The following is a 115,343-nucleotide window of genomic DNA, read 5'->3' as shown; positions in this document are numbered from 1 at the left end:
CGGTTGGCTTCGATCGACCAGAACGGCTTTGAATTCGTCTTCAAGGCTTTTGATCTGTGCGGAAACGGCGGGTTGTGTAAGATTGAGCAGTTCCCCGGCTTTGCGGAAGCTCATCGTTTTCGAGATCGTGACGAGCGTCTCCAGCTGACTCATATTCATGAAACTTCTCCTCCCACCGCGTATTGATTCCTTAAATTATAGGGGAAAAACAAAAGTAAAAGCAATGAAGAAGGAGAAGGACATTTTCGCCAAAACAGTTTTACACAGAAAAAAACTCCCAATTGACAGTGAAAACAAGAAATGCATGACAAAAGTCACGTTTTTTCCGGAAATAGGATTCTGCTTGTAAAAAAACAGGTCTTTATGGGCGATAATAGAAGGAGCTGATTTTTCACAAAATTCGACGTTGGCCGGCCAAGAGACGCGGAATCTCTTTTTTGAGTATGCGTTTTATTTGTCTTATGCCTGGTGCTACCGGGTACTGACAGTGATGGATTAAGGACTCACAGGTTTTGTATAGAAAAAATTGCTAAATTCAGGTGCTTTATTTTTGTTTCTCGAGTATAATTGGGGTAATCAATAGTAGGACTTAAGATAGAAGAGCGTATGACCTACTTATCCGACAGAAGTGATCCTAAAAACCTAAGCGGCAGGGAGCGAATGTGTATTATGAAGGCGGAAGTAATTAACCCGTTTTTGGAATCGGCAAAGCTGGTACTTCAGCAGCTTATTCAGATTTCTCCTTCGACGGGAACGCTTGCAGTGAAAAGCGTGAAGCCGATTGATGACCATATCTGGATCCAAATCGGGATGACAGGACAGTTGAGCGGTAACATTATTTTTGGCTTGCATGAACAGGTCGCTATGCGGATCGTCTCGGCAATGATGGGTGGATTTACCATTACGGAGATGGACGATATGAGTCGGAGTGCCATTTCGGAACTGGGTAACATGATTAGCGGGAATGCCGGAATTTTGCTGTCGAATCAAGGTGTTATTGTAGATATTACGCCTCCGAACATTATGCATGGAGACGCGTTTACGGAAGCTATGCCGGAAAAGGCATTGACTATTCCGCTGTTGATGGATGGAATCGGCGAGCTGGATATTCAAGTATTGATCTCGTAAAATGAATAGGCGAACTCATATCGGAATCTAGAAGGAGCATTCGCCTCTATGCTAACTAACAAAATTGTATTCATTACAGGCGCTTCGAGCGGAATCGGAGCGCTTGCAGCACGTCTGGCGTCGGAACGCGGTGCAGTGCCCATTCTGGCTGCACGTTCGGAAGCAAAACTTCGCCGTGCTGCGGAAGCCGTACCCGGGCCGCACGGTATTTGCCCGCTTGATGTCGGAAGTGAAGAATCGGTCGAAGCGGCAGTACTTAAAGTTATTGAAGAGTATGGCCGAATCGACATTTTGATTAACAATGCCGGTTACGGGCGATTTGAGACCGCTGAAGAAATGGATCTGGCCGACTACGAAGGCATCATGAACGTCAATTACCTGGGCGTCGTACGCTGTACCAAGGCGGTATTGCCGCATATGCGGCGTAACGGAAGCGGACAGATTGTGACCGTTGCTTCGATGGCGGGCAAGTTCGCCACCGCCAAGTCGGCCGGTTATGCGGCTTCCAAGCACGCTGTATTAGGATTTATGAATTCGCTGCGCCAAGAGCTGCACGGAAGCGGAATAGCCGTTTCTTCAATTAATCCGGGACCGATTGACACTCCGTTTTTTGAAACGGCCGATCCGGGCGGCAGTTACATTCAGAACGTAAGCCGTTTTATTCTTCCGCCGGAAAAGGTTGCGCGCGAAATGGTGCGAATTATGGAAACGCGCAGGGATGAGATAGATCTGCCGCGTTATCTCGGTATCGTTATCCGCCTGTATGGGCTGATGCCGCGAACTGCGGATAAGCTGGCAAGAAGGTTTCTGAATTTAAAGTAATTCGGTACGACAGCCGGACAGATCGTCGCTGCTTATAGTTGAGGAGTCTGACTGCCGAAGATGAAGATGTACTGCTGCCAGCCCCGTAAAAATCTTTTCCTATACAGGAATGGGTTTTCGCGGGGCTTTTTTTGCGTTACAGTGATAAGAGACTCTTACAGATTCAAGAGATCAGATCAAATCAGATCCAAGCCAGATCCAAGCCAGATCAGATCAAATGATAAAGATAACGGTAAAAAGGCACCCAGCCAGGAATAAATGGGACGATTGAAGGCAACCGGTGCCAAAAACAAGGAGGAATGCGGATGAGATGGGTAGCTTCACAGCCGTATTACCAGGTTCAGCGGGAAGTGAGCGAAGGAGAGCAGCGGCGTCATATTTCGGACCGGACCATCGATCTGTATCATGACCGCATCACGACGTACAGCCGGGAATTTCCTCTAAAGCACGTATTCGATATGTCTTATCGGCGTATTGGCGGCGAAATCGGGATGCTGTATCTGCACACAAATCTTGGCGTCTTTTCCTACACGGTCAATACCGATCCCGGTCCGTTTATCGATCACTTCAAGTCCATGCCCGGGACGTGAATGCGACAAACGTCAAGAACGGACAGAAGAAAATAAAGACAATAAATAAAGGCAATAAATAAAGACAGTGAAATGGAAAAGACCGCATTTGCGATAAGTCGCGAAGATGCGGTTTTTTGTTGTGGAACGGTTTTTTCGATAAAAGCTTGCGTTGACGCAAAAAGATCGGTGTAGTAATATTCATATGTAAAAGTTTTAATAATAAACAGTGTAGGAACAGCGCAGGCCTTAGAAGAACAAACTGTCAGCATGGAGGGAACAGAACATGAAAAATGAAGCACCGATAGGGATTCAATCACTGCCTCCGGAAGGGAAAACCCTGAAGGAAGGCAGTTTTTTATCGCAGCCGAAGGCGGTTTGGGCCGTGATGTTCGCCTGCATTATTTCGTTTATGGGCATCGGCCTGGTGGATCCGATTCTGCCGGCGATCGCTGCGCAGCTGGATGCGACCCCGAGTCAGGTATCCCTGCTGTTTACGAGTTATAACTTTGTGACCGGTGTGGCTATGCTGATTACAGGGTTCATTTCCAGCCGGATCGGAATCAAGAAAACACTGCTCTGCGGAATTATGCTGACGGTCGTGTTTGCGGCGCTGGCAGGGTCGTCGAATACGATTGGAGGCATTGTCGGCTTCCGCGGCGGCTGGGGATTGGGCAATGCGCTGTTTATTGCAACGGCACTGTCGGCTATCGTCGGATTGTCGACTTCCGGTACGGCCAAAGCGATTATCCTCTATGAAGCGGCGCTTGGTCTCGGCATTGCGGTCGGTCCGCTGCTGGGCGGCGAGCTGGGCTCGATCTCGTGGAGAGGTCCATTCTTCGGCGTAAGCGTACTGATGGCTCTCGCTTTTGTGGCCGTTACTGTACTGCTGCCAAAGATTCCGAAGCCGAAAATGACCAGCAGACTGTCCGATCCGTTCAAGGCGCTGAGTTATCCGGCTCTTATGACCCTCGGCATTGTCGCTTTCCTGTACAACTTTGGCTTCTTCACGCTGATGGCTTATTCGCCTTACGTGATGAAGCTGGATGAGCATGGGCTTGGTTATGTTTTCTTCGGTTGGGGTCTGCTGCTCGCGATTACGTCGGTGTTTGTCGCGCCGCGCATCCAAAACCGGTTTGGCACGGTGCGTTCGATGGCCGTTATGCTGACGCTGTTCGCAGTCGACCTGCTGATGATGGCAATCGGCACGGTGATGGACAGCCCAGCGATCGTGATCGTCTGTGTGATCGCGGCAGGTGCGTTCCTCGGAATCAACAATACGCTGATCACGACAGCAGTTATGGAATCGGCTCCCGTTGAGCGCTCGACCGCTTCGGCGGCATACAGTTTCGTTCGCTTCATGGGCGGCGCGGTATCGCCATTCCTGGCCGGTAAGCTGGCGGATTGGTTCAATGCGGAAATGCCGTTCTACTTTGGGGCATTTATGGTCGTAATCGGGGTGTTCGTTCTGCTGCTGCGGAGCCGTCATCTGTCGCATATCGACGAAGCGATCAGTCATTGAGGAAATACGGGAAGAAAATAGTTCGGCAGCTCAAGCGTTCTTTCGTCCATGAAGGCGAGAGGCGCTTTTTTACGTGGTCCAAGTTTTGTTTTTGCATTTGGGATTTGGCCCGATTCCGCCTATAATAAGAAGAAGGACACGACAGAACATAAAGGTGGAACGACGAAATGACAAAAGAAATTGAACAATTTGCGCAGCTCGGCATTGGCGAAGCGCTGACGGCCGCGCTGCTTGAATACGGCATCAGTACACCGAGCCCGATCCAGGCGGAAGCAATCCCTTATATCTTGGAAGGTCGGGATGTACTTGCACAGTCCCAGACAGGCACAGGCAAGACACTTGCCTATTTGCTTCCGCTGCTGCAGCGGATCGATCCCGACAAGAAGGAGAGCCAGGTGTTGGTGATTGCGCCGACACAGGAGCTGGCGATGCAGATCGTACGCGAAGGGGAAAAATATGGCGCTTCGCTGGGAATCGGCACAATCGGACTCATTGGCGGCGCTTCGGCGGCGCGGCAGGTGGAGAAGCTGCGGCAGCGGCCGCATCTGGTTGTAGGCACACCGGGGCGACTGCGCGAGCTGCTGTCGACACGCAAGCTGAAGCTGCATGAAGTACGCACCATTGTACTGGATGAAGCCGATCAGATTTTTCAAATGGGCGGCGCGGACGATGTACGCTCGCTGCTCAAGGGCGCGCTGCGCGACCGGCAGCTGATCTTCCTGTCGGCGACGCTGGGTCCAGACGTACGTGCGCTGGCCGACCGCGAAATGAAAGATCCTGTGGACGTCGGCATCGAGCCGGAACAGAAGCTCGTAAAGCTGACGCAGCATCTGTACTTCGAATGTCAGCAGCGCGACCGGATCGATACGCTGCGCCGCATTGTGCGTCATTATAATCCAGAGCGCGCAATCGTGTTCGTCAATCAGGCGGATACGATTGCCGAAGTGGAAGCGAAGCTGAATCACCTCGGTCTGGAAGCACGGACCCTATATGGCGATTCGGACAAGGTGACGCGTGCAACCGTACTGTCGCAGTTCCGTGCGGGCAAGTTCAGACTGCTCGTTGCAACCGACGTCGCTGCACGCGGTTTGGACATTCCGGGACTGGAACTGGTTGTGCATCTCGATCCGGCTTCGGATTCGGAACATTACGTCCATCGGGCAGGCCGGACCGGCCGGATGGGCCGCAAAGGATTGTCGATCTCGATCGTGACCGATCGCCAGGCGTTTATCATGCGCAAATTCTCGCGCGAACTGGGTACGGAGATTGAAGAGCGCGCCATGTACGAAGGCGCGGTGCTTGACCCGGCGGAAGCCGAGGAACGCCGCTCGGGCGGTTCGCGCCGCACGCCGAAAGGGCCGTCTGCCGGCCGCGGTACCGGCACCAAGGCTCCGGCAAAGCCGGGTCGAAGCGCCGCTTCGGCTTCAGGCAGCGAAGCAGGCATCCAGGCAGGCGGAAATGCCGCCGGTCGCAGCGGAGCAGCGGGCGGAACTTCTTCAGACGCAGCGGCTTCGGCGCTTCGTCCGAAATCGGCAGCCAAGCCTGCCGGACGCGGTCCCAAAGGGAGCAAGAAGCAGCCGAACAAAGACAAGGGTGCGCCAAAATGGCTGAAGGAAAAGCGGACTCCGCAGGATCCTTCGTAATTTTGCGGATCGGCGAAGCTTGACCGGATCGGGGCGCCCGCTGCGGCGCACGGTCGGCAGGCCCGCATCAGACATAGAAGAGGTGAAGGATCATGGGTGAACAAGCCATCCTGCAGGTAGGAAGGCTAACCGGCGGTTACAGTGTCAACAAGCCGGTGCTGCACGGCGTTGACTTTGAAGTCGGGCCGGGCGAAATGGTGGGACTGATCGGTCTTAACGGAGCCGGTAAGAGTACTACCATGAAACATATTCTTGGGCTGATGTCGCCCAAGGAAGGCGAGGTTCGAATCGGCGGTTCTCTGCTGAAAGACGATCCCGACCGCTACCGTTCTCTATTGGCTTTCGTACCGGAATCTCCCGTATTGTACGAAGAGCTGACGGTACGCGAACATATGGAATTTACGGCGAGAGCTTATGGCGTCGACCATGCCGTTTTCGAAGAGCGCGCAGAGCGTCTGTTGAAGCTTTTCTACATGAAAGATAAGGAGCACAGTCTCTCTTCGCATCTGTCGAAAGGGATGAAGCAAAAAGTAATGATCATGTGCGCTTTCATCGCACGGCCGCCGCTGTATGTGATCGACGAGCCGTTTCTCGGCCTGGATCCGCTCGGTATCCGCGACCTGCTGGAGTATATGGTCGAAGTGAATCGCGAAGGTGCTTCAATTTTGCTCAGCTCGCATATTTTGTCGACGATCGAAAATTATTGCGACCGCTTCGTTATTCTGCACAAAGGACGTATTATCGTGCAGGGAACGCTTGAGGATATCCGCAGCGCGTCGAACATGCCGGGCGCTTCGCTTGAAGATATGTTCGATCGGCTGGTTCGGGCGGAAGGCGCCGGAGGCATCCAATGACGGGGCCGGACAATAAGCCGGACGGCCAGGAGCGAAGCAGATCCGGTGAAATCCCAGTAGGAAGCGCCGAAACTTCTTCGAATCGGAACGCGCACACGCCTTCGGAAGTCTCCAAAGGCGGAGGCGGAATTCCGCCGGAAGGTGCCCGCTTCGCTTCGGATCGGATACCTCCGATCGCAAGCGGCCTGCCTTGGCAGCCCGGCACAATTGCACCGATGACTGCCGAGGGGATGGCCGCGCTGCGCGGCAAGCGGCGTTCGGTCTTTCTTGGACGCATCCTGCCTTATATGCCTTATATTATCCAGAGCGGCCTTGCCGTTACGGTTCTGCTGCTGCTGATTATGTTCTCGGCGTGGTATACGTCCATTCTTCAGGATATGCCGGAAGGGCTGCCAATCCGCTGGATTTTGCCGGCGCTGCTCTTTCCGCTTGCGGCCTGGAGCAGTTTTCGGACGTACATGCAGTCAGCCGACACTGTATTTCTGCTGCCGCTGGAGACGAAAATGCGAGCTTACTTTGCACCGGCCTGGCGCAGTGGAGTCGTCTACAAACTGCTGCTGATTTGGCTGGTACTGTTGGTAGCCTGGCCGATCTATATTCGGGTTCAGCCGAACGATCATGCAAATCTGTGGCTAAGTCTGCTGCTTCTGCTCGGTCTGAAGCTTTTGTTCGCTTATGGGGCATGGCAGGAGCATCGAATGGTATCGTCCCGGCAGGCGGATGGTTTTGCACTGCTGCGCTGGCTTCTGTCGGCCGCAGCGATGCTGTCCTGGTTCTGGCTGACCCTGCCGTACGCTGTACTGTCACTGGCTATTGGTGCGGCGCTGTACGCTCTGCTGCTGCGAATTCCGGCCAAACACCGGGTGCCGTGGGAGCGTCTGATCGCGGTTGAGCGGGCACAAGCAGGACGCGCTATGCGAATGCTCGGCTGGTTCGTCGATGTGCCGACACAGGACCCGCGCGTATACCGCCGCAGCTGGCTGTCTGGCGCTGGCAGGTCTATCCCGTGGAAGCAGGAAGAAGCTTACCGATTCCTGCTGACCCAATCGTTTATCCGGGGAGATCTGCTGGGTATGGCCGCGCGCTTGGCAGTAGTCGGTTTCATTCTGCTGCTGTTGGCCCGCGTATCTTGGCTGGGTATTGCTCTGCTGCTCTTGTTTATCTTCATGATCGGCGTACAGCTGAATGGACTGCGGCGTATCCACTCCGATTCGCTATGGCTGTCGCTGTATCCTATCCCCGAAGATTCGCGCCGCCGGGCGGGATTGCATCTGATGCTGCGCGTGTTGATCGCCGCCGCCGTCTTCATGTGGCTGCCGTTTCTGCTTACACTGCCTGAGAATCCGATGCTGGCACTCGGCGCGCTCGCAGCGGCTCTTGTACTGGCCTGGCTGATGAGAAATTCCGCTGCCCGGAAGTGGAGCAAGCTGGAGGGTGAAGACGACTGATTTCGCTTTTTGAATTCGAGAGTTGTGAAGAAATTGGATATATTAGAAAAAACCTGGACACATAGGTGTCCAGGTTTTTTCTTTATTCTGTTCTCATAAACGAAAATGTAGTTATACACATATAATCGGATCGATCATTTCCATCATGAAGGAGCGTCGGCGATGAGTAATAGTAATAGAGAAAAGCTGTTGGACGATTTTGGACAATGGATCGGAGAAGTACGCGAGATGGAAAGCAAGGGAGAAGCTTTTTGGGATCGTCCGCTTGGAGAAGGCAAATGGACGATTCGAGAGATGGTTGCGCATATCGTGGAATGGGACTGTTACTTTTATGAGTATGCGGTAAAAAAGACGACGGTCGGCGACACTCCCGCGATAAAGCCTATGGATGATGAGGAGTTTAATGCAAAGGCGGCGGCCGTAGGCAAAATGATGTCTGCAGGCGAGCTGACCGCTAGGGCTTTTTCTGTTCGAACGGCGCTTCTGGAGGCAATTGGGAATATGTCTGAAGAGCGTTATCTGCAAGTTTTCACTCAACCGAATGGCCAGAAATTTCAGGCCGAGCAGTACCTGCAAGATTTCATCTGGCATGACCGTCATCATCTGACGCAGGTCAAGGAGCTGGAGAGGCTGACGACGCCAACAAGCTGACGAAATAGGGTGCCTTGCCGCACGGTAAAAAGATCGCTGGACCGAAAAAAGGCTGCTGAACTGAAAAAGGCAGCTGAATCGAAAAAGGTCGCTGAATCGAAAAACGTAAAAATACCGTCGAGGTACAAGACCTTGACGGTATTTTTATTTGTTTGATTCAACAAATGAATAGTTAATTGGCAAAAACAATCTTATTCTGTCTTTGCATTCTGCAGCTCGACTGCCGCTTGATACGTGAGGTCGAACAAATCTTCCAGGTTCTCTTCCGCGATGCAGGAGAACGCAATACGCAGATCACTCTCGCCGAGGGCAATCGTGCCCACACCGTACTCATGCAGCAGACGCTGGCGCAGCGCTTCGGCTTGAATCCCTTCATTGAGCTTTAGGCACATGAAGTAGCCGGAGTTGAACGGATAATAGGTCCAGACGCCTTGATATTTACCGCTGTCGAGCAGCGATTTGACCTTGTTTGCCCGGCCTTTCATAATCAGGAATTTCTCCTGCTTCTGCTCTTCGAATTCCGGAGATTTCAGAGCGTCCAATACAAATGTCTGCGACGGGTGAGGGCCGCTGGAGATCGTAGCGCGGATCATGCCCATCGTTTTCTGTTCCAGTCCAGCCAGCACGTCGGGGCTGTCGGACGCAAACGTGATGAATCCGACACGGAAGCCCCATACGAATTCTTCTTTCGTCGCGCCGTCGATTTTGATCGGCAGAATACGGGGATGCAGGCCGGCCAGCTTGCCGAACAGCGATTCATGCAGCGACTCCTCGAAGAACAGGCCGAAATAGGCATCGTCGGTCACGACAACCAGATTAATGCCGGCTTGCGCCGCTTCGAGCAAAGCTTCGACAATCTCGTCGCCTTCCTGTACGCTCGGCGTGTAACCGGTCGGATTGTTCGGGAAGTTCAGCGGCACGATGGCTTTGCCTGCTTCTTTTTGCTCCAGCAGCGCTTTGCGGAACGCTTCCGTATTAAATTTCATTTCTTCCGTGAACAGCTCGTAGTTGACGATTTTCGCACCACGGCGAATACCGAAAGTCAGCTCGTAGTTTTCCCAGTTTTTGTCCGGATATACGATAGCATCACCCGAATCGGCGAACAGGTCGGCTACGATACTGAGTCCGTGCGTCAATGCATTCGTGACAATCGGATTGCCAAACGCTTTGCCTTCGAGCGAAGGGTTCTCGCGGATCATCTTTTCGCGCCATGCGGCACGCAGCTCCGGCTTGCCCGCTGGAGGCGCGTAGCCGTACAGATCTTTCGGGCTGTAGGCCGAAAGCTTGTCCTGAATCACGTTCAAGTGCATCGGTCCGCCATTTTCTGTAGCAATACCGATCGTAGCGTTGTATTTCTTGGCATGAGCCGTCGCTTCGGCAGACTGGCTCAAAATGCCTTCTTTTGGGAAATAGATTTCCCGTCCGAGTCCCGACAGCATGTCATGGACGTGCGCGTTTCCCGTTTTAATCTTCTCGTTCCATTGTTCAGCCATTGGGTTCATTGTGAGTCGTCATCCTTCCAAACTGAATTGCGTCAATTATAGCATCCTCCCCCGGTGCCGTCACGGAAAATGCCCGGATTTCTAAAGGTTTTTCTATGTGTTTGTGTATGGTGTTTGCCGAAATCGCTTGCGAATGTCTTTTCTGTGCGCATAAGCTGTATTCCGAATGTTTTAGCTTTCGTGTTACCTTTTTGTGCGGAAAGTCATTTAACAGGCTGTATCGCCTTCCGCCGTTCCTCAAGCGCCATTGAAAATTAGAGCTGCTTAGTGAAGCGTCTTCGCTCTGCGGACAGCGATTCAAGAGGAATGCGCAGCGTGTACATTTACCTGTACAGTAAGATTACAAGTCGGGACTCACGTCATAGCTGCATATGGCAGGCGGATAGGTAACGTAAAAGGAGGAATGGACATGGGCATGATCGGACACTTGAAGCGCATACCGGAGCAGAGGCTTTCGTCGTTGATTCATGGAGGAGAGGATCTCTATGCCTATATACACGGAGAAGAAGGCGAAGAGCTGGATCTCGACAAATCCTGGCAGGGCCTGCATTATTTGCTCTGCGGCGATCCTTATGGAGGTGAAGGGCCTCTGTTTGATGCTTTGATGGGTGGCAGGCCGCTGAATGAGGGCGAAGAGGAAGATATGATTGTGCGGTATCTGACGCCTGATCAGGTTCGTGACGTGGCAGAGGCGCTTGAGAGTATAGAGCGGAAAGATCTGGCCAGAGGCTTTGAGCCGGACGATATGAACGAATCAGGCGTTTATCCGGCTCCGGACTGGAACGAAGAAGGCGAACTGGATTATCTGCTGGACTACTATGAACCGATGCGTAATCATTACCGTTCAGCCGCGGAGGCGGGCGAAGGTATGCTGATTTATGTAACTTAATTCTGTACGGCGAAGATGCTATACCAGCTTGCGAAGCTGCAGGCACTTCGCAAGCTGCGCTGCAACTGCGTCGTTTGTTCCAAACGCATCATTTATTTCTGAAGTGATAGGTCACGAACGAAAAAGATCAAGCCTTTTGGCTTGATCTTTAAAACGTTGGAGAAGAACCAAAAGAAAGGACCGAAAGAATTGTGGCATTGGCGCCTTGGCGACACGTTCTATAAGTCCTATTCTACGGCGTGCAGTAAACTAAGAATCGACTTTATATTGAGTTCAACTGCTTCACTTCAAGTTGAAAACTGGGTTGGAGCATTGGAAAAGTCATTTGAAAGCTGGACTTGGGTGTTGAAAGAAGCTCTTGAAAAAAGCTCTTGAAAAGATGAGCCTGGGTGTTGAAAAAGTTTTAATTTGAAAAGTCGATGATTTGCATATAGGCGCTAATCCGAATATCAGAAATGAATTTGAAAGTGGATGATATGCGGCAGAATAAAAATAAGTGCGGATATACACTTATTTTCTTAGGTTTTGTATTTTTTAACGAAATAAGTGTGCTGATACACTTAACTAATCTCTTTTTCGGATTTTCTTTGCTTTTGGTTCAAAATAATTGTATCCATGCACTTATTTCAACGTCCGACCCTTTTTCTTCCGAAATAGTTGTACATATGCACTTATTTTGAAAAATGCAGCATTTCCGCCGCCGCCTTAAAGCATCCTGCCTGCGGACTAGAGTATTTCTGCCGTCGGCTCGAAGCATCCTGCCTGCGGGATGCTTCGAGCCGATCCTGCCTTAGGGTCACGGTGATTCCCGGTCAGCTGGCGGTTTCTTCGATTTGCCGAAGCAGCTGCTGCAGCGGATCGCCGCTGTCAGCAGCATTCATTCGGGCGATATAAAGGTCGCGCTTACGCTGCAGGACGTCGAGTTTCGAAAGAAACTCAGCGTCGTTCCAGTTCTCTTCGTCGATCACTTCGGCGTAGCCGGCACGAACAAACGAGTCCGCGTTCAGAAGCTGATCGCCGCGGCTCTGCTTGCGGCCAAGCGGGCACAGCAGCATGGGCTTGCCCAGCGACAGAAATTCGAAGATCGCGTTCGACCCTGCGCGGCTGAATACGAGGTCAACTGCTGCTAGTATGTCCGGCAGCTGCTCGTTCACGTATTCAAATTGGCGGTACCCTGCGCGATCTTCAAGCTGCGGATCGAGTCCGTTCCGGCCGCATAAGTGCACGATGTCGAATTGTTCAAGCAGAGCATCCAGATTGCGGCGCAGATTGTCGTTCAAGGCGCGGGAACCCAGGCTGCCTCCCGCAGCCAGGAGCAGCGGCTTGTTTCCCGTGAATCCCAGGAATTGCAGGCCGCGAGCTGCATCGCCGCTCTTCAGTTCCGGACGGACGACTGATCCGATCTGCACGGCTTTGCCGGATTTGACCGAAGCGGCGGTCTCGGGAAAGGTCGTGCAGAGCGCCGATGCAAACGGCAGAGCCAGTTTGTTGGCGAGTCCGGGCGAATAATCGGACTCGTGGATCAGCGAGGGAACACGGTTCATCCAGGCGCCCAAAACGACAGGCACGGAGACAAACCCGCCTTTGGAGAAGACGACGGATGGCTTTAATCGGCGGATCAACCGACGCGATTGGCCAACGCCTTTCAGTATGCGGAAAGGATCGGTGAAATTTTGCAGCGAGAAGTAACGGCGCAGTTTGCCGGTGGCGATCGCATGATAGGAAACGCCGGGCAAATTTGCGATCAATTCTTTTTCAATACCGTTCTCTGAACCGATATAATCGATCGACCAGCCCTGCTCCCGGAGAACGGGAATAAGAGCCAGATTGACCGAGACGTGTCCGGCCGATCCGCCCCCGGTAAGGACGATTCGTTTAGGTTGATATAGACGGACATTTGAAGTTGAAGTCATAGCGGATAGAGGTCTCCTTTATTCAAGCAATTCAAGCAATTCAAGCAATTGGACTAACTTCATCATCTAGCTGCCGAATACTTCAAGAAGAGAGTTATCAGGCCTTCCAGATGCAAGCTCTCCAGATGCAAGCTCTCCTGCCAGATGCAAGCTCTATTGTACGTTCCGGTATGTAAAAAGCCAAGCGGCCAGCCCCGTAATTGGGGCCAGCCGCTTTTTTTGCTGTGTACAGGCGGGAATTTGAAATTGCGCTGCTGCCTGCTGTTACTTCAGAATCAGCAGTCGATCGTCGTTCGGGCCCGGAGTTCCGCCCGACGTATTGTTGGTCAGCACGTAGATTCGGCCGTTGTGCACTGCCACATCGCGAATACGTCCTTCACCGGTCAGCACATCGGTCATCGTCTTGGTGATCGGGTCGAATTCCTTCAAGCTTTCGCCTCTCAGCGTCGCAACGAGAATCTTGTTATCCGACGTTGCCGCGATGCCCGACGGCGCAATCGCTGCAGCACCGGTCACATAGTACGGTGAGATCATGCCCGGAGCGGTCTCGGTTCCCTGGATGACCGGCCAACCGTAGTTGCCGCCCGGAGTAATGATGTTGATCTCGTCAAGGCCCGTCGTATCGACGCCGTTGCCGCCCGGGATCGGAGCACCGCTCGGTCCATGGTCGGAGGCATACAGCGTACCGCTTGATGTCCAAGCCAGCCCCTGTGAGTTGCGCAGTCCATACGCGTAGACATACGAATTTTTGATCGGATTGTCCTTCGGAACATTTCCGTTTTTCGTCATGCGCAGCACTTTGCCGCCTAAGCTGGAGAGATCTTGAGAATGCTCGCGCCGGTTGGCGTCGCCCGAAGTACTGTACAGCATGCCATCGGGACCGAATGCCAAGCGTCCGCCTTCATGAATACGTCCGCCCGGAATACCGGACACCAACTCCTTCTGCTCACGCCACACTCCATGCATTAGCTTGACTTTGACGATTCGATTGAAGCCTTGGCCCTTTTCTTCGTAGGCGTGATAGATGTAGGCATATTTGTTTTTCGCAAAGTTAGGGTCGAGCACAAAACCGGTCAGGCCGGCTTCACCGACAACCCGAAGAGGTTTTTTTGTGCGAACTTCCTGCACGGTCTGCTTGCCGTTTTTAAGTTCGACGATTCCGCCTCCACGCTGAGTGATATAAACGGTATCTCCTGCAAATTGCATCGACCATGGCACCTTCAGATTTGTTGCCGCTGCGTCATAACCGCCTTGCAGCGAATCGACCAGACTTGAAGATTTCACCGTTGTGTTCGCTTCCGCAGCCGAAGACACCGATGCGCCGAGCAGCACCGGTTGTGAAGCCTCTGCAGTCAGAACGGAAGCTCGCTCCATCGTTTGCTCTACCTCCCGCTGGTCCGCCGCATAAGCGGAAACCGGCAGAGCAAGCAGCAGAGCGGCAGTTAATGCTTTTCCTTTGGTGTTCAGAATAGGCATGATTTTCCTCCTTCTCCATTTTTAATTTTTTACCCCGTGATTGGGTGGTTAATCGTTTTCGGAAAAAAATCATGAAAAGAATGGATGGAAGTCAGGAAAAAATGAAAAAAGCCAGAAAAAGGAGCAGAAAAGTTTTGAGTGCTACTTCAGTAGAAGTAGACGATCATCTCTTTCGCCGGGAGAACCCCGTCCGTCGGTATTACTTGTAATGACGTAGATCTGTCCATTCCTGACCGCTACATCGCGAATACGTCCGACGTCGTTCAGAATTTCAGTCATTTCGTTCGATGCCGGGTCGAATTCCATTAAGCTTTCGCCGATCAGATTGGCAACCAGCACTTTACCGTCGGGCGTCGCGGCAATTCCGGAAGGCGCAATCGCTTCCTCGCCGGTGTGATAGAGCGGAAGGGTTAGACCTTCTCCCGTCTCGTCGCCCATAACGTTAGGCCAGCCGTAATTGGCGCCCGGAGTGATCTTGTTCATCTCGTCATGCCCGCCGGGATTGCCGCTCGGACCGTGTTCGGACGCATACATTGTGCCGTCTGCAATCCAATCGATGCCCTGCGAATTGCGGTGGCCGTACGAATAGACATAGGAGTTTTCAAACGGATTGTCTTCCGGCACTTCGCCATCTGGAGTCATGCGCAAAATTTTGCCCGCCAAGCTCTCCTTATCTTGAGCAGAGCTTTCCTGCTGCGCATCGCCGGTCGTTACATAGAGCATGCCGTCAGGACCGAATGATATTCGGCCGCCGTCATGTACATAAGCGCCTGGAATATCATCGAGCAGTACAGCCGTTTCGCTCCAGTTTGATCCGGAAGAATCTTCCTTGATTCGGATCACCCGATTTCGCATGCCGTCATCCCGTCCATAGGTGTGGTAGACGTAAGCTTCGCGGGAATCCGCAAAGTCCGGTGCCAACACAAATCCGAGCAGCCCCGCTTCGCCTTCCTCGAGCACGCGGGCGTTCATCGTAATCGACTGTTCGGTTTGTTCACCGTTTTCGACTTTGACGATCGAGCCGCCGCGAAGCGTCAGGTAAACGGTCTCGCCGTCAAACTGGATCTCCCAAGGTGTATCAAGGTTGTCCGCCAGCGTTTCCGTGTCGCCGGTTAAGCTCGCGGTTACGCTGGCGTCATTTGTACCGGAAGCTGTAGGTTCACTTTCCGTATTGTCGGTGTCCGCCGCGTCTGTGTCATCATTAGTTTCGGCTCCCTGATCCAATTCGTCCGCTGCATTCGGCATCTGAACAGGAGATTGCCCGCTGGGCACCGAACCGGCAGGTGCACCAGTCTGACCGCCGCAGGCCGCAAGCGGCAGCGCCAGCAGTAGGACGGACAGCTTTTTCCAGTAGTTATGCACATCGACTCCCCCTTTTTAATTTTGATTCGATTCTGATTTCAATTTTGATTCCAATTTTGATTTTAAGTAATTCCATAATCGATATAGGTTTTTTTACCCTTAGATGCTGTACCCAATCGGATTTGAAGCGATTTGGAGCTGCGTCTTTTGCATTTGGTGGAAGAGCAGCAGGGTGGTAAAATAAAGTGTACGATATCTATCGGTTCACAAAATTCGATTTGCAAAAGGCTGTTCATCTTGACTATGTATGCTGGAGGGTAAATATATGTCCGAATTCGAACGCATTAGTGATCATATTTATGTTATGCACGCCGAGCATACGACCGACCGGCCGCTTCTGGCCGCCGTAGCGGGAAGCAGCCGGACGCTGCTGATCGACGGTGGGAATTCGGCGGTTCATGCCGCGGCTTTCCGCGAATATCTGGAGAAGGAAGGGGTGCGCGCGCCGGATATGATGGTGCTGACGCATCATCACTGGGATCATTCCTTCGGTCTAGCCGAGTGGAGTCTGCCTACGATTGCGCAGCGCCAAACGGCCAACATTCTGCGCAATTTCTCAGAACTGGAATGGAATGGGGAAACCTTGGAGCGCCTGATCGCGGAAGGTGTTATTAGCGAGCGCACCAAAGCCGATATGCTTGCAGAGTATGAAGGAGATTTGAGCCGTATTCGGGTAGAAGGACCCAATATTGTTTTCGAACGTTTTATTGACGTCGAACTGGGCGATCTGACCTGTGAAATTCGTTATGTGGGAGGCGATCACTCGGCCGATTCCTGTGTCGTATATGTCAAAGAGGAAGGAACATTGTTCCTCGGTGACGCGCTGGCGCCTTCCGTTTACGGAGGTCCAATGAAATATACGACGGGTAAGTTCCTGGCGCTGCTCGATACTGTCTTTGCATACGGTGCAAACGTACTGGTCGAATCGCATGGTCGTCCGGTATCACGTGAAGCGTTCTATAACGATGTGCGGCGTTACGAGCAGTTGGCCCGTTTGGTACTGCGTCATGGCCGGGATCGAGAGGCGGTCGAGCGGGATTTGTATACAGAGCTTGAGCTTCCGGAAACTGAAGCGCTGCCGAATGACATGACCGAAGCGATCACATATTTCATGAATGGTTTGGAGCAGTAGGCACACTGAAGTATGGTTTTTCGAATAATATAAGAGTTGGAAAAAGAGAGTGAAAGCAGAGAAAAAGCAGAGTAACAGTCAGCAAAAGCAAAAGCAAAAGCAAAAGCAAAAGCAAAAGCAAAAGCAAAAGCAAAAGCAAAAGCAAAAAAAGGCCGTATCCGGGGCGATTATTTCGCGGGATACGGCTTTTTGCTGCGAATGATGAGAAAATCACTTTAAACAAAACATTTGCTGCGGGATGCTTAATAGACTCCGCAGGAGGAGAAAGAGTTGCATGTTAAAGGTTCGTTCAATTATGCCCGGGCATAGGGACTGCTCTCCAGCGTATTCAGCATGCCGTCTCCAGCCGGCAGTCCCAGCGATTCATAGGCGATCAGCAGTGCGCCGGCAGCTGGGGTCAGACGGGGTTCTATCCAATCAAAACGGCGGCCAGGCTGGGAGCAGACCAGTTCCTGCAGCCCGTTTAGGAAATAGTCACTGCTGGCTACACTGCCCGTTTGCGAAATCGGAATATCAGGTCCGTCAAAGAAAGCGGCCAGCATATCCACTCCGACGCCGATCTGCCGCAGCGCTTCATCGCAGACGCGAACGGCGATCGGAGAACCTGCTTCCGCTTCGCGGGTAACGACCGGTGCGAACATTCCGAAGAGTCGGTCCTGCCGATCATGGTCAAGCCCGAAGCTTCGACTGGCGGACTCGGCCAGCTCTCGCAAATTTGCGGCTCGGAAGAAGCGCAGCATATCGCGTACAAGGATGCCATCGCCTGGTGTTTCGCGTCCGGCAAGCACATCGTACAGCGCCTGATAGGCGAGGAAACGGGCTCCGCTGGCGGCGTAATGACCAAAGTCATAGTTGCGCAGCCATTGTCCGCGTTCGGTCCGAGCCAGCAGAATCGATCCGGTACCGGAGGAGATGAGAATACCGGGCCCTCCGGTCAGCGCTCCACGATGAGCGATAATCGCATCGTTAACAACCTGACAGGGGCATTCAAGCCCGAACCCGGAAGCCAGGCGCTCTGCCCATGATTTATCTTCGTCGTCGTCCAATCCTGCAACGCCTACAGCGAGAAACATAACATTGCTGGATTCACAGCCTGCCTGAACCAATGCCTCGCGCATTTGGGCAAGCAGAAGAGTCGTATCGCTCCGCTGTCTTGGAGGCAGATCGGTATCCGTTTTGACGAAAGCTCTAACGCGGCCGGTAAGATCGGCAATCATGATCCGGATGTAGGTGCCGCCCATGTCGATGCCTGCAACGACAGAATCTGCATTAATTTTTCCCAGCATGGAGAGCCTCCTTATTGATCAATCGTCGTATTGGAAATCGCGGCTTATCGCTAAGTGATATGTAGAGTCGGAGCAATTAGAAGAATTGTAACCGCTTTTCTCTTCTTCATCAAACTTTCATCTTGCGAAAGAGGGTTAGTCATGACGGCAATGAATTTTTATCCTAGAATGAAATAAAGATGACGAGTACGGTTTTCTGTTAAAAAGAGAGGCGGGATAGGGTGACGGATCTGGCAATGACTTGGTTGGCACATGCCGCCGAAGCATATGGGCTGGAAATCGTAGAACCGGCTGAGATGCTGCGAACAGGCAGTGATTCGATAGTGAAGATCAAGTCAACTCAGGGTGTTTTTGTGCTCAAAGGGATTCCAGAGGAATGTAAGTATGGATTTCGACATCTGAATGCAAAAAAAATGGAGATACAAGGGAAATGGTCGGAGGCAATGGCTGAAGAAGGATTGCCGGTTGTTCGACGGCTGCGCAGCTGCTCGGGGCAGTACTCAGCTGTTCTAGACAACGGACAGAGGCGATGGCTTACGACGCTTGAGCAGTATGCGGCTGGAGATGAGTTTACCTGCCGCGATCTTAATGATGTTCATTTGATCGGTATGCTGCTCGGCCAACTGCATAGAGTAAGTCTAGAAACAGAAATTTTTTTCGGTCACGGTACGAGTTGGAGTCTTTTCGGTGGAAATGCTACGGAAGAACTTGGAGATTACGATGAGAACGAGAAAAGCTTTACGGCGATGATCGGAGCGCTGAAGCGTGCAGAATGCCCCGCAGAATTGCTGGAGCGCATAAAAAAATTGTACCATGCGCGGAGAGCAGAAGTACAAAATATCTGGATGGAACTTCCGGCAGCTGCGGTGCAGGGAGATCTGTGCCCTTACAATATGACAAGAGGAAAAAGGGGAGAGATCGCAGGCTTGTTTGATCTGAACCTTGCGGGTGACGAGGTGCTGGTCGGAGAATTGTGTGCACTCCTGGCCTACTATGCTTCCTATCCTCCTCCTGATTCTCCAAGCGACAAAGTAATGCATGAACTGTTTCAAGCATATGTGTCGGAAAGGCCTCTGAAAAAGGAAGAGCTAAGCGTTGTTGAGCCGCTGATGCGGCTACTGCCTCCTTTTCGGTTTGATCGCGTAGCCCGTTTGAACCGGGAAATCGAAGTAGGAGGCAAGACTGCCGTCATTAGAGCGGCCGAAGAAACGATCGCTCTGCTGGAACAAAGTTATTCATCTATTCTTCAATTATCTTAGAGCGTCAAACCAGCTGCTTAACCATCAACGCATGCGGAATGCCGTCCTCGTCGAATACGCCGCCTTCACGAGAATAGCCCAGTTTGGTATAAAAGCCTTCCGCCTGTACTTGTCCGTGCAGCTTGGCTTTTTCTGCACCTGCTGCGCGGGCCAGCTCTTCCAGTTTGGCAAGAAGCAGGCGGCCAAGGCCGTATTTGCGGTAGGACGGCAGAATGCAAATCCGCTCCAGCTTGGCATATCCGTCGACAAAACGCAGACGCGACGTGCCGGCCGGGCGATCGCCTTCCAAAGCGATAATATGTCGGACTTCCGGACGGATTGCGTCCCATTGATCGAACTCGTCCGCAAGCGGTACTCCCTGTTCGTCGACAAACACGGTAACTCGGATATCTCTACAAAATTGAAGCTGCTCTTCAGTTGTAACTTCCAAAATACGGAATTGCATAAGATAACCTTCTTTCTGATATAATGGGAATGAGTGTTTGGCTGTTTGTCAGTCATTGGTTCGTTTTGCATGCAAAATTGTAAAGCTTACAGCGTTTAATTATATCGTCTGTCTACGGAAAGTCGAATTCCCGACCACAAGGAGGTCTGCGCCGTGAAAGAAGTGCTGCGCGAAATCGAAGCGATCGCCCGCTGTTCCGAAGCGATCAGCAGCATCGAATTCAAGCATCTGAAGCTGTCCCGCGGGCTGCATCTGTATCTGACATTTGTCTGCGAGAATCCGGGCGAACCTGCCGGCAGCGTGCCGGACCGGCTTAAGGTCAAGCGGGCCGCGGCTTCTCGGGCGCTGCAGAAGTTGGAGGACGAAGGACTGATTGTACAGCGTGAAGCTCTGAATCTGCGGAAAGACAAACGGGTGTACCCGACGGAACAAGGCAAATCGGCATATTTGTTCATCCGGGACGAAGGTGAATATGCCGATAAGTCCTCGCTTCGCGGACTGTCGCAGCAGGAGACGGCGCAGCTGCTGGATATGCTGTACCGGGTGCGGATCAATGTGGAAAAAGACTGGCGCTTCGTGCAAAAAGGCGGACGGCGTCCCTATATTCACGATTATTACAATCGCTTGATTGATGCCGGAGAAGAGGAAGATTCCGCCGGAATTCACGCCGACGAAGTCCTTGTTCCGCAGGAGGAAGAACCTTTTCAAGCGGATCGAACTTTGGAAAATGCGGACCAAACTTCGGGAAGTGTGGAGCCTGCCGAATACGGTTCCGATCTTTTTTCGAACCAAAAGGTTCCGCTGTGGACATACGAAGAGACGAAGGAGCAGGATGCCCAGCGTTCCCGCCAGAAGTCGGCAGCGGACGTTGAAGAAGCTGAGGAGAACTGACTTTTTGAACCTTTTTAAATTCTTTTAAGATTTTAGAGCCTATACATTTTTGCGTCTGCATCATATTTGCATCTATACCATCATAACTTTTAGAAAGGAGCGGGAGCCGTTGCTAAATGTGCCGCCATCCTCTTTTATTTTGACGCCCTACGTTGCCAAAATCGCTTGCGAACCGGGTTGGAAATGGCAAAAACGCGAGCAGCCGCTCCAGAACTACGATCTGTTCTATGTTTGGAGCGGAGAAGGAAGGCTGCTGCTGAACGATGAGCCGCATGAGATCGGAAAAGGAAGCTGTTTTCTGTTTCGGCCAGGAGATCATACCAGCGCTTCGCACAATCCGCAAAAGCCGTTGGTGCTGACTTACATTCATTTCAATATTGAAGCGGAGACGTACGATATTCCAGAAGCCTATCGCGAACTGAGGGAAACGGTCGACTTCGAGTATTTGCTGTCGCGCTATGTCCGGGTATTATTGAGCGAAACTTATGCGGCAGAGGAAGAAGCGAAACTGCTGCTTAAGCAGATGATGATCCATCTGCTGCGCGGCGACCGAGAAGAGCCGTCGGAGCGCCGGGGAAGCAATCATCTGTATGAAGTTGTACACGAGGCGGCCAACTATGTCCGTCAGCACCCCAGTCTCGCGCACCGTGTCGAAGACTTGGCGGCACGCGCGGGATTGTCGCCGAGATATTTTTCCGCCAAATTCAAAGAATTGATCGGCGCCTCGGTGCAGTCCTATATTATTCGCATGAGAATCGAGCGCGCTCAACATCTTCTGGGGCATGCGGGTATGAACGTAACGGAAGTGGCGGAAGCGCTCGGTTACCGCGACATTTTCTTTTTCAGCCGCCAATTTAAGCAGTATACGGGCAAGAGCCCATCCGAGATTCGCTGATTCTCCCGATCGCCCCTAAATATTTTGATCAATATGCATAGTTTCGCCTGTCTGACTGTTTGATTGCTCACGCGCTTGGGTAATGATTCGTTAGCTTTCATCCTTGAGACGCTAGAGCGCCGGGATGAGGAAGGAGGAGAAACTATGCTGATCAGACGCCGGATTCGCTGCGGAGCGGGGCGCACCGGGGGCAGTGCCATTTTCCGCAATCGTTTGCGCCGGGTCAAAGCCGCAGAGCAGAGCGAACTGTGGTTCTAACCCTATTGGATACTACAATGAACGATCATATATGCAGTATGCAGCAAGTGGTACGCGCAAAGTGTACATAATGTAACGGCCTGCAACGACGAAAAGACCTTCCGGAATGTATGGGAGGTCTTTTTTTATGCATTCGTCCGAAAAAATTAGCTTTGGATTCGGCTGTCAGCAGATGCGGCAGGCAGCTGCTCGTATTCTAGGAACGGGTCAGGAATGTCGAGACTGTATGCTTCGGTATCGCTGGCTCCGACATACAGTACGGCACGGCCGTTGTCTTCCCGCGTCAATCCTCCGCTGAAGATCACGTCGACCAGGTCAGGTCGCTTGGCCGGGCCTGGAGGGAAATCGCTGCGAACCGCAATAATTTTGAGTTCCGTTTTTTCCAGCGTCCAAGGGTTCAGAGCAAAGGTCATTGCATGGTAATGAAGCCGGCCTTCAGCGTCCCGGTTCGAGATATGGCCCAGCACGCCGAGAATGCCGTTGCCGAGCATATGGACTTCGTTGGCTCCGCCCCATTCTTCTTTCACGAATTGATCGCGAAACAGATGAGCGTGCAGGAAGATAGTTTCGGACAAATTTTCGAATGAGTCGATCACATTGAAGCCGATCACGGCGACTCTTCCTTCCACGCCGAACGGTCTGGAGAAGAAGCCGACGGTGCCGTCGGTCAGTGGAGTTAGGCGGATATCCTTCATGTTCCACGGACCGGACTTTACATGTGTCAGTTCGTGCAGAACGCTTCCCCGGTACAGCACCGTTCGCCAGCCTTCGATTTTATGTTCGTCTTCTTTTGAAAATTGAAGCTGCACGCCGCCCATGATCCATTCGTTATCGAGCCGGGTCATAAAAGGGTCCTGCAGTCGGAAGCGCGGCATATCAAGCTTCGGATTCCAGATGCCGTCCGTGAGCGTGAAAAAAATGATCTCTGAATCTTCGGAGTCCCGTTCTTCGACGCGGCCGATCAAGTACCATTCACTTTCATTCCAAAAGGGAGCGGTAATATTGTAAACGTCTCGGCCTTCCACGCCTTCAAAAAGGAGTTTGCGGCCTTTCGTTTCGGCGGGAACGTAAGTTTGCAGAAGTTCCTCGCATGTTTTGGGTGTCCATTCGGTTCTCATCATGGGTAAGGTCAGCCTTCCTGGGATCCGGCATTTTATACGGTTTGTGGGAGGGGAAGAATGACCGCTTGGGCCATGCAGTAAGAGATAATGTTCTCGGAACCCTGATTCAGGTTCAGCCCCTGGGCATGAATGCCGTCATAGCATCCGCCCGTCTGGGGATCGATCAGGCTCTGCTTGAGCGAATTGGCGCCATGAAACCATTCATAGCATCGTACTGCGAACTCGTGGTAAGCGGGAGCTCCAAAGCGGCGATAAGCTTCAAGACAGGCAAACATCGTTTCCGAAGCTTCGATCGGCTGCTCGTCATAAAGAGCGGGAGTACCGTTTCTCGTATACCAACCGCCGCTTCCAATCGGTTTGAAGTGTCCTTCGTCGGCAAACGTTTGCTTGATGAGAAAGTCCAAGCTTTCTCTAGCCGCTGGTGCGTAAGCTTCCTTACCAGGCAGACGGGAGACTTTTAGCATCGCCCACGGAAGCATGGCGTTACCGTAGGTCAGAGAATCTTCATACCAGTGCCAATCGTCTTTTCGGTAAATGGTATAGGAATCGTTGAGCTTGTTCGCCATTGCATCAATCAGCGCTTCGATTCGTGCTCTTGACAGAAAGTCCGGGTTCGGTTTCTCGGCGTCCATGTAAGGAAAAGCGTAAAATAGCGCGTCCGGAGATTCCAGGATAGAAGTGAGCCCAATCAAAGCATAGCCTATTGCTCTCGGTGAACGGATCTGTTCCAGATGCGGCAGAGCGCGATCCAACATATATTTGCACGTGTTTTGCAGATTATCCGGTAGGCCGGTTTCTGTAATCGCGGAACCCAGCGCCCAGAGACATCGACCCTGACAATCGTCAGAACCGACCGTTTCCGCGAAAGAGCGATCGTAATTCATAAAGTTACGGAAGCTTCCGTCGGGATTCTGTGCGTGATACAAAAAAGAGAGGTAAGTATGTGCCAAATCCAGGCCGCTTTCGCTTGGCCGCTTTGCGTAAGCTAGGACTGCCGCAATCAGCGCTCTGGCATTATCGTCCGACGTATAACCGTGAGAGCGGTCGGCGACGCCAAATTTTGTATGTTGGAAAATACCGGTGTCGTCCGTCAGTCTGCGCAAATAAGACAAAGGAAGCGCATCATTCTCCATCATGTTTTTCAAATGACACTTCCTTTGGCCGCACAGGTCCGCAGCAGGTCCGCATATTCGCCAGCGATTTCGTTCCAATGCATTGTGCGTCCCAGCATAAGCGTTTTGCGTTCCATGTCGGCTTTGAGTTCCGGCTGATTGAACACGCTCAAAATGTGTCGTTCCAGTGAAGCCGAATCCCGGAATTCCGCCAGCAGTCCTCTTCCTCCCGCCAGCATTTCCTGTGCGTAGCGGTACGGCGTCGAAATCACAACCCTTCCGTAGCCTATTCCGAAAGCCAATGTTCCGCTTACGGCTTGGTCTTGGCCCAGATAAGGAGTCAAATAAATATCCGACATGACCAGCGACTGAACGACTTCTTCCTGCGATAAATGCTTGTCTACAAAAATTACGTTTTCACCCAACTGGAGTTCCGCCACCCGTTCTTGCAGACTTTCCCGGTAGACTTCTCCTTCACGGCGCTTGATGCCCGGATGCGTTCGACCCCAGACGATATACAAGGCTTCCGGATGGGTTTTGACCACGCTGCTCATGGCTTCAATGACGTATTCGATCCCTTTTCCGGGGCTCAAAAATCCGAAGGTGGACAGAATCTGGCGACGCGGAAAGCCGTAACGCATCTTCAATGCTTCGCGGCTTTCGGTCCGGACAGTTGGCACGCCGTGATGATGCATTTCGATCTTGTCGGGCGTAATCCCGTATATATTGATCAAATCGGGCATCTTGTTGCGGGCCATGGTCACCACTTTAAAGCTCAGCGCAGCCAGTTCGGTCATAATGCGCTGCTGCTCCGCAGAAGGAGAAGCCAGTACAGTGTGGAAAATCACGATAAACGGAACACGTAGAGCCGCTGCGAAATCAAGAATATAACTGCCATTTTCTCCTCCGTAAATACCGAATTCATGTTGAATAATCACAACATCCGTGTCCGTCCGATTGAGTTCGGCTGCGGAATTCAGGTAATCGTCGAGGTTATTTTGAGCGATTTTTCCGATAACTTCATTGCCGTAAGCATATGATCTTCCGTCTTCGATTGCGATAATGGTTGGAGGAGTGAAATCTTCAAATGTAGCAAGTTCATTCATCATGTCCTGCGAGAACACGGCTAATCCGCATTCACGAGGGAAACTAGTGCCTACGAAAACGGATTTTAGCCCGGAGACGGCAGGTTCAACGTTAAGATTGTTCATAATAAACCCTCCTTTTTCATTTTTTTACATAAGTAAAGACAAAAAAAGAAATAAAGCTGTCTTTATTTCTAATCGAAGTAAATGAAAATGGGGAGAAGCAGCGTTCGATCAAAGTGGAGACCAGAGAGGAAAAGCCTAAAAAAAGAGCTGCACGGTCATCGGGTAATAGTCTAACGCTACCACTCCTTAAGTTAGGTGTAAAGCAAGACAACATAAGAGGTAATGAAAATTGACAGCCGGGAGTGATTGTATTTGAAGAGAAGTATGGATAAAAAGGAGCAAAGAACGGCTATCGTAACGGGAACGTCCAGTGGATTCGGTCTGCACATTTGTATCGAACTGGCTGCTGCAGGTATACGGGTGGCTGCCGGCATGAGACGACCGGAAGCGGCAGATCGACTGTTTGCTGCGGCCCGGGAAGCGGACCTGCTGCAAGAAGCGGACTTGTCGGTTGGAACAGCGGAAGAACCATATAAAAACTCCGGACAAGCCGAGCAGTTGGGAAACCTGGAGGCACTTGGGACGGGTCCGGTGTCGAGTCTGATTTTCCCGATCCGGCTTGACGTGTGCGACGACGAACGTGTAAGTACAGCGGCAGCAGAAGTGTTTGACGTATTCGGTCGAATCGATATTCTCGTCAATAACGCAGGCTCGGCAATGGGCGGATTTATTGGAGAGGTTCCGATGGATGGTTGGCGCGAACAGTTTGCCGTCAACGTATTCGGCATGATTGCGATGACCGGTGCCGTGCTTCCGTACATGCGTGAAGCCCGCAGAGGCTGCATCCTGCAAATAAGCAGCGTCAGCGGCGTAATGGGGCTGCCGGGCTACGGACCTTACGTTTCATCGAAGTTTGCGCTTGAAGGCTTTAGCGAATCGCTGGCGCTCGAAACGTCTCCTTACGGAATCCGGACTTATGTGATTGAACCCGCTTCCTACAAGACGGACATTTGGGAAAAAGGATTTGCCGGCATCTACCGGACAGACGATTCACCGAACGAAGCCGCGTTGAAGCAAATGCTGGAGATGTCGCGCGCCAGTGCGGCGAGCGGAGGCGATCCGCGCGACGTTGCGAAATTGGCGGCCGATCTGGCGCTTGGACGCAGAGGGAGAGGGCGTTTCCGCTACGTCGTGCCGCGCCGTGCCGCCCTGCTCGCCGCGCTCAAAAGGCGTCTGCCTTTCCGGATTTTCCAGCTTATGATGCTGCGGATCTTGCGGCCAGAGGTCAGGCGGCGATCATAAGCGTGAATACATAGGTCACAGGTATAGGCAGGATAAACATGCATGAACGAAAATTCGTTATTGCGTCTCCGAGAAAAAGTGTGTATGTTAAAAAGCAACTGCATAACGATACGGGGGTCCGGGCGAGCCGGGCTGAGATTGAAGCCGTTTTACCGCTTCTGACCGTTAATCTGATCTGGATCATGCCAGCGTAGAGAATTCGTATCCGTCCGTGAACGAGGCGGCTTTCTGCGCATTTTTATGCCTGAAAGCCGCCTTTTTGTGCATGCGGCGCCGAAACGTACCGGCCGAACCATCGTCGTTAGCGCAGCAACCGGACTTTGCGAACCGCAAAGCCCGAAATAAAAAGAGTGGGGAGATTAAAAAGATGAGTACAAAGGTTTCGGGAGCGGCTCCACGCCGCAAAGGGCTGACATTGACAGACGTATTGGTCACGGTAGTCGTGTCGCTTGTATTGGGAATCGTCTATCACTTATGGGCGTCCGTATCGAGTGTAGCGGGGCTGCTATTCCTGCAGTCCAATGAATTGGTGTACGGAATGTGGTTCGCTGCTTCGACACTGGCCTTCCTGCTGATTCGCAAGCCGGGTGTCGCTCTGATTGCAGAAATTGCTGCGGCGCATCTGGAGATCGCGTTCGGCAGCGCCTATGGTATTCAGCTGCTGCTGTACAGTGTCGTACAGGGCCTTGGAGCGGAGTTGGTATTCGCGGCGTTCCGTTATCGAAAGGCAACTGCATTTGTAGCGGGGCTGGCGGGAATCGCTGCCGCTGCCGGATCGCTTCTGGCCGATATTTATTACGGCTATGTGACGGAGTACGCGACTTGGCTGCTAATTTTGAAATATACACTGCGTGCCATCAGCGGTTTTGTAATTGCCGGATACCTGATGTACGGATTGGCGAAGCTGCTGGAAAAAGCCGGCGTGACCCAATCGCTGCAGCCTGTAGACCGCAAGGAATACGATGCGCTGGACAGCTAAAAAGGGGATAAAGCCGCTGCGATATGGCATCGGCGATACCGTGCAGAAATGCGGGTATCATGAAGCCGAAACATCGAGTCGGTCCTGCCGGATCTTGATGTTAAGCAGGCTTGCGCTTGTCCCGGGAAGGAGCGCTGAATAATGGAAAGCCGGATCACGGAAATGGAAAAACAATGGGGAGCGGAGCCGGAAAAGCACGGGGATGAATCGCACGGCAATCCGCAGGAGGAACCGGGCAGACGAGAGTTTGAAGAGTATGCCGCGGAAGCCGTAGGGCTGCGTCTGAAATTCCCGGGTGTTACAGAGCTGTTGTTCCGAGATTTATCGCTGAAGATCGGCCAAGGAGAAAAAGTGCTTCTGCTTGGTCCAAGCGGCTGCGGCAAGTCGACACTGCTCCAAGTGCTGGGCGGAATCATTCCGAGGGTGACGGAAGTGCCGATGAAGGCAGAGCGATTGAAAGTGCCGGAATCGGCGGGAATCGTGTTCCAAGATCCCGATACCCAGTTCTGCATGCCTTATGTGGACGAAGAGCTGGCTTTTGTGCTGGAAAATCTGACCGTACCGCGGGAAGAAATGACCGGTCTTATCGAAGCTGCGCTGCGTGAGGTCGGGCTGAATTTGCCTGATCCGCACGTGCCGATCGGCAGTCTGTCACAGGGAATGAAGCAGAGGCTGGCGCTCGCGTCGGTCCTGCTGCTGCAGCCCGATACGCTGCTGCTGGACGAGCCGTCCGCGCTGCTTGATCCGGAAGGACGGCGTACAATTTGGGAAGCAGTGCGCCGCGTATCGGGACAGCGCACTGTAATTATCGTCGAGCACCGGATTGAAGAAGTCATTGACTGGGTGGATCGGGTCGTGCTGTTCCGAAGCGACGGTTCGATCATGGCCGACGGTCCGGCAAGGACCGTGTTCGGCCGCTATCGTGCGGAACTGCGCGAATACGGAATCTGGTATCCCGAAGCGTGGGATGACGCTTATGGAAACATTCTCGGCAGGGACGCGGACAGCAGTGAGCTATCGTCGGGCGGCAGCGGAGACGGAGCTGCGCGGCCGGCGCATACGTCAGATGCGTCATTGGCTGCCGGCAGCGCAAGTCCGGGCCTAGGCGCACGGGACTTGGTTGTCAGCGCTCCGGTTCCGACTCCCGTCGCTCCTGCTTCAGATCTTATCTCTTCGGCTTCCGCCTCCGTCGCTCCTGTTTCGGCACCTATCGCTCTAGATCCGGCTCTCGGCGATTCGGTACCGTCTGTAGGCACCGAATCGGAGCAGCCACTGCTGAAACTGGAGAACTTCCGAGTGCTGCGCAGCGGCAGGAATGTATGTGCGGTCGAAAAGGCGGCGATCATGCCTGGCGACCTAATCGCGCTGACCGGCCCCAACGGAGCCGGAAAAAGCTCGCTGCTGCTCGGGCTAATGGGCCTGCTGCCGCAGGAAGGAATGTGCGAATACGGCGGTGTTCGCCCTGTCGGCCGCCGATCCGTGCGGGAGACGGCTGCCAAGCATGCCGCTTTTGTTTTCCAGAACCCGGAGTTCCAGTTCGTTACGAACCGGGTACAGGACGAGGTATCCTTTACGCTGCGCAGCGAAGCACAGGCCGCACTGCCGAGAAAGCGAGGCCTATTCGGACGTAGAATGCAGCTCGGACCTGAAACAGAGGCCGAGCTGGAGCTGCGCGCAGGCCAGTGTCTGGATGGATTTGGTCTCTGCGAATATGCCGATCGCCATCCCTATTTGCTCTCGCTTGGCCAGAAACGCCGGCTCAGCGTAGCGTCGGCAGTCGTATCGGACAAACCGCTGCTGCTGCTCGATGAACCGACCTTCGGGCAGGATGCCCGCAATGCGTTCGCAATGCTTGACCTGTGTGAGACGCTTCGGGCTTCCGGCCGCGCCGTGCTGATGATTACACATGAACCGGAGATCGCCGAGCGGCTGGCTACTCAAATATGGAGAGTGGAAGGCGGAAAACTGGTATCGGCGGAGCCGACAGGCCGTTCTCGCGGCGAAAGCCCACGGCTTGCGAAGGAGGAACAGGAATGAAGAAATTTTTCGAGCCGTCCCGAACGACGCTGCTTCACCGGGCGAATCCGGCTTTGAAGCTTTTGCTGTTTGTTCTGCTGTTTGTTCTGACTCTATTTGTACATCGCATCGACATGTCCTTTTATCTGGCCTGTACTTTTCTACTGCTGCTGTTTGTCGGTTCGGGATACCCCGTCTGGAAAACGGCTCTGATGGCAGCAGGATTTACTCTGGCATTGGCTTCGGCGTCTCTGACAATGATTCTGTTCGGGAAAGGCAGTGAGATCTGGTGGGCATTTGGACCGATTTCGATCTCCAAAGAAAGCTTCTACCGCGGTTTGCATCTGGGTTTTCGCTCGATCGCTTTCGGCTCGCAGGGGCTGCTCTTCGTGCTGACGACTTCATCGACAGGGCTGTTCTATGCGCTGATGCAGCGTCTGAAATTAAGCCCGAAATACGCGTACAGCTTCATGGCCTCAATCCGTCTGCTGCCCATGGTGGGGGAAGAGCTGCGTATTCGACGCGAAGCGCTTGCCGTGCGCGGTGCGGGAGCAGGTTCTGCGGGGCTGCTTCGTCTGCCGGAATTGTACGCGCTGCCGCTGCTTGCGCAGAGCATTCGGCGTGCCCAGCGTACTGCCGCAGCAATGGAAGTCAAGCGTTTCGATGCAGGGAAGCAGCGAACTTATTACTATGCTTCACCGTTTACGCGCAGCGACGCTGCGGTTTTGTTGGTGCTGGCTTGTGCTGCGGCAGCAGCCTTTCTGCTGGCACAGGAACTGCCGATCTTCGGACTCGGCGATATGCGGATGGACCCTTGAGGTCCGTCCGCTTTTTTGTACACTCCGTTCTCTGTTGTACAGCGGACGAATCGTATGCATTAGTAAATTTTATTCAAACAGCTTTATCTCTGGATTCTTGTGCAGGACATGTACGATCATGGCATGCAGTTGACCCCGATGATGATAGAAATGCGCGAGTGTTTCCACCAACCATTCGAAACGTGAATATTTCACGCCCCAATAAGAGACGGTTTGCTGCTCCAATTCTCGATTCGTCAGCGAAGCAATGCCTGTTTTAAGGGCCGAATAATGCTGCAGCAGCGAGGATTCCAGCGCCTGCAGAGTCTGGGCAGGCTCTGTTTGTTCATAGAAACGCTGCATGTCTTCGAGCGAAGCTCCGGCTCCGATTCGAAAATCCGCCTCACAGAGTACGGACAGATGAGCAAGAAGTTCGCCGACGGACATTTTATTGGGATGCCCTTTGACGACCAATTCTTCTTCGTTCAACGAACGGATCAAAGCTTGTACCGACTCTATCGCAATATCCAGTTGGTCAAATATACTTTTGCAGCATGGATGCATAAAAATCTCCTCTTTTCTTAAGAAGTTTGATCTTATAAAGATAGAACCTTTGTTTGTATTTAGGTACTGAAATTTATCATATGCCGCTGTAAATGTTCGTTTTCTTATACGTCTGACATAAACCTTTATAATCTTACAACATATGGTATCATAGGGTGGGAGATTATTAAGTTTCTTCAGTCATTTTCAGTTCAATCGTTTGCACTCGTCTATTGTTGTCCTAATCCTTTTTTTTCTTCTGGAATTTCGGAAAACTAACGATTCCAAACCTCTTGCTAGGGTTAAAGATGTTTATATGATTTGATTCTGTCTATCTTGTTGAAACATCAAGCCTTCTTAAATCTTGGCAAGTCGTGTTATTCCTCGTATTCCCGTTTAGGCATCTACACATCTGCGGATACCGTTCCGCCATACGCACAGCCGTATATATTGCCGAGGAGGTTCGTCTGAATGAAGAAAAAAGAAATGATCGCCATGCTGCTTGCCGGCGGACAGGGAAAGAGACTTAAAGGGCTGACGAAATCTTTGGCCAAACCTGCCGTTTATTTTGGAGGAACATATCGCATTATCGACTTCCCGCTCAGCAACTGTACCAATTCGGGTATCGACACTGTAGGCGTGCTGACTCAGTACGAGCCGCTCGTACTGCATTCTTACATAGGTGTCGGAAGCGATTGGGATATGGACCGTAAAAACGGCGGCGTGTTTGTTTTGCCACCGCATGAACGGGAAAATGGAAGCAGTTGGTACCGAGGCACGGCCGATGCCATTTCGCGAAATCTCAAATTCATCGATCAATATGATCCCGAGCACCTGCTGGTGCTGTCCGGCGACCACGTGTATAAAATGGATTACACCAAACTGCTTGATTATCATAAAGAAAAAAATGCAGACTGCTCTATCTCTGTCATTAACGTGAAGCTTGAAGAAGCGCCGAGCTTTGGCATGATCAATACTCATGACGATCTCCGCATCTATGAGTTCGACGAGAAGCCGAAGCAGCCCAAGAGCACGTTGGCATCAATGGGCGTCTATATCTTCAAATGGGACGTGCTGCGCAAATACCTGGTAGAAGACATCGACAAGCCGGATACCGAATCGTCGCACGATTTCGGCAAGGACGTTGTACCGAAGATGCTGGCTGACGGCCTGTCGTTGTATGCGTATCCTTTCGAAGGCTACTGGCGCGATGTAGGTACAATCCCAAGCCTGTGGGAAGCCAACATGGACCTGCTGAACGATGATCCGGACCTTAATCTGAACGATCCGGAATGGCGCATCTATACGCGGAACCCGAACGAGCCTGCCCAGTACATTTCTCCGGATGCCAAGCTCAAAAACTGCATCGTTAACGAAGGATGTACCGTGCGCGGCGAAATCGACCGCTCCGTGCTGTTCTACGGCGTTGAAGTCGGCGAAGGCAGTGTAATCACGGAATCGGTCATTATGCCCGAAGTGAAGATCGGTCGCAACGTGCGCATCCACCGGGCTATCGTAGATCAAGGGAAAGTGATTCCTGACGGAACTGTGATCGGCGCCGACCGCGAAGACGATAGCGAAATCTTATTGATAAACGGCGATACGCCTTACTGATTACGTAGAAATCAGAGGCGAGGCTGTTCGCCGAAACGGCGATACGCCTTACTGACCAACTAAAGGTCAGAGGCGAGGCTGTTCGCCGTAAACGGCGATACGCCTTCCTCATCATACAAACTCAGGAAATGAAATATTTGAGTTTTTAAAAAAACTCCGATTTTCTTGTGAAGCCATAAGCGGAGGGAGAAATTCAGTGAAAGACGCCTTTGAACCCGGAAAGATTCCTTTTTGGATTCATTCCACTTTCCGGGTGAGACAGCGGCTTGAACGAATTTCTCCCGCAGCTTTCAAGTTTCTCTAACGAATAGGAATTTTTAAGAACGCAAATTAAAGACAGCAGAAAAGGGACGGTGGAACCATGAAACTCATGGGTGTAATCAATTTAGACCACGAGCTGGACCAGTTAAACGAACTGACGTACTTCCGCGCAGGCGCGGCCGTTCCCTTTGCGGGACGCTACCGACTGATCGATTTTGCATTGTCCAACATGATGAGCGCAGGCGTACAAGATATTGCGCTGTTCGTACGACGCAAATATCGGTCGCTGCTCGATCACTTGGGAGAAGGCCGTCCATGGGATCTTGACCGCAAGCGGGGCGGATTGTTCGTTCTGCCTCCGGACTGGAACGACCCGACCGACATCTCGGCAGGAGATCTGCAGCATATGCATAACAACCGCGACTTCTTCAATCGTAGTACCGGAGAATACGTCGTTCACTCAGGCAGTCAGCATTTGTCCAAAGTGGACTTCTGCGATCTGGCGACTTATCACAAGGAATCGGGCGCGGATGTGACAGTAGTGTACAAGCATATCGATCTTCCGGCAGCGGAACATGATCCGTGCTTCCGGGTCGACGTTGGCGAAGACGGCTTTGTGACCGGCATTCATAATGAGAAGGGCCATCACAATGTCTATATCGAGATTTTCGTTATGGAGAAAGATTTGTATATGCAGCAGATGGAGTACTGCATCGCGCATGGAGACAGCTACTTCTTCCGCGACGCGATTATGAAAAATCCAAACGGGCTGAAGATTGCGGCTTACGAGTATAAAGGTTACCATGCGGTAATCAACTCGGTCGAAAGCTACTACAAAAACAGCCTTGAGCTGCTGGATCAGGAAAAATATAATCAGCTGTTCTCGAAAGATATGCCGGTGCAGACCAAAATTAAGTATGAAGCACCGACCAAGTATCTCGAAGGTGCTGACGTACGCAACTCCCTCGTCGCTAACGGCTGCCGGATCGCCGGCGAAGTCGAAGGTAGCATTCTGTTCCGCGGCGTAAAAGTGGAAAAGGGTGCAAAAATCATCAACTCGATTATTATGCAGAAATGCGTGATCGAAGCGGGGGCAATCATAGAGAACGTCATTCTGGACAAAGACGTTCAGCTGACTGCAAATCGCACTTTGATAGGCGATGCCCGCAGACCATTTGTTATCGCGAAACGAAGCATCATCTAGCAGGATATCATTAACAAATTTCGGGATTGGCCGGCAATTCACCCAGCTCTAAAAAATCCGGCCAATTTACCGATATATAAACGAAACCACAGGTCTTCTAGACCCGGTTCCTTTCGGAACCAGGTTGTGGAAGACCTTTTTGTATCTAAATATAAGAGCTAACCATAATGTTGACGGCTGAGTCGTTTTAAATCCAAATCATAATTTATTCATTCGTCCGCCGCCGCATCGTACGCAGTAACCTCCGGCGAGTCCAAGGTTGCAAGAACGGTTTCGGCGAAACGGGAAAGGGGTTCCACCCATGTTTAACAATAAAGAGAACTTTAAACGGGAATTCAAGCAGAGGTTGGTTGGCAAGACCGGCCGCCAAGTGCATGAAGTAACCGAAGATGATGTATATGCAGCGCTGGGCAGTATGATTCGTGAACGGATCGGCCAGGATTGGGCGGCAACCAATCGCGCTTATATTGAACAAAGCGAGCGTCAGGTCTATTATTTCTCCATGGAATTCTTGATGGGACGACTGCTTGGTAACAACCTGCTGAACCTGGGTGTACTGGAAATGGTACGTGAAGGACTTGGCGAGTTGGGCTGGGATCTGGAAGACATTGAAGAGTACGAAGCGGATGCCGGTCTCGGCAATGGAGGTCTTGGACGATTGGCTGCCTGCTTCCTCGATTCGCTCGCTTCCCTGGGTTATGCCGGTCACGGCAACGGTATCCGGTACAAATACGGACTGTTTGAGCAGAAAATTATCGATGGACACCAGGTGGAACTGCCGGACTACTGGCTGCAAAAAGGCAACGTCTGGGAAGTTCGTCGCGGCGACAAAAAAGTAAATGTTCAATTTTGGGGCCATGTAGAAGCGAAAGAAGAGAACGGCCGTCTCGTCTACGAGACGAAAAACGGCGAGAACGTCTGGGCCGTGCCTTATGACGTTCCGGTTGTCGGCTATGAGAATGCGTCCGTCAACACACTCCGTCTGTGGAGCGCGGAATCGGCTGCCGATCCTTCGAAAGGCTTCGGCGGTCCTGGAGGCAGCTATTACAACTTCCTCGACTACAAACGTTCGGTCGAGACGGTATCCGAATTCCTTTATCCGGATGACTCCCAGTACGAAGGTAAGCTGCTGCGTTTGAAGCAGGAATACTTCCTATGCTCCGCTGGCGTGCACAGCGTGCTGCGGACGTTTGACAAACTGCGTCTGCCTTATGACCGTCTGGCCGAGAAAGTAGCGATTCATATCAACGATACGCATCCGACACTGGTCATTCCTGAATTGATGCGCGTTCTGATGGACGAAAAAGGGTTTGGTTGGGATGAGGCTTGGAGCATCGTGACGCGTACCGTGTCCTACACTAACCACACGATTCTTAGCGAAGCTCTCGAAACGTGGCCGGAGCAGATGGTCCGTGAGCTGCTGCCGCGTGTTCATATGATTATCGAAGAACTGAACAAACGTTTCTGTGCGATGCTGCTGGAGGAGTACCCGGATGACCAAGACCGCGTATCGCGGATGGCAATCATCGAAAGCGGCTTCGTCAAAATGGCGCACCTGGCTATTTACGGCAGCCACAGTGTCAATGGCGTAGCTGCGCTGCATACGGATATTTTGAAAAAACGGGAAATGAAAGACTTCTACGAATTGTATCCCGAGCGCTTCAACAACAAAACAAACGGCATTACGCACCGCCGCTGGCTGATGCATGCCAATCCGGAACTGGCCGATGTGATCGAAGAGGCAATTGGTTCGGAATGGAAAACACAGCCGCAGCAGCTTACCGAACTGTTAAAGTATGCTGACGACGCCGTTGTCCAACAGAAGATTTACAGCGTTAAGCGCAAGAACAAGGAGCGTCTCGCTTCCTATATTTATAAAAAGCATGGAGTATCGGTTGATACAAATTCGATCTTCGATGTACAGATCAAGCGTCTTCACGCTTACAAGCGTCAATTGCTGAATGCTCTGCACATTATGGATCTGTACAACCGGATCAAGGAGAATCCATCGCTTGAGATCACGCCGCGCACGTTCATTTTCGGTGCAAAAGCGGCTCCGGGCTATTACATGGCGAAGCAGATCATCAAACTGATCAACAATATTGCCAACACGGTCAATAATGATCCAGACACCAAAGATCTGCTCAAAGTATTTTTCCTGGAAAATTACTCGGTCTCGTTGGCAGAGAAAATCATCCCGGCTTCCGATCTCAGCGAACAGATCTCGACAGCTGGCAAAGAAGCATCGGGTACAGGCAATATGAAGCTGATGATGAACGGTGCACTGACGATCGGTACGCTCGACGGCGCAAACGTGGAGATGTACGAGTCGCTCGGTGACGAGGGTATGTATCTCTTCGGACTGCGCGTCGAAGATGTAGAGAAGTACTATCGTGACGGCGGTTACTCTGCCCAAGCCATTTACAACAGCGACGAACGTGTGAAAAAAGTGCTTGATCAGCTGGTTCAGCCTGGCCCGTTCTGTCAGAATGGTCAGACCTTCGATCCAATCTATCATTCGCTGCTCAGTCATAACGACGAATATTTCGTTCTGCGTGATTTCGCAAGTTATGTGGAAACACAGAATCAGATCGGTATGGATTATCGCGATTCGAAAAAATGGTTGGAGAAATCGATCGTCAATATTGCGCATTCCGGACGTTTTGCGGGCGACCGTACAATTAATGAATATGCATCGGAAATCTGGGGTATCAAGCCTGCGGGTGCCGGCAGTCGTTCCGGCATTTATAAAGGTCAATAAGTGCTGAATTGAAAAAAATAAGCCATCTGTAAATGAGTATTGAAAAGCCGCTCTTTATGAGCGGCTTTTTGTCAATCAAACGGTAAGAAATTGGGGAAAGAAACGAATGGGAATAACTTGCTCTGCATAGGCAGGAATTTTACAGCGGGCGACGAATCCTATACCATCCATATACAAATAAGCAATTAGGCAGCGTACACCCGATCCCAAAAGCGGATAACCTAACAGGACAGAAGCATCCGCACTGCCCGAATTTCTTCAGAGGAGTGATCTTGATGAGAATACGATTCGCTAAACCGGAGGATGCTGCGGGCATCGCGCAGGTGCATGTGGACAGCTGGAAGACAACGTATAAAGGAATCGTTTCAGACACTTATCTGAATACACTATCTGTCGGGGAACGCTGGAACCGTTGGGAGAAGCGGCTGATGGAACCGGACCGTGACGAAGGTGTGATGGTTGCGGAGAACGAACGGGGCCAAATTTGCGGGTTTCTCGATTTTGGAGAGAGCCGGGAAACCGGGCGCTTGAATGAGGCCGAGCTGTACGCCGTTTATCTGCTGCAGAGTGAGCAGCGCAAAGGAATCGGCCGTGAAATGTTCCGTAAAATGATCGGAGAACTGCAGCGTCGGGGCTATCGCTCGCTGATGGTCTGGGTGCTTGAGCAAAATCCTGCAGTTCATTTTTATGTCCGTTTGGGTGCAGTCGAGCTTGAGCGCAAAGAAATTCGTATTGGAGAAGAAACGTTTACGGAGATTGCTTTGGGCTGGCCGGATATCAGCCGGCTGACGATCTGAAGGGAAGAGTGAGACAAACACTATGAGTTTTCATCTCGATCCGCAGACGGTATACATTTCGTTGATCTGCGGTCATGTGTTTACGGTTATTCTGCTGAGCGCTTATCGCCGCAGTGAAAGTAAGGAAAGGTCGGTTTCTCTATTTTTTACCGCGAAGCTGATCCAGGCGGCTGCTTGGACGGTCATGCTGCTGCGGATCAATACGGACAGCTCAGCGATCATTTCGCTGTCGAATACGCTTATGTTTATCGGAACGGCTTTTGAAGCGGTCGCGCTGCTCAATCTGCAAAGTTCGCTCTCCTGGCGAACGGCACGAATCTATATCGGCGTTACATCCGCGGCTATTCTGATTTTTAACGGCATTCTCTTTTTTCATAATATTGAAGTGCTTCGGATTGCCGCAGCTTCTTTCTTTTCGGCACTGCTGATTATTCCGCCGGCACTTCGCCTGCTCCGGAAGAAGTCCGGCGGAACGGCGCTGCGCAGATTAATGGGCATCTTGTATACCTTTGTTGCCGGTGCCATGCTGGTTCGTACCGGTTCATCGCTGCTTGGGCAGGGCGCGCCCGCTCTGCTGTCGGCACCGGTCGCTCACGACCTCTTCTCAATCTCGGCTTATTTGACGATGATCCTTGGCAATACGGGCTTTGTTCTGCTCGCCAAGCAGAAAGCCGATGAGGAGTTGGTTTATTTGGCGAGCGTTGATGATCTGACGCAAATTTGGAATCGTCGTACATTTTTGAAAAAAGCGGACGTTATGCTCAGTCGCTGCGCCAAGCGAAAAACGCCCGTTTCTTTTTTGCTGTTCGATATTGATGGATTCAAGGGAATCAACGATACTCATGGACATGATGTCGGCGACCGGGTGCTGAAGGAGATGAGCCAAATCGTTTCCCGTCAGTTGGAGCCGGAAGATTTGTTCGGACGCTACGGCGGAGACGAGTTTGCGGTTCTGATTCCCGGACTTTCCGTCGCAGAATCCACCTTGAAAGCCGAACGCATACGGGCGGCTGTGGAGGGTGCGTATACGCTGAGTATTGGGGCGCTTACCTTTGTACCGGACGATCGTTCGGATCTCGACCGGATCTACAAGTGCTGCGACCTCGCGCTGTATGATGCCAAGCAAGCTGGACGGAATCAGGTTAAGCGCGCTGAAGGTCATTTTGAAGTGCCGGCCGAAGAACGGCAAAGCCTGCCGATATAGGACCAGAATATCCAAAAAAGGAAGCTTTGACAGGATGAAATATAATTTTCAGGAAATTTTCGCAAAAAGGGCTGATTTTTCATCGTCACCGTGCTAAGATACGTTTGTTTTGAAACAAACGATCAAAGGAGGGTGAAGAGATGCAAGCAAAAAACGGTACGGCTCCGGCTAAATTACCGCTGGAGAAAGAGTTTAATCTGTTCCGTTTGACCTGGCCGATTTTCCTCGAAGTTTTTCTGTTTATGCTGATGGGAATCGTGGATACCCTTGTGCTCAGCGGTGTGTCGGACGATGCTGTAGCAGCTGTAGGGGCAGCCAACCAGGTGATCTCGATCGCTATCCTGATTCTCGAAGTCGTCGGTAACGGTGCTGCCATCGTTATCGCGCAATATATCGGTTCTCGAAATCATTATGAAGCGGCCAAGATCTCCGGCCTTTCCATTACGCTCAATCTGATTCTTGGCTTGGTGATGAGCGGAATTTTCCTGCTCTGCGGCCACAATCTGATGAGGCTCTTGAATTTGCAAGGCGATATTCTCATGTACGCCAATTCTTACTTGGCTGTTGTCGGCGGAGCGATTTTCCTGCAGGCACTGATCAACATGCTGTCCGCGACAATCCGAACTTACGGACAGACCAAAGCAACGATGCTCGTCGCCTTGGGCATGAACGCTTTGAACCTGGCCGGCAACTACCTGCTCGTGTTCGGTCATTTGGGCTTCCCGCAGCTTGGCGTTCAAGGTTCTGCCTGGGCAACGGTGATCAGCCGCGCGGTCGCGGTAGTGTTCCTGGTATGGATGCTGTATCAGGTTATGGAAGTGCGCATTCAGTTCAAGTTCTATCTGAATCTGTCGCGCGAATATATCATGAAGATTCTCAAGATCGGCATCCCATCCGCTCTGGAGCAAATTATGTATCAATCGTGCCAGATGACCTTTTTCTTCTACGCGACGTTCCTGGGCGCTCAGGCACTGGCAGCAAGGCAGTATGCAACGAACATTTCCATGTTCATCTATCTGTTCGCCATCGCCGTAGCAATCGGAACAGGGATCATTGTCGGCCGCCTCGTCGGTGCGAATCGCAAGGAAGACGCTTATCATCAGGTGTGGAGCAGCGTGAAGCGCGCTCTCGTCATTACGGTAATTGTCGATCTGGTCGTGATTGCGCTGCGTCATCCGCTGGTCGGGATCTTCACCGATGATGCGGAGGTCATCCGCATGGCGACTCAGGTGCTGGTGCTGAGTATTGTGCTGGAAACGGCTCGTACGTTTAACATGATCGTCATCGGTTCGCTGCGCGCAGCTGGCGACGCCAAGTTCCCTGTTTACGTCGGTCTCGTCTCGATGGTTGGCATCAGCCTACCGCTCGGTTATGTGCTTGTGTTCCAGTTCAATATGGGACTGCCGGGCATTTGGCTTGCAATTGCCGTCGACGAATGGATTCGGGTAGCTGTCATGTATATGCGCTGGAAGAGCCGTGTTTGGAAAAAGCATTCGCTTGTGCAGCACGACGAACCGGAGCAGGGAGAGAATCTTCTTCCGCAAACCGCTCCTTCTTCATAAGTTTGAAGAGGAGACAATCGATCCGATATTACTCTTGCTTGAAAAGTCGATCAATGCGGCTGCTCCCCTAAAGAAGAAAGCCCGCTTTTCTTTCCGGATATTCCGGGGAAAAGCGGGCTTTTTTCTGATTCCGCTGCACTAACTCCAAAAGAAATCGCGAGCGAAAGAGATAACTGTCCGTTTCTCGTTTAATTAAGAAGATAAGACAAAATTATACCCGAATTTACATAGGGCTAGTAAAAAAGACAGTCAATAAAAACAGGCTTTCAGTAAAAACAGATATCCACTGGAAACAGACATCGAATAGTAACGGATATAAATCATATTTTTATAGAGCGGAAAGCGCTTGCGAGAAGGACTGATTATCCGTTAGGAGGAGGAATAAGAAATGAAGGTATGGGTCATCTGTAAAGATCGTTGGCATCCGGCGGAGACAATCCGTCAGGGACTGGCGAAGCTAAACGAAGAAGAGTTTGCATTTACGATAACGGAAAATATGGAAGAGTTTGATTCCGGACAGCTCGAACAATATCCAGTCGTGCTTGTATGCCGCTCGAATAGTCAGACAGAAGAGGAAAAGGCATTCTGGATGAATGAACAGGTGCAGCAGGCGTTTGTTCATTATGTGGAACGCGGCGGTTCACTGCTTGCAGTACATGCGGGTACGGCGGGTTATGAAGAAGGTGAGATATTCCGCCGTCTGTGCGGCGGTGCATTTATTCATCATCCCGAAGCATGCGAAGTGACGATCCAACCGGAGAATCGGCATCCAATTGCACAGGGTGTCGAAGCATTTACGGTACATGACGAACATTATTTCATGGAATGGGAAGATCCTATCGCTGATCTGATCATGACGACTGTGTCGGAGCACGGCGCACAGCCGGGCGGCTGGACGCGCACTCACGGTCGCGGACGTGTATGTGTGCTGACGCCAGGTCACGAACCTGAAGTCTGGAACCACCCGATGTATGGGCGTCTGCTGCGCAACGCACTCTACTGGTGTGCAAGGCAGGATCCTGCCGAATCAGGAGAGTGAATAAATGCTCAGAGTTCGAGACAGACGAATCTGAGCGGTTATTGAACGAAAGATCGAACAGATACATGAAGGAGGTCAAGATATGAACAGAACCGCATGGATTTTGGATTTGCGCGAACCGTTCGGCGCTGCGTTAGGGCGCGAGCTTGTATCGAGAGGATGGACGGTCATCGGCGGTGATCCGCAGGAAGCGGAGCAGAACGGAGCAGCAGAAACGAGAGCAAGCGAGCGGAAGGAAGCAGGCTTGGCAGAACAGAGAGCGAGCGACGACGGTTGGGAAACAACGGATGATGCGGCAAATTTGAGAGAAGAGGACACACCGGCAAGCGGTTGGACACACGGACCACATATCGGAGAGAATGCCGATATTCCAACTGGAACAGGGACTTCGGGATTGAATGATTTCGAAGGATCGGTCGCTTTCGGACCGGAAACCAATGCCCGTCCGAAAAGCGGAGAATGGGACGAAGAATATGCCGAAGAAGCGGAGCCGCTGTCTTTCGGAGCGGACCGAAACGCCTCGGATGAGTCGGGGGCTTTTACTGCCGCAGGAACGGAGCCGAATCAGGAAGCCAGTGATGGATCCAAGGTGTCCCGTTCGGATGGCGAAAGTTCGTCGGCTTTGTCCAAAGGTATGGAGCCGCTGCCTGAGCACGGACGAATGCATATTTTGCCGCTGGCAGGCAATCGGCCCGAGGCGCTGGAAGAAGCAGCGCGCAGAACATCCGAGATCGCAGAACGTATCGATCTGCTCGTGTTGAATGCAGGTCGCATCGAAACGGCAAATCCGTCTACTTCGGAACTTAGCGACGGTGGCACAAGCGAAATCAGTGCGACAAACGCCGCATCCGCATCCGCATCCGCATCCGAGGGCCTGGCAGAAGCCCAAGTCTTGGCAGGCGCGGAATATCCGGCAGAAGATACGACAGAGGCGCGGCAGCGCGATTATGAGACGTACGCGCTCACGCCGCTGCGAGCCGTTTCTGGGATTCTGCCGCTTATGGATGGGGAGGACAGCTTGAAGCGGATCTGCTTCGTTACTTCCCGAGAAGGCAGCATTTCGATGGGCGGCGCAAACGTACCGATTGGACGTGCAATGGCTCGCACGGCGCTGCATATGCAGGCCAAGCTGTTGTTCAACGATCTCCGCCGGGAAGGGTACACATTCCGAATGTACGATCCTGGTATGCCGGCCGAACAGTCTGCACATTTCGCCGGAAGTCCGTATACCGGAAAGTCGACCGGTTCCAATCCGCCGATGACTTCGATGACAGCGGCGATCGGGGAGTCGGCTCGCTTTGCCGCTGGTTTTTTTGCCAATCCGCATGCCGATGAAAGCCGGCTGGTGCTGACAGGAAGCCGCGGCGAGGAATGGCCATTTTGAGAGGAGGCGAACTTCATGGACAAACGTAATGCTGTTGTCACCGGAGCCGACCGCGGACTGGGCCTTGCACTGACCGAAGGACTGCTCGCAAAAGGCTGGAAAGTGTTTGCCGGCAGTTATATGCCGGACTGGCCGCAGCTTGGTGAGTTGGAGAGTCGCTATCCGGACCTATTGGTCATACTTCCGCTCGATGTATCTTCCGACTCATCTGTACTGGCTGCGGCGGCAGCCGTAGAAGAACGGACTCCGCATATCGATCTGCTGATCAACAACGCAGGCGTCATCACGGACAAGAATGAGGACTCGATCCGTGTTCCTCAGGATTACGACGATATTTTGCGCATGTATCAGATTAATTCGCTGGGGCCTATCCGGATGACCGAAGCGTTTCTTCCACTGCTGGAACGCGGCGAATTGAAACGTCTATGCTACGTGTCATCCGAAGCGGGCAGTATCGGCAAAGCGGAACGCACCGCTTGGTTCGGATACTGTATGTCCAAAGCCGCACTGAACCGGGGAGTCCGAATGCTGTTCGATCAGCTTAGTCCGGACGGCTACACATTCCGGCTGTATCATCCGGGCTGGCTGCGCACCTATATGTCGGGTGAACGCAATACGGAAGCGGAGCTGGAGGCGTCCGAATCTGCAGAGCCGGCATTGGAGTATTTCCTCGGCAGTACCCTGCCATGGGATGAAAAGCCGCATGCGATCGACGACACCGAGCTTGTTATGCGCGACTGGCAGGGACGGGAATGGCCCTGGTAGATCAGGCTTCCTTTTCGCTTAAGCCAGTCAGCACTCTTAGTGTCGAAACGGAGAAGGTACCGTTTCGACGCTTTTTTTTGCATGGAAAAAGCGCCGTGATACGCGATCGGTTCAATGAATAACGCAATCCGTTCATCTCAAAAAGCCGCCCGCAATCGCGGACGGCTTCGGACTTTTCAATGTTGCAATCAAGCTGCAGTGTTCTTTAGATCAGCGAACCTCTCACTGTCCTTTATTCCCACGACGAGATGGTCGTCAATTTCCCTTCGATTTCATACGGTCCAAATCCTGCAGGAAGGATGAAATGATCACCTTTTTTCAGCGGATATTCGCCGGTTTCTGCCTTGAGATAACCTTCGCCATCCAGAATGCTGACGATCGTATAACCGTCTCTGAGACCGAATTCGGCTTGGCCGTCGACCTCCCATTTCTGTACGGTGAAGAATTCGTTCGAGACGAATTTGGTAATCGTCACGCCTTCAAAGCGGTCGGTCTCGTACGCGCCGCCTTTGTAGAACTGCGGAACAGAAGTTACTTCGATCGCTTTTTCCAGATGCAGTTCGCGGCCTTGACCGTTCGCATCCTTACGATCGTAATCGTAGACGCGGTACGTCGTATCGGAACTCTGCTGCGTTTCCAGCACGACAATGCCTTTGCCCAGCGCATGAATCGTTCCGCTTGGTACGTAGAAGAAATCGCCCGGCTTCACTTCAATCTGTGTCAGCAGCTCGTCCCACTGTCCGGCTTCGATCATCGAACGCAGCTGTTCATGCGACTGCGCATTGTGGCCGTAGATGATCGAGGCGCCCGGCTCGGCGTCGACGATATACCAGCATTCCGTCTTGCCCAGCTCGCCGTTCTCGAACTGCCGCGCATAAGCGTCGTCCGGGTGCACCTGCACCGACAGGTCGTCGGAAGCATCGAGAATTTTGGTCAGCAGCGGGAAGACGTCGGATTCGGAATCTCCGAACAGCTCCGGATGATCGTTCCACAGGTCGCCCAGCTTGGCACCCGCATAAGGACCGCTATGTACCGTGCTTTGCCCGTTCTTGTGTCCGGATACCGCCCAGCATTCGCCGGTCTTGTCGTTTGGAATCTCGTAGCCGAACAAGGTGTTCAGCTTGGTGCCGCCCCAGATGCGTTCCTGGAAAACGGGGGTAAGGAAAATCGGTTCGTTCATGGTTTGCTGCACTCCCTTTTTGGTGATCTATGTATTCCCGCTGTGTTATTACCCAGTGAACGTACGATCAGACACCGGAACTTTTTATGTTTGCTGGCGCACTGCCGTACTTCTTACGTTTGTTGATCGACTTGTCCTATCCGTTCAGTATACTTGTTCAGTAAGTCTGATGGACCAACGAGGCGGCACCGATTAGACCTGCATTCTGACTCAGTGCGGCTGGAGCAATAATCGTACGGCGGCCTGCCGGGCTCAATGCATGCTCTGAGACGTAAGCGCGAAGAGCTTCGAACAGCGGTTCGCCGATCTGCGACACGCCGCCGCCAATGACCAGCAGTTCCGGATCAAGCGTGTTGATCAGCGAGACGCAGCCCATACCAAGGCGCTTGAACGTAAGGTCGATCAGTTCCCGCATCTGCAAGTCACCCTCTGCGGCCAGTTCAAAAGCTTCTTTCGTGCCGACTGGGCGGCTCAGCCGCTCCGACGCCTGCCGGGCGATAGCGGTTCCCGAAGCAATCTGTTCCCAGTATCCTTCGGTACCCGCCGCTCCCGGCTCGATCATCATGAAGCCGACATCGCCCGCATTGCCGGATGCGCCGGTGATCAAGCGTCCATGCATATAGATGCCTGCCCCAATCCCCGTACTGATTGTAATGAACACGAAGTTGTCCGCTTCGCGCGCTGCGCCCAGCCATTTTTCTGCCAGCGTCGCTGCCGTAGCGTCGTTCTGGAAATGCACCGGCCACGCGCCGAAATGGTTGCGCAGTTCATCGACGACGGCGAATCCGTGCCAGGCAGGCAGATTGGGCGGGCAGTCGAGCCGTCCGTTCTTCGCGTCAAGCGGTCCCGGTGCACCGACGCCGATGCCTTTGACCATCTCCGGTGTAATATTCTGCTCGGCCAATAGAGCGTTCACTGTCAATGCCGTCTCTTCGATCAGCTGCTCCGGCGTTTTCGCAGGGTCCGTCTTAAGCGACTGCTGTGCCAGCACTTTTCCCATTTCATCTACAAGTCCTACTGCAATCTTGGTGCCTCCAATGTCGATTCCGATTGCGATCATGGTTGAGCCTCCCGATTATTAAGTTTACTTGACAGAACTTGACGAAATTCAAATATGTAAAGTAACATGGCAACAGCATAGCATAATTCGATACGGAAAAACAGGCAGCTTAAGTAAGGATGAATTCAAGTATACATAAGTATGAATATAAGTATGAATCAAGCGGAGGCGAGACTATGGCAAGACCGAAAAAAGTATCCATGCAGGATATCGCGAATCGGCTGGGGATTTCCAAAAACGCGGTTTCTCTGGCACTGTCGGGCAAAAAAGGCGTGAGCGAGAGTGTTCGGCGTTCGGTCTTGGCGGCAGCAGAGGAGCTGGGCTACGGAACAACCGACCTGGACGATCGGCCGACCCGCAGCAGCCGAAATGTTCTGGTTCTCGTACCGGAGCGGGTTGTCAGTTATACGGACAACGAACACTTTCACTTTTTTCACGATATGCTGTGGATTCTGGAAGAGAGCATCCGGGCAAAGGGCTGCAACGCCGTGATCGCGCGGATTGACCGGAAGATGGAGGAGGGACTGATCCTGCCGGGACTGTTCACGGATGTGCAGCATATCGGCATCATTCTGTTCGGCATTACTGCCAAGCCGTATGCACAAATGATCTGGGACACCGACGTTCCGCTCGTGATGCTCGATTCATACTATCGCGACCTGCCGTGTGCAGCGGCTGTATCGGCCAACACGGAAGGTGCGGAAGCGGCCGTGCGATGGCTGATCCAACGAGGTCACCGGAAGATCGGCTTTATCGGACCGGCTAATCTGACCACCAGCCATGAAGAACGCTGGTTTGGCTATTGGCGGGCGACGCGCGAAGCGGGACTGCCGATCGAGGAGAGACATGCGCTGCTTGAAGCGAGCGATTTCGACGAAGAGAAGAACGAGCGGGAGATCGGCAGATTTTTGGAACGGATAGGCATGGGGCCTTCCTCTTCCGCGGACTTGCAGAGTAGAATCGGCCAACAAGAAGCTGCAATACCGACCGCCTTTTTCTGTGGAAACGACCGCCTTGCGCTGCTGCTGATCCGAAGGCTGCGGGCGATGGACATATCTGTGCCGCAGTCGGTAGAAGTCGCCGGTTTTGACGGCCTGAAGCAGGCGACAGAGAGCGGAGCGGGTCTGTCTGCAACCGTGCGGGTCGATAAGCGGAAGATGTGCGAGGCGGCGGTGGAACTGCTGCTCGGTGGACACGGGGATAAGCGTGAAGCGCTGAGAGCGGCGGTCACGGGAGAACTTCGGGTGGTGGATGATCTTTCTGCTGGAAACAAGCCTGATTAAGCGGATTTGCCTCTGGGAAAGATTCTTTGGACAAGCCTGCTTACAAAACTTTTCCCGGCGAGTATCAGAACTGCAACTAAATGATGCTTGGGAAGGTTTATATATAGAGGTGGGGCGTTTTTCAAACGCATCTTATAACCGCACCTATTATAGAGGAGGACTTTTCCATGAAAAAAATACTTATCGCATCTCTGCTCGGTTCCGCTGTATTGGGGGCTTCCGCAGCACAAGCGGCTCCGACTGCGCCTGCAGCGACAGCTGCTCCCGCTCCTACAGCTGCTCCTGCAGCAGCGGCATCGTCCCAGCCTGCTGCCAAAATCTACGGTAATGATGGTCTGGTAACGCCGAGCGCGTATCCGTTCTTCATTAAGAGCACCCTGTACACTACAGCTGATGTTATCAAGCAGCTGGACATTGAAGGCTTGAAAATTTCGTGGGATAACAAAACGAAATCTTATACGTACACGCGCGGGGATCATATGGTAAAAGTGACTGCCGACAGCGAAATCGCTTGGGTTGATGGCAAAGAAGTGAAGCTGCAGGGATCGCCGACGTTCAAGCGCGGCGTACTGCGTGTACCGGTCGGTGTGATCGTAAGAGGCTTGGACGAGTCGATCAAATGGGACAAAGCGACCGAAACACTGTGGGTCGGCGAGTCGATTAAGTAAGATGGCAGCGCCAGTGAGAGCGGCCTGACTTACATTGATCGTATCGAGGTATCCGGTATCGACGAAAGATCGTTTCTCCATGAAGTAGACAAATCATCAATAAACAAAAAGCAGCCGATTTTCTTTCCGCCGGAGCGGATTGGAAAATCGGCTGCTTTCGTTATAGAAGATATTTGAAGTCTGCGCCGAAACGGTGATCCGAATCAGCAGATTCCGGCGAACCGAATTCGAATAATCAGTCGCCTGAAGCTTCGAGCAGCGGAGCCGCGACGTCAAGCTTCAGCAGCGGTTGTCCGGCTTCGATGGCACCGCCGTGAAGTGTGGTGAATCCATCGAATTCTTTGGTATTGGTTACGATCATCGGTGTGGTCAGGTCGTAACCCGCCGCACGGATTGCACTCATGTTGAACGTGAGCAGCGGTTGGCCGGCCGTTACAGCCTGGCCTTCTTCGACGAGGACGTTGAAGTGCTGACCTTTGAGGCGAACGGTATTCAATCCAACATGGATCAGCAGTTCTGCGCCGTCTGTTGTCTGCATGCCGATGGCGTGTTTGGTCACAGCGAGCGAGTTGACGATGCCATCCGCCGGAGCGGTAACGACGCCGGCGCTCGGAACGACCGCGATGCCTTTGCCCATATACTCGCCGGCGAACGTAACGTCGTCGACGTCGGAGAGAGCTTTAACTGTACCGGTCAGCGGACTGGACAGCGCAGTGTCGCGGATTTGAACAACTTCAGGGACAACGACAGCCGATGCGGCCGCTGGAGTTTCATTGGATGCAGCTGGAGCAGTCGCATCAGCAGCAGCTGTTGTTTCGGAAGCCGGCACGGGAACGTCTTGGAAGCCCATGATGAAAGTAACAACGGCACCGACTGCAAAAGCCACGGCCATACCGATCAAGCCGTACACGAATGTCGGGCCGATCATAGCCGGAATACCTGGAAGACCTGCGCCGCCTGCCATTACATAGATCTTGACGTGGAACAATCCGTAGACAGCGCCACCCACAGCACCGCCGATCAGACCGGAAACGAACGGTTTTTTCAAGCGCATGTTAACGCCGTACATTGCAGGTTCAGTGATACCCATCATGGCCGAGAAGCTGGTCGACAGCGACAGAGCCTTGAACTGCGGATTGCGGGAGCGAAGGAATACGCCGAATGTAGCGCCTGCCTGACCCAAGTTGGCGGCGAACATGATAGGCAGAATGTAATCGAAGCCTTGTTCAGCCAGAGACAGGATAGCGATTGGAACGAGTGCCCAGTGCATGCCTGTCATAATGATGAGCGACATGGTACCGCCGAGCAGCAGGCCGCCGAAGATGCCGGTATTGTCGAGAAGCCAGGTAATGCCTCCGGCCAGACCTTGACCGATGATGCTGCCGAGCGGGCCAAATGCGATCAGGGTTGCTGGTACAATGACGAGCAGAGTAAGCATCGGAACGAACAGAACTTTAAGCGCACTTGGAATGAAGCGATTAAAGAACTTTTCGACATAAGACGAGATCCAGATTGCCAGCAGCATCGGAATTACGGATGACGAATAGGTGACCGGTGTTACCGGAAGCCCAAGGAAATTCAGATTTCCGCCGCTGCCTAGCAGCGCGGTCAAGTCCGGGTGCATGACTGCCGCGGCAATGGCTGCGGCCAGGAACATGCTGCTGCCGAACTTGCGGGCCGCACTGAACGCAATCAGAATCGGCAGGAAGAAGAACGTACCGTCGCCGATGGCTTTGAGAATCTGGTACGTGCTGCCGTCGGTTGCCATCCATCCGAATACGTCGGATACGGACAGCAGCGCTTTGATCATACCTGCGCCGGCGAGTGCCGGAAGCAGCGGAGTGAAGATTCCGGAGATGATGTCGAGCAGTGCTGAGAACGGATTTTTTTTCTGCTTCGGAGCGTCGTCCGTCTGCGCGGAGCCGCCGCCGAATGACGCAGCCTTATTGATTTCTTCATATACTTTCGGCACGTCGTTGCCAATAATGACCTGGAACTGGGTACCCGCGATATTGGTGCCCATAACGCCCGGCGTGTTTTCCAGCGCGGCGCGGTCGGCTTTGTTGTTGTCCCGCAGTTCGAAGCGCAGACGAGTCATGCAGTGGGTCATCGTTTTGACGTTGGATTCGCCGCCGATCTTTTCAATAACGGACTTGGCTGTTTGTTCATGCTTGCTCATAGTCAGCCTTCCTTTCTGATATGCAAAATGAATGGTAGGGCAGGGTAAGCGCTGTCAGCGTTACCCCGGACAAAACGAAAAACCCGGGCGTTCGAAGAACAGGAACGGAAAATCCGGCTGTCGATCGGTAACGGCCCGGGTTTTGCCTTTTCAGTAACAATCCCGGTGCTATTAAGTTTTGGCGATGCGGTCGATATGAATGGTCAAGTACAGCATTTCTTCCTTGTTCAACCGATAATCGTGATGCTCGGCAATGTAGGCTTCGATTGATTCCGTGCAGGGATACGCTTCCGGACAGTTTTCTTTGACAATCTCGTACAGACTGTCGTAGTTATTGCCGGAGTGATCACCGCTGATCAGCCGCTGCGCAAAAAATTTCAGATGCGTCACGAAGCGGTAGTAACTGATGGAATCTTCGTTATATTCCAATTCGAAATGCTTGCGTACAATATTGAGAATGTCCTGAATGATTTTCGTGATGTTCATCAAGACAGGCATTTCTTCGCCAAGCTGTGCATTGACGAGGTGCATTGCGATGAACGCAGCTTCATCGTCAGGCAGCTTTACTCCGATCCGGTCTTCGATCAGCTTGAGCGCGGACCTGCCGACCTGGTATTCGGATTTGTACAAGCTTTTAACTTCAAGCAGCAGTCCATTTTTGATATCGAGTCCCCGCTGATGACGCTCCACTGCGAAGTGAATGTGGTCGGTCAGCGAAAGGTAGATCGAATCTCCAAATTCCTTATCCAGCATGAGGACGGCCAGTTTACGGATCTCCTCGGTCAGCTGTACATATTCCATTGGAATTTGTTCCAACAGTTCCTTCAGTTTACGGGAAGAATCGTTGCTTTCCGGACGGAAGATCTTCTCGATCTTGTCTTCGTCGATTGCATCTCCCGGTTTTTTTTGAAAGGCGAGTCCTCGGCCCATCACCACAATTTCAGTCTCGCTGTCGTCCAGCGATGTGATGACGTTATTGTTGAGAACCCTCAAGATTTGCATTGCGTTCACCTCTTGTTCATCGAAGCTGCTTCGTACAGGATTGCATCGCCGTGCACGGCGGATAAAAAAAGGCAAAACCCAAAACACGTTAGGCACATGTTTTGGGTTTTGCCTTTTCAGTAACAATCCCATAATCAGAATAACACCGTTTTCAACAGTTGGCAAGGAAAAAAGCGTGCGCTTTCAAAAAAACATTATGCCGCGAAAATGAAGGAAGGCAGCTGGGAGATCACCGCTTTCCTAGATTGTCACGGTCGCTAGTGCAGGAAGAAGTTTCGATTCATAAATTAATCGCTCAACGGCTTGAGCTGCGTCGCGGCGCTTCTGCTGTGGGATTGCGGTGAGGACGTCGATTTTCTTCCCAACATAGCTCGAAGCATAAGCAGAAGCTTTAACGTTCCGGTGAAGAACAGCAGCCAAGGCAGGATAACCATTCCCCAACCGATGCCCGGTGCCCAGGTAACGGCAATACTCCATGGAGCAAGTCCGGCCAGGAAATGCAGAATAAGAAGAGGGAAGGCGACATTGCAGGCCAACAGAAGAATTACATTTACTGTAATCTTCCATGGAACGGGACGAAAAGCCTTTCTCCAGCGGAACAGACTGGACACCGACCACAGGAACAGCAGGGCGATAACCAGTGAAATACCGTCAACGATTGCATACAGTTTTACAAAGTCCGGCAAGCTTTCTAGTGAAGGAACTTGTCCATGCAGAATGTTATCGATGCCCGGCAGAATGCCGGAGTAGCTGACGACCAGCGGATCGGAAGAGTTGGCAAGAACAAAGATGCCGTAACCGTCATGAATTCGCATTTCCGAGTACGTATTTTCCGTTGTACCGTTGTGCCAGACATAATCGCCGGTGTTCACCCATCCCATACCGTAAAATGAACCGTCTCCCATATCCGCGCTCGGTTTATGCATGATTTCCAAGTTTTCGGCAGACAGCAGGTGGTTGTTCTCATAGGTTCCTCCGTTCATCTGCATAATCAGGTACTTTGACATATCTTCTGCGGTAGAGACGAGATAACCGGAAGGGATGGTGCCGGAATGGTTCATCGATCTTGTAGGAACGGTAATTCCGAAGAGCAGTTGATGGCCGGAAGCCTGGCGCAGATGAGAATTTTCGGCCGCTGCAGTCTTTGCCCGTTCCGGCGTGGAGAAGCTGCTCTTCATGCCAAGCGGTAGGAAGATTCGCTCTGTTATGTAATCCTCATAGGACTGACCCGATACCTGCTGGACGATCGCGCCGAGGATATTGTAATTCAGGTTGGAGTACTGATAACCGCTTCCGGCAGGCCCCGTCTGTTTGACCGTCTTGAGACGAGCAATATGCTGAATCAGCGTTCCTTCTCCCTGGCTTAGAAAAGCGATGCCGTCGTAGGTGGACAGCCCGCTCGTCTGATGCAACAGATCCGCTACGGTAATTTTGGAGGAAAGGGTCGGATCAGCCAGCCGGAATTCCGGCAGATAGTCGGTAACCTGAGCTTCGAGATCGACTCGTCCGTCTTCCACAAGCTGCATAACAGCAAGCGCGGTGAACGATTTGGACGTCGATCCGATCGCAAGCGGAGTTTGCGGTGTCATTGGACCGGCTCCCGGCCCTGCACTTCCGTAGCCCTGCGTATAGACAATTTGGCCTTCCCGGACAATTCCGACAGCCAGGCCGGGGATATGCAGACGCTCCATAGCGGCTTTTGCGTAAGTATCGATCTGCTCCGGCGTCCAGGCTGAGGAAGATGCATCAGGTGCAGCGGTTTCCCGAATCGGATTCGAAGCTGCGAGAGCGACGTCAGCAGCGTAAACTTCAGTGCCCGTAACAGGGGCGGATGCACATAGCAGCAGTCCGGCCAGCACTAATTTCAGTTTTTTGATTGTATTCATGATCAAACTTCCTTTCGTTTCTGTGATCGTTCGGCACTTTAGTCTTAATTGTAGCGGCCGTATAGCGTATCGAAATCGGCCAGCGGCCCGAAATTGAACTCAGTCCCGGGGCAGCGGATAACCTGGACCTAAGGATAGGCGGGCTGAGGATCTATTCGAACGGATTTACGGAAAAGGAAAACTTCTTATCGTTCCGCAGCGTTGTTTATAGACTAGAACAAAAAGAGTTTATCCATGAGGAGGAAGGGATGATGAATCTAATGGGTTTGCTGTATCCAGTCGTGATCGCGGTCATTACCTATGTGATCTATTACTTCGTTATTAAGTTGGCGATTAACCATTCCAACATGACTCGAGAGATTTATTCGCTGCGTATGGATCTGAATGAACTGGAGCGCCGGCAGGCCGAGCGTTTCGAGCGTATGGATGCTCATTACGAAGCACAGAATACGCTGCTGCGCGAACAGAACGAGATTCTGCTGCGTCAGAACCGGCGTACAGAGTAGAAGACAGACGACAGACGACAAGATGAAGCAGAAATCCGGACAGAAAGGATGAGAGCCTATGAACGAATTATTTTGGGTGATTGTCATCGAATTAGTCAAGCTTGGCGTACTGGCCGGAGTTATTTATGCGATCGTTTCTTCGGTAGTGGAAAGCCGAATCAATCGTCTTGTTCGCGTCGAGTTGGATCATATGGATCGTAAGCAGAATGACCGGTTCCAAGTCCTCGACCGGCATTTGCAGGAGTTGAACACTGTTGTGGCTGAACAGGGTCAAAGACTAAAGAGGGTGGAAGCTTCATTGGAACAGCCAAACGAAGGCGCGCCGGGCTCTGTACAGGTGAAGAAGGATTAAGCCTGTGCAATATCCATTTGCTTGAAACTGATAGCGCCGTGAGCGTTCCGGGTACATACAAAGTAACCGGACGCTTCTGTGGCGATTAAAAGCATGCTTACAGACCGTCCGAATCCGGAACTTCGAGGAGGAGACGCACTTGTTTATGCTGATCGGAGTCTTTCTGCTGCTGTGTCCACTGGTGATCGCCCGTCCGGATCGTATTTTACATCCGCTGCGTGATCGCGCTGGAGACGAGTTGTCCGAGCCGGTGCGTTTTCAGTCGGAAGCTTTCCGTGCACTTGGTTTTCTGCTGCTGTTCGTGTCGCTTTCGTTGGGTGTTATGCTGATGCTGACCGGCGCTTGAAGAATAAGCCTGTTAAGGCTTTTCCGTTTGGAAAAGCCTTTTTGCGGCGAGCGGACGAAACGGCCAATCGGAAGTTTGAAAAAAGTGTTTTGCTGCGTCACACTGTCGGTAGGACGGGGAGACTCAAATCGCGCGTCGTCTCCGAACGATGGAGACTGCGCCACAGTCGAGGAGGATATGCGAATGAATGGACAATGGACGATCGATTCGATGCCGGATATGAGTGGCAAACGCGTGATTATTACGGGAGGAAGCGGAGGCTTGGGGCTGGAAACGGCTTACGGATTTGCGGCCAAGGGAGCTAAAATCATTATGGCCGTACGCAATATGCAAAAAGGCTATCAGGCGGCCGACGGTCTGCTGAAGAAGTTTCCACAGGCGAGTGTGGAAGTCATGCGCATGGATCTGGCCGACCTGGCCAGCATTGAAGCGTTCGCGGCAGGCGTGATCGGCAAGTACGAGGATCTGCATGTCCTGGTGAACAATGCAGGCGTCATGATTCCTCCGTACAGCAAAACAAAAGACGGCTTCGAGCTTCAGTTCGGCAGCAATCACCTTGGACATTTCGCGCTGACGGGACGTCTGCTGCCGCTGATTCTGAAGACACCGGGTTCGCGCATTGTAACGCTGAGCAGTATCGCGGCCAAAAAGGGCTTCATTTACTTCAATAATCTGCACGGTCAGATCGGCTACAGTGCAATGAAATTCTACGGTCAGAGCAAACTCGCCAACCTGCTGTTCGCCCGCGAACTGCAGAAGCGGCTGTCCGCGGTCGGAGCGGATACGCTCAGTATCGGCTGCCATCCGGGCGTCTCGAATACCAACTTGATTTCGCGCGGTTCGGGCAAGCAGGCGGGAAAAGCCGTAGCTCTGCTCTGGGGGCTGATGAGCCAGCCAGCAGCAATGGGAGCACTGCCAACCCTGTATGCGGCGACCTATCCTTCGCTGCACGGCGGCGAATATATTGGACCGGACGGCAAAGGCGGCCGCAGGGGCTATCCTACAATCGACCGTTCGGTCGATCACAAGATGAATGAAGAGACGATGGCGAAGCTCTGGCGTGTATCTGAGAAGCTGACGGGCGTAAGCTACGACTTCAGCGCGGCGAGCGAAGCGGCGAAGAAGAAAGGCATTCTGTACGGAGTGAAGCTGTAAAAAAAACAGAACGCTGCAATACAGAAAGTTGTAAAGTACAAAATAAATTAAAGACTTTTTCCCTCCGGGAAGAAGTCTTTTGTTTTACAAGTACCGAAGAACTCGTTATTTTTCATTATAAGTCCCTCCTATTTATAGCTGCTTACGATTTTTGGGTAATAGGACATACACAGCCGGCAGGGCGGACTTTTCGCAACCCTGTCAATTGGCCGAATCAGCGGCTTTTTAATGAGGAGGAGTAAGATGTCGAGACAACTGCCAACAGCCCAGACACCGAAGCAGCTTCAATCGGATATACATTGGAAAGAAAATATTGTATACGAAGTTTACGTACGGAGCTTCAATGATACGAATGGAGATGGAGTCGGCGACCTGCGCGGCGTAATCGAGAAAGCCGATTACATCCGCGATCTTGGAGTAACGGCCGTCTGGCTGTCTCCGATCTTCAAGTCGCCTAACCGAGATTACGGCTATGACGTGACCGATTATATGGACATCGATCCCGAGTACGGAACTTTGGACGATTTTGATGAACTGCTGGAAGCTTTTCACGAACGAGGTATCCGACTGGTCATGGAAATCGTGCCGAATCACACGTCGATTGACCACCCGTGGTTTCAAGCGGCACTTCAAGGCAAAGATAATCCGTACCGCGATTATTATATCTGGAGGCCTGCCCGCGAAGACGGCGGACCGCCGAATAATTGGACGTCTTTCCTCGGGGATCCTTCCTGGAAACTCGATGAAGAGACAGGCGAATATTACCTCCACACGTATGCCGATCATCAAGCCGATCTGAACTGGGAAAATCCGAAGGTTCGCGAAGAGATCCACAATGCGATGCTTTTCTGGTTGGAAAGAGGCGTGGATGGCTTCCGGATCGATACGGCAAATATCTTATCCAAGGACATGAGCTTTCCCGATACCGAAGAGACGCAGCGTATTCAGGGCAGCGGCGAGGAATTTTACAAAAACGGTCCACATATTCATGAATATCTCCGTGAAATGCGGGAAAAAGTATTCGACAAGTATCCCGGTATCTTCACAATGGGCGAATCGTCCGAGGTTACGATCGAGGAGGTCGAGGATTATACGCTGCCGGAGCGTAGGGAACTGGACCTTATTCTGATGATCGAGGCTTCCAAGATTTGCGATGCATCGGACGATATGTGGACGTCGGAACCTTGGGAACTTGGGCACATGAAATCCGTTATGCACAGATGGCTCAAGGAGCTTCATAACGATGCCTGGATTGGTATGTATCTCAGCAACCATGACCATGTGCGGATGGTTTCTTATCTGGGTGACGATACGGAGTATCGGGAACAGTCGGCGAAAATGCTGTCCGTCTTTCTCATGACGCTGCGCGGCACGCCGAATCTGCTGCAGGGCGAAGAACTCGGCATGACAAATGCACACTTCTTCAGCAGTATAGACGACATTAAGGAGCAGCAGGCGCTGGCTTATTACGATTTGATGGTCAATCAGCGGGGGATGGAATCGGAAGAAATTTTGCGTCGTGTCCTGGCCAAAGCCCGCGATCACAGCCGTACGCCGATGCAGTGGAATGACGAAGAAGGCGCCGGGTTTACGACAGGCAAGCCGTGGCAGCGGATCAATCCGAACAAAGCGCAGATCAATGTCCGCCAGCAGGAAGAAGATCCCGAATCTGTACTGAATCTGTACCGCCGCATGATCCGTCTTCGCCGGGACAATCCGGTCCTGTCGCTGGGGACATATGAGCCGGTACTGGAAGAAGATAAGCATATTTACGCCTACCTGCGCGAAAGAGAAGACGAGCGCTGGTTGGTCGTGCTGAACTTCTCGAGAACGACCACTCAAGTTACGCTGCCGGACAATCTGCGGGAAGATCTGATTCGTGCCGAATGCATCGTCTGCTCGGATGATGCGGCAGCGGAAGCACTGGAAGGCGGAGAGACGACGCTCGATCCGTATGCTTATTTCGTGTTCCGGCTGTATTGATTCGGTGCGATTGAAGAGCTGCCGTCTGCATAAGGGACTATGCAGGGCAGCTCTTTTTTTATGACTTCATTTAATTAATGGAAAGTGACCAGATTCAGCACGCTCTTATTCTCTCTCATCATTCCTCCATATGAATGTGTTGGAACAATAGAGATATCAGGATTCTTTAAAAGGAAAGAAGGGTGCATCACTTTAGTTTTTGCATCTTTCGTTCCACGCGCTATACTAACGGAAAAGAGCATAAAAAATCCCCACCCACTCCAGTAAAAGAGGTGAAAGAAATGAATACACAGATCCATGCCAGCGGAACGGTTCCCGGAACAAGACGATATTTGAGAACGGAAGAAGGGGTTTGGCGGCCGGAAGCGTCGTCTTCGCTGCTTGTCGTTCTGCAGGAGCCGGCGGCTTCCGAGAATGCTCCGCGGCTGCTTGATACGCTGGAGACGGTGGGCGAGGTTCACAAGACGTTCGCCGAGTTCGGTGCTTTCGCTGCTCCTGCCCGTTTGGGATCAGTCCGTGAAGCGGAAACTGGAGATCTGCTGATCGAGCTGGGGTCCGTACCGGGAACAAGCCATCCCGAAGCGTATCGGATCGAAATTGGCGATCATACCCGGATCATTGCGTCCGATGCGCGTTCGGTACTGTATGGGCTGCAGAGTCTTCGGCAGCTGCTGTTCTATGGAAACGGAGAGCTTGCATACGGATTCATCGAAGACGAGCCGATCGTGAGCGAACGCGCTCTGCATCTTGATATTGGCCGGAAATTCTATTCGCAGGCATGGATTCTTGAACGCATTCAGGAAATGTCGGAACTTAAGCTGAACACGCTGCAGCTGCATTTTTCCGAAAATGAAGGATTTACTTTCGAGAGTGAGCGTTATCCCGAAGTCATGTCGGCAAACTATTTGACGAAATCGCAGATTCGAGAAATTATCGAGGAAGCGCGCCGCTGCCGGATTACATTGATTCCTTCGCTCGATTCGCCGGGACATCTGGGGTGGGCGCTGCGCAGTCGTCCGGAATGGCTGCTGACCAACAAGGATGGAGAGCCGGCGAAAGGAGCACTGGATATTACGAATTCAGAAGCCGTCGCGTTCATATCGGACTTGATCGACGAGTATGCGGAACTGTTTCAAGGCAGTCCGTACTTCCATATCGGAGGCGACGAGTTTATCGATTTTAGCAAATTCGATACTTATCCGCAGCTCGGTGAATATGCGCGTGAAACGTTGGGCATTGAAGCGGGAACGGAAGTCGACGCTTACGTCGATTACCTTAACAAAATTGCAGTTATGCTGGAAAACAAAGGATTTACCGTGCGAGTATGGAACGACGGATTGTACCGGGATGACTTGGAGCAGCGCGTGGAACTGAAGACGTCCGTTCAAGTCACCTACTGGACCAAATGGGACCGGAATATGGCGGCGGCGCAGACTTTTCTGGACAAAGGGCACAAGATCGTGAACTTCAACGACCGCTATTTCTACTATGTGCTGGGAGAGAACGCGGGTTATTACTATCCGAGCGGCCTGGAGATTTATAACGATTGGCATCCCGGCCTGCTGCCACAGGTCGAGGAGCGCGAGCCGCAGGAATGGCAGGTGCCTTATCCGGAAGGATTGCTCGGCGCATCGTTCTCGGTCTGGTGCGATCATCCGGAAGCGCAGACGGTGGAGGAAGTGGCGGCAGGTCTGAAGCGGCCGCTGCGCGCGATGGCAGAAAAATGCTGGACGGGCGAGAAGAGGTATGCGGATCACGAGGCATTTATCGAAGTGTGCCGGACAGTGGGGCTGAAGGACTGAAGTCCGGATGCAGCACAGGATAGATCTATGGATCGGGCCTTTTAAAAAGGTTTTCGATATTCCGAGTGGTACGCCTGTTTGGCTTCGTCTATTCATTGATTACGGTTGAAAAGAGGAGAACATTCGATGTACACCATTCTGATTGTGGAAGACGATCCCAAGATTGCGGAGCTGCTCCGAAGCCATATTGAGAAATACGGCTACCATGCCAAAGTCGCAGCGAATTTCGAAAAGATTACAGAAGAGTTCCGAGAGTCAGGTGCGCATCTGGTGCTGCTTGACGTCAATCTGCCGAAGTATGACGGATTCTACTGGTGCAGGCAGATCCGGGCAGAATCCGTTTGTCCCATTCTGTTCATCTCCGCACGCGACGGACAGATGGACCAGATCATGGCATTGGAAAACGGCGCCGACGATTATATTACGAAGCCTTTTCATTATGAAGTGGTACTGGCGAAGATTCGCAGCTATCTGCGCCGGGCATACGGCGAATATGCGGCGGGACCCGAAGAGAAGACGATTGAAGCCTGCGGGCTGACACTGTATCCTGAACGCTTTGTCTTATCGCACGGAGAACGCTCGACCGAACTCAGTCAGAAGGAATCACTGCTGATCGAAGCGCTGATGCGCCGCGAAGGAAGAGTGGTCAGCCGGGATCGACTGCTCGGGCTGATGTGGGAAGATCATCATTTTATTGATGACAATACGCTGAATGTTTATATTACCCGCGTACGCAAAAAGCTGAAAGAACTCCAAGCGGAAGCCGGTATAGAAGTCGTTCGCGGGGCAGGGTACCTCTTGAACGCTGCCCAGGAAAATGAAGGATCGGGCAGCATACTTCCGACACAGCGCGGAGGCCGAGCTTGAAGCTGTTTTGGCGCGATCAACTGCCACTAATCCTCTTCTTCATGCTGCAGGCGCTGCTCGTTCCGCTGCTCTACTGGCTCAGCGGTGAAGAGCGTCCACCAACTATTGTCCTGTACGGATTTCTGCTGAGTACAGCTGTGTTGGCCGGTTATCTGGGCTACCGGTATGTCGTGCTGCGACGGACCTATCTGCGGCTGTCCGAACCCGGCGTACCGCGGGGAGACAGATTGGAGCCGCTTGGCGAAGCGCCGCTTGCCGAAGCGCTCCATGATCTGATTCGCGTATATGACCGCGAATACGAGGAGGAGCTTGCCGGGCGGCGAAGTGCGATGGAGCGTCATGTCACCTTCATTGGGCGCTGGGTTCATCAGATGAAGACGCCGCTGTCCGTGCTGCAGCTGTCCGCACGTGAGATTGAAGATGAAGATCTTGCCGACAGTGTGAACGAAGAACTCGACAGGCTTCGGCGGGGACTGGATATGGTCATTTATACGTCGAGACTGGAGAGTTTCGAGCAGGATTTCTCTGTCGATCGACTGCAGCTGGTGCAGCCGATCCGCGAGGCGCTGGCCGAGCAGCGGCGTCTGTTTATCAAGCGGCGGATCACTCCGGTCATCGAGGTAGATGAAGAGACCGAAGTCTATACGGATGCCAAATGGCTGCGGTTTATTCTGGGACAAATTCTGACCAATGCTGTCAATTATACCGAGGGTGAAGGCAAGAAGGTCTTTATCCGTGCCTATCAACGCGGGCTGCAGTTGGTGCTCGATATTCGCGATGAAGGGATTGGCATTGTCCGCGAAGATATTAAACGGGTATTCAATCCGTATTTCACTGGACAGCGCGGCAGACAGTACAAGGAATCGACTGGAATGGGCTTGTATCTGGTTAGTGAAGTCTGCCGTCATCTGGATCATGAAGTGGAACTGGAATCCGAGCCGGGAGTCGGCACAACGGTGCGGATCGTATTCCGTGAAGCGCCGGAACAGATTGAGTAGACGAATGGACGACTTAAACCAACCTTCTTCAGTGAAACTTCGTCTATAACGATGAGGAATTCAAAGGAGAGAGTATAGGAATCCGCATAATTGACTTGTTTTCTATTGAAGGGGGCGATACCGAAGCTGATCGGGATCGTCCTTTATTTATAACCTTAACGGAGATGTAAGACAGCTTTAAGGAAAGTCCATGGCTGTCTCTTTGTTTTGCGCCTACACTGGAGTCAGAAGAAGAGAGGAGCGATAAAAATGAACATACTGGAAGCGAGCAATCTGAACAAAGTATATCCCGGAAAGGTGTCCACTCAGGCGCTGACCGATATTCATCTGACCATCGCGGAGGGAGAATTTGTCGGCATTATGGGCCCGTCAGGCAGCGGCAAGACGACTCTGCTCAATATGGTCTCGACGATCGACACGCCGAGCTCCGGCATAGTCAAGATCGGGGGCAACAATCCCTATACCATGAAAAGAGACGAATTGGCCAAATTCCGCCGCCGCGAGCTGGGCTTCGTATTTCAAGACTTCAATCTGCTCGATACGCTGACGGTAGCGGAGAATATTGTGCTGCCGTTGACGCTGGACGGCGTGAAGCTCAAGGAAATGGACGAGCGGCTGAAGCAAATCGCGGATCGGCTGGGCATTTCGGAAATTTTGAAAAGCCGAACGTATGAAATCTCCGGCGGACAGCGGCAGCGAACGGCAATTGCCCGGGCGGTAATCACTCATCCGTCGATTCTGCTTGCGGACGAGCCGACAGGCGCGCTGGATTCGAATTCTTCGCGCATCGTGATGGAGTCGCTGGAGAGCCTCAACGAGCACGAACGGACGACGATCATGCTGGTGACGCATGACCCTCAGGCGGCGAGCTACTGCCACCGTATCGTGTTTATCAAGGACGGACGTCTGGCCGCCGAGATTCATCGGGGCGAGAGCCGACAGACCTTTTTCCAGAAAATTATCGATACTCTTTCATTTTGGGGAGGGAACGCACATGAACTTTCCTCGATTCGCGTATAACAACGTCAAACGGAACGCGCGGGCTTATTTTGCTTATTTCCTCAGCAGCGCGTTCATGGTCATGATCTTCTTCTCGTTCGCAGTGTTTATTTTCCATCCTGCGATCCAGGACACGGAGATGCACGCCATGACCCGGGCAGGCATGAAAGCGGCGGAATACGTTATTTTCGTCTTCGCTTTCTTCTTCGTGCTGTATTCGATCAGTGTCTTCCTGAAATCGCGTAACAAGGAATTCGGGCTGCTGTTGATGCTTGGCGCGAAGCCGAGTCAGCTGAACCGCCTGGTTTTTCTGGAAAACATGATTATCGGTGCAGGAGCGATCTTCGGCGGCATCGGCGTTGGGCTGCTGCTGTCCAAGCTGTTCCTGCTGCTCGCTTCCCGTGTGACCGATACCGAAGAGCTGCCGTTCTATTGGCCGGTTCGAGCAGCGCTGCTGACAACCGGTGCATTCGCGCTGCTCTTCCTGAGCATCTCAGTACTGACGCTGCTGTTTGTTCGCAAACGCAATATTCTTGAACTGATTCAGGGCAGCGCGAAGCCGAAAAAGGAACCAAAAGCATCGATTCTGCTGGCGCTCTTTGGCATTGCGCTGCTTACGGTTGGCTGGATGGCTCTGCAAAGAGAGAGCATTGATCCGCTTGCTCTCTTCGTTGCGGCGGGAGCGGGCATCGCCGGCACTTATTTTTTCTACTCGCAGCTGTCGGTATTGTTTATGCGAATCATTAAGCGCAATCGGGCATTCGTCTGGCGGCGGACAAATCTGCTGTGGGTCTCGGAGCTGGCATACAAGATCAAGGACAATGCCAGAATTCTATTTCTGATTACCGTCGTGACGTCGATTGCATCGATGAGTGTAGGATTTGTACTGTCGATCAATCAAGAGACCCGGGCATTGTATGCCGACAATCCGTATGCTTTTGAACTGAGCGTAAGTGAAAAAGATGATCTGGAAGCAGACAAACAGGCAGTAGACAATTTCGTTTCCGAGAGAGGCTTCGACAATTACAAGGCGGAAGAAGTCCGGGAAATGTACGTTTATCTGCAGGGAGACGGCGCCGAACAGATCGGAATCCTGATTCCGGCCTCGGATTATACCAAAGTATTTTCCACTTGGGAGACGCCGGCCTTTGAAGCAGGGGGAGGAAATGCGGAAACGCTGCTGCTCGTACCCGATGGATCGACTTGGAGGGATCGGCCTTCGGCAGGCGGCAAGGCTGCGCTGCTAGGTACTGAATCTTCATTTACGGTGAGCGATACGGCAGGAGGAAAGACATTTACGGCAGTTTCTTACGCCCCTGTTCTCGTTGTAACCGACGAAGCGTTCGAAGCCGTCAAGAAACAACTTGGTGAAGAAACGCATGCAAGCACTCATGTCTACTATACCGTTCCGGGATGGGGAGAATCGGATACGCTCGATTCAAGCAGCAAGGAGGCCTTAATCGGTTCTGAAATGCAAAGCTGGTGGACCAGCGATCAAGGCAGTGGAGATCGTCCGATCTCGGGCTCTATGAGTGTTCGAAGCGCCAGCTATATGAACTTCAAACAGCAGGTATCCGTTCTCGGGTTTATCGGCGTGTTTGTAGCTCTCATGTTTTCGCTGTCATCGGCCAGTTTCCTGTACTTCAAGCTGCATTCCGAGCTGACTCGGGACAGCCAGATGTATCATTCTCTGTCGAAGACGGGACTCAGCATCGGCGAAATGAAGAAATCTGCTACCCTGCAGATCGCGCTGCTGTTCTTCATCCCGATCGCTGTCTCTGCGATTCAGACGTTTGTCGTGTTGAATCCGATTCTGAAACTCATGAGCATCAGCAATGTGACAGTTCCGGTGCTGACAACGACAGCGGCATTCCTGGCGGCACAGGCGTTCTACTTCTTCATTGTGCGGAACCGCTACCTGAACCGCTTGAAAAAAGTTATGGTATAAGCTTCATGCCGAATCTTTAGCGTTTCTTTAGAATTGTTTCTTAAGCTTGAAGACGGGAACTGAATTCAAGCTGTGGAGGAATGAAGAATGAGAATGACGACGGAACAGACAACGATTGGGCAAGAAATGACCGAGCAAAATATAGGTGGACAATCGACAGGCCGGCAAGCGGCAATGAAGCGGTGGAACAAAAGCGCTTTTTCCGAAATGAAATTCGGCATAATTGCAAAGCGATGCGCAGCGGAGAAATTCAGCTGGTAAATACGGAAAGCCGACCTTTAGAAAGCAATCGGCAGGATGCACGGGGGACAAGGCTGCTGATGATGGAGGATACGAAGCTGTACGCGGTAACGCTGAAGGAGCTCGTACAGTCCAATTAAGCGCATAGTAGAATTTTATGGACTTTAGAGGTGCTACGGTGCCCGAATCCGCGCGATTATGCAGTTTAATCAAGCTTGAAAAAAAGTCAATGCCCGGAAATTCGCAGGATAACAGCGAATTTTCGGGCTTTTTCTTTCCTCATCCGTCGTACTTTATCCGGCTATTCCGCAAGCAGGAAGGCATAACGCCCGGACAGTATCGAATGAAGAAAAACGGATGAAAAACGCGTATTCCAAACTTTTTGTGTGTCTGTCGTGTTAACCTTTAAAAGAACAAGCGTGCGATGACCAAATACGGCACGATAAAACATGAGAAGACGGATAAAAGAGGAGGCTGTGCTATGAAAGAAAAAGAAACTCGCGAAGCCGGTCGCCCGGAAAAACGCAGGCAGCCCGATCCGCGCGGCATTCCTGTGGAAAACGAGATCGCTGCGCCGCCGCCCAATTCCGGCGCTCCGAAAAGTCTGGATATTGCCGGAATTTTGGAGGCATCCGTTGAAGCATTTGTAACGGAAAAAGGGCAGGTACGGAGAAATGGACGGAAAGAAGCTGGGCCGAATGGAGATAATCCTCGGCAGACCGACGACTTCAAGCGCCCGGCAAAAGGAAGAGCGTCCGGTCCGTCAGAACCCGCTCCCGACGAGTCCCGCTCCCATCCAAGTCAAACGGAGCTGCGGCGGCCGATATGGGATAGCCAAGAGGTGCCGGCCTCTTCGCCTAACGCCAATCTCGACAAGCTCAGCTCGAACACTGCGCATGATCGCGAAGAAATCACGGACGAAGATCTGATCGAACTGACCATTGAGCGATTCAAAGACAAGCTGCAAAGCGGAAACTGGACGTGCCAGCAGCTGACTGAAGCCTACATCGATCGGATCAACCGATTCGACGGAGAGCTGAACGCTGTATTGGAGATCAATCCGGATGCTGTTGCTCTGGCCAAGCAGCTCGACGATAACTTCGATGAACTGGGTGCGCTGCCGCTGTACGGAGTGCCGATCCTTTTGAAGGACAATGTCGACACCGGCGATCGGATGGTCACATCTGCCGGATCGATTGCACTGAAGGATCGCCGTGCGGAACGGGATGCTTTTGCGGTAACGAAGCTGCGCGAAGCGGGAGCCATCCTGCTCGGCAAGGTCAATATGACGGAGTGGGCAAATTATATGTCGGAACATATGCCGTCAGGATACAGCTCGCGCGGCGGACAGACAAATAATCCGTACGGAAAGTACGAAGTCGGAGGGTCCAGTACGGGATCCGCTGCTGCGATATCGGCGAATTTTGCGCTCGGAGCGGTCGGCTCGGAGACTTCAGGCTCGATTGTTAGCCCGGCCGCCGCTCATTCCGTAGTCGGAATCAAGCCGACTGTCGGATTGATCAGCCGAAGCGGCGTTATTCCTCTGTCGCTGACGCAGGACACACTCGGACCGATTGCACGCACAGTGCTGGATGCTGCGCTGATTCTGGAAGCGATGGCTTTCGGCGACGAGGCGGACGCTTGTACACTCCTGCCGCAGCGGCCGATATCGTTTCTGCCGGGACGCTCGGGGCTTCCTCCGGTCCGATTGAAGGTCGGCGTCGTGGGAGCCTTTGCAGACAAGTTGGATGCGGAGACATCCGCCGTATTCGAGCGGGCGCTCGGTGAGCTGGAGAATGCCGGAATCGAAGTGAAACGCGGACTCGACATGCCGTCTTACGAAGACGAATGGGACGGAACCGTCCTTCGCCGCGAGTTCAAAACGGCGATCGATGCTTTCTTGGCATCACAACCGGAAGGAACAGGTCCTGCAAGTTTGGCGGAACTGATCGCTTTTCACAAGGCCAATCCGGGCGAAAGTCTGCGTTACGGACAAAATCTGCTGGAAGAGGCGGAAGCCGACGGCGGCAGCCTGGAAGACGATATTTACCTAAAGAGCAAAGAGCGCGGTGTTCGCCGCGGGGGAAAACAAGGCATTGACGAGACGTTGAATAAATACGGAGTCCACGCGCTCGTCTTCACCGGACATGAAGGCTCGGATCTTGCGGCGCGTGCCGGCTACCCGCTGGTGTCCGTACCGGCCGGCTATACGGAATCGGGATGCCCGGTTGGTCTGATGCTGTCGGGTACGGCTATGTCGGATTCGCTGCTGATTGAGATTGCCTATCGTTATGAGCGGATGGCGAAGCGCCGGAAGCCGCCGAAAGAACAAGGGTCCTTATAACGTCGATTGTTCCATTCCGGCTTGCTGTGAGTGACGAATAAGCAGGAAAAGCTCTATTCACGGCGAAAATTGAAAATTGTGGTGTAAACGGAAAGCCGGATTCCACAGGGGAGGGGAACAAGATGGAGAGAGAAAAAGGAAGCGCTGCACACGAGGAAACACCGGCGTTGTTGACGGGGACGCCTCGTCTGCTGATCCGCCGGTTCGGCAGCGAGGAGTGGGGGCTGCTGCTAACATATCTGCAGGAAGAAGGTGTCGCCGACGATTTTCCGGAAGGCGTCTACACGGAGCAGCGGCTGCGCAGCATGACGGCGAACCCGGAGCTCTATGCCCTTATACTGCATGAGAACGGTGAAGTGATCGGCCATGTCTTCTTCCGATCCGGTCTCCAGCCGGGATCGGCCGAGTTCGAGTTGGGAATACGGGAGTCCAGCCGCAGCTACGGTTACGCCGACGAAGCGGCACAGGCGCTGCTTCGCTATGCATTCGGCAGACTCGATCTACATCGGGTGACGGTGTCCTGTCCACCGGAGAATCTGGCTTTACGTGCAACGTTGGAAAAGCTGGGCATGCGCATGGAAGCTTTCTTCCGACAGAATCTGCCGACAATTGACGGCGATTGGAGAGACGAGTGCATCTATGCGATGCTTGAAGAAGAGTGGCTGGTTCGGGAGCAGCTCATTGAACGGAGAGAGCGTGCCGGAAGCGGGCATGAAGGTGGTGGATATGAGGTGGCTGCGCAAGAGGAAGGGTTCGCTGATACGATCTCTTCCGGATTGCAGGAAGAGCCGCAGGACACGACAATAACTGCCGAGGAGGCAGCGGCCTTTCTGCTCGACATGCAGGCCGATCATAGCAGAGCCCAAACTTTGGCAGGCGATGGAGAGTCGGGAGATCTGGCTGTCGAGACTAAAAAAATTGACGAACCTGACGAGGAAACGCTCCATAGGCTGGAGTCAGATTTGTACGAAGAGGACAGCGATGCGGAGTATTCGCTGCAGGATCATCTTTCTCCGGAAGAAATCGCGGCTTTGAACGAAGAGATGCCGGAGCCATATATGGAACCTGGTGAACTTGATGAACCCGGTATTCCGCAGGTTACGCTTGCAATAGGCGAAGAGGGCAGTCTAGCGCCTTTCGCACCTATTATTCCGGCTCCGGCTATGCCGCCAGCGCAGTCCGGTCCGGTTGTGATTGCCGGTACGGTAGTCGGTGTTCAGCGCTCATCTGCGACGGAACCGGATCCGCTCGGCGGTCTGATTGAGCAGCGGATCGACGGCGTGCCGTTCCTGCTGCGGGAGCCTCATGATCTGAACTGGCTGGCTCCGTTCGGTCGAGTATTTCGCGTCTGGGATCGGCAGGATTCCGGGAATTTGTCTTTTGGCCTCGAGATCGAAGACCAAAAAGTCTTCATCAAGTATGCCGGCGCCGCAACGGCGGATTACGAAGGCCATCCTGCAGAAGCAATCCGGCTGCTGCAGGGAGCGGCACAGGTGTACGAAGCGCTGCGTCATCCTGTACTCGTACAGATGCTCGATCACTTTGATACGCCGGACGGTTATGCGATTCTGTTCGGATGGGCGGAAGGAGAGCTTCTCCGCCCAAGCGCCGACTTGCCGCCGGAACATCCCGATTCGGCGATCTATCGCTTCCGCAAACTGCCTGTAGAGGATCGGGTTGCGGCAATGGAAGATATTCTTGATTTCCATGCTCATGCGGAAGCGCTTGGTTACGCAGCGATCGACTTTTACGACGGCAGCCTGATTTACGACTTTGACGCCGGCAAAATCACAATCTGCGATATTGACCTGTATCGACCGAAGCCGTATACGAACGAGAGAGGCCGAATGTGGGGATCATCGCGCTTCATGTCGCCTGAGGAGTATAAACTTGGTGCGCCGATCGATTCGCGGACCAATGTATACAATATGGGCGCCATGGCGTTCTGTCTGCTTGGCGGCGAGCTGGACCGTTCGCGCGAGCTTTGGGATGCCGGGGATGAGTTATACCGGATTGCTCTTCTGGCCGCTTCTCCGGATCGGGAAGAGCGCTGGGAATCGGTCGCTCAGATGCTAGAAGCTTGGAGGCAGGCTCTATAACCGTCAGCAAGAGACTTGAATTTAACCAGAATACGAAAAAAGATCCGGCTTTTCGCATCAATGCGAAAAGCCGGATCTTTTTCGGTTCGCAAACTTCGGTAAGCCTGTCATACAGGTCATAACGGTTGTTCTTCTGGCAGCCGTTTCTTCCCTTTCCCGGCTGTACGTGTTTCGCTTGTTGAAACGAGGTTAGTCGGCGTGTTCCACGGCATGGTGGGCCTGCATCTCATCCGCGACCTGGCCGATTGTCGTGGTTCGCAGATGTTCGTCCATCTTGCGTTCGGATTCGCGCATGACCGCTTCGATCAGACAGCCCGGACCATTGGAGTCGCAGCCTTTGAACAGCGGGGTATTGCCCTCGACAGCTTGAATAATATCTAGGAACGAAATTTCGTATTTGTTGCGCCGCAGGCAGTAGCCGCCCTGCGCGCCGGAGTAAGAGTCGACCAGCCCTGCTTTGGCAAGCTTGGTCAAAATCTTGGACAGGTAAGTGGGGGAGACACGCTGTTTCACGGCAAGATCCTGAACACCGATCTTGAGTCCCGCCGGGCGTGCTGCAAGATCAAGCATGGTATGCAGCGCGTAATTCGTACCTTTGGAATAGTTCATCGTTTATCATCCTCAGTTATGGATTGGAATGCCGGCTTTGCGGCTTCGGTTTGGCACAACGTTCCTGCAGAATCGCTCTTTTTCTATTGTCGCAATCCTTGGATTCCCCGTCAATCTTCTTCACCGTGCAAAACTGTTCAAAATGTTGGACTAGGTAATCAAAGTACGTAGTGATATAATCTTGGCAAACTAAAAACGGGAGGCGATTTTATGACGATTCAATATCTTAACAGTCTCGAATCTATTCAGGCGGATTCGTTTGCCGACGGCTTTTTTGATGGTTGGTCAAATCACCCGAGTCCGGAAACTTTTCTTCGGATTTTGCAGGGCTCAGCTTACGTTGTGCTTGCACAGGATGAAGAGACGGGGAAGATCATTGGATTTGTGAATGCGCTGTCTGACGGCGTCTTGAGCGCATACATTCCGCTGCTAGAAGTTGTTCCTTCGTATAAAGGACGAGGCATTGGACGGGAACTCGCACAGCGGATGCTGGAGCAGCTGGGGAATTATTACATGGTTGATTTGATGTGCGATCCGGAGCTGGAAAGTTTCTATGCCCGCCAAGGCATGCGTCCTTCGAATGGTATGATGCGGCGCAATTATAAGAATCAAAAAGGTATTTCGTGAAAACTGCGAAAATTGAAACGACGAATCGGCAGGAACTGTACGGGAAAGAGATTCACTTGACCGTGCTGTTCGCATATTCCGCTGAACATATTAAAAGGGCTCTCCATCCGGAGAGCCTTTTTTCTTGTGCTTCTTTTTTGAATCCATCATCAATCATGTACATACCGTCCGCCGCGACCTGCATAGAGTCCGGTCAGCAGATACGCCGCAGTAATGCCGAACATGACATAATAAGGGATTTCCCAGCCGCCGGTAGCATCATGAAGTGCGCCGAAGAGCAGCGGTCCGCAGCCGGCCAGCAGATAACCGACAGACTGGGCCATACCCGAGATGTCGGCTGCTTCGGAGGCATTCTTCGTTCGAAGCGAAAAGAACATCATGATCAGACTGAACGAGAAGCCGCCTCCAAGGCTGAAGAATACGATGGCCAGTACGATAATGATCAGCGAACCGCCGGCAAATAGGAATCCGAAGATACCGAGTACGTAGCTGATAGAGGTCATAACGATCAAAGATCGCTGATCTCGCATTCGTGCCGCGAGAATTGGAGCGATAAAATTGACCGGAATCATCAGCATCTGAAACAGCGACAGCATATAACCGGCGACTACGGGATCAAGATGCTGAGCCTGCATCATATTGGGCAGCCAGGCGACCATGATGTAATAGATCGATGACTGCATGCCCATATTGACTGTAATAAACCAGGCAAGCGGCGAACGCCAGATACTGCGCTTTGGTACATCGGGAGCATTGGCGCTGGCACCACGCGTATTGCGACGAAGCTGAGGCAGCCAGACGATCAGGCCGATCGCGGACAGGATTGTCCAGATCAGCAGCGCACCGCGCCAGCCGATGCCGGTACCGGAGATCGGTACGCTGACTGCGGCAGCTGCGGAAGCGAAAATACCCATCATGATCGAATACAAGCCGGTCATGACGCCGATTTTCTGCGGGAATTCGCGTTTGATAATGCTGGGAAGCAATACGTTGAATACGGCGACAGCCAGACCGATCAGGAATGTGCCGGCCATCAGCGGGACAATGCCACCGAAAGGGCGGAACAGGCTGCCGACAACGATCAATACGAGCGAAATGAAGATCATTCGTTCCGCACCGTAAGTTCTGGCCCATTTGGATACAAATGGCGACAGCAGGGCGAAAGCCAGCAGCGGCAGTGTTGTCAGGAAGCCGGCTGTCGTATTCGACAGCGACAAAGCTTCCCGAATCGTATCAATGATGGGACTGAGTGAAGTGATATGAGTACGCAGGTTGGCCGCTACGAGCAGGATGCCGGCGAGCAGCATGTAATAGACGGCATTTGAGGCATCTTCCGTACGTGGAAGATCGGTTCTTTTCATAATAAAAATACGCTCCGTTCCTACCGTCCGTTCGGACGGCTTTGAATAAATTTTGGATAATCGGACGGAGCGAATTTAGACATCTGTCCAATTGTCGTCCGGCCGCTCATGCGGTGCTTTGAAATGCGCGATGTAATCGTCGACGGAACGGATAGCACGCTCCGCATCGCGATCCCGAATCGCGGCGATCAACGTCGGATGCCCAATCTCATAGCGGGTGCCGGAAATACTGCGGTTAGCGAGAATCGATACTTGCAGCTTTTCGAACAAGCTTTCATAAAGATCGGCCAATAGGCGATTGCGGGATGCGGCAACAACGGTGCGATGGAGGTTCCAGTCGGCATCCTTGAATGCTTCATGATCTTCGCTGCCGCTCATCGCCTGGCGGCATGCTGCTGCGTACCTTTCCATCTGTGTCAGATCGTCGTCCGTGCGCCGTTCACAGGCAAGTGCTGCCGCTTCACGGTCCAATGCGTGCTGAACTTCCAGCGCTTCCAGGATGGAAGAGCGGCTGATTCTCTTATGCAGAATAGCACTCAATTCGCTGCTCGCCGTCACGAATGTTCCGTCGCCTTGGCGTGTCTCCAGCAGACCGACCTGCACTAGTCCGCGAATAGCTTCGCGCAGCGTATTACGGCTGACGCCGAGTTGTTCCATCAAATCGGCTTCACGCGGTATCCGGCTGCCGATCTCCCATTCGCCGCCGGTAATCAGTGCCTCGATTTGAGCATACACTCGTCCGGACAACGTCTGTTTTTCTAATTTTTCAAACATGGATACTCCTTCATTTTAAAGGTAGGATGATTGGTTCTTTTGCTCGAATCAGTATAAGAGGTATGTAGAAAGTTGTAAAGGGGCGTAAAAAAGAAGAAGGACATTCCGTGTTCGTATCGGCAGACTCTAGACCCGAACAAGCGAACGGGCAAATAGACAAATAGGCAAACGGGCAAACAGCCCTTTTCGCATGAAGGAAAAGGGCTGGCCAGCGAAGCATGCTTGGTTTGGAGTCTTTTTGGATAAAATGAGAGATTGGCTTTGGGCTTAATTGATCTTCAGCAGGCGAGCTCCTGGTGAGAAATTGCCGACTTTTTCGCTGACGTCGTCAAGTGCACTGAATTTAAGCAGGCTCAGCTGTTGTTCGGGCAGTGTAATGTCCCGGTATCTTTCATCGGGCAGGACGACAATGGCGGATTCCGTTAATCGCAGATTGCCAAGAAAGTAATTGCCGCCGTAGTCGAGATTCTCCCGACTGTCATTCAGCGGGAAAGCGGATGCTTTTGCTTCGTTTTCAAACCCGGTAAACAGCAGTCCCGCTGCATTCGCCGGCCGGATCGGAAGTTCTGTCAACGGTTCGCGCTTGTTCGAATTTGCAGGATCTTTGCGCAGAATCAATCGGTGTTCCGTGAAGGCTCGGGCAGTCGTCTCACTGACGATCAATGTTTTCTCGTCCCATTTGACCGGATAATTGATACGTTTGTTGGCTTTGGCATTTGCTTGTTTGACTTGGGCCTCAATGTCTTCTCCGCTGCCGGTCAGCATAATTGCATTGGCTCGCTGATTGAGTACCGGAACGACTACAAAAAAGTAAGCGGCGGGAATAACGACGAATGCGAATAAACCGGATAGGACCACGATTGTCATCTTTTTCATGAAAAATCTCTCCTCTGTATGGGCCTGTGACGCCTCTGAATATCCTTATTGTACGAGGAGAGAAGGTTGGGCTCTATGGATCTGTCTTAATGGAATCTTACATTATTTTTAAGGTAGGCTGAATGCGAAAAATGGGATACCAAAAAGGAAGCCTTCTGGAGAAGGCTTCCTTTTTGGGGCTGTCGCTTACGGTGCGCATAAGCTTCGGCCATAGTATGAAAAGTTCAATCCGGATCAGATTCTACTTCGCGCTGCGTTTGCCCATCGATTGCAGCTGTGACATCAATTTTGTGCGGGAGTTCTTGTTTCTGAGCAGATAAGCAGCTCCGAGCCCGACTGCAGCGGTCATCAAAGAAGATCTTTTCATGATTAATTCCTCCTCGAATTCTAAGTTGTGAATGTTGATGTCGTGCTATGCTTGAGATTTACCCGCTTGCGACAAGCTGAAACCTTTTATGTTCAAAAAGGGAGTGGTAAGGTATAATCGAAACTCTTGACGGATTTTTCGGTTCATCTACTATCCAAGCGGTTCGGAGACGATATTTATGATTATGGACAAACAAATGGAAAAAGTGAAAAAACAGTCGATTTTCGCAGCCTGGATCAGCTTGATCAGCAACGTACTGCTTACCATTTTGAAGATTACGGTCGGCGTGCTGTTTAACAGTCAAGTACTGATCGCGGACGGAATTCACAATGCGGGCGATGTGATTGCTTCGGCAGCGGCGCTCGGCTCTATGCGTATCTCGAGCCTTCCGCCGGACGAAGATCATCCTTACGGGCACGGCAAAGCGGAAGTGATCGGGGCAAGCGTCGTGGCGACCATCCTACTGCTGGCGGCTCTGTATATCGGTTATCATTCGTTGACGGCGCTGTTCGCCCCGATTCCGGAAGCACATGTTATTGCTCTGATTGCGGCGGCACTGTCGCTGATCTGGAAGTTCGTGCTGTACGTTTATACAATCCGGATCGGCCGCCGTGCAAACAGCAAGGGGCTGATTGCGACCGCGCAGGACCATCTGGCCGACGTCTATGCATCCGGCGCGGCGGTAATCGGTATCGGACTCGGCCTGATTGGCGAAATGATCGGTATGCCGGTTCTGGCTTACGGAGACCCGGTAGCGGGAATCATCGTAGCGATGCTGGTGCTCAAGCTGGCTTGGGACATGGCGCGCGAATCGATCGATATCTTGATGGAAAAAGCGATCGGGTCGCAGGAACTGGAGGCGCTTGAGCAGATTGTTCGCAGCGTCGAAGAAGTCAAACGGATCGACCGAATTCGGGCACGCGAACATGGACAGTACATCATCATTGATCTGCGTGTGGGAGTCGACGGACAGATGACGATTCAGCAGGGGCACGACGTTATTCGCAAGATCAAGAAATCGATTCTGTCTTCCCATCCGAACGTAAGCGAAGTGATGATTCACTTGAATCCATGGTATCCGGGCGCTGACGCTGCAGACAAAGATGAAGAACCGGTAAGTATCGGCGGTTCCGGCGGAACAATGCTGGAGGATTGACAACCTATTATGGATGGGCAGAGAAGATAGACGGTAAAAGAAAGAAAAAGGCATGCGATGAGCATATACAGCGCATGAAAAGGGTTGGAAAAAGCTGCACGGTTTCTCGTTTGAGAAACCGTGCAGCTTTTTTTGGAGATCATGATATTAAGCGCTTTGGATCATGATTTTAAGCTTGATATGGAAAAAATGCTCGGCTGATTCGTGCAGCGGCGTATGTTCTTGATCGAAGTCAGCCGCTGCGGGGAGGGGATAAGGAACCGGATCGATTCTCATCATACGAAGCCGGTGTCGTGACCTCCGTCGTGTCTTCTACCCTGACTTTTATTGCGTCTTCAGTCGCTGCTTCTATCATGTCTTCTTTCGCAGCTTCTTTTTTGTCAGCCCGCCTTCCGGACAAAGCTGCACCGATAACGCCGGTCATAATCGCTGCTGCACCCAGCAGCGCGGCAGGCCGGAGCGGCTCGTGAAGGAACAAGGCACCGGCCGAAAGCGCGACGACAGCGGACAAACTTCCAAATACGCTCATACGGGAAGCTTCGATTCGGGACAAAGCGTAATTTGATAGGTAGGAAGTCGCCAGCGACGACAGCACACCGAGATACAGAACGGCAAGCAGGAATGACGGCGAGTGCAGCGGAGTCAGCAGTTCCGGCAGGGTGCCCCGTGCGGCATGGCGGATCAACGCGAGCAGACTGAAGCAGAAGAAGCCCAGCATATTCATGAAGTAAGTCAGTTCCTTGGGACTGTAAGTACGGCTCAGCCGGCGTGCCAGCACATTATAGCCGGCCTGTGAGAACGCCGAGCACAAGATGAGCAGGATACCTGCGAGACTGGCGGCGAAGACGGCACCTTCACGCCCTGCGAACAGGCAGGCCACGCCGGCCACAGACAGCAGTGTAAAGAGCTTCTGCGGCGTTCCCGTTCGTTCTCCAAGCAGAAGGGCGGCCAAGATCAGGGTGAATACCGGGACTGCTCCCTGAATCATGCCGGCTTCGGCCGAGGAGGCGTAGAGCAGACCAAAAGTCTGAAAGCTGAAAAATGCAAGAGGATAGAGAACAGTGAGCGGCAGTATCCGGACAGCTCCGGACCGGATTTTTTGGATGCCGCTGCGTCCTGGAAACGCGAATAGGGAAGCGGCGGCAAAAGCGAACAGAAAACGGTAAGCCAGAATATCGAGCGGATCGGCGCTCTGCAGCGCGATTTTGACAAACAGAAAAGAGAATCCGATAATAAGCGCGTTTAATAAAGCGGCCATATAGGCTCCATTAGTCGAACGGGTACGCACAAGCATTCCACCTTCGTGATCTGTAATGAGCGACGCGGCCGCAGCTGCCTCTTTATTCTAAAGGGGCATGTATAGTGTTACAATATCTATAATTGTGATCTGTACCGGTACAGATGAGCGAGGAGGCGTACGAATGTACAAGTACATGGGACTGCTGAATGAATTGGAGCGCATGATTGCGAGGTCGTTCAAGGAAGGGGACCGAATTCCTTCAATCCGGATCTTGTCGGAACGTTATGCCTGCAGCAAAAGCACCGTGATCCGTGCGCTCTCCGAGCTGGAACGAATGCATCTGATTTATGCTTCGGCAAAGAGCGGCTATTATGTGCTTGGACGTAAGGAGCAGGAGGAGCAGCCTCGACAAATGATCGACTTCGTTCATTCAGCCCCGGATCCCGATATTTTTCCGTATCTGGATTTTCAGCACTGTCTGAACAAGGCGATCGACACTTACCGGAACGATCTGTTCATCTATGGAACGCCGCAGGGCCTGCCGACGCTGATCAAGGAAATGCAGCGTCACTTGGCCGGCTATCAGGTGTTTGCGGAAACCGAGCGAATTTTTATTACTTCCGGTGTGCAGCAGGCGCTGACGCTGCTCGCTGCCATGCCTTTTCCGGATGGCAAGCGTACGATCCTGATCGAGCAGCCAAGCTATCCGCTGTTCAAGGCTTATCTGGAAGCGCATGGTATCCCGGCGATGGGTATCCGGCGCGATGCGAACGGAATCGATCTGAACGAGCTGGAACATCTGTTTCGAAGCGGAGCGATCAAATTTTTCTACACCATTCCCCGTTACCATAATCCGCTGGGCGGCTCGTTTACCCGGAAACAGAAGGAAGCCATAGCGGAACTTGCGATTCGATACGGTGTGTATGTAGTGGAAGACGATTATATGGCGGATCTCGAACAGGACGCCAAAGCCGATCCTCTGTATGCTTACGATAGAGAAGAGCGGACGATTTATTTAAAAAGTTACTCGAAAATTCTGTTCCCAGGTCTTCGGGTCGGTGCCGCCGTACTGCCTCGCGAGCTGGCTGACTCATTCAGGCGCTATAAGCAGCTGCTTGATATCGACAGCTCGATGCTGTCTCAGGCTGCGCTGGAGCTGTATTTGAAGAGCGGCATGTTCGATCGGCATCGGGACAAAATACGCGGCTGCTATTTGCGGCGCTCAAACCTGCTGAGCGAAGCGATCCGTGAGGCTAGTGCAGCTCACCCCGGCGTCTTCAGCGGACCGCTGCCTTCGCCCGGCGGTATCCTGACGCATCTGCTGCCGCAGGTCCCGGCTGTGCTGCCGCGCGTAATCAGGCGGCTGCACAGCCGCTCTGTACGCGTAGAAAGTGCCAACAGCCATTACTTGACCGGATTTCAGGCGAAAGCAATGATTAAGCTGAACGTCTCTGGCGTGCGCGAAGAAGATATTCCCGGCGGTGTCGCGGCCGTTGCCGAAGAAATTGCGCGGGAGTCTGCCGGCCGTTTGCCTTAACAATAAGCAATCTACTCTACTTGAAAAGGAGCAAATGCTGAATGGAGCTTTTTATCAGTATCCTGGTCATGCTTGCGATCATCGGACTCTCAAACGTGATCAACCGATTTCTGCCTTTTATCCCCGTACCATTAGTTCAGATCGGTCTCGGCGTCATGGCCCAAATTCTCCCGCCGCATCTTCATGTGCCGCTGGAACCGGAGCTGTTCCTGGTCTTGTTTATCGCTCCGCTGCTGTTCAATGACGGACGGATGACGCCCCGTCAAGAACTGTGGAATCTGCGAGCGCCGATTCTGCTGCTGGCGCTTGGACTCGTGTTCGTTACCGTTATTATGTTCGGCTATTTGATCCACTGGGTCATTCCGTCCATTCCGCTGGCTGCTGCCTTTGCATTGGCGGCTATCCTGTCGCCGACAGACGCGGTTGCCGTCGGCTCGCTGGCCGGGCGGATCAAGCTGCCGAAAGATATTATGCGTCTATTGGAAGGCGAAGCGCTCGTCAATGATGCATCCGGCTTGGTTGCGTTCAAATTCGCGGTTGCGGCCGCGGTTACGGGAACTTTTTCAATTTATCAAGCTTCGCTCAGCTTTGTGCTCATCGCGGTCGGCGGCCTGCTGGTCGGTGCTGCACTTGCCTTCGTCATTATCCGGATTCGGGTCTTCCTGCGCCGATTCGGAATGGAAGACGAGACGCTGCACGTGCTGATCCAGCTGGTGACTCCGTTTGTACTGTATCTGGTCGCCGAGCATCTTGGCTTGTCAGGCATTCTGGCAGCCGTATCGGGCGGGGTTGTACACGCAATCGAGCGTGATCGTGCCGAATCGGTACGAGTTAAGCTGCAGGTAGTGTCCAGCAGTACCTGGTCGGTCTTTCTGTACGTATTGAACGGTCTTGTCTTTGTTCTGCTCGGTCTGCAGCTGCCGGAAGTACTAGGCGCTATTTTCGCAGATCCAGCTGTCAGCAGCTGGGGCGCGCTTTGGCATGTGACCTGGATCTCCGTCGGGCTGATCGTACTGCGCTTTGTCTGGATCTATGTCTATTGGCTGTCGACCAATCACGGCAGCGGAGCAGGACGGACAGGCATTCCATTGTTCAAAGCTGCAGTGCAGACTGCGCTGTCCGGTGTCCGCGGAGCCGTTACACTGGCCGGTGCTTTCTCGATTCCGCTGATGCTTGCCGGCGGAACAGCGTTTCCTGAACGCAATCTAATCCTGTTCCTAGCCGCAGGGGTTATCCTGTTCACACTGCTGGCCGGCAGCATCCTGCTGCCAATGATCTCCGGCAATGAACAGGCAGAATCACCAAAAAGTGAGCAGCCGCTCAAACGCCGGATTTTGAGTGCGATCGCTCAGCGCCTTGGGCAGGAGGACTTGGACGAAGGCCGTTCTGTTGCAGCTTCGGAAATTCAGGATTTTACGAAGTATTTGCAGCGGATGGAGGAGGCGACCAATGCCTATGCCGCCGATCCCGAAGCGCCCCGCCGCGAAGCGGATCTCATGTACGCGGGTATCCGTGCACAGCGCCGCGAATTGAGCAAGATGGTACAGAACGGCGAGGTCGATCAAGAAGAAGCAACGCCGCTGTTCGAGCATCTGAGCCGGATCGAGGAAAATATTCCGGGCCGCCTGGAAGCGAGAGTCGCTACGCCAGCTGCGGATATCGGCCGATTCGCCGCCGCACTGTTCGCTCGCAACCGTCGCGGCGAGCTGAAGAACAAGCAGGCATTCTGCTCACTGCAGACTGCGAAGACCCGCATGGCCCAATCCGCCATCGAAGCGATCGAGAAGCGGACAAGCGATGAAAACCGGGCGGAAGCCAAGCGGTTGATCGACGGTTACAATCAATTGATCGGTCGCTTGGGCAAAGCAAGCTTCGGCCTGCCGGATGAGGAGACCGAAGAGGAACGGGAAGAGCGTGAGCACCGGATGCAGGAGCGTCTCGCCGCCATTCAGGAACAGCGCGACCATGTGCAGCGGCTGTTTGAAAAGGGCGAGATCTCCCGTGACCTCGCCGGCCGCCTGCGGCAGTTTATCCGGTATCTGGAGACGGATGTGCCGGAGGAAGAGAATTTTGGGCATTGAGTTAAAGGGAAAGACAAAAAGGAAGATACAACAAGAAGACACAACAGGAAAGACAAAAAAACGTACCGCCCTTTATGGACGGTACGTTCGGTGAGCCGGATGCCCGGTGAATGCCCCTTACCTTCACGCATACTCCTGCAGCGAATCGCCGATTCGCCGCAGGAGTTTTTGGTTTCTCTGCATACGTTCAGGCTTCGGCATCGTCGAACGATCCGATCATTTGTCGTTCGATCTGCTTCATTTCGTAGAAATAACCCCGGATCTGCATCAGCTGATCGTATGTGCCAGTCTCCACGATGACCCCCCGGTCTACAACGACGATCTGGTCCATCCGCTCAAGTCCGGCGAGGCGGTGGCAGACCATGACAAGTGTGTCGTCCTTCGCCCGCTCCAGCATCGCTTCAAGCACACGGCGTTCGGTCACGTAGTCCAGCGAGGAAGTCGGCTCGTCAAGCAGCCACAATCTGCCGCTTTTGAGCAGCGCGCGGGCGATTGCCAGCCGCTGCTTTTCACCGTCCGACAAATTCTCGCCTTTTTCCAGTATGAGATCGTCCAGCCGTTTACCCGGTAAATTGACCTGTTCCAGCACGTTCAGAAGTTCTTGCTCACTTCGGCTATCGTCTTCAAGCAGCAGATTGTCCCGAACCGTACCGCGGAAAAAATGACCGGCTTGAAGCACTACGTTTGTTCGGCTCCACAGATCTTCCGCATCCAGCTCGCCGATCGGCGTGCCGTTCAAGACAATCCGGCCTTCCGTCGGCGCGTGCAGCTTGAGGATCAGCTCCAAAATGCTCGTCTTGCCCGAACCGCTCGGGCCGACGATCGCCGTCTTGGACCCGGCTTCGAATTGAAGCGACACGCCGCTCAGCACAGGCCGCCAGTCTTCGGCGTACCGGAAATGGACATTGTCCAGTTCGACGGATACGGCTGCGTCCCGCTCAAGCTTCGCCGCGGGCTTCGAATCCGCTTTGCCGTCGGTGTTTGATTCCGCAGCGGCGAACGTTTCGCCCAGCCGATTGGCGGCGAAGGCGCTGTCCCGCTTGTAGGCGGGTAAGGTTGCCAAGGCTGCCGACTCGTCAAACACGGTCATTGAAGCCATGATGAGCATGGCGAGAAATACGCCGGCCATCGAGCCATTTGCGATAAGGAAGGCGCCGAGCACAAGCACACCCCAGGAAACGAAGAACGTAACGAAGCTGTGCAGCGACTGCCCGCGCAGCAGATGCAGCGCATCCGACTGCTGGGCTTCCGTCAGTTCGCCGGAAGCGGCGAGCAGAGCTTGTTCACACTGCTGCAGCCGGCCATACACTTTGAGATCGATGAAGCCGTACAGCAGTTCCGTCGTTTCCGAGGACAGGGCGGCGCGCTGCCGGCGTACCCGGCCGTCTGTTTTGTGCTGCCCGATCCGCACAAAGGCGGGAACGGCGAATGCCGTGATCAGCATGCCGAGCATAAGCAGCAGCGCAATCCAGATCGAGAAGAAGGAAGCAAACAGAACTGTAGCGAGAAAGACCGACACAACGATGATCGGCGGGTATGCGACGCGCAGGAAGTAGAACTGCAGGCTCTCGATATCGCCGACGATTCGCGCGAGTAGATCGCCGCTGCGCTTGCGGTTCAGAATGCCGGGCGCAAGCGGGACCAGTCTGGCGAAAAAGTCGGTCCGCAGACGGCTCAGCAGGGAAAAGGTGGCCCGGTGTGAAAACAGCCGTTCCCCGTAGCGGCTTGCGGCGCGTACCAGGCCGAGTATTTTGACCAGCGAGGTAAGCAGAATCAGCGTATACAGCGGCGGCACGAAGACCGTCTTCGCGATCAGATAGCCGCTGGCCGAGAACAGCACGACTCCGGCGATACCGGCCAGAAAGCCGCCGAGAATCGACAATAAAATGTCTTTTCGCTCTTTGAGCATCGCTCTGAAAAAGAGGGAAAATTCGCTCATGTTGTGATCCCCTTTCGCTGAATCTCGACCATCTGTGCATAAGGCGGCAGCGTATCCAGCAGTTCTTCATGACTGCCGCTGCCGATCAGTCGGCCTTGTTCCATAAATAAAATGCGGTCCGCCTGCCGGATCGTGTGGAGGCGATGGGCAATCGTGATGACGGTCGCCTGCTGCGACAGTTCGGCAATCGCCTGCATTAGAATCCGTTCCGTGTGTAGGTCGAGTCCGACCGTCGGTTCGTCGAACAGCAGTACGGACGGGCGCTTTAGAAAAGCTCGGGCCAGTGCTAGACGCTGCTTCTCGCCTCCTGACAGTCCACGTCCGCCGTCGCCGACGATCGTATCGTAGCCATGTTCAAGCTCGGCCGCGAGCGCAGACAATCCTGCCGCTTCGGCCGCTTGAACGATCTCCGTCCGCGAGACGTCGCGGTCGGTGCCGATCGCGATATTTTCCGCAACCGTTCCGGCAAAGATGTACGGATGCTGCGTAATATAAGTGACGTGCTTGAACCAGTCGTCTTCGCTTGCCTGCGTCAATGCGCGGCCCGCAATCCGAACTTCGCCGGACGAAGGAGGCAGCAGTCCGGCGATCAGATGCAGCAGCGTTGTCTTGCCGGAACCGCTTTTACCTACGATTGCAATCTGCTGCCCGGGCTCGATAAGCAGAGAACCAGCATTCAGCGTGAAGGCGTCCGACCCGTAATGGAAAGAGAGCTCACTCAGTTCGATCGCAGGGGGGAACGATTTCTCCGGAACCGAATCCTCTTGGCTTGCAGCGAAGGCCGGCGTCTGGTCCCCGCGGCTTGCCCCAAGGTCCGAAGCCGCGTCTACGTCGCTCGTCACCGTGCTGCCCATCATTGTGCTGCCTGTCACCGTGTTACCCCTCACCGATTGGTTGTCGCTCTGTCCAGCGGTTTGCGTCTCTCTGATGCCGTTTTCCGCCAAAGTGAGTTCGATGTTGCGGATCGCGCCGAGACTGGTGCGTCCGCCGTGAAAGGCTGTACCCATATTTTTGAGCAGGTTATAAAATTCAGGCACGAGCAGCAGAATCAGAAAAGCAGTATGGAACTGCATGTTCTTGAACACGACGAGCTGAAGGGCAAGTTCAAGCGCCACGATTCCGATACCCAGCATCACAATCGTCTCCAGCGCGAACGTATTGGTGAATGCGACCCGTAAAATGTCCATCGTCGCGTCGCGGTAAGACAGGCTGCTGCGTTCGATCTCCCGCTCCTGCCGCTTGGCCCGCCCGAACAGCTTCAGTGTCACCAGCCCTTGGAGCGAGTCGAGAAACGTGCCCGAGAAGCGGGCGAGCTGTTCGAATTTCTCTTCCGATTTGTGTTTGGTCTGGATGCCGATGAGCGCCATGAACAGCGGAATGAAGGGAGCTGTAAACAGTAAAATCAAGCCCGACGGCACATGCAAAATAAAGACGGCGATCAGGATCAGCAGCGGAATGATCGAAGCTTCGATCATTTTCGGCGTGTACTGGCTAAAGTAACCGTCCGCTTCGTCCACCGTATCGAGCGCGAGACTGACTTTGCCGCCCGTCTGTCCCTGCCGTGCAGTGATCAGCGGATTGGCGGCAAGGGTGCGGAGCAGCCGCGCACGCAGTTCTTTTTTGGCGTCCGCCGCGATCCGCAGTCCGATCCGTCCGTTGGCGTGAGCCAGCAGCGTGCGCACCGCCATGACGCCAAGCAGCAGCGCGAACACGGCGATCAGCGAAGCCGGGGCCGCTTTCTCCACGAAAATACGCTGCACCGCTTGAGCCAACAGCACAGCTTGTCCGATCGTTGCAGCTCCGAGTGCCAGCGACAACAGCCGAATCAGAAGTGTCCGTTTTTGATGCGCGGCCATCAGTTCGGGCAGAAGTCCGCTTTTTTGACGGCCGCGTCCGGTTTTGCTTTTTTTCATACCCGATCTCCTCCTTATTTTTTGCCTTTAACGTAATCCGCATCGAACAGGAACAACCGGAACACCAGAGCAAGCGACGGAATGAGCAGCAGCAGTCCGGCTATAAAGACGACGACGAGCGCGATACCCATCGCTTCCTGTGTCGCTCCTCCCTGGATCGTGATGTACGGATCAAGGATATACGGATAATGTCCGATCCCGTAAGCGAAAAAGGCGCACAGGAACTGCAGCATCAGACCGATAAACGCCCAGCCGTAAGCACGGCCTTTGAACAGCAGCCACAGCACGATTAGGAAAAAGACGACCGACAGCCCGAGCAGCCACCACAGATCCATCATGTTCTGGAAATGCCGGTTGTTATGCTGACTCAGATACAAAACGGACGTAAACGCGGCGATGATGGTCGGCGTGCTCCAGAACAGGGCGTAGCCGCGCATCAGTTCCAGCGCCGGCTTGTCGTCTGCCCGCGATGCATAGAAGGCCAGGAACGACGCACTGATAAACAGGATCGACGTGAGCGCAAGACCGACGATGCTCCAGGCGAGTGGGCTCGTGAACAGCTCCAAATAATCGAGCGTGACGATGCCGTTATTTTCTGTAATAAAGCCGCCTTCAGACAGCACGAGCGCCACGGACAGTGAGGCCGGAATGAGCAGGCCGGTCGCGCCGTAGAGGAACAGGAAGACGATATTTTTCTTGGACCCGTAGTTCTCGAACGCATAGAACGAACCGCGGATCGCGAGCAGAATAATGGCGATGCTGCCCGGAACGAGCAGTGCCGAACCGTAATAATGCGCTGCATCTGGGAAAAATCCGATCAGACCGACGAAAAAGAAGACGAAAAAGACATTCGTAATTTCCCAGACCGGCGACAGATAGCGGGAGATCAGCCGATTGATCAGATGATCTTTGCCCGTAAGGCGCGCATAAAAGGCGAAGAAGCCGGCGCCGAAATCAATCGAAGCAACAATTAGATAGCCATACAAGAAAATCCATAGGACTGAGATGCCGAGAATTTCGTAGCTCATGATACCGGATCACCTTCTTTCTTCGTCTGTTCATCCTGCAGCGCGTCTTGTTGAGCCTGAGCGGCTTTCTCCAGTTCAACTTCGGCTGGATTGTCGCGGAACAGCCGGCGCAGAACGACGGCGCACATCGTACCGAGCAGAATATACAGCGTGAGGAACACGAAGAACAGAATCACAATGCTCGGCGAAGTCGTGGCGGCTTCCTCGACCCGCATATAGCCCCGGATCATCCATGGCTGCCGCCCGATTTCCGCGTAGAACCAGCCTAGTTCGACGCCGAGGAATGCGAGCGGCGCGCCGAACACGATCACACGCAGCATCCAGCGGTTGAGCTCGACCCTTTTTTTGAGCAGTAGAAGCAGGAAGAATAAGGCCGAGACAGCCAGCAGGGTGAATCCAACGCCGACCATGGCATCGAACAGATAATGCACGAGCAGCGGAGGCTGTTCGTCGAGCGGGAACTCGTCCAGTCCCGTCACTTCCGCGTTAAAGTCGCTGAAGGCCAGGAAGCTGAGCGCATTCGGAATATGCAGCGCGCCCATGATCTCGCGTTCGGCGTTCAGCCAGCCGAGGAAGATCAGGTCGGCGCCTTGTTCCGTTTTGAAATGCCATTCGGCGGCGGCGAGCTTCTCCGGCTGGTGCTCCGCGAGGAACTTGGCCGATACGTCGCCCGCAAGTGCGGTCAGGAAGCTGAACAGCAGCAGGACGCCCATCATCAGCTTGAGTCCTTTTTTGGCATAGTCCGTTACGCCTTTTTTAAGGATCGAAAACGCAGCGATAGCGGCCAGCAGTGCGGCTCCGGTCATGTACGCGGAAGCCAGTACGTGGAACACTTTGGACGGCGTTGCTTCATTGAACATTGCCTGCAGCGGATTTACCGCCGTAAACTGGCCTGCTTCGAACAGGAAGCCTGCCGGTTGGTTCATGAAGCCGTTGACCGAAGTGATGAAGAACGCGGACATGGCCGCTCCCAGCACGACAGGTACAGTCAGCAGCCAGTGCAGGTACGGATTGCGGAAGCGATCCCAGGTGTACAAGTAAATGCCGAGGAAGATCGCTTCAAAAAAGAACGCGAACACTTCCATAAACAGCGGCAGCGCAATAACATTACCCGCCATCTGCATGAAGTTCGGCCAGACGAGTGCCAGCTGCAGCGCGATAGCGGTGCCGGTGACGACTCCGACCGCAACGGAGATAACGAAGCCCCGGGTCCATCGTTTGGCCATAAGTGTATAGTGAGAGTCTTTTTTGCGGATGCCCACGAATTCGGCGATGGAGATCATCAACGGAATCGCGACTCCGATTGTAGCGAAAATAACGTGGAACGACAGCGTTAACCCGGTAACGAGCCGGCTCCACATCACAGTATCGATCATCATGTGGCAAATCCCCTTTTCCAATTCTGCTTCTTTCGGTTTTGTACAAATGAATTAAGTCCATTATATCGAGATCCTCTGCAAAATCGGGCAATCGGCGAACGGATTCAAGAAAGGGTCAAAGCTTTACGGCAGTTTTGTGAAAAATGTCACAATAGTTCGTTCGAGCTATTGTTTGCCGGGTGTAGGTATGGTATTGAAACTTTTAATCTTATCGGTAATTAGAAAACTTGAATATGAAGTTTATCACTACTAGAGCACTTTACTAGGGCGTGTACGCAAACTCATCAACTTTTTCGCATAGAAGATATTTTCAACGCCCAGATCCGATTTCCAAGTTTAAATGAAGCCTTTGAACGTAAATACGAAGCCTATTATTGGTTTGCGTGTATGCCGGAATTGGACGTGTCTAATAAGATTTCACCCATAAGATTCAGCGTAAAGCCCAATAAGTGCCCAGATGCAACTATTTTCCGCAAAAGCTCGCCAAATCGTACAATAAGTGCGCAGGTGCAGCTATTTTTCATAAAAGTACAGTTAGAAACGCGAAAACGCTGAAATAAGTGTATGGGAGCACTTATTTCAGCGAAAGTTAGAAATTCGAGAAAAATAAGTGTACAGACGCACTTATTTTCTATTTCCCCGTTAAACCTTCAATTTCTTCTATTACACCTTCAATAATCTCTTTTAAGTTTTGCGGAAACAGGTTTGCATACAAGCCCTAACTAAATAAGGCGAGGAAGGATTAAAAAAGCAAGGAGCTGCTGAACTAGCAGCTCCTTGCTTTTTTCTGATTTGAATTCTTTAGAAATTTCTTTTTTTACAAATATTCGTCCATCCATCCCGCAATATGCGACAGCCGCGCCACCCGCAGCGACGGATGACCGCCGCGAGACAGGTCGTGGCTGGCACCTGGGAAGCGGACCAGCCGCGTCTTGCGGCCAAGGCGCTTGAGTGCGGTGAACAGCTGCTCGGCCTGCTCAATTGGGCAGCGCAGATCCTGTTCGCCGTGCAGAATCAGCAGAGGTGTGCGCATCTGCTGTACGTAAGCGATTGGCGAGTGTTTCCAGAGCAGATCCGTATCCTGCCAAGCATCTCCGCCAATCTGGTCTTCGGTGAAGAAGAAGCCGATATCGCTGACCCCGTAGAACGACACCCAGTTCGAGATCGAGCGCTGCGTTACGGCTGCCTTGAAACGGTCGGTATGGCCGACGATCCAGTTTGTCATAAAGCCGCCGTAGCTGCCGCCTGTTACGCCGAGACGCGATTCGTCGATGAAGTCATAATGTTCCAGCGCATAGTCGACCGTCTCCATCAGATCGCGATAATCGCCGCCGCCGTAGTCGCCCCGGCAGGCGTTGACGAACTCTTGGCCGTAGCCGTGGCCGCCGCGCGGATTGGAGAAGATAACCGCATAGCCTTTGGAAGCCAGCAGTTGGAACTCATGCATGAATGTATGCCCGTACATCATATGCGGACCGCCGTGGATTTCGAGAATTGTCGGAACTTTCGACGATTCGTCTGAAGCAGCTGTATGGAAGCCTACCGGCTTCATGATCCAGCCATGCACTTTCCAGCCATCCTTCGTCTCTACCCAAAACGCTTCCGGCTCGCTCAGTTCATGCTCACTGAGCCAAGCGCCGTTGGCATCTGTTAAGCGCGTCTCTTCCTTCGTGCCTGGGACGAAGCGGTACAGGTCACCTGGATTGAGCGGATCGGATACGGCTACGATGAAGCCGCCGTCATGATCCGGTGCCAACTGATACACATCGCGGTCACCGTCCAGCAGCACTTCATGTCCCGATCCGTCGGCTGCGAAGCGGGCCACACCTGCGCTGCCATGATGCGTGAACAGCGCGTAGACGGAGCTTCCGTCTTCGGAGAACAGCGGGTCCGGCGAACCCAGCCCGGCGCGCATATCGCCGACGACCAGATTGCCGACCAACAGATCGGGGTCAGTTACGAGAGAAGTAATCTCTCCACCGTCCGCCGGAATGATATACAAGCGGGTCAGCGTGGCATTGTGATACGAACGGTCGCTTGCGAAGAAAGCGATCTTCGAACCGTCCGGCGACCAGGCCATTTGTCCGATTCCCCAGTCGGAGCGGGACAGCTTACGAAGATTTCCGCCGTCTGCATCCGCGACGTACAGGTCGCTCACCAGCAGGAAGTCCGGATCGGTATCATCGCCTTCTTCTGGGATATAGGCGGTAAAAGCGAGTTTTGAACCGTCCGGCGACCAGGCAAAGCTTCCGGCATCGAAATCTCCGGAGGTGACGGCAGCCGCTTCGCCGCTGGATGCATCGACGACAAATAGGTGATTCCGTTTGCCGTTCCATAGACCCGAACCGTCGCCTTTATAGCGGATGCGGTCGATCACCGTTTCTTTCAGCGCCTTATCTTTGCTCCCGCTGTTGTCCGCCGATGTTCCGTCTTCTTGCTCCTCTGCGCTCGCTTCCGGATCAACCTGCGAGGAGACCAGCAGCTGCATGCCGTCCGGCGACCATTTGAACGAGCCGACCCCATTTGGGAGATCTGTCAGTACGCGGGCTTCGCCGCCGTTCGCCGGAAGCAGCCAAATTTGGCGCTTGTCATGATGCTTGCGTGCAAAGGCCATGAAGGAGCCGTCCGGCGACCAGATCGGAGAGGCATCTTCTTCACCCGACGTAAACACAACATCGTTTTCGCCGCTGCTGTTCATCGCACGAATTTTTGTAAGATAGCCGTCGCGAGCCTCATTAACCGTACGTTCGGTATATACGATGCGTCCGTCCGCTTTCGATACGTCGGGTGCGCCCACCCAGACGAAGCGGTACAGATCTTCCGCAGTCAGTCCGCGTTTTTCACTCATTGCTCACGCCTCCTATGTATATATTCTGTATAGATGCTGCTAGTATGCTACCTTTTATGATACGAGATGTGGGAAAAATCGGCAAACCGTACATGACGAGGGAGGATTGACTTCGGAATAGGAAGCAAAAGGGAGAAGAATCGGGGATATACGGGCGAACGCTGTCGTTTTTTTCCGAGAACCGGTTTTATGCGACCAGCGATTCATTGGCGGGCGGGTAGAAATACCGTAAAATTCATGTTAATAAGCGATTGAAAGTACGAATGGTATACTTTCAAGGAACTCGACCGCACACGGCAAATTTCAAGAGCACTGCAGGTCGTCTTGCCGAAAAGAGAAAGGTGAATCAATACGGAAATGAACGCGACTCAAGAGATTTTGCGGGTATGGAGACGGTTTGACGATTTTCCGATGGAGACCCTTACCAAAGCTTGGCTGCATGCGAACGGAGACTCGCTCAATCTAAGAACCGTTGAACGGATGCGCGAGGATCGGAAGAAATACGGCACATCCGGCAACTGTTTCGACTTGGCACTTTGGCTGCTGGACGAACTGCGCGGCGAAGGCATTTCCTGCTACCCGGTTGGCGATAAATTGGGAACCTACGATGCGCATGCGGCCGTTATTGCGCGTGGGAACGAGGGAGAGCGGTATTTGTGCGACCTTGGCGATCAATGGATTCAACCGATTTTGCTCGATCCGGGCGCGAAAGGCTATACGGAAGCGCCGCTGTCCGGCTTTTTTCCGGGTGCGCGTATTGCCGTCTCTTCGGACGGATACAAAGCGAATATTCGTTATATGCGTCCGGGAGGCAAAGAAAGTCGGGCCGAGTTCGATCTGGAGCCTGTAGACGAAGCCGAATTCAAGGAAGCCGCAGCCTATTCGCAGAGCCTGCTGTCGCTGCCGCTGGTGGAGAAGAGGCTGCTGATCGACAACGGCAGCCGAATTGTGCACTGGGAATATGAGAACGGCGCCTCTCAGATCAGCAGTGATCGGGGACTGTTCCACGAGAGCGAACCAATGGGAGACGAGACATGGGCGGCACGTATTTCGCGGCGTTCCGGTATCGACAAGGGGATCGTGCAGACGGCATTGGATATTTATGCGGCGGAAGGATTGTTGTAATCGGTCCAGACGATGGGAATTATGATCAACCAGGCAGTTTGCCGGGAAAAAGAAAGGACGGGAGGCGGCGAAGAGCCGCATTTCCCGTCCTTTTTGACGCCGCTGTATAAATTCCGGTGAAGTCCAGATCGGCAGCGGATAAAGTGATTCCTCTCCTCTACGGTTCATGACAAGTCTCCTTTGCTTATCGGGTGTACTCCTTCAGCGGGCGTACCATATGAATAGCGTTCGATCCGGACTTGTTCAAGATCATCGAACGCGTTAAGCAGAGTCTCCATATTCAGATCGTCAGGCGACGAGCAGAACGCATACAGAAAGTCGTAAAGAATCGGTCCCGCCATAGGAGACGGGTCGATGATCCCAATCAGCGCCGAATCCCGATACACAAAGTTATGAACCCCTGTATCGCCGTGCAGCAGGTATTTTTTCGCCTGCTCAGTTTGGGAATCAAACAAGCGATCAGCGGTTTGTCTGACATACCGGTAATCGTTTTCTGTCAGCACACTCCCCAGATTGATCCGGGCCTCTTCAATGCTGATCTCGTTAAACTCCTTCCATGTCCGTCTCGGATATTCCATCCTGCCCCAATGTTCGATATTTTCGCATTCCTCGTATCGATTGAGCAGTTCGCAGGTCAGAAGTTTCATCCAGTCTTTTTTGGCGCCGCGATTGAAATGGGTGATGCCTTCCATAAACGTGTATGCAAAGTAGGAATGGTCGGCAGCCGTTAGCAAAACTTTGGGGAGCAGCTTAGAGTTTTCGTATGTCCGGAGCAGGCGATTGGCGGATTGGATGCTTTCAGGATGATCGAATTTTAAAATGTAGGCATTTTCTTGCCGGGACTCCAATTTCAGCACAAGCCCTGTCGTCGTACCGGATAATTTTTGGATGCCTACGATTTCTTCGTGAACGCCGTGTCGTAGGAATAGATCATTCATGTGAGGCAGAGTAGGTTCAAACATCGTTTTTAAACTCCTTTTTAAAGTTCTATCCCGTAGCGGCGTTCTTCCGTGACGATGGAAAATCCGGCCGAAGTATACAAGTGCAGCGCCGAATCGTTCAGTGTCTCGACATCCAGCTCGACTTCTTCGCAGCCTGCTTCGCGGAGTTCCTCAAGTGCTCGGGTGAGCAGAGCGGAAGCTAAGCCGCGGCGGCGGTACGGCTCGCGCGTGAATACTTCCTCGATCGCGCCGACGTTTCCGTCTTCGATCCAATACATCAGACCCGCTGCTGTTTCGCCGTCCGCTTCGATCCGCAGCAGGCGCCAATTCGGTTGGGACGAGAGCTCCAGCAGACGCTTCACACCGATCGGCGTTTCCGGCCAAATCTCCAGATCAAGCGCCAGATACTCCTCCGTCTGTTTCTCCGTCAAAGTATCGAAGATCCGCCATGTGTATTCTTCGGGCAGGGGAATCGCTCCAATCGGTTCTGCTGCCGACAGATCTCGATGCATACGGAACTGTTTATTCAGTGGGAAAAATCCATGCAGGTCGGTAAAGTATCCAGTATTCTCGGTCTCCTCGGCATAGTTGCCAAAGCAGAGCAATGCACCGTGCGTGTCCGGCAGCTGCCGTTTAAGCTCCAAGGCTCGCTCATATAGTGTATGGTATACGGCTCCGAGCAGTACAGTATCGCTGCTGCGTTCCGGCAGTGTTTTTAAATTGAAGAAAATGCGGTGCTTGTTATTCCGATCGGCTGAAGAAGGCATAACGCTGAAGATATCGACCTGTCCTTTGGCAATCATCTTTCCATGTTCGAAAGCGCAGATGACATTCGGCCAATTGCTGCAATCTCCGACCCACCAGAAGATGACGCGGCGTTCTTCCGCTGTTTGTTTGTAAAAAGCGCCGAGGGCCGGAAAGTCACTTTCATAAAATGGCCGAATTTCGAAATCGGAAGTCTGATCGGAAGAGGGCATGCTCATATTGGTGTTCATAGGAAAACCTCCTTTTGAGAAACGATCCGTCTTCTTCCAGTATGCACCGGAAAAGGGCAGAGAAATGAACGATCTTGCGTAAAGGTTTGGGCCGGGAAGACACGGACTTCAATTACAAATTCCGCTGGCGGATTGCAATCCTGATTTAAGCTGTGCATTTGGAGAATGATTAGGTACAAAAACTTCCTTGAAAAGGAATGAAATCTTTTTGAATAAAAAACGAACTTTTTATCATTTTTACGCGTTCTTAACGTGCGTCCTTTGTTAAAAGTTTCGATCCCTTTCAAAATGAGGTTCCATTATTCAAAAAGGAGTTGTAAGAGTGCCTACGTTCGATCGAGATTTGAAATCTTCCGATTCTGCCGAGACAAGCCATGCAATCGGAGGTCTGCTTCTGCTGCTGCGTCCCAAGCAGTGGACCAAGAACCTGCTGCTGTTTGCGGCGCTGCTCTTCTCCTACGAGAAAATTAGCCTGTATACCGTAGGAGAAACGATACTCGGCTTCCTGCTCTTTAGCCTGGTTGCCGGCTGTGTGTACATATTGAACGATACGGCGGATCGGGAGCGCGATCGCAGTCATCCGGTCAAGCGGAATCGACCGATTGCTTCCGGCAGAGTAAGCCCCGCCCAAGCGCTCGGTTTCGGCGGTCTGCTGCTGGCTGTATCGCTGACCGCAGCTTTTCTGTTGAATCCGCTCTTCGGCGGATTGTGTGTCATTTACTTTGGACTGAATGTCGCTTACTCTTTTAAATTGAAGCATGTGGTCATTCTCGATGTCATGACAGTAGCGGCTGGCTTTGTGCTGCGAGCGATTGCCGGGGGTGTCCTGATCAAGGTACCGTTTACACCGTGGTTTCTGCTGTGTACGCTGCTGCTCTCGCTGTTCCTGGCGATCGGCAAGCGCCGGCATGAGCTGGTGCTGCTGCAGAACGACACCGGTTCGCATCGCAAAGTATTGGACAGTTATTCCATTGTGCTGCTGGATCAGATGAACACAATCGTAACAACAGCGGCCATTATTAGCTATTCGCTGTTCACGTTCACGGCCGACCGCAGCATTCATCTAATGTGGACCATCCCGCTTGTCATTTACGGCATGTTCCGCTATCTGTACCTGATTCATATGAAGAACAAGGGCGGGTCACCGGATAAAGTTCTGTTCGAGGACAAGCCCATCCTGATTACGGTGCTGCTGTACCTGATCAGTGTCGTATGTATTTTTACTTTTCTGGAGTAATCGCAGCTGAGTGCAGGCAGTGCTGTGAGAAAGACGTTTGGAAAGGAAGGAAAATCAGTGACAAAAGTGAAAATGGCCATTTTCGATCTCGACAAGACAGTGATCGGCCGCGATTCCATGTTCGAATTTGTCCGTTACGGAATCCGCCGTTCGCCGTCGGGTCTGTTACGGCTGCCGCTGATTGCAGGTCACAGTGTGTTATTCAAACTGGGATTGATGCGCGCCGAGACGGCCAAGCAAAGTTATTTCTATGCGATTAACCGTATGACGGAGTCCGATCTGGAACATTTTTACGAATCCCATCTGTCCCAGACGATCTACCCGCAGGCAAAAGAAGAGATGCGCCGACGCAAAGAAGAGGGCTATCATGTGCTGCTCGTAACGGCTTCACCTCATGCATACGCTCAGTATTTCGGACGGCTCCCTTGGGTGGACGATGTGATCGGCACACGGCTGAAACCGGGAGCGGACGGACACGGTTACACAAGCCGGATCGACGGTCCCAACTGCAAAGGCGAAGAGAAAGTGCGGCGCATTCAGCAGTATTTGGAGGAAAAAGGGCTTGAGATCGACGCCGATCAATCCTGTGCTTATTCGGATTCGCTGTCCGATATGCCGGTCATGGAGCTGGTGCGGCACCGGTACTTCGTCAATCGGCGGGTACCGGGAGCGGAGGAGCTGCGATGGAATCTGTGAACGAAAAGGCCCGACATACCGGAAAATGGCTGATGCTGATCTCCGCTTTTCTAACCGCGACCGGGCAGCTGTTCTGGAAATGGGGATTAGAGAATTGGATCTATCTGGGCATCGGTTTTACCTGCTATGGACTTGGCGCAATTCTGATGATCCGGGCATTTGCGATCGAGAAGCTGTCCGTCGCTTATCCGCTAATGTGTGTCAGTTATATTTTCGCGCTTGTCTACGGACATTTCCTGCTCGGTGAAGACATTACGCTGCAGAAGATGGCCGCGGTCCTGCTGCTTGGAATCGGGGTGACACTCACAAGTGTGGAACGTCGATAGCTGGATCGCTGTGCTGCTGCTTCCTATGACGCTGTGCGGAGCGATGGGAGGAGCCGGATTGAAGCTGTATGCAGACGGGAAAAATCGTCTTCATCTGCTGCTGGGCCTGGGCTTTTACGGGACGGGAGCGATCTTGAACATTGTGCTGCTGCAGTTTCTGCCGTTTACGGTTGTGCTGCCTGCCAATGCGCTGACTTACGTATGGACGCTTCTGATCGCCCGCTTCCGGTTTGGTGAACAGGTAAATAGGCTGCGCTGGCTGGGCATTTTGTTTATTTTGGGAGGATTGCTTTTGCTCGTTTGGTAATTGTTGAAAGAGTAAGTGGTATCGGTAAAAAGAATAGGCTGTGGAGGTTGGTTATGAATTTTGTTCGATACTTGTTTGCACAGCGGCGGACGAACGCGGTGGCGGCGGGATTATGCGCGGCCCTCGCGCTTTTTTATGTGCTGCTGAATTTGCCTTACATAAGCTATATGAGTGATCATACGGAGATGCTGCAGAGCTATAATCCTTTTTTCGTGGCACAGTTTCCGTTGAATCTGTTTAATTTTGATCCTTCTATGTACTATGGCACCAACAGCTCCTCGGTTATTCATCCGCTGATGTCCCTTTTGGCGGTTCCGCTCGGTATGGCAGCAGACGCTTGGGGAGGCAATTTGTTCTTCTTGATCCTGCAGTCGCTGCTGAACGGGGCTTCCGCTGCGCTGCTGCTGATCTATTTGAGTAAAAAGGACGATCGGCTGCTCCATCCTCTGCTGTTCTCGGCTTTGTTCGGATTGAGCTCCTACCTGATCTTCTCTTCGCTGATCCCCGACTCTTATCCATATGTGCAGTTTGGGATTCTTCTGTCCGTAGTGTATTTGCAGTATGGCAGAGCACGGGAAGCGGAAGGGGAAGAGGTACGGATCTGGCCGAATGCGGGATTCGCGGCCCTTCAGTTCGGATTAACTTCGACCAATGCCATTCCGTTTGGAGTGGCGCTGCTGGGAAACATGAAGGCTTGGCGAAGCAAGAAATCGCTGAACCGCTTCATCCGGATTGTTCTGCTCGCCATATTGATTGCGGCTGCAGCGACAGGGCTGCAGTATCTCTGCTTCGGCAAAATGTGGATCAGCGGCTGGATGGACGGGCTGCATGGCGGGGGCATGAGATATGCGACGCTGTTTAATCCGAATGTGCATGGTCCCGTATTCTATATGTTGGGAATCAATCCGATTCTGACTCCTTACATTCATCTGCTGAATCCGGATTCGGGAGCGTTCGTCACCGATATTGCACGCGGTTACCCCCTGCACGTTCATCTGACCGGCCTGTTTATTCTGCTGCTTGCGGCGGCAGGATTCGTACGCGGAATCCGCAGCCGGGAAGTGTGGATAGCAGCTTCCTATATCGGATTTGCAGCGCTGCTGCATTTGGTGATCGGGTTCGGACTTGCTGTTTATCAATATGATCTGTATTTGTACGCGGGTCATTACCTGTTCGCGTTCTTCCTGCTTGGCGGGGTCTGGACGATCGGATTGAGACAGGGCTTGTTTAAGAAAATCATTACCGGACTGCTGCTGATCGCGGTGTTGGTCACGGCTGCCAACAATGTTTATCTTCATACGGAGGCTCTTCGTGTCGTAAACGATTCCTTCGCGGCAGTTGAAGCGGGTTCCGCAGCAGCGAAGGAATAGCTGTGCTGTAAAGTTTGTGTTCGCTTGGAATAGATCTTTTGATTCCGTAAATTGTCGGCAAGCGCGCATGATCTGTTAAGCGGAAGGAATGGAAGCACGGTTCTGGATACGGCGCTCTGTTACGGATTCGACCACGAGCAGTCGTATATCCGTGCATTCAAGCGGCAGTTCGGAGTGACGCCCGCACAGTTTCGCCGGGGCACTGCGGAGATTCAACTTGTCGAACGCTGCGATCCATCGAGATTTACAGAGATCCGGCGCGGTGTGGTGTTTGAACCGACGTTTGTTATGAAGCCGCGAAGTTTGTATGCCGGTCGAAAAGCTACAATTGCCATTGCGGATAATTTTGAGCATCATACAGCCAACGCGCACGGCGTTTCTTTTTTCTATGGAGAATACGCCAAGATTCCCAATAAGCTGAAGCCAAATGTATATATCGGTCTTACGCTGTATCCGCCGGAACACGGACCGAATGCGACCGACTATTTGCCTTCCGCCGAAGTGTCTTCATTGGAAGGTTTGAAGCACGATTGGGACACGGCCGAGATTCCGGCAGGCAAATATGCGGTATTTAAGTATATCGGGCGTTTTCACCCTGAACATCTAACTATTCATCAGCTGAACGATATTTGGAATTACATGGACGAATGGATTACGCGCTCGCCGTACGAGCAGGCGCACGGCCATCATTTTGAGTACATTGACGCTTCGCTGGCACGGCAGGATTACTGCGAAGCGGATTTGTATCTGCCAATTCGGGACATTTGAATAGGGATCTGACCTTCTTGCCTTTATTTCTAAGAGTCAAATTGAAACCCTGAACGCTGCAGCGAAGTATATAACACAAATAGATGCGTCGTCCCGCCTGTGCTCAACCGCTGCCGGGACTATGCGCGTCACAAGGAGAGTGCATACATCATGAAGAAAATCGTTCTGGCACTAACGCTGTTTGCCGTCGCACTTACCGGATGCTCGGCCGTCGAAGAAGTCAATCGCTCGGTAGACTACTCAAGCGATGTGGTCGCATATATTAATGATGCTTCGAGGTGGGCAGAAGACCTGCCGCAGATGGCGCAGGAAGCTGCTAATGATCCGCAGGCTCAGGAGAAGCTGTCGCAGCAGTTGGACAGTATCCAGCAGCGTATCACCGAATTCAGCCAAGGGAAACCGCCGGAATTCGCTCAGGGACTGCACGAACAGCTCGCCGGATACAGCAGCAGCCTGAATACCCAAGTGGACGGGCTCCAGCAGCGGATTGAAGCGGGCGAATTCACGCCGGAAATGTTGAAGAATTCCGAAGTGATGCAGACGCTGGAAAATATCCGCGGAATGATGGATCAGTTCCAACAGTTTGGGCAGTAAGATTGCGTTTGACCGGAAGTTGTTAGATTTCAGTTTTCAGTTTACAAGCCGTATCCGATTCGGATACGGCTGTTTAACGTGCCAATAGCTAGGAACGGATACACGATCACTATGAATATGACAGTGCGATCAAAAGATAGTCGATCAACAAAACGCTTGTCGGTGTCAGGTCTTAATCTTTATAATGGGCAGAAAAAAGAAAGGGCGATTGCGCATGAATGTTATTTTGCTCAAACATTTCGACTTTGACGATCCGACTGTCTTCACCGATTGGGCCGGACGGGAAGGGCACTGCCTGACGGTAGTGAATCCGACATGCGAATCGCTTGATCTGTCGCTGCTGGATACAACAGATCTGCTTATTGTGGGCGGCGCACCTATGGGCGTCTACGAGGAAGAACGGTACGATTGGCTGCTTCCGGAGAAAATTTTCGTAAAAAAGGCGGTTGACCGGAAAATCAAAGTGTTCGGCATCTGCTTCGGTGCGCAAATGCTGGCCGAGCTGCTCGGAGGCCGTGTCTATCCGCATTCGCTGAAAGAGATCGGTTGGCAGACCATTCGGCGCAGTGCCGAGCCGCATCCGGCTCTGGCCGGACTGCCGGAAAGCTTCCGCTCGCTGCAGTGGCACGGCGATACGTTCGATCTGCCGCCAGGAGCGCTGCTGCTGGCTGAATCGGAACATTGCACCCATCAGGCGTATGCCTGGGGAGAGCATGTGTTGGCCGTGCAGTTTCATCTGGAAACGTCGCAGGCGTGTCTGAATACAATGATGGACGTATGGGCACATGATTTGCAGCGTGAAGACGCTTCGGTTCAGCCCGCTGAAGAAATTGTTCGGGAAAGTGGGAGAACGGTGGAATCGTTCGCCATGCTGCAGAATATTTTGAATCGCTTCGCATCTATGAGAATAGTTGAGAACGCATAAAATTTTATGAAAATTTCTTGAAAAATAGCTGTACCTTGCAGGAATTTTGAGTATAATCTTTCATGAGAAGAGGTCGATCCGGAGATCCCGAATCGGCCTTCCTTACTGTCTAAAACAGGGATTCTATTGAACCTGAATATGGGCTGCTTTTTACTTTGAATATAAATCGTTTTCGGTAGTCGTAAAGGTCACCCCATAATTGAAGGAGGATTGAATAACGTTTGAAAAAGTTAGTCTGGATGGGGAGTCTGTTCTACCTCCTCATGGGATTCGTTAAAGTTACCGTTGCCTCAATCATTACTGTACTGCTTCCTCTGTACGACCGGGTCTATACGGATGCGGGAGCGCTGATCTTTATCGAATTTGGCGCTTCGATCTTCGGCATGCTTATTCAGCCTTGGCTGGCGAACCGCATGTCCAAAAAAACGATGCTTCATATCAGTGCATGGGGTGTGGCAGCCTCGTATCTGCTGATCGCTTTTCTGCCGTCATGGCCGCTGCTGCTGGCCGGATTCGCTCTTGCCGGGTTCCTCGGCGGCATTATCGAGTCGGTTATAGCGGCTGTTATTCTGGAAGGATTGCAGTCCAATGCGGCCATTGCCATGAGCCGTCTCGAAGTCGCTTTTGGCGTTGGATCATTGATGCTGCCGCTTGCGATTGGCATGCTGATCGTCAGTGGAATGTGGAATTATGCTTTGTTCGGCATTGCGGCTTACTGCATATTCTTGTCGCTGTTCGTTCGATTCACCCGCTTTGGCGACGCGGAACCACTGTTCCGGCCCGCCTACAAAGCTCAGGTGCCTAACGCTGTACCGGCGGGAGCGGCTTCGTCGGGTCCAGTGGGAGCCGTCGTGGCTGCCGCAGCTACAAATCACCCTTCTGCCCGCAGGAAGCGCGTGCTGAGCGCTCCTGGAGCCTTGATGCTGCCGGCATTCATTCTGCTGTTCTTCTTCTATGGAGCAACAGATATCGGACTGGTCAACTATCTGCCGTCGTTAATGTTGGAGACGGGAATGGCCGACGCCGCTACGGCACCGATCAGCGTAACTGTATTCTGGGCGGCTATGATTGCGGGCCGTATGTTTGCAGGCTACGAAGCGGAGAAGCTGGGCTACCGCAGATACCTGTTTATTCATTGGAGCGGCATGATCATTCTGCTGTCGCTGTTCGCCGTTAATCGTAATGCGATGATCGGCTATGCACTGATCGTGCTGCTTGGTCTGACACTGTCCGGTTTGTACGTCGTAACGCTCGTCTATGCCAAGAAGCTGATGCCGCGCAATATCGCGCGCAACACCAGTATTCTGATGGCGGGCTGTGCCGTCGGCGGCGGATTGTTCTCTGTTACCGCCGGACGAATGCTCGATGCCATGCCGCCATCTTACGTACAGTGGATGATGGCAGGGATCGCTCTGCTGAGTCTGCTAACGTATATCCTCTACGCCAAGGAACGTCAGGCGGAGACGAGTGCGGAGCTGGCACAAGCTTGAGCCTGTCGGTCCATCTGGACTTGGAGCAGCGGATTTGAAGAAGAATAGGTTTCGTAATGGAGGAAAGCCGCTGCGTAATAGGACGCAGCGGCTTTTTGGAACGTTTGCCGTTTATGCTTTTTGTCTCTAAGCTTCCAAATCGTTCATTTCCTCATATCTCTGGATGGTAGTCTTCGCTAAAACAAGGAAATGATTCAAAGGCAAACGGGAGTGTTAAGCATAAATCAATTGCATCAGTGGAATTTGCCTGGTCTGTACCTACAAAATTCAGAGGATAGCGGAGGTCGACATGGAAACAGAGGCATTACGAAACGTAGAGTTATTGGCCCTTAAAAAGCATAAGGTTTACAAGCAAAGTATCATCCGCTACATACTGCGCTCGGTTCTGGCAAGTATGTTTATCGGCTTCGGCGTTATCGTAGCATTTCGCGCAGGCAGCTTTTTCTACCTCGTAGATTCTCCGATGACCTATCCGATTGCGGCAATCACATTTGGGGCTGCAATCATTCTAATCTCGTACGGCGGCGGCGACCTGTTTACGGGGAATACGTTCTATTATACGTACGCGGCGCTGCGCAGAAAGATGAAATGGACGGAAGTCGTCAAGTTGTGGGTGACCAGCTATACCGGAAATTTGATAGGGGCTTCGCTGTTCGCAGGCTTCATTTTCCTGACCGGCCTGTTCGCTTCACCTGATATTAACGGCTTTCTGCTCAATGTCGTTCAGCACAAAATGGAAGCGCCGACGAGTCAATTATTTTTCCGCGCCATTTTGTGTAACTGGCTCGTTTGTATGGCCTTCTTCGTGCCGATGTTCATGAAGGAGAACGGAGCGAAGATGTTTGCCATGATGCTGTTCGTGTTCTGCTTCTTTATCTCGGGTTACGAACATAGCATCGCCAATATGTGTACGTTTGCGATTGCGTTTGTCGTCGATCATCCTGCCGAGATTTCTATGGCCGGTGTTGTGCACAACCTGGTTCCGGTTACGCTGGGCAATCTGGTTGGCGGTGTAGGGCTGATGGGCTTTATGTATTATATCGTCAACAAGCCATACCTTGATCAAGAGGACCAAGAAGCTCAAGAGAAGCATTAAGCGACATCCTTGTCTATAACAAAAAAGAAGGGCGAGCCGATTGGAATCGGTTCGCCCTTCTTGCTGTACATTTCTTTTGTGCGGATTTAGAGGCGGGTGTTACTGCAGGCTGCCTTTGCCTTTTTCCGTCAGGTTCTTGATGAATTGAAGGGCTTCAGCTCGAGTAAGCGTGCTGCTTCCTTTGAACGAAGTGATTGTTTTTTCGGTTTTGCTGCTGCCCTGGGCAATGCCTGTGGAAAGCAGGTAGCGGATTGCATCGTTTCCTTTAAGATTCATGCCGTTGGCGGAAGCTATCATCTCGGCGACCTGAATGCGTGTCAGGTTCTGGCTGCGTGCTGCCTTGGAAGAAGAACCTTTAACCGGCAGATTCAGCTGTTTCGCGCGAGCGTAGTACGTGTTCGACCATGTTCCCGAAGTGGAGTTCTTCACTTCCGGTTCGAAGGCACGGATGAGCATAGCCAGGAATTCGGATTCTGTGACTGTAGCGCTCGGTTTGAACTGTCCGTTTCCATAACCTTTGATCAGTCCCCGTTCAAAGGCCCATGAGACTGTAGTGCGGCCCCAGAATGTCGAAGGGATGTCCGAGAAAGGCAGTGCGGCCGGAGTTTTGGTCGGCACGGATGGAGCCGGAGCTGGTGCCTGTACGACCGGCTTTGCTGCTACCGGAGCCGGTTTCGCTGCTACTGGAGCCGGCTTGGCTGGTGCAGGGGCAGGGGCAGGAGCAGGAGCTGGAGCCGGTGCAGGAGCTGCGCCACCACCACCGCCAGCAGGAATCTGTGCACTGCCGCCCGAAGGAGCAGGTGTTGTGACAACCGGCATCTGAATGGCTTCTGCAGGTGCAGATGGAGCCGGAGTGCTTTCTGCCGGAGCTGACTGAACCGGAGCCGGCTGAGGAGCAGGTTCCGAAGTCACTCTCTCTTCAGTAGAAGGCGCTGCGGGTTGCGGTGCCGGCTGTGTTCTGCCGGAAACGGTGATGCCTGCCGACTCATTACCAGCCGTATCGACTGTAGTCAGACGGAAATCGTAAGCTGTATCTGGCGTCAGGCCAGCGGCCTGGTAAGTGACTTCTGTTACCGTTGTCGGCTCGGAAGAAGATCCGGCATATACGTTGACTGTTTTGAAGTCATAATCGGCCGGCAGTGTCCAGCCCAGCGTGAGGCTGTCCGTCGTGCTTGAGGTAACGGCTGCGCCACTGACTTCCGCCGGTGCAGTAGTGTCGGTCTTCGACTTAAACGTTATGAAGCCTTCTCCGTACAGCTGATCACGGCCTTCAGCACCGAGATCCACAGCATAGTTTTTCAGCAGTGTCCGCAGAGTAGCGGCGGAAGCCGATGGATTTTTCTCTTTCAGCAGAGCCAGTTCGCCCGCTATATGCGGAGCGGCTTGGGAAGTGCCGTCCATCCAAACATGCGAGTGCCCCTTGCTGATCGGGTATGTTGAGTGGATCATTACACCCGGAGCGGAGAATTCAACTGTTGGACCAGAAGAAGAGAAGACTGCATGATTCAGGTTTTGATCAACAGCAGCCACAGAAATGACGCTGTCGTATTTGGCCGGATAATTGACGGTATCTTGATCCACATTTTCTACTGTTCCGCTGTTGCCGGCGGAAGCAACGACAAGAATATTCTGATTGTAAGCTTTGTCTACCATATCGTGGAGAGCTTGAGAGTCTTGATCTCCGCCAAGCGACAGGTTAATGATGTCCATGTTGTTTTGGATTGCCCAATCTAAGCCTTCCAGCACATCGATCAGAGAACCTTTGCCATCGGCAGCCAGTACTTTGACAGCGTAAAGCGATACGTTAGGGGCTACGCCGGTTACCTCACCAACTCCGCTGTCTGCAGCGATGATTCCGGCAACGTGCGTACCATGTCCGTTATCGTCGTCGTAATTCGCATTCGTTTCAAGGCCGACAGTAGAGATGCCTCCGGCAATTTTCAGTTCAGGATGCGAGGCAATGCCCGAATCGACTACTGCGACTTTAACGCCTTCTCCCGTAAATCCCTGGCTCCACATAGTTTCTGGCGATACCTGCTGGTAATTCCAGTTCTGCTGTTCAGAAGCACTCGCAGGAGGTGTAACACTGTATCCTTGAACATCCGTATTGGTCAATTGGAATGTGACATTGCGTTCGACATAAGCGATATCCGGATTCTGCACAAGATCCTGCAGACCTTCGGCGCTTACAGTAGCCGATACGGCAGGCACTGTTTCAAATTCATGTTGCACTTCGACGCTCTGTTCGAGCGCTGCATCCTTGCCGTCTTCGTTTTTATATACAATTACGACTTCCTGGTCAGGCCCTTCTGCTGTAGGCGCCGCATAGACGGGCGCTGTTCCTGCTGGAGACAGCAGGGGCAGGGCGATCAGGGAAGACAATACAATGGACAGATGTTTTTTATTCATGGTGTGCATAACCTCCCTAGTCTTAAATCCGACAACACGGATTAATTTAATATATCGGCAGGAACGGAAGAGAAATTAGGGTTTTTTTGAAGATGCACAAAAAGATTTTGCGAAACATTTTAACTCTTATAAATTAACCAAAAGTTAACCAATAATATAATCATTAATGAATCGTCACACGATGTTTTTTCCTTTTTCATAGAAGGATATTAAATTTTTGAGAAATAAGTTGACTGTAAGCGCTTTTAGAATTACTATATAATCACATAGTGATCAAAAGTTAATCAATACATCATCGAAAGAACAATTCGTACTTAATTTAATGTAAAGGGGAAAGGTCATGAGCGAACAACACATTGCCTGGGGCATTGCGCCAATCGGGTGGCGTAACGATGACATACCCGAGATTGGAGCAGGCAATACGCTGCAGCATCTGCTTAGCGATATTGTCGTAGCCGGTTTCGAAGGAACCGAAGTAGGCGGTTTTTTTCCGGAAGCTCATATCTTGAACAAAGAGTTGGAGCTGCGTAAGCTGCGTATAGCCGGTCAGTGGTTCAGCAGCTTCATCATACGCGACGGACTTGATCGCTCAATCGGCCCGTTCCGGGCACAATGTCGATATTTGCAGGAAGTGAAGGCCGATGTTATCGTCGTTTCCGAACAAACGGGAAGCGTTCAAGGTTTGGACTGCAGCGTCTTTACGGAGAAACCGCATTTCAGCGATTCGGAGTGGGACGTTCTGTGCCGGGGATTAAACGAATTGGGCAGCATTGCACAGGAGTATGGCCTTCGCTTGGTCTACCATCATCATATGGGAACAGGCATACAGACCGCCGAAGAGGTGGATCGACTGATGGCCGGAACCGACCCGTCTAATGTACAGCTGCTATATGATACGGGACATATCTTCGTATCGGACGGCGACTATATGACCATTTTACGCAAACATATCGAGCGCATCGGCCATGTTCACTTCAAGGATGCACGCCGTACTGTACTTGATGACTGCCGAAGCGGCGGAAAGTCTTTCATGCAGTCTTTCCTAAGCGGCATGTTCACAGTACCCGGCGACGGCTGCATCAATTTTAAAGAAGTCTACAATTTCCTTACTGATAGCGGTTACACAGGTTGGATTGTCGTTGAGGCCGAGCAGGACCCCGATGTGGCGCATCCGCTTGAATATGCTTTGATGGCACGCCGCTATATTAATGAAACACTGCTGACGCAAACTCCAATACAGACTTGAAAGAGAGGCGATGGATATGCAAAACGGCACGGCTCAAAAGTCTTTTCTGACCAAAGTGATCATGATTTCGACTCTGGGAGGTCTGTTATTCGGTTATGATACCGGGGTCATCAACGGCGCGCTTCCTTATATGTCCGATCCCAGCCAGTTGAATCTGACGGCACTGGGGCAGGGCATGGTCTCCGCTTCATTGCTGCTGGGTGCCGCACTCGGCGCGGTATTCGGCGGGCGCTTGTCCGATCGTCACGGCCGCCGCACGAATATTATGTATCTGTCGATTCTCTTCTTCTTCGCAACGCTGGGCTGTACTTTGGCTCCGAGTATGGAGATCATGATTGCTGCACGCTTCATGTTGGGCATTGCAGTCGGCGGCGCTTCTGTAACCGTGCCGTCTTACCTGGCTGAAGTATCACCGGCCAACCAGCGGGGCGGTATCGTAACTCGTAACGAGCTGATGATCGTCAGCGGCCAATTGGCGGCTTTTGTAATCAATGCGATTCTGGGTTCGTTTATGGGTGATTATCCGCATGTTTGGCGTTATATGCTCGTTATCGCGGCACTGCCGGCGATCTGCCTCTTTATCGGAATGTTCCGCGTACCGGAAAGTCCGCGTTGGCTGGTTTCGAAAGACCGGACGAACGACGCGCTCGGCGTACTTCGCAAGATGCGCAGCGAAGGCGAAGCGCAGGAAGAATTGATGCAGATTGAGACAACCGTATTGAAAGAGCGTGGACTGAAGAAAGCCAGCTTCAAAGACCTTTCGACTCCATGGATCCGCCGGATTGTACTGATCGGTATCGGGATCGCGATCGTACAGCAGATTACCGGCGTAAACTCCATCATGTATTATGGTACGGAAATTTTGAAAGACGCCGGATTTGCGACTCAAGCAGCTTTGATCGGTAACATTGCAAACGGTGTCATTTCGGTACTTGCAACCTTTGTCGGCATCTGGCTGCTCGGTCGTGTCGGACGTCGTCCGATGCTGATTACCGGACTGATCGGTACAACGTGTTCGCTGCTGCTGATCGGCTTCATGTCTTCCATGCTTCAGGGTACAGAAATTCTGCCTTATATCGTCTTGTCGCTGACTGTTACTTTCCTGGCTTTCCAACAGGGGGCGATCTCGCCGGTGACCTGGCTGATGCTGTCTGAGATCTTCCCTCTCCGCCTGCGCGGCATAGGCATGGGAACGACCGTATTTTTCCTCTGGATGGTCAACTTTATGGTCGGTCTGCTGTTCCCGGTGCTGCTTGCAGGAATGGGTTTGTCGGCAACCTTCTATATTTTCGCGGCTCTCGGACTCGGTGCTATCACTTTCGTCAAATTGTGTCTGCCGGAAACGAAAGATTTAACTTTGGAACAGCTGGAAGAAAACTTTCGCAATCACGGCCGCGGCCCGGTTGAAGAAGCGGTACAGGAAAAGCCGTATACCGCCAAACCGGCTGCCGCACCTAATCAAACGCTGAAGTAATCAGACGGATACGGCGAAAGGCCGAACCGGTTGAACGGGAAAGAAACCATACATTTTAGGAGGAACACACCTATGACACTTAATATCGGAGTAATCGGTACGGGAGCTATCGGACGGGAACATATTCGGCGTATTACCTGCAATCTGTCGGGAGGACGAATCACGGCAGTTACCGATGTGAATCAAGAGGCCGCCAAGGCGGTTGTAGAAAACTTCGGATTGGAAGCAGCCGTCTTCCCGGATGACAAAACGCTGCTGGCAGAGGGGAATGTCGACGCGGTTCTGGTAACAAGCTGGGGACCGGCGCACGAGCAGAGTGTATTGGCCGCGATCGAAGCAGGGAAATATGTATTTTGCGAAAAACCGCTCGCTACGACGGCCGAAGGCTGCCGCCGGATTGTGGACGCGGAGATCAAGCACGGCAAGCGTCTCGTACAAGTCGGCTTCATGCGCCGCTACGACAGTGGATATATGCAGCTCAAACGTGCGATCGACGAGCGCTTTATCGGCGAGCCGCTGATGATCCGCTGCGCGCACCGCAATCCTGAAGTGGGCGAAGGCTATACGACGGATATGGCGATCACAGATACGCTGATTCACGAGATCGACGTTCTGCACTGGCTGGTGAACGACGACTATAAGTCCGTTCAGGTTACTTATCCGAAAAAGTCCCGCAACGCGTCCAGCCATCTGCGTGATCCGCAGGTTGTGACGCTGGAGACTCATGGCGGCATTCTGATTACGGCCGAGATCTTCGTCAACTGCCGCTACGGTTATGATATCCAGTGCGAAGTAATCGGAGAAGAAGGCATCGTCAAGCTGCCTGAGCCGTCCAGCATTACATTCCGCAAGGAAGCGGTGCAAGGTACAAGCGTACTGATGGACTGGAAAGACCGCTTTATCGATGCCTATGATCGGGAAATTCAAGACTTCATCAATGCGGTAGGCAGCGGTAAAGAGCCGCAGGGACCGACTTCATGGGACGGCTACATCGCAGCGGTTACAGCGGATGCCTGCGTCAAGGCGCAGGAGAGCGGCGGACGAGAAGAGATCGAGCTGGGCGAAAAACCGGCGTTGTATGAGGAACGGACGTTGAGCCAGGCATAAGCCTGGCTTCCGCTTTGGCGGTAGACCTAACCAGTACAAGCCCGATTAAATGCAAAACCTAAATCCGGCATACGAAGAGCTTTTGAAGAAGTGTTTTCAAGTGAGCGATCCTACTTTAACGAAAAGGCGGGAATGACGATGAAATTATGCTTCAACCAGGCGACGACACTGAACAACTCGAATCTGGTCAAAGATCTGGAGTTGTGCGAAAAACACGGCTATGACTATATCGAGATTCGGACGATGGACAAGCTGCCGGAATATTTGGAGAACCATTCGATCGAAGATCTGGCGTCCTATTTTGAATCGCATCATATCAAGCCGCTGGCATTCAATGCGCTGGTCTTTTTCAACAATCGCAGTGAAGAAGAATATACGAAAATTATTGAAGAATTTAAGCAGATGATGGAGTGGGGATCGAAACTCGGCGTCCGCTATGTCGTCGCCGTACCGCTTGTAACCGAAGAGAAAATTACGCGCTCGGAGATCCGTTCCAGCAGCGTCCGTGTACTGCGCGAATTGTCGGATATTGCAAAGCCTTACGGAATCGGGATTGCGGTTGAGTTTGTCGGTCATCCTCAGTGTACGATCAATACGTTTGGCGAAGCTTATGACATTGTCGAAGAAGTAAACCGGGACAACGTCGGTCTGGTGCTGGACTGCTTCCATTTCCATGCGATGGGATCGAAGAGAGAGGATCTGGAACGCGCAGACGGGTCCAAAATCTTCATCCTGCATATCGACGATACGGAAGACTTCCAGATTGGCCTGCTGACCGACGAAGACCGCGTATGGCCGGGACAAGGAGCGATCGATCTGGATTACCTCCTATCTACGCTGCATGGCAAAGGTTATGACGATGCCGTCTCCGTTGAACTGTTCCGTCCGGAATATTACGAGCTGGAAGCAGAAGAAGTAATCCGCAAATCCAAGGAAACGACGCTCGAAGTGGTGTCGAAGCATTACCCGGCGAAGGCACTTACCTGAACAGGATAATCTGGGACAGTACGAACTGAAGCTGCTCTGCGGAGTTTGTGCTGACTAAGATTACTCGGACTGAGGCTTTTTAGAATGAAGCTTCTTAGAATAAGACTTCCTAGAATGAGGCTGCTCGGACTGAGATGGTTTTGCGTAATCCGGTATTTGATCCCTGTGTTGTTTTCGTAAAAGTATTTTAAAAGTTTCAGCCCGCTGACGGATCTTGTATTCGTTAGCGGGCTGTTTTTGTGTATGTCAGGTTACAGGGTAGGGTATACGCAAATTACGGATCGACTTGAGCTTTGAAAAATAAGTGCGCTGCTGCAGCTATTTGCGGCAACTCGTACGTAAATGAGCAAATAAGTGCAGGAGTACATCTATTTTGAGCAACTAAAGAGAAAACACGTTCAAACCTTTCATTTAAGTGTATCTGAGCACTTATTTGTTTGAAAAACGCTTTTTGATTCAAAATAGGTGTATGGGTGCACTTATTTCAACCTGAACCTGAACCTGAACCTGAACCTGAACCTGAGCCTGAACCTGAACCGATACTTTCGCTTTAGGCGATCCGTTAGCGGTTTCCCGCTGCACTCTCACTGCACGTCTTCTCTGCATGCCTTCCCTCATCAAAAAGAGATGCCGCTTGCTTGATAAGCAGACGACATCTCTTTTAAGTTACTTATTAATATAGTAGCACTTCTGACTGAAGTATCACTTCTTACTACAGACACTCTTCCAACTACAGCAACTATTCTCATTACGGTATCACTTCTTACTTTTTTTCCTTACAGCAATCCCTCAAGAAACTGAGCTTTCCCTAATCCGAAGCTCCAATCCGCCTCGCCGTTCTCAACAATCGAGACCATCAGGTCGGTCGGGGCGATGCCGCAGTCCTGTTCGAGCCGCTGGGCGAGAAGCGCATACAGACGCTTTTTTTGCTCTGGAGTGCGGGTCTTGCTGACGACACTGATGATCACGATGTCCCGGGTTCGCGGGTAGCCGAGACCGGTGTCTTCGATGATCAGCTCATGAGCCGGATGCTGATGCACAATCTGATAGCGGTCGGAAGCGGGAACATCGAAGGCTTCTACCATCGCTTCATGGGCAGCGTCCAGCAGCTTCTTCAACTCTTCGGGACTGCGTCCCTCACGAACGTCAAAACGCAATAATGGCATGGCAGTTTCCTCCTGATTTTAGATGTAGGCTGAAATAAATTGAATAGCAATCAATCGCGGTCAACAGGATCGAAGCGGATCGTATCATCTCGTGTCAGCTCGCAGTAAATACAGATCGTTCTCCTGCTTACATCTGCACCAGCGGATGCAGACCGTTTCCTGCCTATACCTGCCGCAGCAAAATCCCATTTGTCCGGCAGGCTTGCAGATACTCTTCCGGCAGCTCCCGAGACGTGACCAGCACATTAATATCGGGGAAAGAAGCATAGGTCAGCAGTGTCGAGCGGCCGAACTTACTAGCGTCTGCCAGCAGAAACAGCTTCTCCGCCCGTCCGGCGATTGATTTCTTAATCTCGTATTCCAGCAGGTCAGAATTGGTTAGACCATGCACAAGACTGACACCGGTTGCGGACATAAAAGCTTTGTTCACATTGTATTTCTCCAGCGCTCGCACGTCATCGACACCGACGAATGAGCGCGTCTTGCGTTTGTACGTGCTGCCCAGAACCAGCAGATCCACATTTGGCATACCGGCCGCCCCGTTGATGACATCAAGACTGTTCGTCAAAATAGTCAGATGTTTATCCGGGTCGAGAAAATCAATCATATTGCAGGTTGTCGTTCCGGAATCGATAAAAATCAAATCGTTTTCTTCGACGTACCCGGCAGCCAAGCGCCCAATTTCCGCCTTCTCATCTTGGTGTTTGATATTGCGATTTTCAAAAGGAACCAGTTCCGTGGCAGACACAACGCCTCCGTATACCTTTTCGATCGAGCCTTTCTGCAGGATCTGGTTAATATCGCGGCGGATCGTGTTTTTAGAAACGTCGAATGTCAAACACAGCTCATCCAGCGTCACATTTTTACGGGTGTGAATATATTCTTCAATATCCTGGAGTCGTCTGGCTTTCATAGGCATTCTCCTGTAGGTTTGATACGCAAAATTATAATTGATATCCAAAAGTTAATCAATAGTTAATTAAAAATAACCAGAACACGATCATTTTTTAGATTTCATAAAAGAAGAAAAGGGAGTTTGTATAAAATAACAACGGATTCAAATTGGTTGAGAAAAGAAATAAAAAGCTTTATCTGAAAAAGTTATGATTAATTCTTAGCCCTTTCACAAGTTATTTTCAGTCAAATTTAATAAAAATGATCATTTTATCTGTTCATTTGGGGTTGACGAGTATGTTTTGTTTATATATCATAAAAACATAACCAAAATATGATCAAACGTGACAGCGACTTCGGCGAGCAGGCTGCGTCGGGAGCGACTGTGAGAGGAGACCGAATATGTCCACTATGACCACTGTAAGAAAGTTGAAAAACTATATCGGCGGTAAATGGGTAGAAAGCCATACAACTCAATATGAAGACGTTTACAATCCGGCTACAAAAGAGTTGATCTGCCAAGTGCCGCTGTCGACCCGTGAAGACGTTGAGTATGCGGCCGAAGTGGCACAGGCGGCATATGAGAAGTGGAAGAAGGTTGCCGTTCCGCGGCGCGCCCGCATTTTGTTCAACTATCAGCAGCTGCTCACCAAACACAAAGATGAGCTGGCCCGCCTGATTACGATCGAGAACGGCAAGAGTCTCAGTGAAGCTTCCGGCGAAGTACAGCGCGGTATTGAAAACGTCGAGTTTGCGGCCGGTACGCCTTCCCTGATGATGGGCGACTCGCTCGCTTCCATCGCAACAGACGTCGAAGCGGCAAATTATCGCTACCCGATCGGTGTCGTAGGCGGTATCGCTCCATTCAACTTCCCGATGATGGTGCCGTGCTGGATGTTCCCGATGGCCATTTCTCTTGGCAACTCGTTTATCCTGAAGCCATCCGAACGGACACCGCTGCTGACTGAAAAACTGGCGGAACTGTTCACGGAAGCAGGCCTGCCGGATGGTGTATTCAATATCGTATACGGTGCGCATGATGTCGTGAACGGCGTTCTGGAACATCCGGAAATCAAAGCGATCTCGTTTGTCGGCTCCAAGCCGGTCGGCGAATACGTATACAAAAAAGGCAGCGAAAACCTCAAAAGAGTCCAGGCACTGACAGGTGCGAAAAACCATACAATCGTACTGAACGATGCAAATCTCGAAGACACAATCACCAATGTCGTATCGGCAGCATTCGGTTCGGCGGGCGAGCGCTGCATGGCGTGTGCGGTCGTGACGGTTGAAGAAGGCATTGCGGACGAGTTTATCGCTAAGCTGAAAGAGAAGACTCTCGGCGTGAAGATGGGTAACGGGCTGGATGACGGCGTGTTCCTTGGTCCGGTCATTCGTGAGGAGAACAAGCAGCGCACCCTTTCCTATATCGAAAAGGGAATCGAAGAAGGAGCAAAGCTGCTTACTGACGGCCGCGAGAGAATGTCCGACGACGGCTACTTTATCGGTCCGACGATCTTCGAAGAAGTCACGCCGGAGATGACGATCTGGAAAGATGAGATTTTCGCACCGGTATTGTCGGTTATTCGGGTCAAAAACTTAAAAGAAGCGATCGAGATCGCCAACAAATCGGAGTTCGCCAACGGCGCGTGCCTGTTCAGCGGCAACGCACACGCGATTCGCTACTTCCGTGAAAATATTGACGCCGGTATGCTCGGCATCAATTTGGGTGTACCTGCTCCGATGGCTTTCTTCCCGTTCTCCGGTTGGAAAGCATCGTTCTACGGCACCCTGCATGCGAACGGCAAAGACAGCGTCGACTTCTATACCCGTAAAAAGGTCGTAACCGCCCGCTACACCGAACCTAAATTTGAATAAAAACCTGCATACCGAAGCGGCATAGCACGCGACCGGAGGAATGATGCAGGAAACCTGCATACCGAAGCGGTGAAGCTCGCGACCGGGTGATGCAGGTAAAAGGAGGAATAATTGTGGTCAGTCATTTGCAGCGCAAGCCGCTGAATGAGCAGCGAGGAGAAGCGAAGATCGTCCAGGAAATTCTAAAACGAGATTCTCGTCTGCAGTATGTAGAATTCCGTCTAATCGAATTGGAACCGGAAGCAAGTTACGAAGAGACGCTGGAAGGCGACGAATGCTGCATCGTCGCTCTTACCGGCAGCATAACGGTAACCGAGGGCGAGCATTCTTTTGAAGGAATCGGAACCCGAGAGAGCGTATTCGAGCGTGTACCGACAGACAGCGTATTTGTCTCCGGCGGCAAAAGTTTTCGTATTGAAGGCGTAACGAAAGCCCGGGCAGCGCTCTGCTATTCGCCGTCTCTGACTTCGCTCCCGACCAAGCTGATCAAAGCTGAGGAAGTAGGTACCGAGCAGCGCGGCAAGTACCAGAATCGGCGCACCGTGCACAACATTTTACCGGATTCCGATCCGACGGCCAGCAGTCTGCTCGTTGTCGAAGTGTATACGGAAGGCGGGAATTTCTCCAGCTATCCGCCGCACAAACATGATCAGGACAATATGCCGCATGAGTCGTTCCTGGAAGAAACCTATTATCACGAGATCGATCCGCAGCAGGGCTTCCTGTTCCAGCGCGTCTACACCGACGACCGCAGTCTGGACGAGACGATGGCAGTCGAGCACGGAGATGTCGTTATCGTACCGGTCGGTTATCATCCGGTGGGCGTTCCCGACGGTTACACTTCTTACTATCTGAATGTCATGGCCGGGCCAACGCGGGTCTGGAAATTCCATAACGATCCGGATCACGAATGGATTCTGGATCGACAATAATCTGACGATATGTATCCATAACGCCAAAGGAGCTGTGAAGACATGAGCAGTGCGGCAAATAGCGGAAAGTTCGACTTGATCGCGATCGGCAGGGCCTGTATCGACTTGAATGCGACGGAGTACAACCGGCCGATGGAAGAGACGATGTCGTTTACCAAATATGTAGGCGGTTCGCCCGCGAATATTGCGATCGGTTCCGCCAAGCTGGGGCTGAAAGCAGGCTTTATCGGCAAGCTTGCGGACGACCAGCACGGCCGCTTCATCCGAAATTATATGGAGAAGGCCGGTATCGACGTTTCGGGTATGGTTGTCGATACGGAAGGACATAAGACGGGGCTTGCTTTTACCGAGATCAAAAGTCCGGAAGAATGCAGCATCCTAATGTACCGGGACAATGTAGCGGATCTGTATCTAAGACCCGACGAAGTACACGAGGATTACATTAAACGGGCCGGTATGCTGATCGTATCCGGTACGGCGCTGGCGCAGAGTCCTTCGCGCGAAGCGGTACTTAAAGCGGTGCAGTTGGCTAAAAAGAATGCTGTCAAAGTCGTGTTCGAGCTTGATTATCGTCCTTATACATGGAAAACGGCGGAAGAGACGTCCGTGTATTACGCGCTCGTGGCGGAGCAGTCCGATATCGTCATCGGTACCCGCGACGAATACGACATGATGGAAAATGCGGAAGGCGGATCCAACGATCGAACAATCAATTATCTCTTCTCGCACTCTGCGCAAACGGTCGTAATTAAGCATGGTGTCGAAGGCTCTTACGCTTATACGAAAGACGGTCAGACGTTCCGGGCGCACGCCTACAAAACGAACGTACTCAAAACGTTCGGTGCCGGCGATTCCTATGCATCGGCTTTCCTGTACGCACTGGTTCAAGGCAAAGATCTGGAGACTGCGCTTAAATACGGCAGCGCTTCGGCTTCGATCGTCGTCAGCCGGCACAGCTCCTCCGACGCCATGCCGGGCGTTGATGAAATCGAAGATTTGATCGCCAAACAGCCCGTTCTTCATTCTTAAAAGGCGGGTTCGGCGGTACACTGCGCGGCCCGCGCGTTATGGCGCGGGCGGCGTCTTACTTCAACCAAAGGTGGATATGCACATGGGCCAAACAATCCGACTGACGACAGCGCAGGCGCTGATCAAATTTCTGAACCAACAGTATATTTCGGTGGATGGGGTGGAAACGCCGTTTGTCGAAGGAATCTTTACCGTATTCGGACACGGCAACGTGCTGGGGATCGGCCAAGCACTTGAACAAGATCCCGGACATTTGAAAGTCTTCCAGGGCAAGAACGAGCAGGGCATGGCCCATGCGGCGATCGCCTATTCAAAAGAAAAGCTGCGCCGCAGCATCTACGCGGTCACCGCTTCCTCCGGACCGGGCTCCGCCAACCTTGTGACGGCGGCGGCTACGGCGCTGGCAAACAATCTGCCGGTACTGCTGCTGCCTGCCGATACGTTCGCTACACGCCAGCCCGATCCCGTGCTCCAGCAGTTCGAGCAGGAGCACAGCTTCGCCATCACAACCAATGATGCACTGAAGCCGGTATCCCGCTATTGGGATCGGATCACCCGTCCCGAGCAGCTGATGAGCAGTCTGCTCAGAGCGTTCGAGGTGCTGACCGATCCGGCCCGCAGCGGTCCGGCGACAATCTGTATTTGTCAGGATACCGAAGGCGAAGCGTTTGATTACGACGAAGGATTTTTCCGTAAGCGCGTTCATTATATGGACCGAATGCAGCCTAGCGAACGCGAATTGGATGCTGCGGCAGAGCTGATCCGTGCAAGCAAGAAACCGCTGCTTCTCGTCGGCGGCGGCGCCAAATATTCCGATGCCCGCGAAGAATTGATCGCTTTCTCACAGCAGTACGATATTCCGCTTGTCGAGACTCATGCCGGCAAATCTACGGTGGAGTACACATTTGCCAATCATCTGGGCGGCACGGGGATTCTGGGTACGTCGGCCGCCAACGCGGCAGCGCGCGAAGCCGATCTGATCATCGGTATCGGTACCCGTTATACTGACTTTACGACTTCGTCGAAAACAGCGTTCGACTTCGACAAGACCCGCTTCCTGAATATCAACGTCAGCCGGATGCAGACTTATAAGCTGGAAGGTATGCCGGTCGTGGCCGACGCCAAGCTGACAATTGCTGCGCTGCATGAACGGCTGAACGGTTACAAGACGGAGTTCGGATCGCGGATTTCCGAACTGAAGTCCGCTTGGGACGCTGAACGCGACCGACTGGGCAGCGTAACGTTCAAGCGTTCCGGATTCGATCCGGAAGTTAAGCATCAATTCTCGCAGGAGATCCTGAACGAATACGCCGACGCGCTTGGCACGGAATTCGCGCAGACCGCCGCTCTGATCGCAATCAACGAAGCGGTCGACAAAGACAGCATTGTCGTTTCATCGGCGGGTTCGCTTCCCGGCGATCTGCAGCGGCTGTGGAATGCCGAAGTGCCGAACACTTACCATCTGGAATACGGCTATTCCTGCATGGGCTACGAAGTATCGGGCGCCCTCGGGATCCGGCTTGCCAAGCCAAGCAGCGAAGTGTACAGCATCGTCGGCGACGGCAGTTTCCTGATGCTGCACTCCGAGCTGGTCACGGCCATTCAGACCGGTAACAAGATCAATATCATGCTGTTCGACAACTCCGGCTTCGGCTGTATCAACAATCTGCAGATGGAGAACGGCAGCGGCAGCTTCCACTGCGAATTCCGCAACCATGAAGGTGCGGTTATGAATATCGACTATGCCAAGGTGGCGGAAGGCTACGGCGCCAAAGTATACCGGGCAAACACCGCGGAAGAAGTGAAAGCCGCCATCGAAGATGCCAAAAAGCAGACCGTCTCGACTCTGATCGAGATGAAGGTACTGCCGAAAACAATGAGCGATGGCTACGATGGCTGGTGGAACGTTGGCGTCGCCGAAGTATCCGAAAGCGAGAGCGTGCGTCAGGCTTATGAACGCCGTGCGAAGAAATTGGAGTCGGCGAAGAAGTATTAAACGAAGTCTTAGCCCCCAACCAACCCCACTTTTTTAGGAGGAAAATCATGAAACTGGCTTACGATCCGTCTCATCTTCGCCATTCGCATTCCTTGGAGGAAATGATTTTCAAAGTCGCCGACTTGGGCTACAAATACATCGAACTGTCACCGCGTGAAGATTTCTGCTG

99 protein-coding genes and 1 riboswitch (2 of these 100 cut by a window edge) are annotated in these 115,343 nt (G+C 52.4%); of the genes, 67 read left to right on the top strand and 32 right to left on the bottom strand.

Features of this window, described 5'->3' with window-relative positions; genetic code table 11:
• Positions 1–159, bottom strand: the 5' portion of a protein-coding gene (locus tag F456_RS0109205; protein ID WP_018976730.1) for a LysR family transcriptional regulator. It extends 744 nt beyond the left edge of the window; 159 of the gene's 903 nt are visible here — the first part of the coding sequence; the start codon lies at positions 157–159; its stop codon lies beyond the left edge, outside the window.
• Between the two features lie 510 nt (positions 160–669).
• Here F456_RS0109205 and F456_RS0109200 point away from each other — a divergent pair.
• From F456_RS0109200 to F456_RS0109165, 8 genes are all read left to right on the top strand, one after another.
• Positions 670–1,128 carry a chemotaxis protein CheX gene (locus F456_RS0109200; RefSeq protein WP_018976729.1) on the top strand — a complete coding sequence of 153 codons (459 nt, stop codon included), beginning with the start codon at positions 670–672 and terminating at the stop codon, positions 1,126–1,128.
• Positions 1,129–1,176: 48 nt separating this feature from the next.
• Positions 1,177–1,950, top strand: a complete 774-nt coding sequence (locus F456_RS0109195; protein WP_018976728.1) for an SDR family NAD(P)-dependent oxidoreductase — start codon at positions 1,177–1,179, stop codon at positions 1,948–1,950.
• Positions 1,951–2,255: 305 nt separating this feature from the next.
• Positions 2,256–2,540, top strand: coding sequence for a hypothetical protein (locus F456_RS0109190; RefSeq protein WP_018976727.1), 285 nt, complete (start codon positions 2,256–2,258; stop codon positions 2,538–2,540).
• Between the two features lie 265 nt (positions 2,541–2,805).
• Entirely contained in the window at positions 2,806–4,041 is a 1,236-nt protein-coding gene (locus tag F456_RS0109185) for an MFS transporter (protein WP_018976726.1), read from the top strand.
• A 167-nt stretch (positions 4,042–4,208) separates the two neighbouring features.
• Positions 4,209–5,684, top strand: a complete 1,476-nt coding sequence (locus tag F456_RS0109180) for a DEAD/DEAH box helicase (RefSeq protein ID WP_018976725.1) — start codon at positions 4,209–4,211, stop codon at positions 5,682–5,684.
• Between the two features lie 92 nt (positions 5,685–5,776).
• Positions 5,777–6,538 (top strand): ABC transporter ATP-binding protein, encoded by a 762-nt coding sequence (locus tag F456_RS0109175; protein WP_018976724.1) that lies wholly within the window; start codon positions 5,777–5,779, stop codon positions 6,536–6,538.
• The gene (locus tag F456_RS0109170; RefSeq protein WP_018976723.1) at positions 6,535–7,986 is read left to right on the top strand and encodes an ABC transporter permease; all 1,452 of its coding nucleotides are present in this window, start codon (positions 6,535–6,537) and stop codon (positions 7,984–7,986) included. The genes F456_RS0109175 and F456_RS0109170 overlap by 4 nt, the downstream gene beginning before the upstream one ends.
• 162 nt (positions 7,987–8,148) lie before the next feature.
• Positions 8,149–8,637, top strand: a complete 489-nt coding sequence (locus F456_RS0109165) for a DinB family protein (RefSeq protein ID WP_018976722.1) — start codon at positions 8,149–8,151, stop codon at positions 8,635–8,637.
• 191 nt (positions 8,638–8,828) lie between these two features.
• Here F456_RS0109165 and F456_RS0109160 read toward each other — a convergent pair whose 3' ends face one another.
• Positions 8,829–10,139 (bottom strand): aminotransferase class I/II-fold pyridoxal phosphate-dependent enzyme, encoded by a 1,311-nt coding sequence (locus F456_RS0109160; RefSeq protein WP_018976721.1) that lies wholly within the window; start codon positions 10,137–10,139, stop codon positions 8,829–8,831.
• 409 nt (positions 10,140–10,548) lie between these two features.
• On the opposite strand from F456_RS0109160, the gene F456_RS0109155 reads away from it, so the two are divergent.
• On the top strand, positions 10,549–11,028 hold the full coding sequence (locus F456_RS0109155) for a YfbM family protein (RefSeq protein WP_018976720.1): 480 nt from the start codon (positions 10,549–10,551) through the stop codon (positions 11,026–11,028).
• An 812-nt stretch (positions 11,029–11,840) separates the two neighbouring features.
• On the opposite strand, the gene F456_RS0109150 is transcribed toward F456_RS0109155, so the two are convergent.
• The 3 genes from F456_RS0109150 to F456_RS0109140 all read right to left on the bottom strand — a co-directional run bounded on the left by F456_RS0109150 (position 11,841) and on the right by F456_RS0109140 (position 15,779).
• Complete coding sequence (locus tag F456_RS0109150; RefSeq protein WP_018976719.1) at positions 11,841–12,941, bottom strand: undecaprenyldiphospho-muramoylpentapeptide beta-N-acetylglucosaminyltransferase; 1,101 nt, start codon at positions 12,939–12,941, stop codon at positions 11,841–11,843.
• Between the two features lie 264 nt (positions 12,942–13,205).
• Positions 13,206–14,417 carry a PQQ-dependent sugar dehydrogenase gene (locus tag F456_RS0109145; RefSeq protein WP_018976718.1) on the bottom strand — a complete coding sequence of 404 codons (1,212 nt, stop codon included), beginning with the start codon at positions 14,415–14,417 and terminating at the stop codon, positions 13,206–13,208.
• Positions 14,418–14,558: 141 nt separating this feature from the next.
• Complete coding sequence (locus tag F456_RS0109140; protein ID WP_018976717.1) at positions 14,559–15,779, bottom strand: PQQ-dependent sugar dehydrogenase; 1,221 nt, start codon at positions 15,777–15,779, stop codon at positions 14,559–14,561.
• A gap of 265 nt (positions 15,780–16,044) precedes the next feature.
• Between F456_RS0109140 and F456_RS0109135 the strand changes: the two genes are divergently transcribed.
• Positions 16,045–16,911, top strand: a complete 867-nt coding sequence (locus tag F456_RS0109135; protein ID WP_018976716.1) for an MBL fold metallo-hydrolase — start codon at positions 16,045–16,047, stop codon at positions 16,909–16,911.
• 49 nt (positions 16,912–16,960) lie between these two features.
• A complete protein-coding gene (locus F456_RS24535; protein ID WP_018976715.1) occupies positions 16,961–17,113 on the top strand; it encodes a hypothetical protein in 153 nt (50 codons plus the stop codon).
• Between the two features lie 91 nt (positions 17,114–17,204).
• Here the strand turns inward: F456_RS24535 and F456_RS22210 are convergent, their stop codons facing one another.
• Positions 17,205–18,197, bottom strand: a complete 993-nt coding sequence (locus F456_RS22210; RefSeq protein WP_018976714.1) for a BadF/BadG/BcrA/BcrD ATPase family protein — start codon at positions 18,195–18,197, stop codon at positions 17,205–17,207.
• A 221-nt stretch (positions 18,198–18,418) separates the two neighbouring features.
• Between F456_RS22210 and F456_RS0109120 the strand changes: the two genes are divergently transcribed.
• Positions 18,419–19,456 carry a phosphotransferase enzyme family protein gene (locus F456_RS0109120; RefSeq protein ID WP_018976713.1) on the top strand — a complete coding sequence of 346 codons (1,038 nt, stop codon included), beginning with the start codon at positions 18,419–18,421 and terminating at the stop codon, positions 19,454–19,456.
• Positions 19,457–19,460: 4 nt separating this feature from the next.
• Here the strand turns inward: F456_RS0109120 and F456_RS0109115 are convergent, their stop codons facing one another.
• Positions 19,461–19,901 (bottom strand): GNAT family N-acetyltransferase, encoded by a 441-nt coding sequence (locus F456_RS0109115; RefSeq protein WP_018976712.1) that lies wholly within the window; start codon positions 19,899–19,901, stop codon positions 19,461–19,463.
• Between the two features lie 153 nt (positions 19,902–20,054).
• Here F456_RS0109115 and F456_RS24285 point away from each other — a divergent pair, with 153 nt between their 5' ends.
• On the top strand, positions 20,055–20,792 hold the full coding sequence (locus F456_RS24285; protein ID WP_018976711.1) for a MarR family winged helix-turn-helix transcriptional regulator: 738 nt from the start codon (positions 20,055–20,057) through the stop codon (positions 20,790–20,792).
• A 109-nt stretch (positions 20,793–20,901) separates the two neighbouring features.
• Complete coding sequence (locus F456_RS0109105) at positions 20,902–21,687, top strand: helix-turn-helix domain-containing protein (RefSeq protein WP_018976710.1); 786 nt, start codon at positions 20,902–20,904, stop codon at positions 21,685–21,687.
• Between the two features lie 404 nt (positions 21,688–22,091).
• Here F456_RS0109105 and F456_RS0109095 read toward each other — a convergent pair whose 3' ends face one another.
• Genes F456_RS0109095 through F456_RS0109085 form a run of 3 tightly spaced genes read right to left on the bottom strand, consistent with a single transcriptional unit; the run spans position 22,092 to position 25,389 of the window.
• Positions 22,092–23,066, bottom strand: coding sequence for a DUF1861 family protein (locus F456_RS0109095; protein ID WP_018976708.1), 975 nt, complete (start codon positions 23,064–23,066; stop codon positions 22,092–22,094).
• Between the two features lie 32 nt (positions 23,067–23,098).
• The gene (locus F456_RS0109090) at positions 23,099–24,202 is read right to left on the bottom strand and encodes an AGE family epimerase/isomerase (protein WP_040925112.1); all 1,104 of its coding nucleotides are present in this window, start codon (positions 24,200–24,202) and stop codon (positions 23,099–23,101) included.
• 5 nt (positions 24,203–24,207) lie between these two features.
• Entirely contained in the window at positions 24,208–25,389 is a 1,182-nt protein-coding gene (locus F456_RS0109085) for a glycosyltransferase family 4 protein (RefSeq protein WP_018976706.1), read from the bottom strand.
• Positions 25,390–25,641: 252 nt separating this feature from the next.
• On the opposite strand from F456_RS0109085, the gene F456_RS0109080 reads away from it, so the two are divergent.
• The 4 genes from F456_RS0109080 (at position 25,642) to F456_RS0109060 (ending at position 30,444) form a co-directional block, all read left to right on the top strand.
• Positions 25,642–26,631 (top strand): SDR family NAD(P)-dependent oxidoreductase, encoded by a 990-nt coding sequence (locus F456_RS0109080; protein WP_229675709.1) that lies wholly within the window; start codon positions 25,642–25,644, stop codon positions 26,629–26,631.
• 100 nt (positions 26,632–26,731) lie between these two features.
• A riboswitch (TPP riboswitch) is annotated at positions 26,732–26,846 on the top strand.
• 152 nt (positions 26,847–26,998) lie between these two features.
• Complete coding sequence (locus tag F456_RS0109070) at positions 26,999–27,610, top strand: ECF transporter S component (protein ID WP_018976703.1); 612 nt, start codon at positions 26,999–27,001, stop codon at positions 27,608–27,610.
• Between the two features lie 141 nt (positions 27,611–27,751).
• On the top strand, positions 27,752–29,647 hold the full coding sequence (locus F456_RS23565) for an ATP-binding cassette domain-containing protein (protein ID WP_018976702.1): 1,896 nt from the start codon (positions 27,752–27,754) through the stop codon (positions 29,645–29,647).
• Positions 29,644–30,444 carry an energy-coupling factor transporter transmembrane component T family protein gene (locus tag F456_RS0109060; RefSeq protein ID WP_018976701.1) on the top strand — a complete coding sequence of 267 codons (801 nt, stop codon included), beginning with the start codon at positions 29,644–29,646 and terminating at the stop codon, positions 30,442–30,444. The genes F456_RS23565 and F456_RS0109060 overlap by 4 nt, the downstream gene beginning before the upstream one ends.
• 69 nt (positions 30,445–30,513) lie before the next feature.
• On the opposite strand, the gene F456_RS0109055 is transcribed toward F456_RS0109060, so the two are convergent.
• On the bottom strand, positions 30,514–30,987 hold the full coding sequence (locus tag F456_RS0109055) for a DinB family protein (protein WP_018976700.1): 474 nt from the start codon (positions 30,985–30,987) through the stop codon (positions 30,514–30,516).
• Positions 30,988–31,437: 450 nt separating this feature from the next.
• Here F456_RS0109055 and F456_RS0109050 point away from each other — a divergent pair, with 450 nt between their 5' ends.
• From F456_RS0109050 to F456_RS0109005, 9 genes are all read left to right on the top strand, one after another.
• Positions 31,438–32,580, top strand: a complete 1,143-nt coding sequence (locus tag F456_RS0109050; protein ID WP_018976699.1) for a glucose-1-phosphate adenylyltransferase — start codon at positions 31,438–31,440, stop codon at positions 32,578–32,580.
• A 361-nt stretch (positions 32,581–32,941) separates the two neighbouring features.
• Positions 32,942–34,045, top strand: coding sequence for a glucose-1-phosphate adenylyltransferase subunit GlgD (glgD, locus tag F456_RS0109045; RefSeq protein ID WP_018976698.1), 1,104 nt, complete (start codon positions 32,942–32,944; stop codon positions 34,043–34,045).
• Between the two features lie 301 nt (positions 34,046–34,346).
• Positions 34,347–36,806, top strand: a complete 2,460-nt coding sequence (locus F456_RS0109040; protein WP_018976697.1) for a glycogen/starch/alpha-glucan phosphorylase — start codon at positions 34,347–34,349, stop codon at positions 36,804–36,806.
• A 275-nt stretch (positions 36,807–37,081) separates the two neighbouring features.
• A complete protein-coding gene (locus tag F456_RS0109035) occupies positions 37,082–37,603 on the top strand; it encodes a GNAT family N-acetyltransferase (RefSeq protein ID WP_018976696.1) in 522 nt (173 codons plus the stop codon).
• A 22-nt stretch (positions 37,604–37,625) separates the two neighbouring features.
• Positions 37,626–38,807, top strand: a complete 1,182-nt coding sequence (locus F456_RS0109030) for a GGDEF domain-containing protein (RefSeq protein ID WP_018976695.1) — start codon at positions 37,626–37,628, stop codon at positions 38,805–38,807.
• A 140-nt stretch (positions 38,808–38,947) separates the two neighbouring features.
• Entirely contained in the window at positions 38,948–40,369 is a 1,422-nt protein-coding gene (locus tag F456_RS0109025) for an MATE family efflux transporter (RefSeq protein WP_018976694.1), read from the top strand.
• Positions 40,370–40,757: 388 nt separating this feature from the next.
• On the top strand, positions 40,758–41,408 hold the full coding sequence (locus F456_RS0109015; RefSeq protein WP_018976692.1) for a ThuA domain-containing protein: 651 nt from the start codon (positions 40,758–40,760) through the stop codon (positions 41,406–41,408).
• 82 nt (positions 41,409–41,490) lie between these two features.
• On the top strand, positions 41,491–42,792 hold the full coding sequence (locus F456_RS0109010; RefSeq protein WP_018976691.1) for a Rossmann-fold NAD(P)-binding domain-containing protein: 1,302 nt from the start codon (positions 41,491–41,493) through the stop codon (positions 42,790–42,792).
• A 15-nt stretch (positions 42,793–42,807) separates the two neighbouring features.
• Positions 42,808–43,557, top strand: a complete 750-nt coding sequence (locus F456_RS0109005; protein WP_018976690.1) for an SDR family NAD(P)-dependent oxidoreductase — start codon at positions 42,808–42,810, stop codon at positions 43,555–43,557.
• Between the two features lie 232 nt (positions 43,558–43,789).
• On the opposite strand, the gene manA is transcribed toward F456_RS0109005, so the two are convergent.
• Both manA and F456_RS0108995 read right to left on the bottom strand, forming a co-directional pair.
• Positions 43,790–44,737, bottom strand: coding sequence for a mannose-6-phosphate isomerase, class I (manA, locus tag F456_RS0109000; RefSeq protein ID WP_018976689.1), 948 nt, complete (start codon positions 44,735–44,737; stop codon positions 43,790–43,792).
• A gap of 157 nt (positions 44,738–44,894) precedes the next feature.
• Positions 44,895–45,797: an ROK family protein gene (locus F456_RS0108995; RefSeq protein ID WP_018976688.1), complete on the bottom strand. Its 903-nt coding sequence runs from the start codon at positions 45,795–45,797 to the stop codon at positions 44,895–44,897.
• Positions 45,798–45,973: 176 nt separating this feature from the next.
• On the opposite strand from F456_RS0108995, the gene F456_RS0108990 reads away from it, so the two are divergent.
• Together F456_RS0108990 and F456_RS0108985 are read left to right on the top strand one after the other, a co-directional pair.
• On the top strand, positions 45,974–47,080 hold the full coding sequence (locus tag F456_RS0108990; protein ID WP_018976687.1) for a LacI family DNA-binding transcriptional regulator: 1,107 nt from the start codon (positions 45,974–45,976) through the stop codon (positions 47,078–47,080).
• A gap of 167 nt (positions 47,081–47,247) precedes the next feature.
• Positions 47,248–47,748: a copper amine oxidase N-terminal domain-containing protein gene (locus F456_RS0108985; protein WP_018976686.1), complete on the top strand. Its 501-nt coding sequence runs from the start codon at positions 47,248–47,250 to the stop codon at positions 47,746–47,748.
• A gap of 235 nt (positions 47,749–47,983) precedes the next feature.
• On the opposite strand, the gene F456_RS22195 is transcribed toward F456_RS0108985, so the two are convergent.
• From F456_RS22195 to F456_RS22190, 3 genes are all read right to left on the bottom strand, one after another.
• On the bottom strand, positions 47,984–49,927 hold the full coding sequence (locus F456_RS22195; protein ID WP_018976685.1) for a beta-glucoside-specific PTS transporter subunit IIABC: 1,944 nt from the start codon (positions 49,925–49,927) through the stop codon (positions 47,984–47,986).
• 171 nt (positions 49,928–50,098) lie between these two features.
• Entirely contained in the window at positions 50,099–50,929 is an 831-nt protein-coding gene (gene licT / locus F456_RS0108975; RefSeq protein ID WP_018976684.1) for a BglG family transcription antiterminator LicT, read from the bottom strand.
• A 287-nt stretch (positions 50,930–51,216) separates the two neighbouring features.
• Entirely contained in the window at positions 51,217–52,815 is a 1,599-nt protein-coding gene (locus F456_RS22190) for a serine hydrolase domain-containing protein (protein ID WP_018976683.1), read from the bottom strand.
• Between the two features lie 248 nt (positions 52,816–53,063).
• On the opposite strand from F456_RS22190, the gene F456_RS0108965 reads away from it, so the two are divergent.
• The 14 genes from F456_RS0108965 to F456_RS23975 all read left to right on the top strand — a co-directional run bounded on the left by F456_RS0108965 (position 53,064) and on the right by F456_RS23975 (position 68,454).
• Entirely contained in the window at positions 53,064–53,321 is a 258-nt protein-coding gene (locus tag F456_RS0108965) for a hypothetical protein (protein WP_157060048.1), read from the top strand.
• A gap of 58 nt (positions 53,322–53,379) precedes the next feature.
• Positions 53,380–53,673 (top strand): hypothetical protein, encoded by a 294-nt coding sequence (locus tag F456_RS0108960; protein ID WP_018976681.1) that lies wholly within the window; start codon positions 53,380–53,382, stop codon positions 53,671–53,673.
• Between the two features lie 139 nt (positions 53,674–53,812).
• Positions 53,813–54,019, top strand: a complete 207-nt coding sequence (locus tag F456_RS0108955; RefSeq protein WP_018976680.1) for a hypothetical protein — start codon at positions 53,813–53,815, stop codon at positions 54,017–54,019.
• Between the two features lie 183 nt (positions 54,020–54,202).
• Positions 54,203–55,174 (top strand): oxidoreductase, encoded by a 972-nt coding sequence (locus tag F456_RS0108950; protein WP_018976679.1) that lies wholly within the window; start codon positions 54,203–54,205, stop codon positions 55,172–55,174.
• A 243-nt stretch (positions 55,175–55,417) separates the two neighbouring features.
• Positions 55,418–57,157 carry an alpha,alpha-phosphotrehalase gene (locus tag F456_RS0108945; RefSeq protein ID WP_018976678.1) on the top strand — a complete coding sequence of 580 codons (1,740 nt, stop codon included), beginning with the start codon at positions 55,418–55,420 and terminating at the stop codon, positions 57,155–57,157.
• 281 nt (positions 57,158–57,438) lie between these two features.
• On the top strand, positions 57,439–58,959 hold the full coding sequence (locus tag F456_RS22185; protein ID WP_018976677.1) for a beta-N-acetylhexosaminidase: 1,521 nt from the start codon (positions 57,439–57,441) through the stop codon (positions 58,957–58,959).
• A 126-nt stretch (positions 58,960–59,085) separates the two neighbouring features.
• Positions 59,086–59,826, top strand: coding sequence for a response regulator transcription factor (locus tag F456_RS0108935; RefSeq protein WP_018976676.1), 741 nt, complete (start codon positions 59,086–59,088; stop codon positions 59,824–59,826).
• Positions 59,823–60,824, top strand: a complete 1,002-nt coding sequence (locus F456_RS0108930; protein WP_018976675.1) for a sensor histidine kinase — start codon at positions 59,823–59,825, stop codon at positions 60,822–60,824. The genes F456_RS0108935 and F456_RS0108930 overlap by 4 nt, the downstream gene beginning before the upstream one ends.
• 249 nt (positions 60,825–61,073) lie before the next feature.
• Entirely contained in the window at positions 61,074–61,844 is a 771-nt protein-coding gene (locus F456_RS0108925) for an ABC transporter ATP-binding protein (protein ID WP_018976674.1), read from the top strand.
• Entirely contained in the window at positions 61,819–63,771 is a 1,953-nt protein-coding gene (locus tag F456_RS0108920; protein WP_018976673.1) for an ABC transporter permease, read from the top strand. The genes F456_RS0108925 and F456_RS0108920 overlap by 26 nt, the downstream gene beginning before the upstream one ends.
• 80 nt (positions 63,772–63,851) lie before the next feature.
• Positions 63,852–64,151, top strand: a complete 300-nt coding sequence (locus F456_RS0108915) for a hypothetical protein (protein ID WP_018976672.1) — start codon at positions 63,852–63,854, stop codon at positions 64,149–64,151.
• A 17-nt stretch (positions 64,152–64,168) separates the two neighbouring features.
• Positions 64,169–64,372 carry an AraC family transcriptional regulator gene (locus tag F456_RS25130; RefSeq protein ID WP_157060046.1) on the top strand — a complete coding sequence of 68 codons (204 nt, stop codon included), beginning with the start codon at positions 64,169–64,171 and terminating at the stop codon, positions 64,370–64,372.
• A 120-nt stretch (positions 64,373–64,492) separates the two neighbouring features.
• On the top strand, positions 64,493–66,355 hold the full coding sequence (locus F456_RS0108905) for an amidase family protein (protein ID WP_018976670.1): 1,863 nt from the start codon (positions 64,493–64,495) through the stop codon (positions 66,353–66,355).
• A gap of 122 nt (positions 66,356–66,477) precedes the next feature.
• The gene (locus tag F456_RS23975) at positions 66,478–68,454 is read left to right on the top strand and encodes a GNAT family N-acetyltransferase (RefSeq protein WP_018976669.1); all 1,977 of its coding nucleotides are present in this window, start codon (positions 66,478–66,480) and stop codon (positions 68,452–68,454) included.
• Between the two features lie 189 nt (positions 68,455–68,643).
• Here the strand turns inward: F456_RS23975 and F456_RS0108895 are convergent, their stop codons facing one another.
• The gene (locus tag F456_RS0108895; RefSeq protein ID WP_018976668.1) at positions 68,644–69,063 is read right to left on the bottom strand and encodes an RrF2 family transcriptional regulator; all 420 of its coding nucleotides are present in this window, start codon (positions 69,061–69,063) and stop codon (positions 68,644–68,646) included.
• Between the two features lie 210 nt (positions 69,064–69,273).
• Between F456_RS0108895 and F456_RS0108890 the strand changes: the two genes are divergently transcribed.
• The gene (locus F456_RS0108890; protein ID WP_018976667.1) at positions 69,274–69,690 is read left to right on the top strand and encodes a GNAT family N-acetyltransferase; all 417 of its coding nucleotides are present in this window, start codon (positions 69,274–69,276) and stop codon (positions 69,688–69,690) included.
• A 149-nt stretch (positions 69,691–69,839) separates the two neighbouring features.
• On the opposite strand, the gene F456_RS0108885 is transcribed toward F456_RS0108890, so the two are convergent.
• The 4 genes from F456_RS0108885 to F456_RS24990 form a co-directional block, all read right to left on the bottom strand.
• A complete protein-coding gene (locus F456_RS0108885) occupies positions 69,840–71,051 on the bottom strand; it encodes a CynX/NimT family MFS transporter (RefSeq protein WP_018976666.1) in 1,212 nt (403 codons plus the stop codon).
• Between the two features lie 75 nt (positions 71,052–71,126).
• The gene (locus F456_RS22180; protein ID WP_018976665.1) at positions 71,127–71,825 is read right to left on the bottom strand and encodes a FadR/GntR family transcriptional regulator; all 699 of its coding nucleotides are present in this window, start codon (positions 71,823–71,825) and stop codon (positions 71,127–71,129) included.
• Between the two features lie 267 nt (positions 71,826–72,092).
• Positions 72,093–72,701 carry a lipoprotein BA_5634 family protein gene (locus tag F456_RS0108875; RefSeq protein WP_018976664.1) on the bottom strand — a complete coding sequence of 203 codons (609 nt, stop codon included), beginning with the start codon at positions 72,699–72,701 and terminating at the stop codon, positions 72,093–72,095.
• A 241-nt stretch (positions 72,702–72,942) separates the two neighbouring features.
• A complete protein-coding gene (locus F456_RS24990) occupies positions 72,943–73,068 on the bottom strand; it encodes a hypothetical protein (protein WP_018976663.1) in 126 nt (41 codons plus the stop codon).
• 178 nt (positions 73,069–73,246) lie between these two features.
• Here F456_RS24990 and F456_RS0108865 point away from each other — a divergent pair, with 178 nt between their 5' ends.
• Entirely contained in the window at positions 73,247–74,224 is a 978-nt protein-coding gene (locus F456_RS0108865) for a cation diffusion facilitator family transporter (RefSeq protein WP_018976662.1), read from the top strand.
• Positions 74,225–74,456: 232 nt separating this feature from the next.
• Here the strand turns inward: F456_RS0108865 and F456_RS22175 are convergent, their stop codons facing one another.
• Complete coding sequence (locus tag F456_RS22175; RefSeq protein WP_157060045.1) at positions 74,457–75,518, bottom strand: DMT family transporter; 1,062 nt, start codon at positions 75,516–75,518, stop codon at positions 74,457–74,459.
• Positions 75,519–75,645: 127 nt separating this feature from the next.
• On the opposite strand from F456_RS22175, the gene F456_RS0108855 reads away from it, so the two are divergent.
• Together F456_RS0108855 and F456_RS0108850 are read left to right on the top strand one after the other, a co-directional pair.
• Positions 75,646–77,001 (top strand): aminotransferase-like domain-containing protein, encoded by a 1,356-nt coding sequence (locus F456_RS0108855; protein WP_018976660.1) that lies wholly within the window; start codon positions 75,646–75,648, stop codon positions 76,999–77,001.
• A 41-nt stretch (positions 77,002–77,042) separates the two neighbouring features.
• The gene (locus F456_RS0108850) at positions 77,043–79,082 is read left to right on the top strand and encodes a Na+/H+ antiporter (protein ID WP_018976659.1); all 2,040 of its coding nucleotides are present in this window, start codon (positions 77,043–77,045) and stop codon (positions 79,080–79,082) included.
• Between the two features lie 187 nt (positions 79,083–79,269).
• On the opposite strand, the gene cydC is transcribed toward F456_RS0108850, so the two are convergent.
• From cydC to F456_RS0108825, 5 genes are all read right to left on the bottom strand, one after another.
• A complete protein-coding gene (gene cydC / locus F456_RS0108845) occupies positions 79,270–81,021 on the bottom strand; it encodes a thiol reductant ABC exporter subunit CydC (RefSeq protein ID WP_018976658.1) in 1,752 nt (583 codons plus the stop codon).
• A complete protein-coding gene (gene cydD, locus F456_RS0108840) occupies positions 81,018–82,934 on the bottom strand; it encodes a thiol reductant ABC exporter subunit CydD (RefSeq protein ID WP_018976657.1) in 1,917 nt (638 codons plus the stop codon). The genes cydC and cydD overlap by 4 nt, the downstream gene beginning before the upstream one ends.
• 14 nt (positions 82,935–82,948) lie before the next feature.
• On the bottom strand, positions 82,949–83,962 hold the full coding sequence (locus F456_RS0108835; protein ID WP_018976656.1) for a cytochrome d ubiquinol oxidase subunit II: 1,014 nt from the start codon (positions 83,960–83,962) through the stop codon (positions 82,949–82,951).
• Positions 83,959–85,341: a cytochrome ubiquinol oxidase subunit I gene (locus tag F456_RS0108830; protein WP_018976655.1), complete on the bottom strand. Its 1,383-nt coding sequence runs from the start codon at positions 85,339–85,341 to the stop codon at positions 83,959–83,961. The genes F456_RS0108835 and F456_RS0108830 overlap by 4 nt, the downstream gene beginning before the upstream one ends.
• A gap of 817 nt (positions 85,342–86,158) precedes the next feature.
• Positions 86,159–88,189 carry a S9 family peptidase gene (locus F456_RS0108825; protein WP_018976654.1) on the bottom strand — a complete coding sequence of 677 codons (2,031 nt, stop codon included), beginning with the start codon at positions 88,187–88,189 and terminating at the stop codon, positions 86,159–86,161.
• Positions 88,190–88,546: 357 nt separating this feature from the next.
• On the opposite strand from F456_RS0108825, the gene F456_RS0108820 reads away from it, so the two are divergent.
• Positions 88,547–89,314, top strand: a complete 768-nt coding sequence (locus F456_RS0108820; protein ID WP_018976653.1) for an arylamine N-acetyltransferase family protein — start codon at positions 88,547–88,549, stop codon at positions 89,312–89,314.
• Positions 89,315–89,478: 164 nt separating this feature from the next.
• On the opposite strand, the gene F456_RS0108810 is transcribed toward F456_RS0108820, so the two are convergent.
• Both F456_RS0108810 and F456_RS0108805 read right to left on the bottom strand, forming a co-directional pair.
• Positions 89,479–90,276, bottom strand: coding sequence for a phosphotransferase (locus tag F456_RS0108810; protein ID WP_018976651.1), 798 nt, complete (start codon positions 90,274–90,276; stop codon positions 89,479–89,481).
• 17 nt (positions 90,277–90,293) lie between these two features.
• A complete protein-coding gene (locus tag F456_RS0108805) occupies positions 90,294–91,250 on the bottom strand; it encodes a GNAT family N-acetyltransferase (RefSeq protein ID WP_018976650.1) in 957 nt (318 codons plus the stop codon).
• Between the two features lie 343 nt (positions 91,251–91,593).
• Here F456_RS0108805 and F456_RS0108800 point away from each other — a divergent pair, with 343 nt between their 5' ends.
• The 10 genes from F456_RS0108800 to F456_RS0108755 all read left to right on the top strand — a co-directional run bounded on the left by F456_RS0108800 (position 91,594) and on the right by F456_RS0108755 (position 100,059).
• A complete protein-coding gene (locus F456_RS0108800; protein ID WP_026293755.1) occupies positions 91,594–92,487 on the top strand; it encodes a decaprenyl-phosphate phosphoribosyltransferase in 894 nt (297 codons plus the stop codon).
• 57 nt (positions 92,488–92,544) lie between these two features.
• Positions 92,545–93,183 carry an HAD family hydrolase gene (locus F456_RS0108795; RefSeq protein ID WP_018976648.1) on the top strand — a complete coding sequence of 213 codons (639 nt, stop codon included), beginning with the start codon at positions 92,545–92,547 and terminating at the stop codon, positions 93,181–93,183.
• Positions 93,171–93,509: an EamA family transporter gene (locus F456_RS0108790; RefSeq protein WP_018976647.1), complete on the top strand. Its 339-nt coding sequence runs from the start codon at positions 93,171–93,173 to the stop codon at positions 93,507–93,509. Before F456_RS0108795 ends, F456_RS0108790 begins: the two co-directional genes overlap by 13 nt.
• Positions 93,493–93,816 (top strand): EamA family transporter, encoded by a 324-nt coding sequence (locus F456_RS0108785; RefSeq protein ID WP_018976646.1) that lies wholly within the window; start codon positions 93,493–93,495, stop codon positions 93,814–93,816. The genes F456_RS0108790 and F456_RS0108785 overlap by 17 nt, the downstream gene beginning before the upstream one ends.
• Before the next feature lie 53 nt (positions 93,817–93,869).
• Positions 93,870–95,186 carry a DUF6080 domain-containing protein gene (locus tag F456_RS0108780; protein ID WP_018976645.1) on the top strand — a complete coding sequence of 439 codons (1,317 nt, stop codon included), beginning with the start codon at positions 93,870–93,872 and terminating at the stop codon, positions 95,184–95,186.
• Between the two features lie 51 nt (positions 95,187–95,237).
• Complete coding sequence (locus tag F456_RS0108775) at positions 95,238–95,954, top strand: GyrI-like domain-containing protein (RefSeq protein ID WP_018976644.1); 717 nt, start codon at positions 95,238–95,240, stop codon at positions 95,952–95,954.
• Positions 95,955–96,104: 150 nt separating this feature from the next.
• A complete protein-coding gene (locus F456_RS0108770; protein ID WP_018976643.1) occupies positions 96,105–96,548 on the top strand; it encodes a DUF6376 family protein in 444 nt (147 codons plus the stop codon).
• Between the two features lie 214 nt (positions 96,549–96,762).
• Positions 96,763–97,473: a type 1 glutamine amidotransferase gene (locus F456_RS0108765; protein ID WP_018976642.1), complete on the top strand. Its 711-nt coding sequence runs from the start codon at positions 96,763–96,765 to the stop codon at positions 97,471–97,473.
• Positions 97,474–97,694: 221 nt separating this feature from the next.
• A complete protein-coding gene (locus F456_RS0108760) occupies positions 97,695–98,963 on the top strand; it encodes an MFS transporter (protein WP_157060044.1) in 1,269 nt (422 codons plus the stop codon).
• Between the two features lie 289 nt (positions 98,964–99,252).
• Positions 99,253–100,059 (top strand): formate/nitrite transporter family protein, encoded by an 807-nt coding sequence (locus F456_RS0108755; protein ID WP_018976640.1) that lies wholly within the window; start codon positions 99,253–99,255, stop codon positions 100,057–100,059.
• Between the two features lie 99 nt (positions 100,060–100,158).
• Here the strand turns inward: F456_RS0108755 and F456_RS23560 are convergent, their stop codons facing one another.
• Positions 100,159–102,468, bottom strand: coding sequence for a S8 family serine peptidase (locus F456_RS23560; RefSeq protein WP_018976639.1), 2,310 nt, complete (start codon positions 102,466–102,468; stop codon positions 100,159–100,161).
• A 340-nt stretch (positions 102,469–102,808) separates the two neighbouring features.
• On the opposite strand from F456_RS23560, the gene iolE reads away from it, so the two are divergent.
• The 4 genes from iolE to iolI all read left to right on the top strand — a co-directional run bounded on the left by iolE (position 102,809) and on the right by iolI (position 107,282).
• Positions 102,809–103,714, top strand: coding sequence for a myo-inosose-2 dehydratase (iolE, locus tag F456_RS0108745; protein WP_018976638.1), 906 nt, complete (start codon positions 102,809–102,811; stop codon positions 103,712–103,714).
• A 16-nt stretch (positions 103,715–103,730) separates the two neighbouring features.
• On the top strand, positions 103,731–105,188 hold the full coding sequence (locus tag F456_RS0108740) for a sugar porter family MFS transporter (RefSeq protein WP_018976637.1): 1,458 nt from the start codon (positions 103,731–103,733) through the stop codon (positions 105,186–105,188).
• Between the two features lie 72 nt (positions 105,189–105,260).
• On the top strand, positions 105,261–106,295 hold the full coding sequence (iolG, locus tag F456_RS0108735; protein WP_018976636.1) for a bifunctional inositol 2-dehydrogenase/D-chiro-inositol 1-dehydrogenase: 1,035 nt from the start codon (positions 105,261–105,263) through the stop codon (positions 106,293–106,295).
• Between the two features lie 138 nt (positions 106,296–106,433).
• The gene (gene iolI / locus F456_RS0108730; RefSeq protein WP_018976635.1) at positions 106,434–107,282 is read left to right on the top strand and encodes a 2-keto-myo-inositol isomerase; all 849 of its coding nucleotides are present in this window, start codon (positions 106,434–106,436) and stop codon (positions 107,280–107,282) included.
• Between the two features lie 776 nt (positions 107,283–108,058).
• On the opposite strand, the gene F456_RS0108720 is transcribed toward iolI, so the two are convergent.
• Complete coding sequence (locus F456_RS0108720; RefSeq protein WP_018976633.1) at positions 108,059–108,448, bottom strand: tautomerase family protein; 390 nt, start codon at positions 108,446–108,448, stop codon at positions 108,059–108,061.
• A 163-nt stretch (positions 108,449–108,611) separates the two neighbouring features.
• Complete coding sequence (locus F456_RS0108715; protein ID WP_018976632.1) at positions 108,612–109,361, bottom strand: DeoR/GlpR family DNA-binding transcription regulator; 750 nt, start codon at positions 109,359–109,361, stop codon at positions 108,612–108,614.
• Between the two features lie 392 nt (positions 109,362–109,753).
• Here F456_RS0108715 and iolA point away from each other — a divergent pair, with 392 nt between their 5' ends.
• The 5 genes from iolA to F456_RS0108690 form a co-directional block, all read left to right on the top strand.
• Positions 109,754–111,217, top strand: coding sequence for a methylmalonate-semialdehyde dehydrogenase (gene iolA, locus F456_RS0108710; protein ID WP_026293754.1), 1,464 nt, complete (start codon positions 109,754–109,756; stop codon positions 111,215–111,217).
• A 113-nt stretch (positions 111,218–111,330) separates the two neighbouring features.
• The gene (iolB, locus tag F456_RS0108705) at positions 111,331–112,149 is read left to right on the top strand and encodes a 5-deoxy-glucuronate isomerase (RefSeq protein WP_018976630.1); all 819 of its coding nucleotides are present in this window, start codon (positions 111,331–111,333) and stop codon (positions 112,147–112,149) included.
• A 42-nt stretch (positions 112,150–112,191) separates the two neighbouring features.
• A complete protein-coding gene (gene iolC, locus F456_RS0108700; RefSeq protein WP_018976629.1) occupies positions 112,192–113,178 on the top strand; it encodes a 5-dehydro-2-deoxygluconokinase in 987 nt (328 codons plus the stop codon).
• 82 nt (positions 113,179–113,260) lie between these two features.
• The gene (gene iolD / locus F456_RS0108695; protein WP_018976628.1) at positions 113,261–115,174 is read left to right on the top strand and encodes a 3D-(3,5/4)-trihydroxycyclohexane-1,2-dione acylhydrolase (decyclizing); all 1,914 of its coding nucleotides are present in this window, start codon (positions 113,261–113,263) and stop codon (positions 115,172–115,174) included.
• A 47-nt stretch (positions 115,175–115,221) separates the two neighbouring features.
• Positions 115,222–115,343, top strand: the beginning of a protein-coding gene (locus F456_RS0108690) for a sugar phosphate isomerase/epimerase family protein (protein ID WP_018976627.1). 745 nt of this gene lie beyond the right edge of the window; 122 of the gene's 867 nt are visible here — the first part of the coding sequence; its start codon is at positions 115,222–115,224; the stop codon falls past the right edge of the window.

The sequence above is a fragment of the Saccharibacillus kuerlensis DSM 22868 genome, from assembly GCF_000378145.1.
GTDB lineage: Bacteria > Bacillota > Bacilli > Paenibacillales > Paenibacillaceae > Saccharibacillus > Saccharibacillus kuerlensis.
Note: the sequence above shows the minus strand (reverse complement) of the source record. Positions and strands in the feature narration are given on the sequence as shown.

Coding starts and splice junctions, on each gene's coding strand:
- F456_RS0108995 (WP_018976688.1), bottom strand. CDS start 45,797: ATGATCGCAATCGGAATCGACATTGGAGGCACCAAGATTGCAGTAGGA.
- F456_RS0109055 (WP_018976700.1), bottom strand. CDS start 30,987: ATGCATCCATGCTGCAAAAGTATATTTGACCAACTGGATATTGCGATA.
- F456_RS0108835 (WP_018976656.1), bottom strand. CDS start 83,962: ATGAGCTACGAAATTCTCGGCATCTCAGTCCTATGGATTTTCTTGTAT.
- F456_RS0108935 (WP_018976676.1), top strand. CDS start 59,086: ATGTACACCATTCTGATTGTGGAAGACGATCCCAAGATTGCGGAGCTG.
- F456_RS0108925 (WP_018976674.1), top strand. CDS start 61,074: ATGAACATACTGGAAGCGAGCAATCTGAACAAAGTATATCCCGGAAAG.
- F456_RS0108810 (WP_018976651.1), bottom strand. CDS start 90,276: ATGTTTGAACCTACTCTGCCTCACATGAATGATCTATTCCTACGACAC.
- iolG (WP_018976636.1), top strand. CDS start 105,261: ATGACACTTAATATCGGAGTAATCGGTACGGGAGCTATCGGACGGGAA.
- iolE (WP_018976638.1), top strand. CDS start 102,809: ATGAGCGAACAACACATTGCCTGGGGCATTGCGCCAATCGGGTGGCGT.
- F456_RS0108820 (WP_018976653.1), top strand. CDS start 88,547: ATGAACGCGACTCAAGAGATTTTGCGGGTATGGAGACGGTTTGACGAT.
- F456_RS0109190 (WP_018976727.1), top strand. CDS start 2,256: ATGAGATGGGTAGCTTCACAGCCGTATTACCAGGTTCAGCGGGAAGTG.
- F456_RS0109115 (WP_018976712.1), bottom strand. CDS start 19,901: ATGCAATTCCGTATTTTGGAAGTTACAACTGAAGAGCAGCTTCAATTT.
- F456_RS22195 (WP_018976685.1), bottom strand. CDS start 49,927: ATGAGCAAGCATGAACAAACAGCCAAGTCCGTTATTGAAAAGATCGGC.
- F456_RS0109145 (WP_018976718.1), bottom strand. CDS start 14,417: ATGCCTATTCTGAACACCAAAGGAAAAGCATTAACTGCCGCTCTGCTG.
- F456_RS0109155 (WP_018976720.1), top strand. CDS start 10,549: ATGGGCATGATCGGACACTTGAAGCGCATACCGGAGCAGAGGCTTTCG.
- F456_RS0108915 (WP_018976672.1), top strand. CDS start 63,852: ATGAAGAATGAGAATGACGACGGAACAGACAACGATTGGGCAAGAAAT.
- F456_RS22175 (WP_157060045.1), bottom strand. CDS start 75,518: ATGCTTGTGCGTACCCGTTCGACTAATGGAGCCTATATGGCCGCTTTA.
- F456_RS0108875 (WP_018976664.1), bottom strand. CDS start 72,701: ATGAAAAAGATGACAATCGTGGTCCTATCCGGTTTATTCGCATTCGTC.
- F456_RS23565 (WP_018976702.1), top strand. CDS start 27,752: ATGGAAAGCCGGATCACGGAAATGGAAAAACAATGGGGAGCGGAGCCG.
- F456_RS0108770 (WP_018976643.1), top strand. CDS start 96,105: ATGAAGAAAATCGTTCTGGCACTAACGCTGTTTGCCGTCGCACTTACC.
- F456_RS0108985 (WP_018976686.1), top strand. CDS start 47,248: ATGAAAAAAATACTTATCGCATCTCTGCTCGGTTCCGCTGTATTGGGG.
- glgD (WP_018976698.1), top strand. CDS start 32,942: ATGAAACTCATGGGTGTAATCAATTTAGACCACGAGCTGGACCAGTTA.
- F456_RS0109040 (WP_018976697.1), top strand. CDS start 34,347: ATGTTTAACAATAAAGAGAACTTTAAACGGGAATTCAAGCAGAGGTTG.
- F456_RS0108850 (WP_018976659.1), top strand. CDS start 77,043: ATGGAGCTTTTTATCAGTATCCTGGTCATGCTTGCGATCATCGGACTC.
- F456_RS24990 (WP_018976663.1), bottom strand. CDS start 73,068: ATGAAAAGATCTTCTTTGATGACCGCTGCAGTCGGGCTCGGAGCTGCT.
- F456_RS0108990 (WP_018976687.1), top strand. CDS start 45,974: ATGGCAAGACCGAAAAAAGTATCCATGCAGGATATCGCGAATCGGCTG.
- F456_RS0108960 (WP_018976681.1), top strand. CDS start 53,380: ATGAACGAATTATTTTGGGTGATTGTCATCGAATTAGTCAAGCTTGGC.
- cydD (WP_018976657.1), bottom strand. CDS start 82,934: ATGAAAAAAAGCAAAACCGGACGCGGCCGTCAAAAAAGCGGACTTCTG.
- F456_RS0109195 (WP_018976728.1), top strand. CDS start 1,177: ATGCTAACTAACAAAATTGTATTCATTACAGGCGCTTCGAGCGGAATC.
- F456_RS0108895 (WP_018976668.1), bottom strand. CDS start 69,063: ATGAACTATTCCAAAGGTACGAATTACGCGCTGCATACCATGCTTGAT.
- F456_RS0109025 (WP_018976694.1), top strand. CDS start 38,948: ATGCAAGCAAAAAACGGTACGGCTCCGGCTAAATTACCGCTGGAGAAA.
- F456_RS0108720 (WP_018976633.1), bottom strand. CDS start 108,448: ATGCCATTATTGCGTTTTGACGTTCGTGAGGGACGCAGTCCCGAAGAG.
- F456_RS0109150 (WP_018976719.1), bottom strand. CDS start 12,941: ATGACTTCAACTTCAAATGTCCGTCTATATCAACCTAAACGAATCGTC.
- F456_RS0109030 (WP_018976695.1), top strand. CDS start 37,626: ATGAGTTTTCATCTCGATCCGCAGACGGTATACATTTCGTTGATCTGC.
- F456_RS0109160 (WP_018976721.1), bottom strand. CDS start 10,139: ATGAACCCAATGGCTGAACAATGGAACGAGAAGATTAAAACGGGAAAC.
- F456_RS0108830 (WP_018976655.1), bottom strand. CDS start 85,341: ATGATGATCGATACTGTGATGTGGAGCCGGCTCGTTACCGGGTTAACG.
- F456_RS25130 (WP_157060046.1), top strand. CDS start 64,169: ATGGACTTTAGAGGTGCTACGGTGCCCGAATCCGCGCGATTATGCAGT.
- F456_RS0109070 (WP_018976703.1), top strand. CDS start 26,999: ATGAGTACAAAGGTTTCGGGAGCGGCTCCACGCCGCAAAGGGCTGACA.
- F456_RS0109170 (WP_018976723.1), top strand. CDS start 6,535: ATGACGGGGCCGGACAATAAGCCGGACGGCCAGGAGCGAAGCAGATCC.
- F456_RS0109005 (WP_018976690.1), top strand. CDS start 42,808: ATGGACAAACGTAATGCTGTTGTCACCGGAGCCGACCGCGGACTGGGC.
- cydC (WP_018976658.1), bottom strand. CDS start 81,021: ATGAGCGAATTTTCCCTCTTTTTCAGAGCGATGCTCAAAGAGCGAAAA.
- F456_RS0109010 (WP_018976691.1), top strand. CDS start 41,491: ATGAACAGAACCGCATGGATTTTGGATTTGCGCGAACCGTTCGGCGCT.
- F456_RS0109165 (WP_018976722.1), top strand. CDS start 8,149: ATGAGTAATAGTAATAGAGAAAAGCTGTTGGACGATTTTGGACAATGG.
- F456_RS0108905 (WP_018976670.1), top strand. CDS start 64,493: ATGAAAGAAAAAGAAACTCGCGAAGCCGGTCGCCCGGAAAAACGCAGG.
- F456_RS0109085 (WP_018976706.1), bottom strand. CDS start 25,389: ATGAACAATCTTAACGTTGAACCTGCCGTCTCCGGGCTAAAATCCGTT.
- manA (WP_018976689.1), bottom strand. CDS start 44,737: ATGAACGAACCGATTTTCCTTACCCCCGTTTTCCAGGAACGCATCTGG.
- F456_RS0108780 (WP_018976645.1), top strand. CDS start 93,870: ATGAATTTTGTTCGATACTTGTTTGCACAGCGGCGGACGAACGCGGTG.
- F456_RS0108790 (WP_018976647.1), top strand. CDS start 93,171: ATGGAATCTGTGAACGAAAAGGCCCGACATACCGGAAAATGGCTGATG.
- F456_RS0109060 (WP_018976701.1), top strand. CDS start 29,644: ATGAAGAAATTTTTCGAGCCGTCCCGAACGACGCTGCTTCACCGGGCG.
- iolA (WP_026293754.1), top strand. CDS start 109,754: ATGACCACTGTAAGAAAGTTGAAAAACTATATCGGCGGTAAATGGGTA.
- F456_RS0108890 (WP_018976667.1), top strand. CDS start 69,274: ATGACGATTCAATATCTTAACAGTCTCGAATCTATTCAGGCGGATTCG.
- F456_RS0108965 (WP_157060048.1), top strand. CDS start 53,064: ATGATGAATCTAATGGGTTTGCTGTATCCAGTCGTGATCGCGGTCATT.
- iolC (WP_018976629.1), top strand. CDS start 112,192: ATGAGCAGTGCGGCAAATAGCGGAAAGTTCGACTTGATCGCGATCGGC.
- iolD (WP_018976628.1), top strand. CDS start 113,261: ATGGGCCAAACAATCCGACTGACGACAGCGCAGGCGCTGATCAAATTT.
- F456_RS0109090 (WP_040925112.1), bottom strand. CDS start 24,202: ATGATGGAGAATGATGCGCTTCCTTTGTCTTATTTGCGCAGACTGACG.
- F456_RS0109035 (WP_018976696.1), top strand. CDS start 37,082: ATGAGAATACGATTCGCTAAACCGGAGGATGCTGCGGGCATCGCGCAG.
- licT (WP_018976684.1), bottom strand. CDS start 50,929: ATGCAAATCTTGAGGGTTCTCAACAATAACGTCATCACATCGCTGGAC.
- F456_RS0108755 (WP_018976640.1), top strand. CDS start 99,253: ATGGAAACAGAGGCATTACGAAACGTAGAGTTATTGGCCCTTAAAAAG.
- F456_RS0108855 (WP_018976660.1), top strand. CDS start 75,646: ATGTACAAGTACATGGGACTGCTGAATGAATTGGAGCGCATGATTGCG.
- F456_RS22180 (WP_018976665.1), bottom strand. CDS start 71,825: ATGTTTGAAAAATTAGAAAAACAGACGTTGTCCGGACGAGTGTATGCT.
- F456_RS0108805 (WP_018976650.1), bottom strand. CDS start 91,250: ATGAACACCAATATGAGCATGCCCTCTTCCGATCAGACTTCCGATTTC.
- F456_RS0108740 (WP_018976637.1), top strand. CDS start 103,731: ATGCAAAACGGCACGGCTCAAAAGTCTTTTCTGACCAAAGTGATCATG.
- F456_RS22210 (WP_018976714.1), bottom strand. CDS start 18,197: ATGCTGGGAAAAATTAATGCAGATTCTGTCGTTGCAGGCATCGACATG.
- F456_RS0108885 (WP_018976666.1), bottom strand. CDS start 71,051: ATGAAAAGAACCGATCTTCCACGTACGGAAGATGCCTCAAATGCCGTC.
- F456_RS0109175 (WP_018976724.1), top strand. CDS start 5,777: ATGGGTGAACAAGCCATCCTGCAGGTAGGAAGGCTAACCGGCGGTTAC.
- F456_RS0108920 (WP_018976673.1), top strand. CDS start 61,819: ATGAACTTTCCTCGATTCGCGTATAACAACGTCAAACGGAACGCGCGG.
- F456_RS23560 (WP_018976639.1), bottom strand. CDS start 102,468: ATGAATAAAAAACATCTGTCCATTGTATTGTCTTCCCTGATCGCCCTG.
- F456_RS0109185 (WP_018976726.1), top strand. CDS start 2,806: ATGAAAAATGAAGCACCGATAGGGATTCAATCACTGCCTCCGGAAGGG.
- F456_RS0108865 (WP_018976662.1), top strand. CDS start 73,247: ATGATTATGGACAAACAAATGGAAAAAGTGAAAAAACAGTCGATTTTC.
- F456_RS0108715 (WP_018976632.1), bottom strand. CDS start 109,361: ATGAAAGCCAGACGACTCCAGGATATTGAAGAATATATTCACACCCGT.
- F456_RS0109050 (WP_018976699.1), top strand. CDS start 31,438: ATGAAGAAAAAAGAAATGATCGCCATGCTGCTTGCCGGCGGACAGGGA.
- F456_RS0109095 (WP_018976708.1), bottom strand. CDS start 23,066: ATGATGAGAACCGAATGGACACCCAAAACATGCGAGGAACTTCTGCAA.
- F456_RS0109015 (WP_018976692.1), top strand. CDS start 40,758: ATGAAGGTATGGGTCATCTGTAAAGATCGTTGGCATCCGGCGGAGACA.
- F456_RS0108945 (WP_018976678.1), top strand. CDS start 55,418: ATGTCGAGACAACTGCCAACAGCCCAGACACCGAAGCAGCTTCAATCG.
- F456_RS0109135 (WP_018976716.1), top strand. CDS start 16,045: ATGTCCGAATTCGAACGCATTAGTGATCATATTTATGTTATGCACGCC.
- F456_RS23975 (WP_018976669.1), top strand. CDS start 66,478: ATGGAGAGAGAAAAAGGAAGCGCTGCACACGAGGAAACACCGGCGTTG.
- iolI (WP_018976635.1), top strand. CDS start 106,434: ATGAAATTATGCTTCAACCAGGCGACGACACTGAACAACTCGAATCTG.
- F456_RS0109200 (WP_018976729.1), top strand. CDS start 670: ATGAAGGCGGAAGTAATTAACCCGTTTTTGGAATCGGCAAAGCTGGTA.
- F456_RS0109180 (WP_018976725.1), top strand. CDS start 4,209: ATGACAAAAGAAATTGAACAATTTGCGCAGCTCGGCATTGGCGAAGCG.
- F456_RS0108765 (WP_018976642.1), top strand. CDS start 96,763: ATGAATGTTATTTTGCTCAAACATTTCGACTTTGACGATCCGACTGTC.
- F456_RS0108950 (WP_018976679.1), top strand. CDS start 54,203: ATGAATGGACAATGGACGATCGATTCGATGCCGGATATGAGTGGCAAA.
- F456_RS22185 (WP_018976677.1), top strand. CDS start 57,439: ATGAATACACAGATCCATGCCAGCGGAACGGTTCCCGGAACAAGACGA.
- F456_RS0108825 (WP_018976654.1), bottom strand. CDS start 88,189: ATGAGTGAAAAACGCGGACTGACTGCGGAAGATCTGTACCGCTTCGTC.
- F456_RS22190 (WP_018976683.1), bottom strand. CDS start 52,815: ATGAATACAATCAAAAAACTGAAATTAGTGCTGGCCGGACTGCTGCTA.